The 114,014-nt window shown below is 59.8% G+C and carries 110 protein-coding genes, 4 tRNA genes and 1 other RNA gene (2 of these 115 running past the window's edge); 48 read left to right on the forward strand and 67 right to left on the reverse strand.

Annotated elements, in window-relative coordinates; all coding sequences use genetic code 11:
• A protein-coding gene (ppc, locus tag OKB77_RS08405) for a phosphoenolpyruvate carboxylase (protein WP_123172259.1) crosses the window boundary here: on the reverse strand, positions 1-1,952 show its 5' portion. Its footprint begins 682 nt before the window's first position; 1,952 of the gene's 2,634 nt are visible here — the first part of the coding sequence; it begins with the start codon at positions 1,950-1,952; its stop codon lies off the left edge, out of view.
• A gap of 231 nt (positions 1,953-2,183) precedes the next feature.
• Positions 2,184-3,329 carry an acetylornithine deacetylase gene (argE, locus tag OKB77_RS08410; protein ID WP_123172258.1) on the reverse strand — a complete coding sequence of 382 codons (1,146 nt, stop codon included), beginning with the start codon at positions 3,327-3,329 and terminating at the stop codon, positions 2,184-2,186.
• 271 nt (positions 3,330-3,600) lie between these two features.
• On the opposite strand from argE, the gene argC reads away from it, so the two are divergent.
• From argC to argH, 5 genes are all read left to right on the forward strand, one after another.
• On the forward strand, positions 3,601-4,608 hold the full coding sequence (gene argC / locus OKB77_RS08415; RefSeq protein ID WP_123172257.1) for an N-acetyl-gamma-glutamyl-phosphate reductase: 1,008 nt from the start codon (positions 3,601-3,603) through the stop codon (positions 4,606-4,608).
• A 22-nt stretch (positions 4,609-4,630) separates the two neighbouring features.
• Positions 4,631-5,410, forward strand: coding sequence for an acetylglutamate kinase (gene argB / locus OKB77_RS08420; RefSeq protein ID WP_101348150.1), 780 nt, complete (start codon positions 4,631-4,633; stop codon positions 5,408-5,410).
• Between the two features lie 25 nt (positions 5,411-5,435).
• Complete coding sequence (locus OKB77_RS08425; RefSeq protein ID WP_164461669.1) at positions 5,436-6,347, forward strand: ornithine carbamoyltransferase; 912 nt, start codon at positions 5,436-5,438, stop codon at positions 6,345-6,347.
• 68 nt (positions 6,348-6,415) lie between these two features.
• Positions 6,416-7,651 carry an argininosuccinate synthase gene (locus tag OKB77_RS08430; RefSeq protein ID WP_123172255.1) on the forward strand — a complete coding sequence of 412 codons (1,236 nt, stop codon included), beginning with the start codon at positions 6,416-6,418 and terminating at the stop codon, positions 7,649-7,651.
• Between the two features lie 210 nt (positions 7,652-7,861).
• Entirely contained in the window at positions 7,862-9,247 is a 1,386-nt protein-coding gene (argH, locus tag OKB77_RS08435) for an argininosuccinate lyase (RefSeq protein ID WP_123172254.1), read from the forward strand.
• 75 nt (positions 9,248-9,322) lie between these two features.
• On the opposite strand, the gene OKB77_RS08440 is transcribed toward argH, so the two are convergent.
• Together OKB77_RS08440 and OKB77_RS08445 are read right to left on the reverse strand one after the other, a co-directional pair.
• A complete protein-coding gene (locus tag OKB77_RS08440; RefSeq protein ID WP_100644944.1) occupies positions 9,323-9,778 on the reverse strand; it encodes a hypothetical protein in 456 nt (151 codons plus the stop codon).
• A 246-nt stretch (positions 9,779-10,024) separates the two neighbouring features.
• Positions 10,025-10,540 carry a ClbS/DfsB family four-helix bundle protein gene (locus tag OKB77_RS08445; protein ID WP_123172253.1) on the reverse strand — a complete coding sequence of 172 codons (516 nt, stop codon included), beginning with the start codon at positions 10,538-10,540 and terminating at the stop codon, positions 10,025-10,027.
• 133 nt (positions 10,541-10,673) lie between these two features.
• Between OKB77_RS08445 and OKB77_RS08450 the strand changes: the two genes are divergently transcribed.
• On the forward strand, positions 10,674-11,006 hold the full coding sequence (locus OKB77_RS08450) for a hypothetical protein (RefSeq protein ID WP_123172252.1): 333 nt from the start codon (positions 10,674-10,676) through the stop codon (positions 11,004-11,006).
• Between the two features lie 86 nt (positions 11,007-11,092).
• Here OKB77_RS08450 and OKB77_RS08455 read toward each other — a convergent pair whose 3' ends face one another.
• The 6 genes from OKB77_RS08455 to plsY form a co-directional block, all read right to left on the reverse strand.
• Positions 11,093-12,265 carry a CD0519/CD1768 family membrane protein gene (locus OKB77_RS08455; RefSeq protein WP_123172251.1) on the reverse strand — a complete coding sequence of 391 codons (1,173 nt, stop codon included), beginning with the start codon at positions 12,263-12,265 and terminating at the stop codon, positions 11,093-11,095.
• Positions 12,266-12,370: 105 nt separating this feature from the next.
• Positions 12,371-12,446 (reverse strand) — tRNA-Asn (locus OKB77_RS08460).
• Positions 12,447-12,454: 8 nt separating this feature from the next.
• A tRNA-Phe gene (locus OKB77_RS08465) sits at positions 12,455-12,530 on the reverse strand.
• Positions 12,531-12,533: 3 nt separating this feature from the next.
• Positions 12,534-12,609, reverse strand: a tRNA-Thr gene (locus OKB77_RS08470).
• A 52-nt stretch (positions 12,610-12,661) separates the two neighbouring features.
• Positions 12,662-12,737: transfer RNA gene (locus OKB77_RS08475), tRNA-Phe, on the reverse strand.
• Between the two features lie 47 nt (positions 12,738-12,784).
• Positions 12,785-13,447 carry a glycerol-3-phosphate 1-O-acyltransferase PlsY gene (gene plsY / locus OKB77_RS08480; RefSeq protein WP_031227839.1) on the reverse strand — a complete coding sequence of 221 codons (663 nt, stop codon included), beginning with the start codon at positions 13,445-13,447 and terminating at the stop codon, positions 12,785-12,787.
• A 157-nt stretch (positions 13,448-13,604) separates the two neighbouring features.
• Here plsY and folB point away from each other — a divergent pair, with 157 nt between their 5' ends.
• The 3 genes from folB to OKB77_RS08495 all read left to right on the forward strand — a co-directional run bounded on the left by folB (position 13,605) and on the right by OKB77_RS08495 (position 15,100).
• Positions 13,605-13,976, forward strand: a complete 372-nt coding sequence (gene folB, locus OKB77_RS08485) for a dihydroneopterin aldolase (RefSeq protein WP_005356584.1) — start codon at positions 13,605-13,607, stop codon at positions 13,974-13,976.
• Positions 13,976-14,485 (forward strand): 2-amino-4-hydroxy-6-hydroxymethyldihydropteridine diphosphokinase, encoded by a 510-nt coding sequence (gene folK, locus OKB77_RS08490; RefSeq protein ID WP_123172250.1) that lies wholly within the window; start codon positions 13,976-13,978, stop codon positions 14,483-14,485. Before folB ends, folK begins: the two co-directional genes overlap by 1 nt.
• 126 nt (positions 14,486-14,611) lie before the next feature.
• A complete protein-coding gene (locus OKB77_RS08495; protein ID WP_005336108.1) occupies positions 14,612-15,100 on the forward strand; it encodes a YbaK/EbsC family protein in 489 nt (162 codons plus the stop codon).
• On the opposite strand, the gene mdtD is transcribed toward OKB77_RS08495, so the two are convergent.
• Complete coding sequence (gene mdtD, locus OKB77_RS08500) at positions 15,072-16,487, reverse strand: multidrug transporter subunit MdtD (protein WP_270817409.1); 1,416 nt, start codon at positions 16,485-16,487, stop codon at positions 15,072-15,074. The two genes, OKB77_RS08495 and mdtD, sit on opposite strands and share 29 nt — an antisense overlap.
• An 11-nt stretch (positions 16,488-16,498) precedes the next feature.
• The gene (locus OKB77_RS08505) at positions 16,499-17,107 is read right to left on the reverse strand and encodes a TetR/AcrR family transcriptional regulator (RefSeq protein ID WP_270817410.1); all 609 of its coding nucleotides are present in this window, start codon (positions 17,105-17,107) and stop codon (positions 16,499-16,501) included.
• A gap of 90 nt (positions 17,108-17,197) precedes the next feature.
• On the opposite strand from OKB77_RS08505, the gene OKB77_RS08510 reads away from it, so the two are divergent.
• Together OKB77_RS08510 and OKB77_RS08515 are read left to right on the forward strand one after the other, a co-directional pair.
• Positions 17,198-18,298 carry an efflux RND transporter periplasmic adaptor subunit gene (locus tag OKB77_RS08510; RefSeq protein WP_270817411.1) on the forward strand — a complete coding sequence of 367 codons (1,101 nt, stop codon included), beginning with the start codon at positions 17,198-17,200 and terminating at the stop codon, positions 18,296-18,298.
• Positions 18,295-21,402: an efflux RND transporter permease subunit gene (locus tag OKB77_RS08515; RefSeq protein ID WP_270817412.1), complete on the forward strand. Its 3,108-nt coding sequence runs from the start codon at positions 18,295-18,297 to the stop codon at positions 21,400-21,402. Before OKB77_RS08510 ends, OKB77_RS08515 begins: the two co-directional genes overlap by 4 nt.
• Here OKB77_RS08515 and OKB77_RS08520 read toward each other — a convergent pair.
• The 5 genes from OKB77_RS08520 to OKB77_RS08540 form a co-directional block, all read right to left on the reverse strand.
• Entirely contained in the window at positions 21,387-22,514 is a 1,128-nt protein-coding gene (locus OKB77_RS08520) for a CobW family GTP-binding protein (protein ID WP_164461668.1), read from the reverse strand. The genes OKB77_RS08515 and OKB77_RS08520 overlap by 16 nt on opposite strands.
• Positions 22,515-22,523: 9 nt before the next feature.
• Entirely contained in the window at positions 22,524-23,918 is a 1,395-nt protein-coding gene (locus tag OKB77_RS08525) for a D-arabinono-1,4-lactone oxidase (RefSeq protein WP_123172245.1), read from the reverse strand.
• A gap of 162 nt (positions 23,919-24,080) precedes the next feature.
• Complete coding sequence (locus OKB77_RS08530) at positions 24,081-25,667, reverse strand: EAL domain-containing protein (RefSeq protein ID WP_005355079.1); 1,587 nt, start codon at positions 25,665-25,667, stop codon at positions 24,081-24,083.
• Between the two features lie 280 nt (positions 25,668-25,947).
• Positions 25,948-28,545: a bifunctional aconitate hydratase 2/2-methylisocitrate dehydratase gene (gene acnB / locus OKB77_RS08535; RefSeq protein WP_106843559.1), complete on the reverse strand. Its 2,598-nt coding sequence runs from the start codon at positions 28,543-28,545 to the stop codon at positions 25,948-25,950.
• Between the two features lie 229 nt (positions 28,546-28,774).
• The gene (locus OKB77_RS08540) at positions 28,775-31,036 is read right to left on the reverse strand and encodes a patatin-like phospholipase family protein (protein ID WP_123172244.1); all 2,262 of its coding nucleotides are present in this window, start codon (positions 31,034-31,036) and stop codon (positions 28,775-28,777) included.
• Between the two features lie 234 nt (positions 31,037-31,270).
• Between OKB77_RS08540 and OKB77_RS08545 the strand changes: the two genes are divergently transcribed.
• On the forward strand, positions 31,271-33,181 hold the full coding sequence (locus tag OKB77_RS08545) for a methyl-accepting chemotaxis protein (RefSeq protein ID WP_123174100.1): 1,911 nt from the start codon (positions 31,271-31,273) through the stop codon (positions 33,179-33,181).
• A gap of 90 nt (positions 33,182-33,271) precedes the next feature.
• Here OKB77_RS08545 and OKB77_RS08550 read toward each other — a convergent pair whose 3' ends face one another.
• The 6 genes from OKB77_RS08550 to ampD form a co-directional block, all read right to left on the reverse strand.
• Positions 33,272-34,234 carry a GGDEF domain-containing protein gene (locus OKB77_RS08550; RefSeq protein ID WP_123172243.1) on the reverse strand — a complete coding sequence of 321 codons (963 nt, stop codon included), beginning with the start codon at positions 34,232-34,234 and terminating at the stop codon, positions 33,272-33,274.
• Positions 34,235-34,358: 124 nt separating this feature from the next.
• Positions 34,359-35,786, reverse strand: a complete 1,428-nt coding sequence (gene lpdA / locus OKB77_RS08555; RefSeq protein WP_005336123.1) for a dihydrolipoyl dehydrogenase — start codon at positions 35,784-35,786, stop codon at positions 34,359-34,361.
• A 148-nt stretch (positions 35,787-35,934) separates the two neighbouring features.
• Complete coding sequence (gene aceF, locus OKB77_RS08560) at positions 35,935-37,824, reverse strand: pyruvate dehydrogenase complex dihydrolipoyllysine-residue acetyltransferase (RefSeq protein ID WP_167571389.1); 1,890 nt, start codon at positions 37,822-37,824, stop codon at positions 35,935-35,937.
• 119 nt (positions 37,825-37,943) lie between these two features.
• Positions 37,944-40,604 (reverse strand): pyruvate dehydrogenase (acetyl-transferring), homodimeric type, encoded by a 2,661-nt coding sequence (gene aceE, locus OKB77_RS08565; protein WP_005356612.1) that lies wholly within the window; start codon positions 40,602-40,604, stop codon positions 37,944-37,946.
• Positions 40,605-40,683: 79 nt separating this feature from the next.
• Complete coding sequence (pdhR, locus tag OKB77_RS08570; protein WP_005336127.1) at positions 40,684-41,448, reverse strand: pyruvate dehydrogenase complex transcriptional repressor PdhR; 765 nt, start codon at positions 41,446-41,448, stop codon at positions 40,684-40,686.
• A gap of 278 nt (positions 41,449-41,726) precedes the next feature.
• Positions 41,727-42,302: a 1,6-anhydro-N-acetylmuramyl-L-alanine amidase AmpD gene (ampD, locus tag OKB77_RS08575; RefSeq protein ID WP_069554218.1), complete on the reverse strand. Its 576-nt coding sequence runs from the start codon at positions 42,300-42,302 to the stop codon at positions 41,727-41,729.
• A 130-nt stretch (positions 42,303-42,432) separates the two neighbouring features.
• Between ampD and OKB77_RS08580 the strand changes: the two genes are divergently transcribed.
• From OKB77_RS08580 to yacG, 9 genes are all read left to right on the forward strand, one after another.
• The gene (locus tag OKB77_RS08580; protein ID WP_270817413.1) at positions 42,433-42,903 is read left to right on the forward strand and encodes a retropepsin-like aspartic protease family protein; all 471 of its coding nucleotides are present in this window, start codon (positions 42,433-42,435) and stop codon (positions 42,901-42,903) included.
• Between the two features lie 3 nt (positions 42,904-42,906).
• Positions 42,907-43,782, forward strand: coding sequence for a carboxylating nicotinate-nucleotide diphosphorylase (nadC, locus tag OKB77_RS08585; protein WP_013723414.1), 876 nt, complete (start codon positions 42,907-42,909; stop codon positions 43,780-43,782).
• A 315-nt stretch (positions 43,783-44,097) separates the two neighbouring features.
• On the forward strand, positions 44,098-44,535 hold the full coding sequence (locus OKB77_RS08590; protein WP_270817414.1) for a pilin: 438 nt from the start codon (positions 44,098-44,100) through the stop codon (positions 44,533-44,535).
• Positions 44,526-46,241, forward strand: a complete 1,716-nt coding sequence (tapB, locus tag OKB77_RS08595; protein ID WP_270817497.1) for a PilB family type IVa pilus assembly ATPase TapB — start codon at positions 44,526-44,528, stop codon at positions 46,239-46,241. The genes OKB77_RS08590 and tapB overlap by 10 nt, the downstream gene beginning before the upstream one ends.
• A gap of 240 nt (positions 46,242-46,481) precedes the next feature.
• Positions 46,482-47,723, forward strand: coding sequence for a type II secretion system F family protein (locus OKB77_RS08600; protein ID WP_159162802.1), 1,242 nt, complete (start codon positions 46,482-46,484; stop codon positions 47,721-47,723).
• A gap of 60 nt (positions 47,724-47,783) precedes the next feature.
• Positions 47,784-48,656, forward strand: a complete 873-nt coding sequence (locus OKB77_RS08605; RefSeq protein WP_270817416.1) for a prepilin peptidase — start codon at positions 47,784-47,786, stop codon at positions 48,654-48,656.
• A 13-nt stretch (positions 48,657-48,669) separates the two neighbouring features.
• Positions 48,670-49,284, forward strand: a complete 615-nt coding sequence (gene coaE / locus OKB77_RS08610) for a dephospho-CoA kinase (RefSeq protein WP_270817417.1) — start codon at positions 48,670-48,672, stop codon at positions 49,282-49,284.
• A 37-nt stretch (positions 49,285-49,321) separates the two neighbouring features.
• Positions 49,322-50,044: a cell division protein ZapD gene (gene zapD, locus OKB77_RS08615; RefSeq protein ID WP_005355104.1), complete on the forward strand. Its 723-nt coding sequence runs from the start codon at positions 49,322-49,324 to the stop codon at positions 50,042-50,044.
• A gap of 9 nt (positions 50,045-50,053) precedes the next feature.
• A complete protein-coding gene (yacG, locus tag OKB77_RS08620) occupies positions 50,054-50,248 on the forward strand; it encodes a DNA gyrase inhibitor YacG (protein ID WP_270817418.1) in 195 nt (64 codons plus the stop codon).
• Positions 50,249-50,324: 76 nt separating this feature from the next.
• Here the strand turns inward: yacG and mutT are convergent, their stop codons facing one another.
• From mutT to rsmI, 20 genes are all read right to left on the reverse strand, one after another.
• On the reverse strand, positions 50,325-50,729 hold the full coding sequence (mutT, locus tag OKB77_RS08625) for an 8-oxo-dGTP diphosphatase MutT (protein WP_019444787.1): 405 nt from the start codon (positions 50,727-50,729) through the stop codon (positions 50,325-50,327).
• 184 nt (positions 50,730-50,913) lie between these two features.
• Positions 50,914-53,634: a preprotein translocase subunit SecA gene (gene secA / locus OKB77_RS08630; RefSeq protein ID WP_005336144.1), complete on the reverse strand. Its 2,721-nt coding sequence runs from the start codon at positions 53,632-53,634 to the stop codon at positions 50,914-50,916.
• 59 nt (positions 53,635-53,693) lie between these two features.
• On the reverse strand, positions 53,694-54,599 hold the full coding sequence (locus OKB77_RS08635) for a M23 family metallopeptidase (protein ID WP_005355107.1): 906 nt from the start codon (positions 54,597-54,599) through the stop codon (positions 53,694-53,696).
• 140 nt (positions 54,600-54,739) lie between these two features.
• Positions 54,740-55,663, reverse strand: coding sequence for a UDP-3-O-acyl-N-acetylglucosamine deacetylase (gene lpxC / locus OKB77_RS08640; RefSeq protein ID WP_005336146.1), 924 nt, complete (start codon positions 55,661-55,663; stop codon positions 54,740-54,742).
• A 99-nt stretch (positions 55,664-55,762) separates the two neighbouring features.
• Positions 55,763-56,914 carry a cell division protein FtsZ gene (ftsZ, locus tag OKB77_RS08645; RefSeq protein ID WP_123172234.1) on the reverse strand — a complete coding sequence of 384 codons (1,152 nt, stop codon included), beginning with the start codon at positions 56,912-56,914 and terminating at the stop codon, positions 55,763-55,765.
• Positions 56,915-56,953: 39 nt separating this feature from the next.
• On the reverse strand, positions 56,954-58,213 hold the full coding sequence (gene ftsA / locus OKB77_RS08650) for a cell division protein FtsA (protein WP_005336148.1): 1,260 nt from the start codon (positions 58,211-58,213) through the stop codon (positions 56,954-56,956).
• A complete protein-coding gene (locus OKB77_RS08655) occupies positions 58,194-58,946 on the reverse strand; it encodes a cell division protein FtsQ/DivIB (RefSeq protein ID WP_005336149.1) in 753 nt (250 codons plus the stop codon). The genes ftsA and OKB77_RS08655 overlap by 20 nt, the downstream gene beginning before the upstream one ends.
• Positions 58,947-59,043: 97 nt before the next feature.
• A complete protein-coding gene (gene murC, locus OKB77_RS08660; RefSeq protein WP_123172233.1) occupies positions 59,044-60,498 on the reverse strand; it encodes a UDP-N-acetylmuramate--L-alanine ligase in 1,455 nt (484 codons plus the stop codon).
• A 100-nt stretch (positions 60,499-60,598) separates the two neighbouring features.
• Positions 60,599-61,681: an undecaprenyldiphospho-muramoylpentapeptide beta-N-acetylglucosaminyltransferase gene (gene murG, locus OKB77_RS08665; RefSeq protein WP_123172232.1), complete on the reverse strand. Its 1,083-nt coding sequence runs from the start codon at positions 61,679-61,681 to the stop codon at positions 60,599-60,601.
• Positions 61,681-62,862, reverse strand: coding sequence for a cell division protein FtsW (gene ftsW, locus OKB77_RS08670; RefSeq protein WP_005336154.1), 1,182 nt, complete (start codon positions 62,860-62,862; stop codon positions 61,681-61,683). The genes murG and ftsW overlap by 1 nt, the downstream gene beginning before the upstream one ends.
• Positions 62,859-64,142 carry a UDP-N-acetylmuramoyl-L-alanine--D-glutamate ligase gene (gene murD / locus OKB77_RS08675; RefSeq protein ID WP_005336156.1) on the reverse strand — a complete coding sequence of 428 codons (1,284 nt, stop codon included), beginning with the start codon at positions 64,140-64,142 and terminating at the stop codon, positions 62,859-62,861. The genes ftsW and murD overlap by 4 nt, the downstream gene beginning before the upstream one ends.
• Positions 64,143-64,146: 4 nt before the next feature.
• Positions 64,147-65,229 (reverse strand): phospho-N-acetylmuramoyl-pentapeptide-transferase, encoded by a 1,083-nt coding sequence (gene mraY / locus OKB77_RS08680; protein WP_005355120.1) that lies wholly within the window; start codon positions 65,227-65,229, stop codon positions 64,147-64,149.
• Entirely contained in the window at positions 65,223-66,578 is a 1,356-nt protein-coding gene (locus tag OKB77_RS08685) for a UDP-N-acetylmuramoyl-tripeptide--D-alanyl-D-alanine ligase (protein WP_270817419.1), read from the reverse strand. The genes mraY and OKB77_RS08685 overlap by 7 nt, the downstream gene beginning before the upstream one ends.
• Positions 66,575-68,107: a UDP-N-acetylmuramoyl-L-alanyl-D-glutamate--2,6-diaminopimelate ligase gene (murE, locus tag OKB77_RS08690; RefSeq protein ID WP_123172230.1), complete on the reverse strand. Its 1,533-nt coding sequence runs from the start codon at positions 68,105-68,107 to the stop codon at positions 66,575-66,577. Before murE ends, OKB77_RS08685 begins: the two co-directional genes overlap by 4 nt.
• The gene (locus OKB77_RS08695) at positions 68,040-69,794 is read right to left on the reverse strand and encodes a peptidoglycan glycosyltransferase FtsI (RefSeq protein WP_019444792.1); all 1,755 of its coding nucleotides are present in this window, start codon (positions 69,792-69,794) and stop codon (positions 68,040-68,042) included. Before OKB77_RS08695 ends, murE begins: the two co-directional genes overlap by 68 nt.
• Complete coding sequence (gene ftsL / locus OKB77_RS08700; protein WP_005336166.1) at positions 69,791-70,105, reverse strand: cell division protein FtsL; 315 nt, start codon at positions 70,103-70,105, stop codon at positions 69,791-69,793. The genes OKB77_RS08695 and ftsL overlap by 4 nt, the downstream gene beginning before the upstream one ends.
• Positions 70,106-70,108: 3 nt before the next feature.
• A complete protein-coding gene (gene rsmH / locus OKB77_RS08705; RefSeq protein WP_005336168.1) occupies positions 70,109-71,047 on the reverse strand; it encodes a 16S rRNA (cytosine(1402)-N(4))-methyltransferase RsmH in 939 nt (312 codons plus the stop codon).
• On the reverse strand, positions 71,048-71,506 hold the full coding sequence (gene mraZ / locus OKB77_RS08710) for a division/cell wall cluster transcriptional repressor MraZ (protein WP_013723406.1): 459 nt from the start codon (positions 71,504-71,506) through the stop codon (positions 71,048-71,050).
• Positions 71,507-71,948: 442 nt separating this feature from the next.
• Positions 71,949-72,335, reverse strand: an RNA gene (gene rnpB, locus OKB77_RS08715) — RNase P RNA component class A.
• A 157-nt stretch (positions 72,336-72,492) separates the two neighbouring features.
• Positions 72,493-73,326, reverse strand: coding sequence for a 16S rRNA (cytidine(1402)-2'-O)-methyltransferase (rsmI, locus tag OKB77_RS08720; RefSeq protein WP_123172229.1), 834 nt, complete (start codon positions 73,324-73,326; stop codon positions 72,493-72,495).
• Between the two features lie 199 nt (positions 73,327-73,525).
• Between rsmI and OKB77_RS08725 the strand changes: the two genes are divergently transcribed.
• From OKB77_RS08725 to dolP, 4 genes are read left to right on the forward strand one after another with little or no spacing between them, the layout of a single operon-like run.
• The gene (locus OKB77_RS08725) at positions 73,526-75,313 is read left to right on the forward strand and encodes a penicillin-binding protein activator (RefSeq protein ID WP_223849272.1); all 1,788 of its coding nucleotides are present in this window, start codon (positions 73,526-73,528) and stop codon (positions 75,311-75,313) included.
• Positions 75,255-75,626 carry a YraN family protein gene (locus OKB77_RS08730; protein WP_005355127.1) on the forward strand — a complete coding sequence of 124 codons (372 nt, stop codon included), beginning with the start codon at positions 75,255-75,257 and terminating at the stop codon, positions 75,624-75,626. The genes OKB77_RS08725 and OKB77_RS08730 overlap by 59 nt, the downstream gene beginning before the upstream one ends.
• Positions 75,627-75,635: 9 nt before the next feature.
• Complete coding sequence (locus OKB77_RS08735) at positions 75,636-76,226, forward strand: D-sedoheptulose-7-phosphate isomerase (protein WP_005336275.1); 591 nt, start codon at positions 75,636-75,638, stop codon at positions 76,224-76,226.
• Between the two features lie 4 nt (positions 76,227-76,230).
• Positions 76,231-76,809, forward strand: a complete 579-nt coding sequence (gene dolP / locus OKB77_RS08740; RefSeq protein WP_043821894.1) for a division/outer membrane stress-associated lipid-binding lipoprotein — start codon at positions 76,231-76,233, stop codon at positions 76,807-76,809.
• A gap of 43 nt (positions 76,810-76,852) precedes the next feature.
• On the opposite strand, the gene OKB77_RS08745 is transcribed toward dolP, so the two are convergent.
• The 8 genes from OKB77_RS08745 to zapE form a co-directional block, all read right to left on the reverse strand.
• Positions 76,853-77,278 (reverse strand): ClpXP protease specificity-enhancing factor, encoded by a 426-nt coding sequence (locus OKB77_RS08745; RefSeq protein WP_005336278.1) that lies wholly within the window; start codon positions 77,276-77,278, stop codon positions 76,853-76,855.
• Positions 77,275-77,904, reverse strand: coding sequence for a stringent starvation protein SspA (sspA, locus tag OKB77_RS08750; RefSeq protein ID WP_005336279.1), 630 nt, complete (start codon positions 77,902-77,904; stop codon positions 77,275-77,277). The genes OKB77_RS08745 and sspA overlap by 4 nt, the downstream gene beginning before the upstream one ends.
• 87 nt (positions 77,905-77,991) lie before the next feature.
• Positions 77,992-78,726: a cytochrome c1 gene (locus OKB77_RS08755; protein ID WP_005336280.1), complete on the reverse strand. Its 735-nt coding sequence runs from the start codon at positions 78,724-78,726 to the stop codon at positions 77,992-77,994.
• Positions 78,723-79,940: a cytochrome b gene (locus OKB77_RS08760; RefSeq protein WP_005336282.1), complete on the reverse strand. Its 1,218-nt coding sequence runs from the start codon at positions 79,938-79,940 to the stop codon at positions 78,723-78,725. Before OKB77_RS08760 ends, OKB77_RS08755 begins: the two co-directional genes overlap by 4 nt.
• Before the next feature lie 2 nt (positions 79,941-79,942).
• Positions 79,943-80,533: a ubiquinol-cytochrome c reductase iron-sulfur subunit gene (petA, locus tag OKB77_RS08765; protein ID WP_005336284.1), complete on the reverse strand. Its 591-nt coding sequence runs from the start codon at positions 80,531-80,533 to the stop codon at positions 79,943-79,945.
• A gap of 295 nt (positions 80,534-80,828) precedes the next feature.
• Positions 80,829-81,221: a 30S ribosomal protein S9 gene (gene rpsI, locus OKB77_RS08770; RefSeq protein WP_270817420.1), complete on the reverse strand. Its 393-nt coding sequence runs from the start codon at positions 81,219-81,221 to the stop codon at positions 80,829-80,831.
• Between the two features lie 15 nt (positions 81,222-81,236).
• Entirely contained in the window at positions 81,237-81,665 is a 429-nt protein-coding gene (rplM, locus tag OKB77_RS08775) for a 50S ribosomal protein L13 (RefSeq protein WP_005336289.1), read from the reverse strand.
• Positions 81,666-81,931: 266 nt separating this feature from the next.
• Positions 81,932-83,026, reverse strand: a complete 1,095-nt coding sequence (zapE, locus tag OKB77_RS08780) for a cell division protein ZapE (RefSeq protein ID WP_123172227.1) — start codon at positions 83,024-83,026, stop codon at positions 81,932-81,934.
• A 140-nt stretch (positions 83,027-83,166) separates the two neighbouring features.
• Between zapE and OKB77_RS08785 the strand changes: the two genes are divergently transcribed.
• The 12 genes from OKB77_RS08785 (at position 83,167) to OKB77_RS08840 (ending at position 94,087) form a co-directional block, all read left to right on the forward strand.
• Entirely contained in the window at positions 83,167-83,547 is a 381-nt protein-coding gene (locus OKB77_RS08785; protein WP_005356646.1) for a YhcB family protein, read from the forward strand.
• Between the two features lie 81 nt (positions 83,548-83,628).
• Positions 83,629-84,990: a Do family serine endopeptidase gene (locus OKB77_RS08790; protein ID WP_005336295.1), complete on the forward strand. Its 1,362-nt coding sequence runs from the start codon at positions 83,629-83,631 to the stop codon at positions 84,988-84,990.
• A gap of 109 nt (positions 84,991-85,099) precedes the next feature.
• Positions 85,100-86,224: an outer membrane-stress sensor serine endopeptidase DegS gene (degS, locus tag OKB77_RS08795; protein ID WP_005336297.1), complete on the forward strand. Its 1,125-nt coding sequence runs from the start codon at positions 85,100-85,102 to the stop codon at positions 86,222-86,224.
• 314 nt (positions 86,225-86,538) lie between these two features.
• Positions 86,539-86,898 carry a transcriptional regulator gene (locus OKB77_RS08800; protein ID WP_005355140.1) on the forward strand — a complete coding sequence of 120 codons (360 nt, stop codon included), beginning with the start codon at positions 86,539-86,541 and terminating at the stop codon, positions 86,896-86,898.
• Between the two features lie 17 nt (positions 86,899-86,915).
• The gene (locus OKB77_RS08805) at positions 86,916-87,281 is read left to right on the forward strand and encodes an SFCGS family glycine-rich protein (protein WP_127006233.1); all 366 of its coding nucleotides are present in this window, start codon (positions 86,916-86,918) and stop codon (positions 87,279-87,281) included.
• On the forward strand, positions 87,281-87,577 hold the full coding sequence (locus OKB77_RS08810) for a DUF4312 family protein (RefSeq protein ID WP_265776165.1): 297 nt from the start codon (positions 87,281-87,283) through the stop codon (positions 87,575-87,577). Before OKB77_RS08805 ends, OKB77_RS08810 begins: the two co-directional genes overlap by 1 nt.
• Positions 87,578-87,616: 39 nt before the next feature.
• On the forward strand, positions 87,617-88,393 hold the full coding sequence (locus tag OKB77_RS08815) for a DUF4311 domain-containing protein (RefSeq protein ID WP_005355143.1): 777 nt from the start codon (positions 87,617-87,619) through the stop codon (positions 88,391-88,393).
• Between the two features lie 11 nt (positions 88,394-88,404).
• Positions 88,405-89,055, forward strand: a complete 651-nt coding sequence (locus OKB77_RS08820; RefSeq protein WP_005355144.1) for a DUF4310 family protein — start codon at positions 88,405-88,407, stop codon at positions 89,053-89,055.
• A 42-nt stretch (positions 89,056-89,097) separates the two neighbouring features.
• Entirely contained in the window at positions 89,098-90,237 is a 1,140-nt protein-coding gene (locus OKB77_RS08825) for an amidohydrolase/deacetylase family metallohydrolase (RefSeq protein WP_265776164.1), read from the forward strand.
• Positions 90,221-91,336, forward strand: a complete 1,116-nt coding sequence (locus tag OKB77_RS08830; RefSeq protein WP_265776163.1) for a DgaE family pyridoxal phosphate-dependent ammonia lyase — start codon at positions 90,221-90,223, stop codon at positions 91,334-91,336. Before OKB77_RS08825 ends, OKB77_RS08830 begins: the two co-directional genes overlap by 17 nt.
• On the forward strand, positions 91,336-92,076 hold the full coding sequence (dagF, locus tag OKB77_RS08835; RefSeq protein ID WP_139411572.1) for a 2-dehydro-3-deoxy-phosphogluconate aldolase: 741 nt from the start codon (positions 91,336-91,338) through the stop codon (positions 92,074-92,076). Before OKB77_RS08830 ends, dagF begins: the two co-directional genes overlap by 1 nt.
• A 106-nt stretch (positions 92,077-92,182) precedes the next feature.
• Complete coding sequence (locus tag OKB77_RS08840) at positions 92,183-94,087, forward strand: BglG family transcription antiterminator (RefSeq protein ID WP_199415646.1); 1,905 nt, start codon at positions 92,183-92,185, stop codon at positions 94,085-94,087.
• A 17-nt stretch (positions 94,088-94,104) separates the two neighbouring features.
• Here the strand turns inward: OKB77_RS08840 and npr are convergent, their stop codons facing one another.
• From npr to OKB77_RS08890, 10 genes are all read right to left on the reverse strand, one after another.
• The gene (gene npr, locus OKB77_RS08845; RefSeq protein WP_005336318.1) at positions 94,105-94,377 is read right to left on the reverse strand and encodes a PTS phosphocarrier protein NPr; all 273 of its coding nucleotides are present in this window, start codon (positions 94,375-94,377) and stop codon (positions 94,105-94,107) included.
• A gap of 20 nt (positions 94,378-94,397) precedes the next feature.
• A complete protein-coding gene (gene rapZ / locus OKB77_RS08850; protein ID WP_040068818.1) occupies positions 94,398-95,264 on the reverse strand; it encodes an RNase adapter RapZ in 867 nt (288 codons plus the stop codon).
• 45 nt (positions 95,265-95,309) lie between these two features.
• Complete coding sequence (gene ptsN / locus OKB77_RS08855) at positions 95,310-95,756, reverse strand: PTS IIA-like nitrogen regulatory protein PtsN (protein ID WP_005336322.1); 447 nt, start codon at positions 95,754-95,756, stop codon at positions 95,310-95,312.
• Positions 95,757-95,758: 2 nt separating this feature from the next.
• Positions 95,759-96,046: a ribosome hibernation promoting factor gene (hpf, locus tag OKB77_RS08860; protein WP_005336323.1), complete on the reverse strand. Its 288-nt coding sequence runs from the start codon at positions 96,044-96,046 to the stop codon at positions 95,759-95,761.
• A gap of 20 nt (positions 96,047-96,066) precedes the next feature.
• Positions 96,067-97,506, reverse strand: coding sequence for an RNA polymerase factor sigma-54 (locus tag OKB77_RS08865; protein ID WP_005336331.1), 1,440 nt, complete (start codon positions 97,504-97,506; stop codon positions 96,067-96,069).
• Positions 97,507-97,571: 65 nt separating this feature from the next.
• Complete coding sequence (gene lptB / locus OKB77_RS08870; RefSeq protein ID WP_005336333.1) at positions 97,572-98,297, reverse strand: LPS export ABC transporter ATP-binding protein; 726 nt, start codon at positions 98,295-98,297, stop codon at positions 97,572-97,574.
• 3 nt (positions 98,298-98,300) lie between these two features.
• Positions 98,301-98,828, reverse strand: coding sequence for a lipopolysaccharide transport periplasmic protein LptA (gene lptA / locus OKB77_RS08875; RefSeq protein ID WP_040068817.1), 528 nt, complete (start codon positions 98,826-98,828; stop codon positions 98,301-98,303).
• Positions 98,815-99,375, reverse strand: coding sequence for an LPS export ABC transporter periplasmic protein LptC (gene lptC, locus OKB77_RS08880; protein WP_005336338.1), 561 nt, complete (start codon positions 99,373-99,375; stop codon positions 98,815-98,817). Before lptC ends, lptA begins: the two co-directional genes overlap by 14 nt.
• A complete protein-coding gene (gene kdsC / locus OKB77_RS08885) occupies positions 99,372-99,926 on the reverse strand; it encodes a 3-deoxy-manno-octulosonate-8-phosphatase KdsC (RefSeq protein ID WP_199415645.1) in 555 nt (184 codons plus the stop codon). Before kdsC ends, lptC begins: the two co-directional genes overlap by 4 nt.
• Entirely contained in the window at positions 99,926-100,921 is a 996-nt protein-coding gene (locus OKB77_RS08890) for a KpsF/GutQ family sugar-phosphate isomerase (RefSeq protein WP_005336342.1), read from the reverse strand. The genes kdsC and OKB77_RS08890 overlap by 1 nt, the downstream gene beginning before the upstream one ends.
• Before the next feature lie 207 nt (positions 100,922-101,128).
• On the opposite strand from OKB77_RS08890, the gene mlaF reads away from it, so the two are divergent.
• Genes mlaF through murA form a run of 7 tightly spaced genes read left to right on the forward strand, consistent with a single transcriptional unit; the run spans position 101,129 to position 105,649 of the window.
• Positions 101,129-101,929, forward strand: coding sequence for a phospholipid ABC transporter ATP-binding protein MlaF (gene mlaF, locus OKB77_RS08895; protein WP_005336343.1), 801 nt, complete (start codon positions 101,129-101,131; stop codon positions 101,927-101,929).
• Positions 101,929-102,708 carry a lipid asymmetry maintenance ABC transporter permease subunit MlaE gene (gene mlaE, locus OKB77_RS08900; RefSeq protein ID WP_005336345.1) on the forward strand — a complete coding sequence of 260 codons (780 nt, stop codon included), beginning with the start codon at positions 101,929-101,931 and terminating at the stop codon, positions 102,706-102,708. Before mlaF ends, mlaE begins: the two co-directional genes overlap by 1 nt.
• A gap of 7 nt (positions 102,709-102,715) precedes the next feature.
• Positions 102,716-103,213 carry an outer membrane lipid asymmetry maintenance protein MlaD gene (gene mlaD / locus OKB77_RS08905; RefSeq protein ID WP_005336348.1) on the forward strand — a complete coding sequence of 166 codons (498 nt, stop codon included), beginning with the start codon at positions 102,716-102,718 and terminating at the stop codon, positions 103,211-103,213.
• A 2-nt stretch (positions 103,214-103,215) separates the two neighbouring features.
• Positions 103,216-103,848, forward strand: coding sequence for an MlaC/ttg2D family ABC transporter substrate-binding protein (locus OKB77_RS08910; RefSeq protein ID WP_005336350.1), 633 nt, complete (start codon positions 103,216-103,218; stop codon positions 103,846-103,848).
• Complete coding sequence (locus OKB77_RS08915) at positions 103,845-104,117, forward strand: STAS domain-containing protein (RefSeq protein WP_064339241.1); 273 nt, start codon at positions 103,845-103,847, stop codon at positions 104,115-104,117. The genes OKB77_RS08910 and OKB77_RS08915 overlap by 4 nt, the downstream gene beginning before the upstream one ends.
• Positions 104,117-104,374 carry a BolA family iron metabolism protein IbaG gene (gene ibaG, locus OKB77_RS08920; protein WP_005306001.1) on the forward strand — a complete coding sequence of 86 codons (258 nt, stop codon included), beginning with the start codon at positions 104,117-104,119 and terminating at the stop codon, positions 104,372-104,374. The genes OKB77_RS08915 and ibaG overlap by 1 nt, the downstream gene beginning before the upstream one ends.
• A gap of 18 nt (positions 104,375-104,392) precedes the next feature.
• Complete coding sequence (gene murA, locus OKB77_RS08925) at positions 104,393-105,649, forward strand: UDP-N-acetylglucosamine 1-carboxyvinyltransferase (protein ID WP_005336355.1); 1,257 nt, start codon at positions 104,393-104,395, stop codon at positions 105,647-105,649.
• Between the two features lie 87 nt (positions 105,650-105,736).
• Here murA and pmbA read toward each other — a convergent pair whose 3' ends face one another.
• Positions 105,737-107,080, reverse strand: coding sequence for a metalloprotease PmbA (gene pmbA / locus OKB77_RS08930; RefSeq protein WP_005336357.1), 1,344 nt, complete (start codon positions 107,078-107,080; stop codon positions 105,737-105,739).
• Positions 107,081-107,194: 114 nt separating this feature from the next.
• On the opposite strand from pmbA, the gene yjgA reads away from it, so the two are divergent.
• Both yjgA and OKB77_RS08940 read left to right on the forward strand, forming a co-directional pair.
• On the forward strand, positions 107,195-107,719 hold the full coding sequence (yjgA, locus tag OKB77_RS08935; RefSeq protein WP_005336359.1) for a ribosome biogenesis factor YjgA: 525 nt from the start codon (positions 107,195-107,197) through the stop codon (positions 107,717-107,719).
• Between the two features lie 397 nt (positions 107,720-108,116).
• The gene (locus OKB77_RS08940; RefSeq protein ID WP_150389850.1) at positions 108,117-108,899 is read left to right on the forward strand and encodes a gamma-glutamyl-gamma-aminobutyrate hydrolase family protein; all 783 of its coding nucleotides are present in this window, start codon (positions 108,117-108,119) and stop codon (positions 108,897-108,899) included.
• A gap of 12 nt (positions 108,900-108,911) precedes the next feature.
• On the opposite strand, the gene OKB77_RS08945 is transcribed toward OKB77_RS08940, so the two are convergent.
• Positions 108,912-109,295, reverse strand: a complete 384-nt coding sequence (locus tag OKB77_RS08945) for a hypothetical protein (protein WP_040069030.1) — start codon at positions 109,293-109,295, stop codon at positions 108,912-108,914.
• Positions 109,296-109,440: 145 nt separating this feature from the next.
• On the opposite strand from OKB77_RS08945, the gene OKB77_RS08950 reads away from it, so the two are divergent.
• Both OKB77_RS08950 and OKB77_RS08955 read left to right on the forward strand, forming a co-directional pair.
• On the forward strand, positions 109,441-110,967 hold the full coding sequence (locus tag OKB77_RS08950) for a mechanosensitive ion channel family protein (protein WP_064339228.1): 1,527 nt from the start codon (positions 109,441-109,443) through the stop codon (positions 110,965-110,967).
• 45 nt (positions 110,968-111,012) lie between these two features.
• Positions 111,013-111,411, forward strand: a complete 399-nt coding sequence (locus OKB77_RS08955; RefSeq protein WP_265776152.1) for an STY0301 family protein — start codon at positions 111,013-111,015, stop codon at positions 111,409-111,411.
• A gap of 76 nt (positions 111,412-111,487) precedes the next feature.
• Here the strand turns inward: OKB77_RS08955 and OKB77_RS08960 are convergent, their stop codons facing one another.
• The 4 genes from OKB77_RS08960 to dapF all read right to left on the reverse strand — a co-directional run.
• On the reverse strand, positions 111,488-112,198 hold the full coding sequence (locus OKB77_RS08960; protein WP_265776151.1) for an HAD-IA family hydrolase: 711 nt from the start codon (positions 112,196-112,198) through the stop codon (positions 111,488-111,490).
• 32 nt (positions 112,199-112,230) lie between these two features.
• The gene (gene xerC, locus OKB77_RS08965) at positions 112,231-113,208 is read right to left on the reverse strand and encodes a tyrosine recombinase XerC (protein ID WP_265776150.1); all 978 of its coding nucleotides are present in this window, start codon (positions 113,206-113,208) and stop codon (positions 112,231-112,233) included.
• Positions 113,201-113,881, reverse strand: a complete 681-nt coding sequence (locus tag OKB77_RS08970) for a DUF484 family protein (RefSeq protein ID WP_043821859.1) — start codon at positions 113,879-113,881, stop codon at positions 113,201-113,203. The genes xerC and OKB77_RS08970 overlap by 8 nt, the downstream gene beginning before the upstream one ends.
• Before the next feature lie 91 nt (positions 113,882-113,972).
• Positions 113,973-114,014: the 3' portion of a diaminopimelate epimerase gene (gene dapF, locus OKB77_RS08975; RefSeq protein ID WP_322874430.1), read on the reverse strand. It continues 789 nt past the right edge of the window; 42 of the gene's 831 nt are visible here — the last part of the coding sequence; its start codon lies beyond the right edge, outside the window; its stop codon occupies positions 113,973-113,975.

Below are 114,014 nucleotides of genomic sequence, written 5' to 3' on the forward strand. Positions count from 1 at the left end.
CGCCAGCACTCTTTCGGCTTGGGCGGTGGCAGCAGGTTCCCTTCCAGCACGGCGCTGGTGTAGAGCTCCAGACTCTTGATCGCCACTTTCGGCAGACCGAACTTGAAGCGGATCATCTCCCCCTGTTCGGTGGTACGCAGACCGCCGCGCAGGGATCCCGGCGGCTGGGAGAGGATCGCCTGATGGGCAGGGGCACCGCCACGACCGACGGTACCGCCACGGCCATGGAACAGGGTGAGGCGAATATTGTTGGCCTCGGCCAGACCCACCAGGGATTCCATGGCGGCGTACTGGGCCCAGCCTGCGGCCATCATGCCCGCATCCTTGGCAGAGTCGGAGTAACCGATCATCACGTACTGACGGCCCTGAATGTAGCCGCGATACCAGTCCACCGAGAGCAGACGCTCCATCACGGCGGTGCCTGCCATCAGGTCATCCTGGGTTTCAAACAGCGGGGCGACCGGCATGCGGAACTTGCAGCCCGCCTCTTTGAGCAGCAGTTGCACCGACAGCACGTCGGACGGCGCACCGGCCATGGAGATGATGTAGATACCGAACGCATCGGGGTCGTGCTGGGCGATGACCTGACAGGTATCCAGCGTCTCGCGCACCTCGGCGCTCGGTTCCCAGTCGTGGGGAATGAGCGGGCGACGGGAGTTCAGTTCGTTAAGCAGGAAGGCCTGCTTGTCATCTTCGCTCCACTCGGCGTAGTCACCCAGACCCAGATAGCGGGTCAGCTCGGAGAAGACCAGCCCGTGACGCTCGCCATCCTGACGGATATCCAGCTTGACCAGATGGATGCCGAAACAGGCGACCTTGCGCAGCACGTCCAGCAACATGCCATCGGCGATATTACCCATGCCGCAAGCGTGCAATGAGTGGTAGCAGAGCTCCAGCGGCTCGCGCAGCTGGGCGGTAGTCTTGACCAGATCCTGGCTCTCGCTCACCTGACCCTGCACCTTGGCAGTGAGGTGCTCCTTGGTTTCGCGCAGCGCTTCACGCAGCTCGCGCACCAGCGCACGGTAGGGCTCGGGATGATCGCCAACGCGAGCGCGCACGGCGTCGGTACAGTCGGACATGGAGAGCTCGGAAGTGAGCTCCTTGATGTCTTTGTAGAACAGGCTCACCGCCATCCAGCGGCCCAGCTCCAGCACTTCGGCAGTCACCTTGGCGGTGACGAAGGGGTTGCCATCGCGGTCACCGCCCATCCAGGAGGTGAACTTGACCGGCGCGGCATCCAGCGGCAGCCGCACACCCAGATGGTGTTGCAGACGCTCGTCCAGATTGCGCATGAATTCTGGGATGGCAGGCCACAGGCTGTTCTCCACCACGGCGAAGCCCCACTTGGCCTCGTCGACCGGGGTCGGGCGCTGTTCGCGGATCTCGTTGGTATGCCACGCCTGATTGATCAGCTGCTCGATGCGATTGAGGATCTTGTCCCGCTCGCGTGGCAGCAGGTCGGAGAGCTCCAGCGCCTCGAGGCAGTCGTTGAGCTGTACGTGCTTGTGGATCAGGGTGCGGCGGGTCACCTCGGTGGGGTGAGCGGTCAGCACCAGATCGATATCCAGCTCGCGCACGGCCTGAATGATGGCCTCTTGCGACAGGTTGGAGGCTTTCAGCTTGTCGAACATCTGCTCCAGCGGGTCCGGGGTGCAGACCTGCTCTTCGCAGCGACGGGAGATGGTGTGGAACTGTTCCGCCACGTTGGCCAGATTGAGGAACTGGCTGAAGGCGCGGGCCACCGGCAGCAGTTCGTCATCGCTCAGGGTGCGCAGGGTATCGAGCAGACGTTCCCGGTCTGATTCATTGCCCTTGCGGGAGGACTTGGCCAATTGGCGAATGGTTTCGATCTTGTCGAGAAAGGCCTGACCCTGATGATCCTTGATGGATTTACCCAGCAGCTGACCCAGCATACCTACGTTGGCGCGTAGTGCGGCGTACTTTTCGTTCATTCCACATCCTTATCTTGTTGGTGCCTGACACCCATCCGGGGTGCTAGACGACCTCACTTATTGTTGTGCGATTACAACATATGCTCCGTCATCTTAGGGTGACAATCTACCCAGATTGTCTGCGCAAGGTCAAATAACAGGCCGATTCAGAACATGTATTTCCCTCACCACTCCACAACCGGCTTGTTATGTAACTTACTTACAGTTTTTACGCCCCTTTCACCGCCGCCGCTACAGGCAAAAACGTCTGATCAGGTGTTGCAACACTGCGGTGGTCGGCTTGACGAAGGAGAGGTCGAGATACTCATCCGGCTGGTGCGCCTGGGTGATATGGCCGGGGCCCATCACTATAGTCTCGCAGCCAAGCTGCTGGATAAACGGCGCCTCGGTGCAGTAGTTGACCGACTCGGCGGCGCGACCGCTCGCCTTCTCAGCTTCGCGCACCAGCACAGAGTCGTCGGCGCAGGCATAGGCGGGAATGGGTTCATGCAGATGTTGCAGATGCAGACAGCCCGGCTGGTGAATTTCGATGGGAGAGAGCGCCTCTTTGAGCATCCCCATCAACTCGTCCGGTCCCACCTGCGGGGTGGGTCGCAGGTCGATATGCAGCTCGCAGCAGCCGCAGATGCGGTTCGGGCTGTCACCACCCTGAATGTAACCGAGGTTCAGAGTCGGCTGCGGCACGGCAAAGCGGTGGTCGGCGTAGCGATCTTTCAGATCCTGCTGCAAGCGCAGCACCTGCCCCATCGCCTTGTGCATGATCTCCATGGCGTTGACACCGTTGGCGGGATCCGAGCTGTGACCGCTCTTGCCGGTAATACGGATCGCCTCCGACATATGTCCCTTGTGGGCCACCACAGGCACCAGCCCGGTCGGTTCGCCAATCACGGCGTAGTCGGGTTTGAGCTCGGCCGCCGCGGCGATGGCGCGGGCCCCCGCCATAGTGGTCTCTTCATCGGCGGTAGCGAGAATGCGCAGCGGCTTGGTCAGCTTGGTGAGATCGATTTCTTTGAGCGCTTCCACTATGAAGGCGAAGAAGCCCTTCATATCGATGGTACCGAGGCCATAGAGACGGTTGCCCTCTTCGGTCACCTTGAAGGGATCCTTGCTCCACCCTCCTTCATCAAACGGCACCGTATCGGTGTGGCCTGCCAGCAGCAGACCGCCCTCCCCCTGACCAATCGTCGCCACCAGATTGAACTTGCCCGGCAGGTCGGGGAGCGCCGTTACCTCGCACTGAAAACCGAGCTGACCGAACCAGTCAGCCAGCAGCCGGATCACCGCCTCGTTGCTCTGATCCCACTTGGGATCCGTGCTGCTGATAGAGGGAATCGCAATAATATTCTTATAAAGTGAAAAAAAATCCAGATTGGCCATCAGCTCCTCCTTGCGTCCCCGGAATGTTTCTGCTAGAAAATACAAATGCAAAGCGAGTGCATGAATATTCTGTAATTTTACCTGAATATCTGGCTCATCAACAAAGGCTTCTAGTTGTAAGGGAAAGTTAATGTTCTGTCACCTGATCTATAACCGACGACACACACCCGCCTGAATTGCCCCTCCGCACTTGTGCAAAGGGGCGATCGAACACCCTTGTGCACTGCAGCGTCATGCTGTGAATCTCGAACTCTGACTTGGAATATTCAACATGCTTAACACCGTTATCGTCGGTGCCAGTGGCTACGCGGGAGCCGAACTGGCCGCACTGGTACAGAACCATCCACAACTCAAGCTGTTCGGCCTCTATGTCTCCGCCGGCAGTCAGGATGCCCACAAGCGCTTCTCTTCCCTGCATCCCCAGTGGGTCGGAGCCCTCGATCAACCGCTGCTACCGCTGGACGACGACGGCATGACCCGGATCCTGACCCAGGCCGATCTGGTGCTGCTAGCCACCGCCCACGAGGTGAGCGCCGAGCTGGCGCCCAAGTTTCTTGCCAAGGGGCTGCCGGTATTCGATCTCTCCGGCGCCTTCCGGGTCAAGGAGCAGGGCTTTTACGACAGCTTCTACGGCTTCACCCACGACAGCGAGCAGTGGCTGGATCAGGCCGTCTATGGCCTGGCGGAGTGGAATGCCGATGCCATCGCTACCGCCCAGCTGATTGCGGTGCCCGGTTGCTACCCGACAGCATCGCTGTGCGCCCTCAAGCCGCTGCAGCAGGATGGCCTGATTGCCAAGGGGTGGCAGCCGATCATCAACGCCGTCTCCGGGGTTTCCGGTGCCGGTCGCAAGGCGGCCATCAACACCAGCTTCTGCGAAGTGAGCCTCAATCCCTACGGCACCTTCAATCACAGACACCAGCCGGAGATCAGCCATCACCTCGGCAAGGAGGTGCTGTTCCAGCCCCACCTTGGCAACTATGTGCGCGGCATTCTGGCCACCATCTATGTGCAGCTGGCGGACGGCGTCACCCCTACTCAAGTGGATCAGGCCTTCCTCAAGGCTTACGAAGGCAAGCCGCTGGTGCGCCTCACCGGCCAGATGCCCTCCATCCGGGGCGTAGCGGGCACCCCTTACTGCGATATCGCCTGGCAACAGCAGGGCAACATGCTGGTGGTGGTCTCGGCCATCGACAACCTGCTCAAGGGCGCCGCCTCGCAAGCCATGCAGTGCATAAATATCAAATTTGGTTTTGAACCGGCCACCGGCCTGATTTAAGGACTTAGGAAGGATCTCGAACATGGACAAACAGACGTTGGTAATCAAGCTGGGCGGCGCCCTTATCGAGAACGACGAGGCACTGACCGCCCTGTTCGCCACCCTCAAAACCTTTCTCGACGATCAGCACCGTCCGCTGGTGCTGGTACACGGTGGTGGCTGTCTGGTGGATGACCTGCTCAAGGGGCTGGGTCTCACCTCCACCAAGAAGAACGGCTTGCGGGTGACCCCGTTCGAGCAGATCCCCTTTATTGCCGGGGCGCTGGCGGGCACTGCCAACAAGCAGATGATGGCCAAGGCGATCGCCACCGGCATTCCGGCTGTGGGGCTCTGCCTCGCCGACGGCGGCCTCTGTCAGGTGACCCAGCTCGACCCGGATCTCGGCGCGGTCGGCGAGTGCAAGCCGGGCAACCCGGCGCTGGTAGCAGGCATCCTCGGTCAGGGCTTCCTGCCGGTGGTAAGCTCCATCGGCATCACCGCCGACGGGCAACTGATGAACGTCAACGCGGATCAGGCGGCCACCGCCATTGCCGAGGCGCTCGGTGCCGATCTGGTGATGCTCTCCGATGTGAGCGGCATCCTCGATGGCAAGGGCAAGCTGGTGCCCCAACTCGACAAGCTGACCGCGCTGGATTTGATGGAGAAAGGGGTGATCCGCGATGGTATGGCGGTCAAGGTAGAAGCGGCCCTGCACGCTGCCGAGACCCTCGGCAAGCCGGTCTGTGTCGCCAGCTGGCGTTACCCGGATCAGCTGCTCAAGCTCCTGGCTGGCGGCGCCGTCGGCACTCAAGTGGCCATTTGATCTCCACCGGAACAAGGAACATCCGATGCAACATCTTCTGAAAGACAGTGATCTGAACAAAGCCCAGATTGAAGCGCTGATTGCGCTGGGCAAAGCGGTCAAGGCCGACCCGAAGAAGTACAGCCAGGCGCTGGCGGGCAAGAGCGTGGTCACCCTGTTCGAGAAACCCTCCCTGCGCACCCGGGTCACTTTCGACATCGGCATCGCCAAACTGGGCGGCCACAGTGTCTATCTGGATCAGCAGAACGGCGCGCTGGGCAAGCGGGAGTCGGTGAAGGATTTCGCTGCCAACCTGTCGCGCTGGTGTGATGCCATCGTCGCCCGGGTGTTCGATCACCAGACCCTGGTCGAGCTGGCGGAGCACGGCACAGTGCCGGTAGTGAACAGCCTGTGCAACCTCTACCACCCCTGTCAGGGGCTGGCCGACTTTATGACCATTGCCGAGCACTACGACGACCTGTCGAAGGTGAAGCTTGCCTACCTCGGTGATGGCAACAACGTCAGCCACTCTCTGCTGCTGCTGGGGGCGACCCTCGGCACCGACGTGACTCTGATCTGCCCGAAAGGCCACGGCCCGGATACCCAGATCTTCCTGCAGGCGCAGGCGCTGGCGGCCAAGTCGGGGGCAACCATCCACATCAGTGATGACGTGGCAGATATCGAAGGGTTCGACGTGGCCTACACAGATACCTGGGTCTCCATGGGCGACAACACCCCGATGGAGCAGGTCAAAGACCTCTTTATGCCTTACCAGATCAACCAGGCCCTGCTCGAGCGCACCGGCATCCAGCACGTGCTGCATTGCCAGCCGGCTCATCGGGAGCTGGAGATCACCTCGCAGGTGATGGATGGCCCCGCCTCCCTCATCATGGACGAGGCCGAAAACCGGATGCATATCCAGAACGCCGTGTTGCTGACCCTTCTCGGCAGCAAGTAACGCGGCACTCAACCTGAATCACGACACTTTTATTGAATCATCATCGAATCATCACGGAGAGAAGTAACATGAGCGGAATCAACAAGATCGTACTGGCTTACTCGGGTGGACTGGATACCTCGGCCATCATTCCCTGGCTGAAAGAGCACTATGACGCCGAAATCATCGCTTTCGTGGCCGACGTCGGTCAGGAGCGCGATGATCTGGAAGGGATCGAGCAGAAGGCGATCGCCTCCGGCGCCACCAAGTGCATCATCAAGGATCTGCGGGAAGAGTTCGTCAAAGAGTACGTCTACCCGACCCTGAAGACCGGCGCCGTCTATGAAGGCACCTATCTGCTGGGCACCTCCATGGCCCGTCCGGTGATCGCCAAGGCGATGGTCGAAGCGGCGCTGGCGGAAGGGGCCGATGCTATCTCCCACGGTTGCACCGGCAAGGGCAACGATCAGGTGCGTTTCGAAGGCGCGGTCGCCGCGCTGGCGCCCCAGCTGAAAGTGATCGCCCCCTGGCGGATCTGGGACATGCGCTCCCGGGAAGATCTGCTCTCCTATCTGGAGACCCGCAACATCCCCTGCAAGGCAACCCTGAAGAAGATCTACAGCCGCGACGCCAACGCCTGGCACATCTCCACCGAGGGTGGTGAACTGGAGAGCACCTGGAACGAGCCTTCCGAAGCGGTCTGGCAGTGGACCGTACCGGCCGAACAGGCACCGGATCAGCCGGAGTACGTCAAGCTGACCGTGGCGCAGGGTGAAGTGGTGGCCGTTGACGACCAGCCGCTCAGCCCGCACCAGATCCTGATGACCCTGAACGAGCGTGCCGGCAAGCACGGCGTGGGCCGCATCGACATCACCGAAAACCGGATGGTGGGGATGAAGTCCCGCGGCTGCTACGAGACCCCGGGCGGTACCGTGATGGTCGCCGCGCTGCGCGCCGTGGAAGAGCTGGTACTGGATCGCCCGACCCGCGCCTGGCGGGAGAAGCTGGGGGCCGAGTTCTCCCATCTGGTCTATGACGGTCGCTGGTTCACCCCGCTGTGCAAGGCGATCCTCGCCTCTGCCAACACCATCGCCGAAGATCTCGACGGTGAAGTGGTGCTGAAGATGTACAAAGGTCAGGTCACTGCGGTGCAGAAGAAGTCGCCGAACAGCCTCTACTCCGAAGACTTCGCCACCTTCGGCGCCGACGAAGTGTATGACCAGAGCCATGCCGAAGGCTTTATCCGTCTTTACACCCTGGCCAGCCGGATCCGCGCCATGAAGGAACAGCATCAGGCTATCGGTGGCGATCACACCCACGGCTAAGCAAGCGCGATAACCCGTTGATTCCGTTGAGGGGGCATGGCCCCCTCTTCTACAGGCAGAGGGCATAACCCCTGAGCCAGCATCGGCAGGTGTGACAAGAGCGGCAGCGCCCCGGCCGCTTCTGTGAGATAACAGGCTCGCAGAAAAACAGGGCACGATTTCAAGCTCGGTGGCCAGGGCGCCGCCGACAACGCATTCAAGGAGAGCAGTATGGCACTTTGGGGTGGACGCTTCAGTCAGGGAGCCGATAGCCGGTTCAAGCAGTTCAACGATTCGCTGCGGTTCGATTACCGGCTGGCGGAGCAGGATATTCAGGGCTCCATGGCCTGGGCCAAAGCGCTGGTCAAGGTGGGCGTCTTGACCGCCGATGAGCAGGGCAAGTTGCAGCAGGCGATGGAGGTGCTGCTCGCCTCGGTGCAGCAGGATCCCCAGCAGATCCTGAGCTCGGATGCCGAAGACATTCACTCCTGGGTCGAGAGCCAGCTCATCGCCGCCGTCGGCGATCTCGGCAAGAAGTTGCACACCGGTCGCTCGCGCAACGATCAGGTCGCCACCGACTTGAAACTCTGGTGCAAGGCGCAGGGCGAGCTGCTGCTCGGCTCCATCACCGCCCTGCAGCAGGGGCTGGTCGCCTCGGCGCGCGTCAATCAGGCCGCGGTGCTGCCCGGTTACACCCACCTGCAGCGGGCCCAACCGGTCACCTTCGCTCACTGGGCGCTGGCCTATGTGGAGATGCTGGAGCGGGACTACTCCCGCCTGCAGGATGCGCTGAAGCGCCTCGACACCAGCCCGCTCGGCTGCGGCGCGCTGGCGGGCACTGCCTACGCCATCGACCGCGAAGCGCTGGCGCTCGACATGGGCTTTGCCGGCGCCACCCGCAACAGTCTGGACTCGGTCTCCGATCGGGATCACGTGGTGGAGCTGATGCACGTGGCATCCCTCTCCATGACCCACCTGTCGCGCTTTGCCGAAGACCTTATCTTCTACAACACCGGCGAGGCGGGCTTTGTCGAGCTCTCCGACGCGGTTACCTCCGGCTCGTCGCTGATGCCGCAGAAGAAGAACCCCGATGCGCTGGAGCTTATTCGTGGCAAGACCGGCCGGGTGGTCGGCGCCCAGATGGGCATGCTGATGAGCCTCAAGGCGCTGCCGCTGGCCTACAACAAGGACATGCAGGAAGACAAGGAGGGGCTGTTCGATGCCCTCGACACCTGGCACGACTGCCTCGACATGGCGGCGCTGGTGCTAATCGATCTGAAGGTGAATGGTGAGCGCACCATGGCGGCGGCGCAAGGCGGCTATGCCAACGCTACCGAGCTGGCGGACTATCTGGTAGCCAAGGGGATTCCATTCCGTGAAGCGCACCATATCGTCGGCGAAACTGTGGTATTCGCCATCAGCGTGGGCAAACCGCTGGAGGAGCTCTCCATCGGCGAGTTCCAGCGCTTCAGCCCGGTGATCGAGTTCGACGTCTACCCCAATCTGGAACTGGAAGCGACCCTGGCCAAGCGGGTCGCCAAAGGCGGCGTCGCCCGCGAACAGGTAGAAGCAGCCCTGACCACCGCCGAAACCTGGCTGGCAAAACGGACGGGTTAAACCAACCTGCTTGTCATTCGAACTAGAAAGCAAAACGGCAACCTCAGGTTGCCGTTTTTTATTGCTCACCGCGGTTCAGGCGCTGGCATTAAGCAGTTTGCCAACCCCCTCCCCCTTGCCATTGGGCAAGGTCTGTTTAAAGGCAGCGAGCAGCTGATCGAGGTTGAGATGGCTGGCACCGAGGGAATCCTTGAGAGTATCAAGCTCGCTTTGCAGGGCATCGAGGCGGGTGCTCTGGGTGCCGCTCACCAGCTGGTTGCGGGCGCTGTCGATGGCTGCGGGAAGGGATTGGCCACCATTCTCCTGCCCCAGAGTCTGCATCAGCTCCCCCATAAAGTGGTTGATGGCAGCATGGTTCTGCTCGCTGTCGGCATCCTTGACACCCAGCCGCTGGAACAAGCTCTGGACGGTCGGGGCGAGGCGATCTTCCTGCACGGTTTGCTGCACAGGCTCAGGTTTGGCACTGCTGCCGAGCAGCTGACTGCCCAGCTTGAGGGCGATAGAGGCAAGGGGAAGCAGGTTGCTGATCATGATATCTCTCCGCGACAACGACCCTTGATGGTGTTGCCAAGAGATGTGCATAAGCGGGGCCAGCACGGCGATAAAACGCACTGCACCGGCTAATCCCTTGAATGGCTGATCTATTTATTCAACCAGCACTCAGGAGATAGCCGAGCGCAAAGGGGGGTCAGGCGGCCAGTAGCTGCCGCCACGGGCGGTAGTGGCAATATGGTGGCAAAGCGTTTTGCCGCCCACCCGAGCCGCGACCCCTGCCTTTCACACCCTGATCGCCAACTCTTTTAGCCACTTGCGCAGCCGCCCGTTGGCGTTGAGATAGGGGGAGGCGCTATTGAACTGGATCATCCGCCCGAGCGTCCACTTCTTATACCAGAGGCAGCCATACAGCTGCAGGTCGCTGCGCGCCTCCACCAGTTCGATGATGTGCCCTCTGGCGGCAGCCAACCGCTGTAACAACGCCGGATAGCTGAGCCCCTCGTAATCCCGATAGAACTTTTGGGCCAGCCCGCCCAACTCGTTCCACTTAAAACCGGTTTCGGGAAAATCCACTGGCAGACCTGCCGCATCCCGCTCGATCCACTTGATCAGCAGTTCGTTCCAGCCGATAAGGTAGGCCAGCAGATTGACAACGCTCATGGTGGTTCCCTTGCTGTGCCCTGCCAGGGTCAGCTCCCGCACCCAGCTCTCGGGGACGGCCTGCAACGCCTTGAACAACTTGCTGAAATTGGTATCGATCGCGAGTAGCAGCTCGGCCTTGTTTTGCGGGATCCCCATTGCTCTCCCCTTTTCAGGTTTACTTGCGGCGCAGCCGAGGCGATTGCCGCAACCAAGGCAGCACGTTACGCTAGCCCTCTTCCATCCTGTGCAGCTCATCCAGTGCAGGCCAACCATCACGGCAAGATCGGCAATGAATCAACTAATCAGCTATATCAGGGCCATTCATCGACAGGCGAGCCCCGTCACTCTCACCCGCCAAGAGAGTGAACACTATAGCGAGCATGATGAGAGCGGCACTGTGATCCAGCACCAGATAACCACCAGCTGGTTTACCAATGGAGTCGTCATCCGCCAGCAAACCGAACAGGACGAAGCGCCATCTCAGCAGCTTTGTGCCGAGTGCTGGATCAGCTATCGGGTAATCGCCAGTCCCATCCCCATCACTCCAGCCAGCAAGCTGTTTCACAACCACTGTCAGGAGCGATTCTGGTTGAAGGTGCAGGGCATCACGCCGCAAGGGTGATTGGTGCGCCCGTGAGCAGGGCGCGGCAGGGGGAAACAAAAAGAGGCTCCGAAGAGCCTCTTTTTGTTTCCGTGTCTGAACCTGACTCAGCCCAGCAGCAGATAGAGCTGGTGAGCGGCCACACCGGCGCACAGGCCACCGATGGTGTGGGCAACGATGGCGCGGGAGGTGAGGTGGCGATAGCCGAGGGCATCGAGCATGGCGGTGTGGGTGCTCAGGAAGCCACTCCAGCACATCCCCATGGCGGTAAACACTGCAACCTCGTTACCGGTGATCCACCCCTTGGCGATAAAAGGGGGCACCAGCGACATGGCGGCACCAACCGCACCAAGCGAGGTGGCCGGGAAAGCGACCAGCTCCGGCTGCTGGAAGCCGAACAGCAGGTCAAACAGCCAGCTCACCTTGGCGGCCAGCACCGGCAGCAGGGCAACCCCTTGAAACGCTTCGCCGTTATAGCCCTTGTCGCCGGGGCCAAAGGTGAGCAGCATCACGAAGGTACTGATGATCAGCACCCCGGGGATCACCGCCATCCCCAGCTCCACACCGGATTTGCCGCCATCGAGCAGAGAGTTGAGGATCCTCAGCCAGCCGGGAGCCGCCTCTTTGGTCACCCCTACCTTGCGACCGTCGGACGATACAGCGTCATCGTTCAGCACTTCCCCCACCAGTGGGCGGATCATCCGCTGCATCAGTCGGGTAGAGACCACCGAGCCCACCAGAGCCCCCAGCAACCCGATCAGCGCCGCGCTGGCGGTGGATTCACCGCTTGGCAGCTGCAGGGTGGCCATAAAGGTGACCACGATCAGCCCCATGCCGAAGGCGGTGCCGAAGTTGGTGAGCGACACCAGTTGCCACGGAGTGAAGCCTTTGCGAAAGCGGCTGTCCTTGGCGAGGCTGATCACCGCAGGGTTGTCGGAGAAGAAGGTCATCAGCGCCGCCAGGGCGGTGCGACCGGGCAGGCGAAACACTGGCTTCATCAGCGGGGCCAGCAGTACCTCCAGCAGGCGGATCACCCCGAACTCGCTCAAGAGTTGGCTCAGGGCACCGGAGAGCACCGTGATCCCCATGATAAAGAGCACGGTATTGAGCAGCAGCTGGTGGGCGGTATTGAACAGGGTGTTGACCATGGCAGAGAGGCCCATCTGGCTGCCGAGGTAACCGAACAGGCTGCCGAGAATAAGCAGTACCAGCACGGGTTCCATCCAGTTCCGAATGGCGGCAAGTCGCCCCTTTGACTCTATAACTACATGATTTTCCATATCTATCCTGCGGTTCATCTGTGCGTGTGTGGTTGTTTTTATGGTTAAAAAATGGCTGCGCCAAATAGAAAAAAGCCCTTGTCTTGCGACAAGGGCTTTTTGAATTGGCTCCTCCTACTGGACTTGAACCAGTGACATACGGATTAACAGTCCGCCGTTCTACCGACTGAACTAAGGAGGAATTGTAATTGGTGCCCAGAGACGGAATCGAACCGCCGACACGGGGATTTTCAATCCCCTGCTCTACCGACTGAGCTATCTGGGCAAATGGTGCCGGCTACCGGAATCGAACTGGTGACCTACTGATTACAAGTCAGTTGCTCTACCTACTGAGCTAAGCCGGCACACTTTAAACCATTGTGCATGAACAAATTTTTTATTTCATGGCACCAAAATTGGTGCCCAGAGACGGAATCGAACCGCCGACACGGGGATTTTCAATCCCCTGCTCTACCGACTGAGCTATCTGGGCGTGGGCGCTATTAAACGGATTTTAAGGCGGATGGTCAACGGGAAATTTCACTTTTTGTCTCGTTCGTCTCTTTTTTGCGCAACATCGTCCATTTCTGCCACTTCTTCGGCACAGGCCGCGCGTTTTCGCCCCCAGACTCTGGGTTCCTCCCCCTTGAGCAGGCGGGAGATGTTCTCGTGATGGCGGATCAGAATGAGGCAGGAGAGCAACGAGACTGGCAGGGTATATTCGGGTTTGAGCAGATAGGTAAAGAGCGGCGTCAGCAGCACGGTAATGATGGAGGCCAGCGAGGAGTAGCCGCTCACCAGCAGCACCAGCAGCCAGGTGCCAATCACGGCGCCCCCCATGGTAAAGCCGATGGGCATCATGGTGCCCAGCGCCGTCGCCACCCCTTTGCCACCACGAAAATGAAAGAAGATGGGGTACATATGGCCGAGGCAGGCGGCGACCCCGATAAAGCCGAGGTAGACGGGTTTGATCTGCAGATACCAGGCGAGATAGACGGGCACAGTGCCCTTGAGCACATCGAGCAACAACACCACCAGCGCCGCCATCCGGCCACCGAGGCGCAGCACATTGGTTGCCCCCGGATTATGGGAGCCATGATCCCGCGGGTCGGGCAGACCGGTGCAGCGGGAGACCAGCACAGCACTGGATAGTGAACCACCCAGGTAGGCCAGAATAATCATCAAAATCGTCAGGGCCGTCATCTTGGTCGTTTTTACCACGATATGAATGGGGTATGATGCGGGCCACATACGCTGGCATGGGCCCATGCCCACCCAGAGCGCCTCGGCAAGCCTGTTGCCCGGCCAGCATCCCTGCGCTGTCATCACAGCCCATCAAGAGTAAAGAAGAAGTACAGTCATGGACAAGGTGTTTATTCGCGGACTCGAAGTTTTGACCACCATCGGTGTATATGAGTGGGAGAAGGGCATTCGCCAAAAGCTCCGTTTTGACCTCGAGATGGGGTTCGACAACCGCCCCGCGGCAGCAACCGACGACATCAATCTGGCACTGGATTATGCCGACCTCTCCAACAAGATTTGCGAGCATGTCACCGGCAAAGTCGTCGAGCTGGTCGAGACCATGGCCGAGCAGGTTGCCATGCTGGTGCTCGCCGACGAGCGGGTACAGTGGGTCAAGGTGACCCTCACCAAGCCGGGCGCCGTGCCCAATGCCGCCGGGGTCGGCGTCGAGATCCTGCGCCATCGCACCCCGGCCGCGAGCAGCAACTGATGACCACCATCTATATCAGCCTCGGCTCCAACATCGAGCGGGATCGCCATATCCGTGCCGGACTCGATGCCCTGTACGCCGAATTTGGCGAGCTGCGGGTCTCCCGGGTATTCGAGAGCGAGGCGGTCGGCTTCAACGGCCGCCCCTTCTACAACCTGGTGGCGGCTGCCGAGACCGATCTGCCGCTGACCACCGTCTGCCAGCGACTGCGGGCCATGGAGTTCGCCCACGGCCGCGAGCCGGATGCCAAGAAGTTCGCCCCGCGCACACTGGATCTCGACCTGCTGCTCTATGGCGATCTGGTCTGCGACACCCCGCTGGTGCTGCCGCGCGGTGAAGTGCTCACCAACGCCTTCGTGCTGTGGCCGCTGGCCGAACTGGCCCCCAATCTGCGCCACCCCGTCGATGGCCGCACCATGGGCGAGCTGTGGCAAGCCTATGACAAGGCCTCCCAGCAGCTGTGCCCCATTCCCTTTCACTGGGAAGCGTGCGAATTGCAGCATCACTGATCCGCAAGGGCGCCTCACGGCGCCCTTGTTGTTTCCACGGACAGGGTTGCTTATCACGGATAAGAAAGTGTCATTGGGCCTGACCCTGCGAGGCTGGCAGGATAGCGCCCACTACAGGAGAACCCCATGCCACTCGATACCATTCACCATTTCAACTGCCAGCTACTGGCCGAACTGCCCCACCAGCGCTATGAGCATGAACCCATCCTCGACTACGCCACCGATGAAAAGGTCAAAGCCCGCCTCGGCTGGCAGGCGGAGTTCAGCAAGACCCTGTTTCTCAAGTTCAAGGATGGCCGCTTCGCCCTGTTGCTGACCCACAGGGACGGCCGGCTCGACAACAAGGCGGTCAAGGCCGCGCTCGGCGCCAAACCCTCCATCTGCACCGCCGAAGAGATGCAGGCGGAGATTGGCTGCCTGCCGGGGGCGGTCTGCCCCTTCCTGCCTCGCGCCGATATTCCGCTACTGGTGGACCCGCAACTGCTCAACCACACCGCCTTCACCTGGACTCCGGGCCACCCGGAGCAGACCTTTTTGCTGGCGACCGAACATCTGGCCGAAGTGTTGGCGCAGCTCCCCTGCGAGGTCAGCTATCTGCCCGCCCCGACGGCGTAGCCCCATCGCGCGCCAGCTGGGCGAAGATCAGCGCCGCCAGCATGGAGAGCAACCCGACACAGAGGTAGGTAAGGTGGAACCCGGCCAGCCACTGCCCCTCGGCCACTAAGGCGCCCGCTGAGGTGCCCGCCGAGAAGAGCCCGAGCAGGCTGGCGGCAATCGCCACCCCCAAACTCATGGAGAGCTGCATCACTACCGAGAGCAGACCGTTGCCACTGCTGGCCAGGGTCGGGCTGAGATCTTGCAGCGTGAGAGTGTTCATGGCAGAGAACTGCAGCGAGTTGATGGCGCCGAAGATCGCCAGCCAGCCCAGCAAGACCCCGTAGGGGAGCTGGTTGTCGATGAAATAGAAGCTGGCGATCATCGCCCCCAGTAGCAGGGTGTTGCCGATCAGAATGCGGCGATAGCCCACCGTCGGAATAAGCTTGTTCACCAGCGTCTTGGTCAGCATGGCGCCAATCACGGTGGGGATCATGGTCATCCCCGCCTTGCTTGGCGAGAAGCCGAGCCCCAGCTGCAGAAACAGCGGGGTGAGGAAAGGCATGGCGCCGCTGCCAAGGCGGGCAAACAGGTTGCCCCAGATGCCGATGGCAAAGGTGGCGGTCTTGAACAGGCTCAGGCTAAAGAGCGGCTGCTGTGCATTGGCGGCATAGAGCCAGTAGCTCGCCATCGCCGCCAAACCGAAGATCAGTGCAAACAGCGCCCAACCGGTGGAGATGCTGTGCTCCCCCAGTCCCTGCAAGCCGACCGACACCAGCACCATGCCGACGCTGAACATCACAAAGCCCTGCCAGTCGAACCGGGCGGTCTGCTGCCGCAGCTCCGGCATAAAGTGCCAGCTGGCGATAAAGCCGAGCAGCCCCACCGGCAGGTTGATGAGAAACACCCAGTGCCAGCTCGCCACTTCCACCAGCCAGCCACCGAGCGCCGGCCCCATCAGCGGGCCGAGCAGCCCCGGGATGGTGACAAACGACATCACCCGCAGCAGCTCGTGCTTGTCATAGACCCGCAGCACCGCCAGTCGTCCCACCGGCATCAACAGCGCGCCGCCAATCCCCTGCAGCACCCGGGCTGCCACCAGCATCGAGAGCGAACCGGAGGCGGCACAGGCGAGCGAGCCGAGGGTAAAGAGCGAGATGGCGGCCAGATAGATACGGCGGGTGCCGAATCTGTCTGCCAGCCAGCCGGAAGCCGGGATCAGCAAGGCCACCGTCAACATGTAGGCGATGATCACCGACTGCATCTGCAGCGGGCTCTCTCCCAAGGTCTCGGCCATGCTGGGCAGGGCGGTGTTGAGAATGGTGCCATCCAGCGCCTGCATAAAGAAACCGACCGCCGCCAGCAGGGGCAGCCACTTGCGCTGGGCATCTGTCACTGTGTGGCTCATTGCCACCTCCATTATTTTTGCGGGGGAGCGGCGGCGGTCAGGAAGAGATCGACACAACTCAGGGTCCAGGCATCCTGCTCGGCAGCGCTCTGGGTCAACGGCAGACCCAGCTCACGGAGCATGCGCTCCTTGCCCTGCCACATCAGCAACAGCTGCAAGGCGGCCTGTTCGCTGTCTTGATGGCACAGCAGGCCTTGCTGCTTTTGCTGCTCCAGCCAGTTGGACAGCATATTGGTCACATAGAGCGGGCCCGCCTCGAAAAAAAGGGTGGCCAGCTGGGCATCGTTGCAGCTGATGCAGGTGCGAAAGATATTGATGGCATCATCGCTCAGGATCAACTTGCGAAAGCTGCGACCAAAGGCAATCAGGCTCTCCCGCACATTGTTGCCACGCAACAATACCTCCGGCATCAGCTCGCTGCTGACGCACTTGCTGCCCACCGCTTCGGAAAACAGCGACTCCTTGTTGGCAAAATGGCTGTAGACCGTCTGCTTGGAGACGCCCGCTTCACTGGCCACCATGTCCATGCTGACCAGATGCAGACCGTGCTGACAGAAGAGCCGCCCTGCAGCATCGAGGATCGCAGCCCGCTTCTGCTGACTACGGGGTGAAATGTTCATTTTTCCTCCACAATCAAACTGGACAGTCTAGTTTCGAAAAACTAGACTCACCGGTGTGATTTGATGTTATGTCAACCAGAGGATGATGTCATGACACTTTGCTTAATCCTGCTGGCGCTGTTACTGAGTGGCTGCAGCCCGGTCACAGAGTCAGAAGAAACACCCGCCCTGACCCGGGTGATCGCCCAGCCGCTGCAAGCCAGCGATCACTACCCGGTGCTGCACCGCTTCAATGGCCGGGTGATCGCCCCCGAGCACAGCCAGATAGGCTTCGAGCTGGCAGGGCGGATCGCCACCCTGCACAAGGGACGGGGAGAGCCGGTCGCGGCTGGCGAACTGCTCGCCACACTGGACACCCGGCTGCTGGCAGTGGAAGCCAAAGAGCTGGCCGCCCGGGCCGCCCAGAACGAGGCCGAACTGACCCTTGCCCGGCAGACGCTCGATCGGCTCACAGCTCTGCGCCAGCAGCAGTTCAGCTCCCGTCAGGCGCTGGATGAACAGCAAGGCAAAGTCCGCATGCTGGAGGCAAGCGCCAACCAGCTGGCCGCCGCCCTCGAAGCCAACCGGGTCAAACAGGAGAAATCACAGCTGCGCGCCCCCTTCAACGGGATTGTGGTCAGCCGCGAGCAGGCATTGGGGGCTGTGGTGGCCGCAGGCCAGCCTCTCTTCTCCCTGACCCGCAGCGGCCAGTGGGAAGCCGATATCGGCGTGCCGGTGAAACAGGCCGAATCCCTGATCGTCGGCCAACGCTATCCCCTGCAAAGCGGGGCGCAATCACTGGAGGGGCGCCTGCTTAATCTGGGGGTACAAGTGGACGGGCAGACCCACACCCGCACCGCCCGCTTCCAGCTGACCCGGGGCGGCGAACAGCTGGCAGAGGGGCAACTGATCACCCTGCTGCATCAGACCCGCGAGCCCACCCGCGCCTACGAGGTGCCGCTCACCGCACTGACCCAGGGATTGCGCGGTAGCTGGACCCTCTATCTGCTCAACGACGAAACGCCACCCCGGGTGGTCAGTCGGGACGTCACCCTGCTGCAGCAAGATGGCGAACGGGCCTGGATCAGTGGTGCCCTGAACGGACAGGAACAGCTGGTGACCGATGGCCTGCATAAACTGGTGCCGGGCCAGCAGGTCACCCTGAGCACCAGCGTGGATCATCAGGCGGCGCATCTGGAGCCACAGTCATGATCCGCCCGTTTATCGAGAATGGCCGACTGCTGCTGTTGACGGTCGCGCTGCTGCTGACGGCCGCCCTTGCGGCATTGCAGATCCTGCCCAGAACCGAAGATCCCCAGCTCACCAGCCGCTTTGCCAGCGTGGTTACCCACTTCCCCGGGGCCAGCGCCGAGCGGGTGGAGGCGCTGGTGAGCGAGCCCATCGAGAACCGGCTGCGGGCCCAGAGCGAGATCAAGCTGATCGAGTCGAGCTCTCGCCCCGGTCTCTCCATCATCAATCTGGAGCTCAAGGATGAGGTCAGCGATGTCGAGCCCGTCTGGTCCAGAGTCCGTGACCGGCTGGCAGATCTTGCCGCCGGACTGCCAGCCGGCGCCAGTGCCCCCAAGCTGGATGACGAGAAGGGCTACCCCTTCACCCGGCTGGTCAATGTGGTCTGGCGCGGGCCGGGCCAGCCGCAGCTGGATCGCCTCGCCCGCTACAGCGCCGAGCTGGAACGCCGGGCTCGCCAGCTGCCGGGCACCGAATACGTCGAGCGGGTCGGGGCACCGCAGGAGGAGATCGAGGTGCGGTTCGATCCCCTCGCCCTCAGTGCCAGCGGCATGAGTGGCGAACAGCTTGCCCAGGCACTGAGCGGTGCCGATGCCAAAGTGGCCGCCGGGGAGTTGCAGGGCAGCCACAATCGCTTTCAGGTGGAGATCCGCGGCGCCCTCGATACCCTGGAGCGGATCCGCCAGATCCCGCTGCGCACCGGCGAGCAGGGCCAGACCCTGCGCCTTGGCGATCTGGCCGAGGTACGGCGTACCCTGCACCAGCCGGAGAGCCAGCTGGCCTTTGCCAATGGTGAGCGGGCCGTGGTGGTCGGCCTGCGCATGGCACAGGATCACCGCATCGACCTCTGGTCGGCACGGGTCGATACCATGCTGGCCCAGCTGCAACAGGACTTGCCGGATAATATCGGCCTCGTCACCAGCTTCGATCAGCAGCGTTATACCGATCAGCGGCTCGACACCCTGCTCATCAACATTGTGCAGGGCTTCCTCATCATAGTGGCCGTACTGCTGGTGACCTTGGGGGTCAAGGCTGCCATTATCGTGGCCCTGTCGCTGCCGCTTACTGTGGCGTTCTCATTCGCCTGCATGAACCTGATCAATCTGCCCATTCACCAGATGTCGGTCACTGGGCTGGTGGTGGCGCTCGGAATCATGGTGGACAACGCCATCGTCATGGCGGATCGGGTGCAGTATCAGCGCCGCCACGGCATGGCCATGAGTGCCGCCGCACTGGAAGCCATCGGCCACCTCTGGCTGCCACTGCTGGGTTCCACCCTCACCACCATGCTCGCCTTTATGCCGATCATTCTGATGCCGGGCCCGGCGGGCGAGTTTGTCGGCGGCATCGCCTGGGCGGTGATCTGTTCGCTGCTGGGCTCCTACCTCATCGCCCACACCCTGGTGGCTGGCCTCGCAGCCCGCTGGATTGGCAGTGATCAGGGGGGACGCTGGTATCAGGATGGCTTGCACCTGCCTCGGGTGAGTGCCCGTTTCCAGCAGAGCATCGCCATGGCGCTGGCTCACCCATGGCGTACCCTGCTGCTGGTCAGTCTGCTGCCCCTGCTCGGTTTCTGGGTGGCGGGCCACCTCACCGAACAGTTCTTTCCCCCTGCCGACCGGGACATGATCCACATCGAGGCCAGCCTCTCCCCACAGGCGAGCCTGGCGCGCACCCGCGAACTGGCACTGGGGATCTCCGCCGAGCTGGCCAGTCTCCCCGAGCTGATTCGTCAGGATTGGGTGGTGGGCGACAACGCCCCCAGCTTCTACTACAACCTGGTGCCCAGAAAACAGGGGCGGGCCGATTACGCTCAGGGGATGATCACCCTGCAGGATGCCGATGCCGCCGAACGGCTCATTCCACAACTGCAGCAGCGGCTCGATGCAACATTTCCCGAAGCGCAGATCCTGGTGCGCAAGCTGGAACAGGGGCCGCCTTTCAATGCCCCGGTCGAGCTGCGGCTGTTTGGCCCCGACCTCGAACAACTACACCGTCTGGGAGAGGAGCTGCGCAGTCTGCTCGCCAATACCCCGGCAGTGGTGCAGACCCGCGCCACCTTGCAGGCAGGGGCCCCCAAACTCTGGTTGCAGGTCGATGAGGAGGCCGCCCGACTGGCAGGCATGAGCCTGACCGATGTGGCCTCCCGGCTGGCGGGCGCACTGGATGGCAGGTTGGGCGGCACTGTGCTGGAAGGCACCGAGTCAATCCCGGTTCGGGTGCGGCTTGCCGAGCCCTTGCGTCAGGATCCGGATGCGCTACTCAATGTGCCGCTGTCGCTCACCGGCACCGGCCAGCAAGGGGCAGCCAATCTCACCTTGCGGGCGCTGGCCACTCCCGAGCTGCAGCCAAGCTGGGGGGAAATCAGCCGTCGGGATGGTGAGCGGGTCAATGTGCTGGAGGCCTATCTGGCGGTCGGCGTACTGCCGCAAACCGTGCTGGAGCAGGTAAAAGAGAGGCTGGCCGCCAAGGCGCTGGCATTGCCGCCGGGCTATCGACTGGAGTTTGGCGGAGAAGCAGCCAAGCGGGATGAATCGGTGGGCAATCTGATGGCCCATGTCAGCCTGGTCGCCGTGCTGCTGGTGGCCGTGCTGGTGCTCAGCTTCAACTCGTTCCGGCTGGCAGGCATCGTCACCCTGGTGGCGCTCCAGTCGGCTGGGCTCGGGCTGCTGTGGGTCTGGCTGCTGGGCTACCCCTTCGGGTTTACGGTGATCATCGCCCTGCTGGGACTGATGGGGCTGGCCATCAACGCCGCCATCGTCATTCTGGCCGAGCTGAAGGCAGACCCGCTGGCACAACAGGGCAATCTGCCGCAGATCCGTGATCTGGTGGCCGGTTGCAGCCGCCACATCGTCTCGACCACCATCACCACGGTGGGCGGCTTCATCCCGCTATTGCTGGGGGGCGGCGGCTTCTGGCCACCCTTTGCCATCGCCATCGCCGGTGGCACAGCGCTGGCGACCCTGCTCTCGTTCTACTTTGTGCCGGTGGCGTTTGTGCTGTTCAACCGCCGCCGTCCTGACCCGGTACAGGAGAGCTGCAACGCGCAAGATCAGTTGTCGGGCTGACCCAGCATGGCTTTGAGACGCTCTTCCAGAGTGGGCTCGGGGGCCTTGAGGGTCGCCATAAAGAGCTGCTCGATACCGGCCTTGTCCTGACTCTTGACGATAAACACCAGTCGGGACTGGGCCTTGCCCTCCGGCCACTCACCCAGTGCCTGCAGCGGATAGAGCTGGCCGTGGACGCCGTGGATCACCACCGGCTGGCTCTCCCCTTCCAGCTGCAAAATCCCCTTGAGGCGCAGCAGGGCATCGCCATACTGCGCCTGCACCGCATCGATGGCGGCCAGCAGGCGAGAGGGCTTGAGCGGCTCACCGATGCGCAAAGAGAAACTCTCGATGTTGCCGTGCTCGAAGTGGGTGGGCGCAGCTGTGCCCACCTTGGCGGCGAACGGTTGCATCTTCGGCTGCATCGGTGACGCCAGCCCCTGCTTGGGGGATTCGGTGCGCAGCCAGGCCAGCAGCTGGCGCACATCGCGCCCGGCCGCTTCGTTGTAAGCGCCGAGCTTCTCCAGCACCGCTGGCGACAGTTCGCCATTGGTCACCTGCTGGATCGGGGCCGCTGGATTGAGGGCCGCCAATTGGGCTTCGACCCGCGCCAGCTGTTCGCCGTCCACCAGATCCCCCTTGCTCACCACCAGCAGATCCGCCAGCGCCACCTGTTTCACCGCCTCATACTGGGCCGCCAACTGCAGCTCAATATGACCGGCATCCACGACGGTGACGGTGCCATCGAAGCGGTAGCGCTGAGCGATAAAGCCCTCTTCCCTCAACGTGAACAGCACGGGGGCCGGATCTGCCAGACCGGTGGTCTCGATAATCAGCCGCTTGAACGGTTTGATCTTGCGCTGGATGGCCTTCATAAAGAGCCCCTGCAACGCCTCCACCAACGAGCCCTGTACCGAGCAGCAGATGCAGCCGGAGTCGAGCAGCATCACCTGCTCATCCACCTGTTGCACCAGATGGTGATCCAGCCCCACCGAGCCGAACTCGTTGATCAGCACGGCGCACTCACCGAGCTCCGGCTGCTTGACCCAGTGGTTGAGCAGCGTTGTCTTGCCGCTGCCGAGAAAGCCGGTCAGCAGGGTCACTGGGATACGGGTATCTTGCATATCGGTCATGTCAGATCCTTACCGGTTGGCAAACAGGTCGCTGAGCCAGCGGTTTTCAAAGCGGCCGTGGGGGTCGAGCTCGGCTTTCAACGCCACGAAATCGTTCCAGCGTGGCAACAGGGCCGGGAAGTCGTAGAGATCCATCGCCAGATGCTTGCCGAAGTGGGGAATGCCGCCAAGCGGCGCCAGCAGTTGTTGCAGCTCGCGCATCTGCTCCATGGAGCCGTTGACGAAGGTGCCGTCCGCCGCCAGATAGACCAGAAACCCGATCCAGCAGACCGACTGGCCGTAAGCGGCACTTAGCCAGGCCTCGGAAGGGCCGGTACAGCGCAGGATAAAGGGGTAGTGCAACACACCTGGATTGGCCTGCTGCCAAGCCTGCAGGGTCTCCAGCGCCTCGTTCATCCGATGCAGCGGTACCGCCACCTCGCAGTTGATCTGGGGGGCCGGGATCCCCTTGCAGAGGATCTGGTAGACGTTGCCCACCAGATCGGAGGCATCCTTGAAGCGGCGTACTGTCTCGAAGTGCTCACCAGCCAGCGCCTCATCCTTGGTGTCTTTCGCCATCTTCTGCAAAGTGGCATCTATGGTGGCGTTCATGCGGGCGTCGATATCGCCATCCAGCAGCAGCGGCTCGCTGCCACCGGCGCGGTAGCGGGCAACCTCCTCATCGGAGGCGGGATCCACCAGCCAGATGTGGCTCTCGCCGGTCCAGGCAAACCACCAGCTCTTCACAAAGCCGTGCTCACGGTTGAGCCGCTCGTTGTGCTCCAGGAGGAAGGGGTAATCGGTGGTGAACTTGGTGCAGCGCATGATGCGGTTGGGCACGGTACGCAGGGTGACGTCGAGCAGGATGCCGAGCATCCCCATCCCCATCACGAAGGCCCCGAAGCGCGGATCGGTGCGATCCACCCGGATGATGTCGCCATTGGCCAGCATCACCGTCATCGCCTCCACCGCATCGCAGAGGGCAGACTGGTGCAGCCCCTGACCGTGGGTACCTGTGCTGAGGGCGCCGCCCAGAGTCTGGATGCCGATGACACCGGGGGATGCGGGCAGCATCCGCTCCATGGCGATCAGCTCGGCATAGACGGTATCGAGGGGCGTCCCCGCCTGATAGGTCACGGTATCGGCAGTTTTGGCCAGCTGGCCGCGCAGGTGGTGCAAGTCCACCAGCAGTGCCTGACCGCCCTCGGCATAGACGCTGTGGATGGGTTCGAAGGAGAGGCCAGAGCCGATAAGGCGCAGCTTACGCTCGGGGTGTTCCCGCAGCAGCGCTTGCAGCTCGTCGCGGGTTTTCGGGCGCCACACCTGATCCAGCGCACCGAGGGGATTGGTTCTCGACCAGTTGAACAGCACCTCCCGATTACCGATCGCCTTGATGCTGTGAAATGCCTGGAACTGAACCGTCATACCGCGCCTCATCTTTTACTGACGTCAAAATGAGCGCTGATTCTACCGAAAAGCGAGCCGCAAGGCATGAAAAACAAGCCCCTGCAGTCGAGGGGGGATAGGGAGAGAGCACTCCCCTACCCTGCCAGACGGGAGCTTGGCCGCCCGTCTGTCACCGATAGATCAGGTGGCGTTCGGGATGCCTCGTACCCCATCTGGCTGGCGGGTCTGTGCCTCTTCCGGCAGCAGCTCCTCGCAGAACTGGCGCAGCGGCATGGGGCGGGCAAACAGGTATCCCTGCAGATAATCGACCCCTTTGGCCCTGAGGTAGTCAGCCTGACGCTCGCTCTCCACCCCTTCCGCCACCAGCGCCAGACCCAGCCGGGTCGCCAGATCGATCACGTTGTCCACGATATGTTCCGAGAGCGACTCGGTACCGATGCGGGCGATAAAGGATTTGTCGATCTTGAGGTAATCCACATGGAACTGCTGCAGGTAAGCCAGGCTGGAGTGGCCGGTACCAAAGTCGTCGATTGCGAGTTTGACCCCCATCTCGTCCAGCTGGCGGAACAGGGAGAGGGTCTGGGGATCTGACATCAGCAACTCCCGCTCGGTCAGCTCCAGCACCAGTACCACCTTGCCGGGGAGGAAGTGGCCGAGGAAGGCGCGGCACTCGGCCAGCAGGGCAAAATCGTGACAATGGGCGGCGCTGATGTTGAAGCTGATATGAAACCCGTCGGGCAACTGCTCCTGAGAGCGGTTCAACCGTGTTGCCACCTGCTTCATGATATGGGTGGTCATGGGGACGATCAGTCCCGACTCCTCCGCTTGCGGAATAAAGAGATCGGGCCGGATCACCCCTTCATTGACATGCTCCCAGCGCATCAGCACCTCGGCGCCCATCATCTTGCCGTCGTGGCTGGCAATCAGCGGCTGCAGGTAGGGAACAAACTCCCTGGCCCGCAGGGCACGTCGCAACTCATCTGTTGGCGAGCCGGGACGCCCCAGCACCCACCACACCAGCCAGGCCAGCAAAAGCGAGGAAACCGCCAGCCACGACAGCGCCACGTGCCGCGCGGCCCACAGCGACTTCCAGTAGACCGGCATGGCATAACCGGCATGGATGGTGAAAGGATAATGGGATGATGTGAGGGCCTGGCTGATCCCGCGATGGAGGGTGGGCGCCTCGCTCAGATAGCGGCCAGACTCATTGAGCCAGGCCGACCCCACCTGCAGATAGAGCGCGCTGGATTTTCCGCTCATGGAGAGCATGAAGCTGAGCTGGGTACTGTCGATGGCACTCAAGGCGGCATCCTTGCCCTGCTCGGTGCGCACCACCAGCAGCGGGTGATTTTGCCGCACCCGGTTGCCACTCATCAGCAGCAGCTTGCGGCCGGTGTAGATGGAGCCGTCATCGGCATCATTGGCCTCACCAAACAGCGAGGTGCAATTGATGATGCCGTTTCGCACCAGATTGACCGAACGCAGGAAGGGCTCGATGGCGACCTTCTTGCGCAGCACCAGCAGATTGTCGCGACAGGGAGCATTCACCAGAGGCAGCACGGAGCGATTGGCCTGCTCCGCATGATCCAGCATCGACTCCATCAGGGTTCTGGCCTTGTGGGCCGAGGCGCTGGATTCCGCTTTCAGCTCCTGCACATAATTGCTGTGGATGAGCCAAGCTCCCACCAGCAGCGGCAGAGTAAAGACCAGCAAGGCACCGCCGAAGCGTAACCCGGTTCGGGAGAGATCGATCCTGAACAGAAACATAAAGAACCACGCCGCAATTCGTCAGGCCTGCCAACGCAAGCACTCAGTGAACAGATATCCACTTTCCCTCGATAACGATGCCTCATCATTACCGCACATAACCGAACAACATAACCCAAAGCGTTTATAAAACGAACCACCAAACAGGTGGTTGGATCTCTCTAGCAAGGATCGTGCAAACAATCTTCAAAAAAGACGGTGAATAACACACAAATAAATAATGCCGCGTAAATACGCGGCATTATTGGCTTCTTATCGCGCAAATCGCGCAAGAACTCCGTTAAACGGCTTGCTGCAGGATCACCGCATCAGCCTTCTTGGTGTAGGAGGCGATCTCGTTGAAGTTGAGGTAGCGGTAAGTATCTGCCGCAGTGGCATCGAGCGCCTTGGCGTACTGCAGGTACTCCGCCACAGTCGGGATCTTGCCGAGGATGGCGGCAACGGCGGCCAGCTCCGCTGAGGCCAGATAGACGTTGGCACCTTTACCCAGACGGTTCGGGAAGTTACGGGTGGAGGTGGAAACCACCGAGGCCCCTTCCGCTACTCGCGCCTGGTTGCCCATGCAGAGGGAACAACCCGGAATCTCGATGCGGGCACCGACGCGACCAAAGATGCCGTAGTAGCCCTCTTCGGTCAGCTGATCCTTGTCCATCTTGGTGGGCGGCGCGATCCACATGCGGGTCGGCAGCTCGCCCTGATACTTCTCGAGCAGTTTGCCGGCGGCACGGAAGTGACCGATGTTGGTCATGCAGGAACCGATGAACACCTCGTCGATCTTGTCGCCAGCCACGTCGCTCAGCAGACGGGCATCGTCCGGATCGTTCGGCGCACAGAGGATCGGCTCCTTGATGGTGGCCAGATCGATCTCGATGATTTCGGCGTACTCGGCATCCTTGTCCGCTTCCATCAGGGTCGGGTTGGCCAGCCACTCTTCCATCCCCTTGATGCGACGGGTGATGGTGCGTACGTCGCCGTAGCCTTCGGAGAGCATCCATTTCAGCATCACGATGTTGGACTTCAGATACTCGATGATCGGCTCTTTATCCAGCTTGATGGTGCAACCGGCAGCGGAACGCTCGGCGCTGGCGTCCGCCAGCTCGAAGGCTTGCTCCACTTTCAGGGTCGGCAGACCTTCGATCTCGAGGATGCGGCCGGAGAAGATGTTCTTCTTGCCCGCTTTCTCGACGGTCAGCAACCCCTTCTGGATGGCGGCGTAGGGGATGGCATGGACCAGATCACGCAGGGTGATGCCCGGTTGCAGCTCGCCCTTGAAGCGCACCAGCACGGACTCCGGCATGTCCAGCGGCATCACGCCAGTGGCGGCGGCGAAGGCCACCAGACCGGAGCCCGCCGGGAAGGAGATGCCGATGGGGAAACGGGTGTGGGAGTCACCACCGGTACCCACGGTATCCGGCAGCAGCATGCGGTTCAGCCAGGAGTGGATGACGCCGTCACCCGGACGCAAGCTCACACCACCGCGGTTCATGATGAAGTCCGGCAGGGTGTGGTGGGTCTGTACGTCGATGGGCTTCGGATAGGCCGCGGTGTGGCAGAAGGACTGCATGGTCAGATCGGCGGAGAAGCCGAGACAGGCCAGATCTTTGAGCTCGTCGCGGGTCATCGGGCCCGTGGTGTCCTGAGAGCCGACCGTGGTCATCTTGGGCTCGCAGTAAGTGCCCGGGCGAATGCCCTTCACGCCGCACGCCTTGCCCACCATCTTCTGGGCCAGGGTGAAGCCTTTACCGGTATCGGCCACCGGCTGCGGGCGACGGAATACGGTGGAGAACGGCAGACCCAGCGCTTCGCGGGCCTTGTCGGTCAGGCCGCGACCGATGATCAGCGGAATACGGCCACCAGCGCGCACTTCGTCGATCAGCACGTCGGTTTTCAGTTCAAACTGCGCCAGCACCTGCTCGGTGCCGTGCTTGCAGATCTTGCCGGCAAACGGGTAGATGTCGATGACGTCACCCATTTCCAGCTTGGAGACGTCCACTTCGATGGGCAGAGCGCCGGCATCTTCCATGGTGTTGAAGAAGATCGGGGCAATCTTGCCACCCAGACAGACACCGCCAGCGCGCTTATTCGGCACGAACGGAATGTCGTCGCCCATAAACCAGAGCACCGAGTTGGTGGCGGATTTACGGGAAGAACCGGTACCGACCACGTCACCCACATAGGCCAGCGGGAAACCTTTCTCTTTCAGGGCATCGATGGTCTTGATGGGGCCGACGGCGCCATCCTTGTCCGGAGTAATGCCGGGACGGGCGTTTTTCAGCATCGCCAGCGCGTGCAGCGGAATGTCCGGGCGGGACCAGGCGTCCGGTGCCGGCGAGAGGTCGTCGGTGTTGGTTTCGCCGGTCACCTTGAACACGGTGACAGTGATCTTCTCGGCCAGCTCCGGGCGGGAGAGGAACCACTCGGCATCAGCCCAGGACTGCATCACCTGTTTGGCGTGGACATTGCCCGCCTTGGCCTTCTCTTCCACGTCGTGGAAAGAGTCAAACATCAGCAGGGTATGGGAGAGCCCCTTGGCGGCAAGCGGCGCCAGAGTGGCGTGATCCAGCAGGTCGATCAGCGGTTGAATGTTGTAACCACCCTGCATGGTGCCCAGCAGTTCAACGGCTTCGGCGGCAGTCAGGATGGGAGAGTGGGCTTCGCCCTTGGCGACGGCGGTGAGGAAACCGGCTTTGACATAGGCCGCTTCATCAACACCGGGGGGAATACGGGAGGACAACAGCTCTTTCAGAAAGTCTTCTTCGCCAGCGGGCGGGTTCTTGAGAAGCGTTACCAGGGCGGCGACCTGCTCTGCGTCCAGAGGTTTGGCAACCACGCCCTCGGCGGCACGTTCTGCGACGTGTTTACGGTATGTTTCAAGCACGACTAATTCCTCTTTGGTCTTTTTTTGGGGTTCGCCCACGCTCGCGGCGATCGTCCTTGCGGGACACCCCGTAGGGTGCTCCCCACTATATAAGTTTTAACGACTAATTAAAATCCAAACCCTGTTCACTTATTCACCACAAAATCGTAACCAATTAAACAGACTGGTATTTTTTGAAAATTAATTGAACGCCCTCAACCAGAGTTAACAAATTGGCATCATTTCGGCATTATTCGAACGTACTGCCCAATTGCAGATAGAAGACGTCATTGCCCCCCTCCGCCATGCCGTAGCCGAGGAACACAGGGCCGAGGAAGCTCTCCACCCCGACATAAACCGACCCGGCGGTAAACGAGCTCTCCAGACTGATATCCTCACCCTTGTTCCAGACCCCGCCCTGCTCCAGAGATCCACCCAGATAGAGCGGCATCTTGAGGGCACCGAAGTCGTTGTCCGCCACCCGATAGATGTAGCGCAGGCCACCAAACAGGCTGTAGCGACCGCTCAGCTGGTAGCGCTGGAAACCGGAGAGGCGGAACAGCCCGCCCAGATCCTGAATATGCAGCGGCACCACCTCTTCACTGCCCGAGCCCCCCCCTTCGAGGATCAGGTTGAGGCTGTGCCTGTCCCATGACCAGGGTTTGACCATCGAGAGCTGATAATTCCAGCCTTCACTGCGCCCATCTGCCGACTCGAGCCCATCCACACTGACGTGGGAGTGGCCCAGTTTCATATCCCATTTCACCCCCTGATAGGGGAAATAGCGGCTATCCAGATTGTCGTGTTCAAAGCGGACATAGGGGCCCCACGCCGTGGCATCCATCTCCAGCCCCTTGAAGTTCTTCACATCAATCGTGCCAAGTTGTCCCTCCAGCCCCATCGACAACCGGCTCCAGGGCTGGCGGTTCCAGCCCACTGCCAGATCGCCGCTGAAGAAGGAGTATTCGGAGTCGAGATAGCTTATCGAAACCATCTCGGGATCCGGATTGGGGAAAAACAGGCGGCGCAGGGTCTGGTCATAGGCCAGACTCGCCTCACCATAGAAGGTCTGGGAGGGTTCGAGCGGGGTATAGAAGTCGGTCTTGATATGTTTGGCCGTGCCCAGCGACGCCTCGGTCAGCCACTCGGCACCCCACTCGTTGACGTTGGTGAGGGTATAGGACATGCCGACGTTGTAGTTGGAGGTGTTCTCGAAGTCATCGGTGAAACCGAACTGGAAGTTGAGGTAGCCCGGCCCCCAGTTCTTCTCGCTGGCGTCCACCAGCAGCACATTCTCCCCGTCACGCTCCTCCACCTCGTAGGTGATGCGATCGAACGACTCAAGGGCATAGAGGCGGCGAATGCCCGCTTCCAGACTCTCGTTGGTCTGTACCTTGTCCGGCCGCACTTTCAGCATGGCGCGCACCGTCTCATCCGAGAGGCGCGACTTGTTGATGATCTCCACCTTGTCGATGAAGTAGGCGGGCTGACCGCTACGCTCGGCACGACGGCTCAGCTTCTGGTTGCGATAGGCGTTGTACTGCGCCTTGGTGAGCGATAGCTTATCGAGTTGCAGCGACACCTTGTCAGCCGCCGCCTCACCGATCTTGATCCCCTCCGGCATGCGGGCAAAGTCGGCGATCCCCATATCGCCAAACTCGGGGGCGATCAGAATATCCTTGGGTCCCATCAGCGCCTTCTGCTTGTCGGTGCCCACCTGGGTCATGTAGGTGGTGAGCTGGTCGATCATCGCCAACCCTGACTTGAGGGACTCCCGGGTACGCAGCTTGGCACCGATATCCACCGCAATCACCACATCGGCCCCCATCGCCTTGGCGACATCCACCGGCATGTTGTTGACGCTGCCGCCGTCCGCCAGGATGTGCCCCTCCCACTCCACCGGCTTGAGGGCTCCGGGAATGGACATGGAGGCCTGCATCGCCTTGGCCAGGCTGCCGTGATCCAGCACAAAGGGGGTGACCGTCTCCATGTCGGTCGCCATGGCGCGGTAGGGGATCGGCAGATCATCGAAACTCGCCTGCACCGGCAGGTTGGAGGTGGCCCCCCGTAGCAGGCTGGCCATGGATTGGCCCTGGAAGAAACCGTCCGGCAGCTGGGTGGTGTCGCCATTCACCCCTATGTCGGTGCGCAGTTGATACTGCTCGTTCTGCTGCTTTTTACGCAACGACAGCTCGTCGCGGCCAACCTTGTCCTGATACCCCTTGTTCCAGTCGATGGCCAAGGTGGTGCGCTCCACCTCCTCGGCACTGAGCCCCATGGCATACATCCCCGCCACATAAGAGCCCATGCTGGTGCCGACTATGATGTCGACCGGAATCCGTTTCTGCTCCAGCACCTTGAGGATGCCGATATGGGCCGATCCCTTGGCGCCGCCGCCACTGAGCACCACCGCAATCTTCGGGCGCTCCCCCTGTGCCGCCACAGCCAGCAGCGGGCAGGCCGCCAGCATCACCAAAAGCAGACGGGTCCATCCCGCACCTAAGCTGCGCATCATATTTTCCATATTATTCAGAGGGTCAGTCACCAAGGATGGCCTCTACTATAAGGGGCCCGGCAGTTAGCGCAACCGTCAATCCGCATCCCGCCTGTGCAGCATGACGAAGGGGCACGCCGCCGCCCCTGTGAGCGCAAACGTAATCCGCAAATAAAGGGCTGCAAGCCTCATGGGTAGCGCCGCGCTGCCGCTAATATGAGCGTCGTCAATCTCAACCTTTTGAGCACCTTTATGCTGGCAACCCTCACTCTTAAACAGAAAATACTGGCCACGGTCACCCTGGCCGTGGTCGTCTCCTGCCTGCTGGTAGGCTACTTCAGTCAACGCTCGGCCCAGCAACTGATCGAAAACCGGATGTTCGAGCAGGAGCTCCCCAACCTGACCCAGCGGATCAGCAAGGAGATTGAACAGGATCTCCACGGCATCGCCCAGGCCGCCCGCCAACTGGCCACCGACCGCTTCATCCTCGACTGGGTGGATCGGGGCATGCCCAAAGAGCAGGAGCCAATACTCATCAACCAGCTCAAGGATGTGGCCAACCAGTATGGTCTGGTGACCGCCTCCTTCGCCGATCGCCAGACCGCAGCCTACTACAACCAGGATGGCTTTCTGCGCAACCTGACCCCCACGCAAGATGCCTGGTTCTATGACTACACCAAGAGCCAGAAGGAGATGACCCTCAGCATCTTCCGCGAGAGCAACGGCGAGGTGAAGCTGTTCGTCAACTTCCAGCAGCTCAACGGGCGTGGGCTGGCGGGCTTTGCCAAATCCCTCGACACCATGGTGACCATGGTCTCCAACTTCCGGCTGGAAGAGAGCGGCATCGTCTTTATGGTCGATGGCAGCGGCAAGGTGAAGCTGCACCCCGAGGCTAATCGCATCGAGCGTGACACACTTGGCAACATTGCCAGCGGTGATACCGGCAGCCTGCTGGCCAAACGCCCCTTTGCCGTTATCAACGCCGAGGTAAATGGCGAGCCCATGGTACTGGCCAGCAGCTATATCCCGCTGCTCGACTGGTATCTGGTGGCCCAGGTGCCAGAAGCCGAGATCTATGCCGAGCTGGATCAGACCCGCAACGAGATCCTGATGATCTCGCTGGTGATTGCGCTCGCCATGGGGCTGATGGGGATGCTGCTGGCAGGCTCGGTCAGCCGCCCGCTCAACGAGCTGGCTCGCCTGTTCAAGGAGCTGGGCAGCGGCGATGGGGATCTCACCCAGCGCCTCAAGGTGGAAGGACGTGACGAACTGAGTCAGGTCGCCACCGGCTTCAACAACTTCGTCGCCAAGATCCACGGCTCCATCGAGCAGGTGGCGGAGAACTCCCGCCAGCTCGCGGCCACCGCCAACGAGGTGGCCAACAAGGCGCAGCTGACCCAGCATAACTGTACTGCCCAGCGTGACCGCACCGTGCAGGTGGCCACCGCCATCCACGAAATGGGGGCCACGGTGAGCGAGATCGCCGGTAACGCCTCGCTGGCAGCCGAAGTCGCCAGACAGGCCAACGATCAGGCCGATGCGGGTGCGGTAGTGGTGGCGCAGGCGCGCCACGGCATCGTCGACCTCTCCGGCGAGATTGAGCAGGTGGCAGTGGTTATCGAGTCGCTGGCGAGCCAGACCGACTCCATCGGCAGCATCCTCGAAACCATCCGCAGCATCTCGGAGCAGACCAACCTGCTGGCACTGAACGCCGCCATCGAGGCCGCTCGCGCCGGTGAACAGGGTCGCGGTTTCGCCGTGGTGGCAGATGAGGTGCGCAATCTGGCCAACCGCTCCGCCGCCTCGACCGCCGAGATCCAGGGGATGATCAACCGCTTGCAGGAGCAGAGTGCCCGTGCGGTCAGCGCCATGGCACAGGGGCGTAACCAGAGTCTGGAGGTGGTGAGCCAGGCCGATGAGGCCAACGCCGCCCTCGACCAGATCACCGCCCACATCACCCAGATCAGCGACATGAACATCCAGGTCGCCACCGCCACCGAGGAACAGTCCAGCGTGGTCGGCGAGATCAACCGCAACGTGGAAGATATCAACCAGCTCACCATGGAGACCGCCGATATCGCCCACCAGCTGACCGAGTCCAGCCGCAGCCTGCAGCAGCTCTCCGGTCAGCTGGACAAGCTGGTTGGCAGCTTCCGGCTCTGACCCCGACCTTGGCCTTGACCTAAGCCATCAACAACAGAGAGCGCCGTGGCGCTCTCTGTTGTTTTGGTGGCGACTAATCCGGCATAGCCGTCAGCACTTGCCATCCCGTTTGCGCTGATACATCAGCTCATCCGCGCGGGTGAGCAGCTCGGCCAGGGAGACACAGCCGTGCCCGTCATAGCAGACAATCCCGGTGCTGCAGGTCAGCGCATAGCCGCAACCACTGTGCTGATTGTGCTCGGCCAACATGGCATTGAAACGCTCATAGGCCAGTTGCGCCTGCGCCTCCACCACATTGGGCAACAGGACGGCGAACTCATCGCCGCCCATACGGGCAAACACATCGGCGCCACGAAAAGCCTGCTTGAGCAGAGTGGCAAAGGCGATCAGGGCCCGATCCCCTTCTGCATGCCCCCACCGATCGTTGATCCCCTTGAAGCCATTGAGATCCAGATAGAGCAGCGCCAGTGGCATCTGCAAGCGACTGGCCAGCGAGAGGCTCTTCTCCGCCAGCATCACGAACCCGCGCCGATTGGAGATCAGGGTCAACTCATCAATGGTGGCCAGCTGCACCGCTTCGAGCTCCCGCACCACCATCGCCGCCAGATCCTTGAGCAGTCCCACATCCTCCTCACTCAATTCCCGTGGCACCGTATCGATGATGCAGAGCGTCCCCAATTTGCAGCCGTTGGCGATCCGCAGTGGCTGTCCGGCATAGAAGCGGATGCCGGGCCCGCCCACCACCAGCGGATTGTCGGCAAAGCGGGGATCCTGCGAAGCATCCGGCACGATAAAGGTCTCATTGCCCATGATGGCGTGGCCACAGAACGAAATGTCCCGGGCGGTCTCGCGGACCTCCAGTCCGATACAGGATTTGAACCACTGGCGATCTTCATCCACCAGACTCACCAGCGCGATGGGGACATTGAACACCCGTCGGGCCATGCGGGTCAGCCGGTCAAACCGCTCCTCGGCCTCGGAATCGAGCAAAGAGAGCCGCCGCAGGGTCTCCAGCCGCAATGCCTCATCGGGTGGAATGGGTGCTTCTAGCATCGTGCCTCTCTCATCAGTGCCAAAACCTATCTTTAGCATATTGGGCTTTGTCGAAGTCGGAGCAGCAAGGAGAAAACAAAAAGCCGCTCATTCGAGCGGCTTTTTAGACAAGCGGGGAAGAAAATTACTTTTTCTTCTTGGCCTTGGCGTTCGGCAGGTCGGTGATGGAGCCTTCGAACACTTCGGCAGCCAGCCCCACGGACTCGTGCAGAGTCGGGTGAGCGTGGATGGTCAGCGCGATATCTTCGGCGTCAGCACCCATTTCGATGGCCAGACCGATTTCACCCAGCAGTTCACCGCCGTTGGTACCGACGATGGCACCACCGATGACGCGGCCGCTCTCCTTGTCGAAGATCAGCTTGGTCATACCGTCGGAGCAGTCGGACGCGATGGCGCGGCCGGAAGCAGCCCACGGGAAGGTGGCGACTTCGAAGTTCAGGCCCTGTTGCTTGGCTTCCTTCTCGGTCAGACCAACCCATGCCATCTCTGGCTCGGTGTAGGCGATGGACGGGATCACTTTCGGGTCGAAGTAGTGCTTCTTGCCGGCGATCACTTCGGCGGCAACGTGACCTTCGTGAACACCTTTGTGTGCCAGCATCGGCTGGCCAACGATGTCACCGATGGCGTGGATGTGAGCCACGTTGGTACGCAGCTGCTTGTCCACCTCGATGAAACCGCGCTCGGTCACAGCAACGCCTGCCTTCTCGGCATCCAGCATCTTGCCGTTCGGCACACGGCCTACGGCAACCAGCACGTTGTCGTAACGAACCGGCTCGGCCGGGGCGTGCTTGCCTTCATAGGAGACGTACAGGCCGTCTTCACGGGCTTCAACTGCGGTGACCTTGGTCTCCAGCATGATGTTGAATTTCTTGGCGACGCGCTTGGTGTAAATCTTGACGATGTCTTTGTCGGCAGCCGGAACCAGCTGGTCGGCAAATTCCACCACGTCGATCTCGGAACCCAGAGAGGAGTAAACGGTACCCATCTCCAGACCGATGATGCCGCCACCGATAACCAGCAGTTTGCCGGGAACGGTTTTCAGCTCCAGCGCATCGGTAGAGTCCCATACGCGGGGATCATCGTGCGGGATGAACGGCAGTTTCACCGGACGGGAACCGGCCGCGATGATGGCGTTGTCGAAGGTCACGGTAGTCTTGCCGTCTGCACCTTCCACTTCAAGGGTGTTCGGGCCGGTAAATTTACCCAAGCCGTTAACAACCTGAACTTTACGCATCTTGGCCATGCCAGCCAGACCGCCGGTCAGCTGGTTGATAACCTTCTCTTTCCACAGACGGATCTTGTCGATGTCGGTCTGCGGTGCACCGAAGACGATGCCGTGCTCGGCCAGCGCCTTGGCTTCTTCAATCACTTTGGCAACGTGCAGCAACGCCTTGGAGGGGATGCAGCCCACGTTCAGGCAGACGCCACCCAGGGTGGAGTAACGCTCGACGATAATAGTATCCAGACCCAGATCGGCTGCACGGAAAGCAGCGGAATAACCGGCAGGGCCAGCACCCAGTACTACGACCTGGGTTTTGATTTCTTTACTCATCATGACCTCTTTGTCGTTCTTATATCCCCGGACAGCGCAGTCTTATACCGAAACGGGTGGCTGCAGCCGTGAAAAAAACGGGGCAAGTTTACGATCATGTTAATGAAATGAGAAGTAAAAAGGGCAGGCTCTGGGCCCGCCCTCTCACTTACAGGACCAGTCGACGAATGTCGGACAGCACGCCGTTCATGGTGGTGATGAAGCGAGCCCCATCGGCACCATCGATCACGCGGTGGTCGTAGCTCAGAGCCAGCGGCAGCATCAGGCGCGGCGCGAACTCTTTGCCGTTCCACTTCGGCTTCATCTCGGACTTGGAGACACCGAGGATGGCCACTTCCGGCGCGTTGACGATCGGGGTAAAGCTGGTACCGCCGATGCCACCCAGGCTGGAGATGGTGAAGCAACCGCCCTGCATGTCGGAAGCGGTCAGCTTGCCGGCACGGGCCTTCTTGGAGATCTCGGCCAGATCGCGAGACAGCTCCATGATGCCCTTCTTGTTAACATCGCGCACCACGGGCACAACCAGACCGTTGGGGGTATCTACCGCCACACCGATGTGGATGTACTTCTTCATGATCAGCTTGCTGCCATCTTCGGACAGGGAGCTGCAGAAGCGCGGGTGAGCTTCCAGCGCCTTGGCGGCGGCTTTCAGGATGAACACCAGCGGGGTGATCTTCACGTCTGCCTTCTGCTTCTCGAGCATCGCGTTCTGCTCTTTGCGGAACGCTTCCAGCTCGGTGGTATCGGCTTCATCGAACTGGGTGACATGAGGGATCATGACCCAGTTGCGGTGCAGGTTCGGACCAGAGATCTTCTGGATGCGGGTCAGCTCGACCTCTTCCACATCACCGAACTTGCTGAAGTCTACTTTCGGCCACGGCAGAACGCCCAGACCGTTGCCACCGGCTACGCCGGCAGAAGCAGGAGCGGACTCGGCACGCTTGATGGCATCCTTCACGTAGGCTTGCACGTCTTCTTTGACGATACGGCCCTTGCGACCGGAGGCTTTCACCTTGGCCAGGTTGACGCCGAACTCGCGCGCCAGACGGCGTACCGCAGGAGAGGCGTGTACATAAGCGTCGTTGGCAACGAAATCGGTCGCAGCGGCAGCCGCCTGGGCAACCGGAGCCGGAGCCGCGGCAACAGGGGCTGCAGCGACCGGGGCGGCAGCTTGAGCAACCGGCGCGGCGGCAGGAGCAGCGCCAGCCACTTCAAAGACCATGATCAGGGAACCGGTGGAGACCTTGTCACCCGCCTTCACCTTGATCTCTTTGACCACACCGGCGAACGGCGCAGGCACTTCCATGGAGGCCTTGTCACCTTCCACGGCGATCAGGGACTGGTCGGCTTCAACCTTGTCACCCACGGCAACCATGATCTCGGTGACTTCCACTTCGTCGCCACCGATATCCGGTACGTTGACCTCTTTGGCAGCAGCGGCAACCGGGGCAGCAGCCACGGGCGCGGCAGCTTGAGCCGGAGCAGCAACGGCAGCAGGCGCAGCGCCAGCCACTTCAAAGACCATCACCAGGGAACCGGTAGAGACCTTGGCGCCAGCGGCAACCTTGATCTCGACTACGCGGCCTGCAAACGGTGCCGGTACTTCCATGGAGGCCTTGTCACCTTCCACGGCGATGATGGACTGGTCGGCTTCAACCATGTCGCCCACGGCAACCATGATTTCAGTCACGTCCACTTCGTCGTCACCGATGTCCGGTACGTGCACATCTTTGCGCACGGCAGCGGCAGGTGCGGCGGCCGGAGCAGCAGCAACCGGAGCAGCCACTTCAGCAGGGGCGGCAGCGCCTTCGGCTTCGAAGATCATGATCTGGGAACCGGTGGCAACCTTGTCGCCCACCTTGATCAGGATCTCTTTAACGATACCGGCAGACGGGGCCGGTACTTCCATGGAGGCCTTGTCGCCTTCTACCGCGATGATGGACTGGTCCAGCTCGACCTTGTCACCCACGGCCACCATGATCTCGGTGACTTCAACTTCATCGGCGCCGATATCCGGCACCATAATCTGTTTGGACATTGTGCTTTATCCTCTTGCGTCGATCCGCGTGACTGGCTGATGCCGCCACGCACATCTCGCGTTAACCGTTTTAAACCCTGGCAGGGTCGCGCCGCATGACGGCGCGACCCTTGATCCACTTACGCGTACAGCGGGTTGACCTTGTCGGCATCGATGCCGTACTTGGCGATGGCGTCGGCCACAACCTGCTTGTCTACCTCGCCGCGCTTGGCCAGTTCGGTCAGAGCAGCAACCACCACGTAGAACTCGTTCACTTCGAAGTGACGACGCAGGTTGGCACGGCTGTCGGAACGGCCGTAACCGTCGGTACCCAGCACGCGGTAGTTCTCGGTCGGAACGAAGGCGCGAACCTGATCGGCGAAGGACTTCATGTAGTCGGTCGCAGCGATGGTGGCTTCGGAACCCAGTACCTGAGCGATGTACGGTACGCGAGCATCGGCAGTCGGGTGCAGCATGTTCCAGCGATCCGCGTCCTGACCGTCACGGGCCAGCTCGTTGAAGGAGGTGACGCTGAACACATCGGAACCGATGCCATACTCGCTGGCCAGGATCTGGGCAGCCTTGCGCACGTGACCCAGGATGGAACCACAACCCAGCAGCTGAACTTTCGCCTTGGCACCGGCTACGGATTCCAGCTTGTAGATACCCTTGCGGATGCCTTCCTCGGCGCCTTCCGGCATGGCCGGCATGGCGTAGTTCTCGTTCAGGGTGGTGATGTAGTAGAACACGTTCTCCGGGTTCTCACCGTACATGCGGCGCAGGCCGTCCTGTACGATCACCGCCACTTCATAGGCGTAGGACGGATCGTAGGAGATGCAGTTCGGGATGGTGTTCGCCAGGATGTGGCTGTGACCATCTTCGTGCTGCAGACCTTCGCCGTTCAGGGTAGTACGACCGGAGGTCGCCCCCAGCAGGAAGCCACGGGCTTGCTGGTCACCGGCTGCCCACGCCATGTCGCCGATCCGCTGGAAGCCGAACATGGAGTAGTAGATGTAGAACGGGATCATCGGGCAGTCGTTGGTGCTGTAAGAGGTCGCAGCAGCCAGCCAGGAGGACATGGCGCCCAGCTCGTTGATACCGTCTTGCAGAACCTGACCCTGCTTGTCTTCCTTGTAGTAGGAGACGATGTCGCGGTCTTGCGGGGTGTACTGCTGACCGTGCGGGCTGTAGATACCGATCTGGCGGAACAGACCTTCCATACCGAAGGTACGGGCTTCGTCAGCCAGGATCGGAACGATGCGCTTGCCGATGGACTTGTCTTTCAGCATCACGTTCAGGGAACGCACGAACGCCATGGTGGTGGAGATTTCGCGCGCCTGCTCACCCAGCAGCGGGCCGAAGGCATCCAGTGCCGGAATTTCCAGCTTGGTGGTGCTTTCGCGCAGACGGGTCGGCACATAGCCTTTCAGGGCAGTGCGACGGTCGTGCAGGTATTTGTGCTCGGCAGAACCAGCTTCGATCTTCAAGTAAGGCAGATCGGCCAGCTGCTCGTCGGCCACCGGCAGGTTGAAGCGGTCACGCAGGTGACGCACGGAGTCCAGCTCCATCTTCTTGACCTGGTGAGCGATGTTCTTGCCTTCAGCCGCTTCACCCATGCCGTAACCCTTGATGGTCTTGGCCAGAATAACGGTCGGCTTGCCCTTGGTCTGGGTCGCCTTGTTGAACGCGGCGAACAGTTTGCGAGGATCGTGACCACCGCGGTTCAGGGCGAAGATCTCCTCGTCGGTCATATCTTTGACCAGCGCGGCAGTTTCCGGATAACGATTGAAGAAGTGCTCGCGGATGTAGCCACCGTCGCGGGACTTCATGGTCTGGTAGTCACCGTCCACGGTCTCGTTCATCAACTGGATCAGTTTGCCGGAAGTATCTTTCTTCAGCAGCTCATCCCACTTGCGACCCCAGATAACCTTGGTGACATCCCAACCGGCGCCAGCGAACAGGCCTTCCAGCTCGTTGATGACCTTGCCGTTACCGACAACCGGACCATCCAGACGCTGCAGGTTGCAGTTGACCACGAACACCAGGTTGTCGAGCTTTTCACGCACGGCAACAGTCAGGGCACCTTTGGCTTCCGGCTCGTCCATCTCGCCGTCACCTAGGAAGGCGTAAACGGTCTGCTCGGAGCAATCCTTGATGCCACGGTCGGTCAGGTACTTCAGGAAGCGAGCCTGATAGATGGCGGCGATGGGGCCCAGACCCATGGAGACGGTCGGGAACTGCCAGAAGTCCGGCATCAGTTTCGGGTGCGGATAGGAAGGGATACCCTTGCCATCCACTTCCTGACGGAAGTTGTCCAACTGTTCTTCGGTCAGACGACCTTCAGCGAAGGCGCGAGCATAGATGCCCGGGGAGATGTGACCCTGGAAGTAAACCAGATCGCCACCATCCTTCTCATTGCGAGCACGGAAGAAGTGGTTGAAGCAGACATCATAGATGGTCGCAGAAGAAGCGAAGGAAGACATGTGACCACCCAGGTCTAGGTCTTTCTTGGACGCGCGCAGCACGATCATCATGGCGTTCCAGCGGATGATGGCGCGAATGCGGCGTTCCATCTCCAGATCACCCGGGTAGTCCGGCTCATCGCTGGACGGGATGGTGTTGATGTAATCGCGATTTGCCTTGGCAGCCACGTCCACACCGCTTACGCGGGCTTTCTCGGCCAACTGTTCAAGGATGAACTGAGCGCGTTGCGGACCCTCTTCACGCAGCAGGGATTCCAGAGAGGCAAGCCACTCCAGCGTTTCTATCGGGTCCACATCGTTCTTCAGGATATCAGACATGGCTGGTTCCTATGTTGTTGTGATTGCACGGCATTGCACGGCGAAGGGCGCAAGCATTCGACAATAGAGCCTTGTGGGATTAGTTTTCCTGCTGACGGATCCGACGCATGGATCGCTGGATCCGGCTGTCTTCCCTCTGCATATCCAACAAGGTGTCCTCGATAAAGGCCAGATGCTCATGACAAGCTGTTCTGGCCCGCTCCGGAGCCCCCGAAAGAATAGCCTCGATCAGATTCGCGCGATGGCGACGTATCTTGGCTACCACTCCCGGGCGGCGATTCAAAATCTCGTTATTCTGCAGAATGTTCTGCTCGAGCATCGGGCTCATGGCCCGCAGCAGGTGCAGCAGCACCACATTGTGGGACGCCTCGGCCACCGCCAGATAGAACTGGGTCACGGCTGCCGATTCGGCCACCAGCGAGCCCAGCTGGCCCGCCTCTTCGATGGTGGTTTGCACCTGACGAATGCGCTCGAAATCAGAGCCGGTTCCCCGCAAGGCCGCGTAGTAGGCACAGATGCCTTCCAGCGCGTGGCGAAACTCCAGCAGGTCATACTGGGCTTCCGGGTGGGTACTGAGCAGTTCGAACAGAGGATCGGCGATCCCCTTGCTCAGGGCATTCTGCACATAAGTGCCGCCGCCCTGACGGCGATAAAGCAATCCGCGCGCTTCCAGTCGCTGGATGGCTTCGCGCAGGGAGGGGCGCGACACCTGAAACTGGATGGCGAGTTCCCGCTCGGGAGGCAATTTCTGCCCCGGCTGCAGGCTGCCTTCCAGAATCATCTGTTCCAGCTCGGCGACAATGGAGTCGGCCAACTTGGGTTGCGTAATCTTGCGATAGGGCATGAGGCTACTTTGTTAAATTGGTATTACCAATTTTATGGATGGGGCGAAAATTAGCAGAGGCCTTTTGAAAAGTCCACTCAAAAGATGATCTGAGTCAAGAATCACCCCCACCACTTAAGGGGTAAAGCAGGGGAAACATGATTTAGCTCATAGAAAATGGTCTGACCAATATTCTTGACCACGCTCACAAATAACATTTGCGCAACCAGAGACAAAAATGGCCTGCCAGATAGGCAAGCCATTGATTTTAAAATCCAAACTAAATTTGAATATTTACTTTAGCTGTTTAGTAGTTGCCGGTAGTAATCCCACTGGAAACTGGCTCCGGGATCCGTCTTGCGCCCAGGCGCGATATCGCAATGGCCGACAATTTTTTCGTGGGTGATGGCCGGATAGCGCTCCGAGATAGCTCGAGTGAGCCCTGCCAATGCCCGGTATTGAGCCTCGGTGTAGGGGATTTCGTCAGTCCCTTCCAGCTCGATGCCGATGGAGAAGTCATTGCACGCCTCCCTCCCCTGCCAGCTCGATACTCCCGCATGCCAGGCGCGCGCGCCGAACGGCACATACTGCACCAGCTCGCCATCACGGCGGATCAGGCAATGAGCCGAAACCCGCAGCTGATGGATACCGGCAAAATAGGGGTGAGCCTCGGGGTCGAGTCGCCCCATAAAGAGATCGTCGATAAAGGGGCCACCAAACTCCCCCGGCGGCAGGCTGATGCCATGCACCACCAGCAGGGAGATATCGTCCGGCGCGGCCCGTTCGTTGTGATGGGGAGAAGGCACCCGGCGCGCCTGCTGGCACCAGCCAGCGGCATCGATAGAGAAACAAGGTTGTGAAGCGAGTTGAGTCATCGGCTACTCGAAATGGCTGATAAATGGCGAGAAAACGAAGATACCTGATAGGCAACCCGACACCAACTCACTGAATCAAAGGGAAATGGTATGTTAGGCTGAGTCATCTTCCGCTCGATATGGATGGGGTATGCAGCACACAGCACGCTGGATGTGGTTACTGGCCTGGCTCTCTTTGATGGGCCTGCTGACCCTCTATTTTCACTCCCGCAACCAACCAAGCGTCACCGCCAGCGGCGAGCTGTTGCTGCGGGCCGACCAGAGCGGCCACTATCGTCTGGAGGGTGCCATCAACGGCCAGCCGGTGCAACTGCTGCTCGATACCGGCGCCACCCGGATCACCATCCCGCAGCAGGTTGCCGAGCAGCTCGGCCTGACCGCTCACGGCAGCAGCCAGGTCAATACCGCCGCGGGGCAGATCCGGGTCGGCAACGGCACCATCGAAACGCTGGCGATGGGGCCATTGACCTTGTACGATCTGGCCATCTTTATCAATCCGGCGGCAGACGGTGACGAAGTGCTGGTTGGCATGAACGCCCTCGGTCGGCTGGAGCTGGTTCAAAAGGAGCGGCAACTGCTGCTCAGACCCTTGCAGGAATAAGGCATGTTTCAACAGGATGTCAGCCGCGCCGTGCGCGCCGCACTACTCGAAGATCTGGGCGATGCCCTCACCACGCTGGACCAACCGGACGCCAGCGCCGATATCACCGCCCAGCTGATCCCGGCGGATCGGATGGCCAGCGCCCGGGTCATCACCCGTGAGGCCGGTGTGTTCTGCGGCCAACCTTGGGTGGATGAAGTCTTCCTGCAACTGAAGGCCCAGCTCGGTGGCGAAGTGAAGGTGGAGTGGCTGGTGCAGGATGGCGAAGTGCTCTCCCCCAATCAGGAGCTATTCCGCCTCCATGGCCCAGCCCGCCTGCTGCTGACCGGCGAGCGCAATGCGCTGAACTTTGTCCAGACCCTCTCCGGTGTCGCCACCCTCACCGCCCGCTATGTGGCAGAACTGGAAGGCACTGATTGTCGTCTGCTTGACACCCGCAAGACCATACCGGGGCTGCGCACCGCCCAGAAGTACGCGGTCACCTGTGGCGGCGGCAAGAATCACCGCATCGGCCTCTACGACGCCTATCTCATCAAAGAGAACCATATCCTCGCCTGCGGCGGCATTGCCGAGGCGATTAATGAGGCTCGTCATCTCAATCCGGGCAAACCGGTAGAGGTGGAAGTGGAATCACTGGCAGAGCTGGAACAGGCGCTGGCGGCAAAGGCCGATATCGTGATGCTCGACAACTTCGACGTGACCATGATGCGGGAAGCGGTCGCCATCAATCAGGGCCGCGCCAAGCTGGAGGTCTCCGGCAATGTGACCCTCGACACTCTGGCCGAGTTTGCCGCCACCGGCGTCGATTTTATCTCGGTCGGGGCGCTCACCAAGCATGTGCGGGCGCTCGATCTCTCCATGCGCTTTATCCAGCAGTGAGATTCCCCCCTCAGGCCTGAGCAAATACTCGACCTAACCGGATAAACAACTTGCAAAAGGCGCCATAGGCGCCTTTTCTTTATGCAGGATCCCTCAGCAAAGGAGTGTAATGACGGCCCCGCTTTCACCCGTAACAAAGAGTCATAAGAAGCCACTTATTTTATGACTCGCATCAAGTTTTTGGTAAATGACATGAAAGTGGTTAACAAAGGCAGCAATCTCTGTTGCCACCCCTGACAGCTCGGATAAGATACTGACGTTCGGACGATTTTCTACCGACACTTCCCAGGAACCAAGGATAAAAGGATATTTCAAATGAAGAAACAATCGGGTTTTACCCTTATTGAACTGATGATCGTGGTCGCAATCGTGGCCATTCTGGCGGCGGTAGCACTGCCTGCGTATCAGAACTACACCAAAAAAGCCAAGATGACAGAGTTGGTGGCTGCTACTGGTGCACTAAAAACCCAAGTAGAAGTATGCCTCCAAAGCTATGGTCTCACTAGCTGTAATAACGGTTCAAATGGAATGCCAAGTACTGCAGCAGCAACTTTAGGTAATGTTGTTGTTACTTATACCGGCGCAGCTGCGGCAAATGATGTAATTACTATTGAGGCCAAACCTAATTCCACAAACCTATCTCCCCTGACAGCTAATGATAAGTTTTTCTTAAAAGCATCTGCAGCACTTCCCTTGGTATGGGTCAAATCTTGTGACCTTGATGGTGCTGATGACACATCATACTGCCCATAATGACCTCTAGCCCTAATAGCGGCCTGGCGTTAAGCCTGGCCGCCTCTTCACTGATCAGCGAAGAGGACTCCCAGCGCTATCTGAGCCAAGCCAAGGCCCAGCGCAAGCCCTTTGTGACATTTCTGATAGAAAACGAGATCCTCGACAGCAAGGCGCTCGCCGATTTTTGCGAGCTGGAGTATGGGGTACCTCTGCTGGATCTTGCCGCCTTCGATTTGGCCGAGATCCCGCAGAAGTACCTCAATCAGAAGCTGATTGAGAAACACCACGTCCTGCCCATCTACACCCAGGGCCACACCCTCTATATCGCCATGTCGGATCCGACCAATGTCTCGGCGTTGGAGGACTTTGGCTTCAGCTTCGGCCTTCATACCGAAGCGCTGCTGGTGGAGGAGAACAAGCTCACTGCCGCCATCAGCAAGCTGCTGGAGAGCGAAAATGACGCCCTCGGCATGGAGGATATCGACGAATCCGAAATTTCGGATCTCGAAGTCTCCGACGATAACAGCCGGCTGGACGAGAGCGTCAATACTGCCGATGACGATGCTCCCATCGTCAAGTACATCAACAAGATCCTGATGGACGCCATCAAGCGTGGTGCCTCCGACCTGCATTTCGAGCCCTATGAGTTCAAGTATCGGGTGCGCTTTCGCATCGATGGCATTCTGCATGAGATCGCCACACCGCCGGTTAACCTCTCCAACCGCTTCTCCGCTCGCCTCAAGGTGATGGCGCGGCTCGATATCGCCGAGCGGCGGCTGCCGCAGGATGGCCGCATCAAGTTGAAGCTGTCGCGCAACAAGTCGATGGATATGCGGGTCAACACCCTGCCCACTATGTGGGGGGAGAAGATCGTTATCCGTCTGCTCGACTCCTCGGCGGCACGCCTCAATATCGAGCAACTCGGCTTTGATGACCGGCAGAAGGCGCAGTACCTGCGCGCCCTCTCCAAACCGCAGGGGATGATCCTGGTGACCGGCCCCACCGGCTCGGGCAAAACGGTCTCGCTCTATACCGGCCTCAATATTCTCAACACCACCGAGGTAAACATCTCCACCGCTGAAGATCCGGTGGAGATCAACCTGCCCGGCGTCAATCAGGTGCAGGTCAATCCCAAGGCGGGGCTCACCTTCGCCAGCGCCCTGCGCTCCTTCTTGCGGCAAGACCCGGATGTGGTGATGGTGGGGGAAATTCGCGATCTCGAAACCGCCGAGATCGCCATCAAGGCGGCCCAGACCGGCCACCTGGTGCTCTCCACCCTGCATACCAACTCCGCCGCTGAGACCCTGACCCGGATGATGAACATGGGGGTTCCGGCCTTCAACATCGCCTCCTCGGTGACCCTGATCATGGCCCAGCGGTTGGCCCGTAAACTGTGCGACCACTGCAAGGCGCCGGAAGTGGTACCGGAAGCCGAACTGCTGGAGCTGGGCTTTACGCCGCAGCAGCTGGCAGCCGGGCTGCGACTGTTCAAACCGGTCGGTTGCAAGGAGTGTTCCGGCGGCTATAAGGGACGGGTCGGCATCTACGAAATCATGTTGATGTCAGAGAACATCGCCAAATTGATCATGCAGGGCGCAAACTCCCTGCAAATCGCCGCTATCGCGCAGAAAGAGGGGATGCGTACCCTGCGTACCTCGGGGCTGGAGAAGGCCCGGCTCGGGGTCACCAGTCTGGCCGAGGTCAACCGGGTCACCACCAACTGATCCATGTGGCGGAACGACCCGCCGGTTTGGTTGGCACAAAGCATCATTCACCCACAAACTCGCTATGGATGACAACCCGAGCGACAGAATAATCAGGTATTAAAGTGACCGGGCTGGCGCCAAGAAGGTACCACCCACCCTATCAGTACCCCGCAGGCATCAAGCCAGTCGGGCACCTTGACCAGGTTGGTGACGTGCGGAGTCCGACTCTGACAACCAACCCCATTGCAGGATGCAAAGATGGCAACCCTAACGAAAAAGAACAATGCCCCCAAGAAAGTCTTCGCCTTCCGCTGGCACGGGGTAAACCGCAAGGGGCAGAAGGTCTCCGGCGAGCTGCAGGCCGACAGCATCAACACCGTCAAGACAGAACTGCGCAAGCAGGGGGTCAACGTCACCAAGGTAGCCAAGAAATCCCAGGGGATCTTCTCCAAGGGCGGCGCCAAGATCAAACCGATGGATATCGCCATCGTCTCACGCCAAATAACTACCATGCTCTCCGCCGGTGTACCGCTGGTGCAGAGCCTGCAGATTATCGCCCGCAGCCACGAGAAAGCCTCGATGCGCGAGCTGATGGGGCAGATTGCCGCCGATGTGGAGACCGGTACCCCCATGTCGGAAGCGCTGCGTCGCCATCCCCTCTACTTTGACGATCTCTATTGCGATCTGGTGGAAGCCGGTGAGCAATCCGGTGCGCTGGAGACCATCTACGACCGTATCGCCACCTATCGGGAAAAGTCGGAAGCGCTCAAGTCGAAGATCAAGAAGGCGATGTTTTATCCCACCATGGTCATTCTGGTCGCCATCGTGGTCACCTCCATCCTGCTGCTGTTCGTCATTCCGCAGTTCGAGGATATCTTCAAGAGCTTTGGTGCCGAGCTGCCGGTGTTCACCCAGTTTGTTATCGGCATCTCCCGCTTTATGCAGAACTGGTGGTATGTCTTCTTTGGTGGCACCGCCCTTGGCATCTTCCTCTATGTGCGGGCCTGGCGGGCCTCCCAGAAGGTGAAAGACAATACCGACAAGTTCGTCCTCACCATTCCGGTAGTCGGGATGATCCTGCACAAGGCGGCCATGGCCCGCTTTGCCCGCACCCTGTCTACTACCTTCTCCGCCGGTATCCCGCTGGTGGATGCGCTGATTTCGGCGGCAGGGGCCTCCGGCAACTATGTCTATCGCACCGCCGTCATGGCGATCCGTAATGAGGTGGTGGCCGGCATGCAGATCAACGTGGCGATGCGCACCGTCGATCTCTTCCCCGACATGGTGATCCAGATGGTGATGATCGGTGAGGAGTCCGGTGCCATCGATGATATGCTCTCCAAGGTCGCCACCATCTTCGAACAGGAGGTGGATGATCTGGTCGATGGCCTCACCAGCCTGCTGGAACCCCTCATCATGGTGGTGCTCGGGGTGCTGGTCGGCGGCATGGTTATCGCCATGTACCTGCCCATCTTCAAGCTTGGCGACGTGGTAGGCTGATTCATCAGGGCATGGCACCACAACCATGCCCTCCCCCAATTCAATAACTGACGGTTGGTTATGACACTTCTTCTCGAGCTGGCTCACAGCTTGCCCTGGCTCTACTTCTCGCTGGTTTTTCTCTTCTCCCTGATGATCGGCAGCTTCCTTAACGTAGTGATCCACCGCTTGCCCATCATGCTGGAACGGGAATGGCAGGCCGAATATCGCAGCTACTTCGCCCCCGATGAGGAGGCTACTGCGCCAGAGCGCTACAACCTGATGGTCCCCCGCTCCGCATGCCCTCACTGTGGCCACGCCATCACTGCGCTGGAGAACATCCCGCTGCTGAGCTGGCTCTGGCTCAAAGGGCGTTGCCGCGACTGTCAGGCCCCCATCTCGGCCCGCTATCCGCTGGTAGAGCTGCTGACCGCCCTGCTCTCGGTGGCCGTAGCCATGGTCATAACCCCGGGCTGGGGCACACTGGCCGCCCTGTTGCTGACCTGGGTGCTGGTCGCCCTCACCTTCATCGATCTCGACAAGATGTTGCTGCCCGACCAGCTCACCCTGCCACTGCTGTGGGGCGGGCTGCTGTTTAATCTGGCAAATGGCTTCGTACCGCTGGCGGATGCGGTGATCGGTGCCATGGCGGGCTATCTGGTGCTCTGGAGCCTCTACTGGGCCTTCAAGCTGCTCACTGGCAAGGAGGGGATGGGCTATGGCGACTTCAAGCTGCTGGCGGCGCTGGGCGCCTGGCTCGGTTGGCAGGCGCTGCCCATAATTCTGCTGCTCTCATCTCTGGTCGGTGCCGTGATCGGCATCAGCCTGATCGCCTTGCAAAAACATCATCAGGGCAAGCCCATCCCCTTCGGCCCCTACCTCGCCATCGCGGGCTGGATTGCGCTGCTATGGGGCGATACCATCACCCGCTGGTATCTCTCTACCCTGCTTTGAGCAAGAGGCCCCCATGTATGTAGTTGCTATCACAGGTGGTATCGGCAGCGGCAAGACAACTATCGCCAATCAGTTTGCCGCACTGGGTATCGAGGTGGTGGATGCCGATGTGATCGCCCGCGAAGTGGTCGAGCCGGGCACCCCGGCCCTTGCCGCCATCACCGACCATTTTGGCCCCGATGTGATTGAACCGAGCGGTCAACTCGACCGTCGTGCCCTGCGTGAGCGGGTCTTCAGCGATCCGCAGGCCAAGGAGTGGCTCAATGCCCTGCTCCATCCGCTCATTCGCAGTGAAATGCTGCGCCAGTGTGCCGCGGCCAGTTCTCCTTATTGCCTGCTGGTGGTGCCGCTGCTGGTGGAGAACAAACTCACTGGCCTCGCCAACCGTGTGCTGGTGGTCGATGTGGATGAAGCCACCCAGATTGAGCGCACCTGTCGCCGTGATGGGGTATCGGCCGAGCAGGCCCGGGCCATCATCGCCGCTCAGGCGAGCCGGTCGGAACGTCTCGCTGCGGCGGATGATGTCATCGAAAACCACAATGGCAGCGAAATGGCGATTAAAACGCGGATTTTGGCGCTGCACGAGACATATCTGGCAATTGCCTCTCAACAAGGCCGCCAAGTGTGAGTACACTAGGCCGGTTTATGGCTGGCCAGGATTAGGCATGATTTACGATTTCCCCCTCAATGAAAAAAGCCGGACCTATCTTCGTCTGGAGTCACTGTTTTCCCAGATCCGCGACAATCTGGAGAGTGAACAATCCTGGGCACATATCGCCTTCTTCAAGGGGCTGTTCGATCTGCAGGAGTTGCTTGAGCGTGGTGACCTGCGCGCCGATCTCATCAAGGATCTGGAGCGTCTCGGCCAGCGTCTGAGCCACTGGGCCAGCCTGCCCGATGTCGATCTGGAGCAGATCAAACTGATGCAGCAAGAGAGCAGCCAGCTCTCCCGCAATCTGCTCAACTCGCCACGCCCGGGTGCCCGCCTGAAAGAGGATCGTCTGCTCGGCTCCATTCGCCAGCGTTTCTCCATCCCAGGTGGCCTGTGTGCCTTCGATGTGCCGCAGCTACACCACTGGCTCGGCACCCCGGCCATTGCCCGTCACCAGCAGATGCAGGGCTGGCTGAGCGATATCAATCTGCTGATGAATGCCATCACTCTGCTGCTGCGCCTGTGGCGCGAATCAGGCAGCTTCAGTGAACAAGTTGCCAGCAACGGTTTCTTCCAGGACACCGCCGAGAGCGCCGAGCTGATCCGCATCAAGCTGCCGGGCAATCTGTTCTGCTACCCGACTCTGAGCGGCCACAAGAACCGCTTCGCCCTGCGCTTTCTGCCCACCGCAGAACAGCCGATTGGCGACGTGCCGTTCCAGCTCGCCTGCTGCTAAGGAGGGCTTATGGTCACCAAGGTAAAGTGTCCGACCTGTCAGAGTGAAGTGGAATGGGGCCCGCAGAGCCCGTTCCGCCCCTTCTGCAGCAAGCGCTGCCAGCTGATCGATCTTGGCGAATGGGCCGATGAAGAGAAGCGGATCCCGGGGGAGAGCAACCCGGATCTGCTGCCGGAGCAGGAAGAGGGCGATCAGTGGCTATAAGCCCCTGGTCACTCACCTCTGCAATATGAAAAAGGGCCGATTGGCCCTTTTTTCATGCTTGTTGATTACTACCGGCTCACGCCAGCAGGCCTTGAAGCCGCGCTACAATCGGGCCATTGGCATCGGGGAAGTGGTAATTGTGCAGCTCGGCCACCGGCACCCACAGACACTCCTGCCCCTCTTTGCCGAACGGCTCACCGCTGAAACGGGTCACCTTCCAGATATCCAGCAATACCTGCTTCTCGGGGTAGTCGTGCTGCAGTTCCATGAAGGGGGCACAATCCAATACCCGGATGCCGATCTCTTCCCACAGCTCCCGATCCAGTGCGGTGAGCAGATCCTCGCCCGACTCCACCTTGCCACCGGGAAACTCCCAGCGATCCCCCTGATGGCGATCGGAGGAGCGTCGGGCGATGAAGATATCGCCCCGTTCATTCTCGATGACGCCAACCGCCACCCAGATCCGTTTTTTCTGTTCCATCTTGCTACCTTTACACGCGATACATGACCGGGCCGTTCGATGCGCCCAACCTCTGGCTGGGTGAAGGACCGATAATGCCTGATATCCGATAATCCTTTGCAAAGTGGCGCCACTACTGTGACTTCGCCATCTTCTGACAAAAACAAGGCGGGCACTTGGCCCGCCTGTTATGGCATAGCGTCGATCAGGTCAACTGACCGTGGCAGTGCTTGTACTTCTTGCCGGAGCCGCACGGGCAGGGATCGTTTCGACCGACCTTCTGCTCGTCGCGTACGAAGGTGGTGTGACCCTCTTCGCCTGCAGCCTGTTCATCGGCCAGCTGGCTCTCGGCAGCGGCGTGGGTATAGGTACGGGGAGCGGCTTCCGCCTGCTGGCGTTGCTGCTCTTCCATCGCTTCCACATCGCGCTCCTGCACCTGAACACGGCTCAGGATGCTGACCACGTCGCGCTTGAGGGTTTCCAGCATCTGGGTGAACAGATCAAAGGATTCGCGCTTGTACTCCTGCTTGGGGTTCTTCTGGGCGTAGCCGCGCAGATGGATGCCCTGACGCAGGTGATCCATGGCGGCCAGATGCTCTTTCCACAGACCATCCAGGGTTTGCAGCATCACCGCTTTCTCGAAGTTGCGCAGCACCTCTTTGCCGACCAGCTCTTCCTTGTGGGCATAGAGCTTGGTGGCTTCGTCCAGAATGCGCTCGCGCAGCTTCTCTTCATACAGCTTGTCATCTTCCGCCAGCCACTGCTGCAGCGGCAGATCCAGCGCAAAGTCCGCCTTCAGGCGTGCTTCCAGACCCGGCACGTCCCACATCTCTTCCAGAGACTGGGGCGGGATGTATTCGTCGATCACCGCGCCGTAGACGTCGTCACGGATAACGTGGATGGTCTCGGAGATGTCGTTGGTATCCAGCAGCTCATTGCGCTGCTCGTAGACCACCTTGCGCTGGTCGTTGGCAACGTCATCAAACTCCAGCAAGCTCTTGCGGATGTCGAAGTTGCGACCTTCCACCTTGCGCTGGGCGTTTTCGATCGCCTTGGTGACCCACGGGTGCTCGATGGCTTCGCCCTCTTCCATGCCCAGCTTCTTCATCATGCCGGTCACGCGATCGGAGGCGAAGATCCGCATCAGGGTATCTTCCATGGAGAGGTAAAAACGGGAGGAGCCCGGGTCACCCTGACGACCGGAACGGCCGCGCAGCTGGTTATCGATACGACGGGATTCGTGACGCTCGGTGCCGATAATGTGCAGACCACCGGCGGCCAGCACCGCATCGTGACGCACCTGCCAGGCGGCTTTCAGCTCGGCAATCTGCTCGCTGGTCGGGTTCTCCAGCTTGGCAATCTCTGCCTGCCAGTTGCCGCCCAACACGATGTCGGTACCACGACCGGCCATGTTGGTCGCGATGGTGACCGCACCAGTCTGACCTGCCTGGGCAACGATCTCCGCTTCCATGGCGTGGAACTTGGCGTTCAGCACCTTGTGCGGGATCTTCTCCTTGGTCAGGATGCCGGAGAGCAGCTCGGAGTTCTCGATAGAGACGGTACCAACCAGTACAGGCTGGCCCTTGGCCACACACTGACGGATATCTTCGATGATGGCGGCATACTTCTCATTGGCGGTCAGGTAGACCAGATCGCCCATGTCCTTGCGCACCATCGGCTTGTTGGTCGGGATAACCACGGTATCCAGGCCATAAATCTGCTGGAATTCAAAGGCTTCGGTATCCGCAGTCCCTGTCATCCCCGCCAGCTTGTTGTAGAGACGGAAGTAGTTCTGGAAGGTGATGGATGCCAGCGTCTGGTTCTCGTTCTGGATCTTCACCCCTTCCTTCGCTTCAACGGCCTGATGCAGACCATCGGACCAGCGACGACCCGGCATGGTACGACCGGTGTGCTCGTCGACGATGACGATCTCGTCTTTCTGGACGATGTAGTCCACGTTGCGCTCGAACAGGGTGTGAGCACGCAGACCGGCATTGACGTGGTGCAGCAGGCTGATGTTGGAGGCGGAGAACAGGGAGTCGTTCTCGTCCAGCAGCCCCTCTTTCTTGAGCAGCTCTTCCACGAAGATCTGACCGTTTTCGGTCAGCAGGGCCTGACGGTTCTTCTCGTCCACCGTGTAGTGACCGTCGCCGGTGTACTCTTCGGTGTCTTCCTTGTCCTGCTTGACCAGCAGCGGGATCAGCTTGTTGACGCGAATATAGAGCTCTGAGCTATCTTCGGCCGGACCGGAGATGATGAGCGGAGTCCGGGCCTCATCGATAAGCACCGAGTCCACCTCATCCACCAGCGCGTAGTTGAGCGGGCGCTGTACGCGCTGCTCTGGCGAGAACGCCATGTTGTCGCGCAGGTAGTCGAAACCGAATTCGTTGTTGGTACCGTAGGTGATGTCGGCGGCATAGGCGTCACGCTTCTGGGACGCATCCATACCGGGCACGTTGCAATCGACTGTCATGCCGAGGAAGGCAAACAGCGGGCGGTTCGCCTCAGCGTCACGTTTGGCCAGATAGTCGTTCACCGTTACCACGTGCACACCACGGCCACTCAGGGCGTTCAGGTAAGCTGGCAGAGTCGCAGTAAGAGTCTTACCTTCACCGGTTTTCATTTCCGCGATGCGGTTGGAGTTCAGCACCATGCCGCCGATCAGCTGCACGTCGAAGTGACGCATGCCGAACACCCGCTTGGAGGCTTCACGCACGGTCGCGAACGCTTCTGGCAGCAACTGCTCCAGGGTCTCACCCTGCTCGATACGCTGACGATATTCAGCCGTTTTGGCCTGCAACTCGGCATCGGAGAGAGCCTCGAACTGCGGCTCCATGGCATTGATCTGTTTTACAATTTTGCGCAAAGCCTTGAGCGTTCTGTCGTTCCGGCTGCCGATAATCTTGGTAAGCAGTGTGCTAATCATGGGTACCAACTATTTCTGGTTATAAAAGCGTTCCGTCACTGGAACCTGAAGAAAAAAACCTAACCCCGTCTGGCACTGAGAAAGCGTGCGGGGTTGACCTGACGACCATCTTTCAACACTTCGTAATGCAGATGGACCCCAGTCGCGCGACCGGTGCGTCCCATCAAGGCAATCTTCTGACCCTGATCAACCAGGGTGCCCACCTCAACCAGCAACTTGGAGTTGTGGGCATAGCGGGTGACCAGGCCATTGCCGTGATTAATCTCCACCATATTGCCAAATTCCGGATGACGGCCCGCCCAGCTGACAATGCCGGGCCCGGTGGCCAGAATCGGGGTTCCGGGTTTGCCACGGAAATCGACCCCTTTGTGCATCTTGGCACGCCCGTTGAACGGATCGACCCGTCCACCAAACCCGGACGAGACCCAAACTCGCTCCTGTTTGACTGGCGTGCCGGAAATAAAACCGGCATCGGTGATATGGTGATTCATGATGAAAGATTCAAGTACCGACAGCTGCTCTTCACGGCTGCTGAGCTGCTGGCTGAGGTGTTTCATCGAGGCTTGCAGCTCGTTGAGGCTCACTTCCAGCTCTTCATCATAAGAAGGGCCGCCCATGGGGGGCAGCTCTTTGAAATTGAACTCGTCGGGATCGAGATCGGCCTGCTCGGTCAATCGTTCGCCGAGGGCATTGAGACGGCCAAGCTGGCCCTGCATGGTGCCTACCTGAGCTGCCAGCATTGCCAACTGTTCACGGGCTTCATCGCCACTCTGGTCGACGGACTGTTGCTCGGCAACGGCAAGCGCCACTTCCAGCGCCTCCATTTTCTGGTGCCAGCTCTGCCAGAGCCAACCACCACCAAGGGCCAACAGGGAGAAGAGAATACCGCCGACCCAGGCCAGACGTTGTTTGGGCAGGTGCAACTTGCGTCGCTGCTTGCCGTGGAGGATCAGGGTAATGCTCATAGAAATCAGTCTGCTCGGTCAGGTGCGGCCAGGAGCCTGCACGGGAAATAAAACCGGGAGATAATCGGTATTAAAGGATGGAGTAAACAAATGACGGAACGTCGGTGCGGAGAGAGGACCGACGCTCCGTTGCACAGCTATCAGGCCAGAACCAGACCGTTATCGTAGTAAGCGATAGGCGCTTTGTCGCCCTCACCCTCGAAGGTCACCAGTTCCCAAGCCTCCTGCTCGGCCAGCAAGGCACGCAGCAGCTTGTTGTTCAGGGCGTGTCCGGTCTTGTAGGCACGGAACTCACCGATGATGCTGCGGTTACACATATAGAGGTCACCGATCGCATCCAGCATCTTGTGCTTGACGAACTCGTCCTCATAACGCAAACCGTCTTCGTTCAGCACCCGATAATCGTCCAGTACCACAGCGTTTTCCAGGCTTCCGCCCAGCGCCAAGTTCTGGGAACGCAGGTACTCGATATCACGCATGAACCCGAAGGTACGGGCACGGCTGATCTCTTTCACGAAGGAGGCACCGGAGAAGTCCAGTACGCAACGCTGATTGCGCCCTTCAAAGACCGGATGCTGGAAATCGATCTCGAGATCCATCTTGAAGCCGTTACGATAGGGGTGGAATTCCGCCCACTTGTCGCCGTCTTCAACCCGGATGCTCTTCTTGATCCGCACAAACTGCTTGGCAGCATTCTGCTCACGGATCCCGACTTCCTGCAGCAGGTAGATAAAGGGATGCGCACTGCCGTCCATCACCGGGATCTCGGGGGCGTCGACCTCAACATAGAGGTTGTCGATCCCCATCCCGGCCAGCGCGGCAGAGAGGTGCTCAATGGTAGAGACACGGACACCGGCTTCGTTGACCAGAGCGGTACAGAGCACGGTATCGCGCACCTGATCGGCATTGGCTGGCAGCTCCACCACAGGATTCAGGTCGGTACGCAAGTAAACGATCCCTGTGTTCACAGGCGCCGGACGGAACGTCATAGTGACTTTCCGGCCCGAATGCAGGCCGACACCAGTCGCCTGTACACTCGTTTTCAAGGTTCTTTGTCTAATCATGGGTGTACCCTAAACAGCTTAAAATCCGGACCAGATGGTCGTTGGCAGGCCATCTTAGCACATTCCTTGAACAACAAACAAACGAGAGCCATAAGAGGCTTAGTCAGCTTGCTTGCGCAGGAACGCCGGAATATCCAGGTAATCCGGTTCACGACGAGCTTGCGGCTCGGCGTTGACCACCTTGGCCGGGGCTTCGTCCATCACGCGGCCTTGTATCATGTCGCTAACCAGCGGCTGACGCACCGGGCGCTCTTGCACCTGGCTGCTCTTGACCAGAGTGATGTCCGGCTTGCGCTCGGCACCGATACCGGTAGCAACCACAGTCACACGCAGCTCGTCGTGCATTTCCGGATCGATTACGGTACCCACAACTACAGTGGCGTTCTCGGAAGCGAAGGCCTTGACCGCGTTACCTACGGTTTCGAACTCTTCGATGGTCATGTCCATACCGGCGGTGATGTTGACCAGGATGCCACGGGCACCAGCCAGATCCACATCTTCCAGCAGCGGGCTGGAGATGGCTTTCTCGGCCGCTTCTTCAGCACGGTCATCGCCAGAGGCGGAACCGGTACCCATCATGGCTGTACCCATTTCACGCATCACAGTACGCACGTCCGCGAAGTCGACGTTGATCAAACCCGGACGGGTGATCAGCTCGGCAATGCCCTGTACCGCGCCAAGCAGTACATCGTTGGCCGCCTTGAAGGCATCCAGCAGGGAGATACCGCGACCCAGCACCTTCAGCAACTTGTCGTTGGGGATGGTGATCAGGGAGTCGACGTTCTTCGAGAGCTCTTCGATACCGTGGGCGGCGAAGCCCATCCGCTTCTTCCCTTCGAAGGAGAACGGCTTGGTCACTACAGCAACGGTCAGGATGCCCATCTCGCGTGCCACCTCGGCCACGATCGGCGCAGCACCGGTACCGGTACCACCACCCATACCGGCGGCGATGAACACCATGTCGGAACCGGTCAGCAGCTCACGCAGCGCTTCGCGATCTTCCATAGCCGCATCACGACCCACTTCCGGATTGGCGCCGGCACCCAGACCCTTGGTGATGCCACCGCCGATCTGCAGGGTAGTGTTGGCGCTGGAGTTACGCAGTGCCTGGGCGTCGGTGTTGACGGTAATAAACTCAACACCCTCAATATTTTGACGAACCATGTGTTCGACAGCGTTACCGCCGCCGCCACCTACACCGATCACTTTAATGACGGCTTCGTCAGTGTGGCTATCCATAAATTCAAACATGTTGTCTCTCCGCTTTATTTGCCTGACTCAGCAAAATTCTTAGAACTCGCCACGCAGCCAGTTGCTAACCCGTTTGACCAGGCCACCGACGCTTGCCTTGGCGGCATATTCTTTGTTGCTACCTGTGGCTTGATGGGTGCGGCCATATTGCAGCAACCCGACCGCAGTCGAGTACACCGGTGCCTGCACGTAATCACTCAAACCACGTATGTTCATGGGCTCTCCCACCCGGACCTGGCTCTGGAAGATCTGCTCTGCACACTCCACAATGCCTTCAATCTGGGCAGCGCCGCCGGTCAAGACCACACCGGCTGCCAGCTGATGCTTGACCCCCTGCGCTTTCAACTCGCTTTGTACCCGCACCAGCTCATCATTCACCATGGAGAGCAACTCGGTGTAACGGGGCTCAATCACTTCAGCCAGTGTCTGCCGTTGCAGGCTGCGCGCCGGGCGACCGCCGACACTGGGTACTTCAATATTGTCTTCCTTGCTGACCAGACGACCGAGGGCGCAACCGTAGCGCACCTTGATCGCTTCCGCGTCGAGCGGCGGCGTGCCAAAGGCGTAGGCGATATCGCTGGTCACAGTGCTGCCAGCATACGGGATCACCTTGGTGTGGCGCAGGGCACCGCCGGTAAACAGCGACATATCCATGGTGCCGCCACCGATGTCCACCACGCAGACACCCAGCTCTTTCTCGTCTTCGGTCAACACGGCATAGCTGGAGGCCAGCGCGGAGAAGATCAGTTGATCCACACGCAAACCGACCTTCTCCACACATTTCTCAATGTTGCGGGCCATGTCGTTATGGCAGGTGATCAGGTGAACCTTGGCTGCCATCCTTACACCGGAGAGGCCAACCGGATTCTTGATCCCTTCCTGATAATCGATGGCAAACTCCTGAGGCAGCACATGCAGCACGCGCAGCTCGTCGGAGAGGCGAACCGACTTGGCGGTGTGGATCACGTTGTCCACATCCTCCTGAGTCACCTCTTCATCGGAGATGGGCACCATACCGGTCTCGTTGCGGCAATCAATATGCTTGCCGGACAACCCCAGATAGACCGAGCTGATCTGGCAATCTGCCATCATCTCGGCCTCTTCCACCGCGCGGCGCAGTGACTTGACCACGGAGTCGAGGTCATTGACCCCGCCCTTCTCCATTCCGCGAGAAGCGTGACTGCCCATACCGATGACGTTCAGTTCACCGTCCGGCAATACTTCCCCGACCAGAACCGCCACCTTGGTTGTGCCGATATCCAGTCCGACAATCAAATTCCTATCTGCGGTGTTGGTCATGCACTTTCTCTTCGCTCTTCTTCCAGCCAACTGCCATTCCGGTGTCGTATCGAAGATCCACGTAGGCGACTTGCGCACGGGGTTCGATAACCGGGAAGGCATCGATAAACCGCTGTAGCCGGAGCGCAATGTCATTGCGTCCCAGGAACAGCTTGATATTGCCATCCAGGGTCAGTTCCCAGGCATGGCGGGGGGTCAGATTCACCCCCAGCAACTTGTATCCCTTGGCAGCCAGTTGCGACTCGTACTGCCGACTCTCTTTCAACACCCGGGCGGCCTGGTCATCCGGCCCTGACAGCTGCAACAGCGGCGTCTTGACCCGATCCGGGGCACTGAATACCTTGCCCTTGGTGTTGACAAAGCGGTTGCCATTCCAGCGCGCCGCCACATCTTGTTCCGTGAGGTAGATCTTGATCTTGTTCGGCCACTTCTTTCGTACCGAGACCGAGGCCACCCATGGCAAGGCATTGAGCCTTGCCTGCAATTCGTTGACGTCCAATTCGAAGAAGTTACGCAGCTCGGCGCCATCCAGCACGGCCATCCGCAGCTCTTCGGTTTGCAAATACTGGTGTTGCCCCTGCAGCAACAGCTCGCTCATGGGCAACCGGTTGGCATCTGTCAGCCAACCTTTAACATCCAGCGCCGTCCGGTAGCAGCCCCATATCACCAGCAGGAAAAACGCTACCCCTGCGATGAAGCCACCCTTGGTGCGCCCCTGTGCCCTTGCCTCCACCCGATCGATCCCCGTGTAACGCGCTAAACCGGCCTTTGACAGACCGGTTCGCCATTATATAGGCCCCGGCTTGGCGGTCAAAATACTCATTGGGCCCTCAGGCGCCAGATTTCATGCTATCTATGCTCAATTTCATCTCTCCGAGACGACGAGCCAGCGCCCCGACGTTCCCGGCGCCTTGAGTCAGCACCAAATCCCCCTCGCCGATCAGGTCGGCCAGCACGGCTGGCACGTCATCCGGTGTAGCGACGAAGATGGGTTCCAGGTTGCCGCGCGAGCGAATGGAGCGGCACAGTGCCCGTCCATCAGCGCCTGGGATCGGCTCCTCACCGGCAGCATAAACCTCCAGCATCACCAGCACGTCTACCTTGGAGAGCACATCGGCGAAGTCCTCGTAGAGGTCGCGGGTGCGGGTATAACGGTGCGGCTGGAACACCATCACCAGACGCTTCTCGGGCCAACCGGCGCGGGCGGCGTTGATGGTGACCTTCACTTCGCTCGGGTGGTGACCGTAATCGTCCACCAGCATCGCCTTGCCGCGACCGGTTTCAAACTCGCCATACTGCTGGAAGCGACGACCAACCCCTTCAAATTTGGCCAGAGCAGAGATGATGGCCTCATCGCTGACACCGTCCTCTGTCGCGACAGCTATCGCCGCTGCGGCGTTCAATGCGTTGTGAATACCCGGCAAATTGAGGGTCACCTGCAGCTCGCCCGCCTCTTTGCGGCGAACACGGAAGCAGCTGTGGTTGGTGGTCTGGACAAAATCCAGCACCTGCACGTCGGCATCATCAGAGAGACCATAGGTCAGGGTCGGACGGGCAATCTCGGGCAACATGCCACGGATCACCGGATCATCGATGCAGACCACCGCCAGTCCGTAGAAGGGCAGGTTGTGCAGAAACTCGATGAAGGTGGCCTTCAGCTTGGAAAAATCACCGCCGTAGGTATCCATGTGATCCGCTTCGATGTTCGTCACGATAGAGACCATCGGCTGCAGATGCAGGAAAGAGGCGTCGCTCTCGTCCGCCTCGGCAATCAGGTAGCGGCTGCTGCCCAGGCGGGCATTGGTGCCGGCACTGTTGAGCAGGCCACCGATGACGAAGGTCGGATCGCGGTCGGCTTCGGCATAGATACTCGCAACCAGACTGGTGGTGGTGGTCTTGCCGTGGGTACCGGCAATGGCGATGCCGTGACGGAAACGCATCAGCTCGGCCAGCATCTCGGCGCGGCGCACCACCGGGATCCGCAGTTCGCGGGCAGCCAGCAGCTCCGGGTTGTCCTGCTTGATGGCGGTAGAGACCACCACCACGCTGGCCCCCTCAACGTGTTCGGCACTGTGGCCGACAAAGATGTGAGCACCCAGTCCGGCCAACCGCTGGGTCACGGCGTTGCGAGCCAGATCAGAACCCGTTACCTGATACCCTTCGTTGGCAAGCACTTCGGCGATCCCGCCCATACCGGCACCACCGATGCCGATAAAGTGGATGCGACGCACGCGGCGCATTTCGGGGATCACAGTACGCAGTTTTGCCAGTTCAACCTTGGTCATAATCGTCTCTTTAGTCTGCCGCAGGCTGTGTGCTGTCACACGGCGGCATCAATATAGTCAGGTACAAGGCTGCACGGTGTCACCGCTGCAACCTTGCTCATCAATCTTTACCACGCTGCCCGGTTGCGAGCTGTTTGCACTCATCTGCAACCCGCTCGGCCGCATCCGTGATGGCGACGCGGCGAGCCGCTTTCGCCATGTTAAACAGGGTCTCCCGGCGACCAGCCAGCCAGGTCAGGCGTGCCGCCAGTGAAGCGGTGTTCAGCTCGGACTGGGGCAGAAACTCGGCCGCTCCGCCGTCGACCAGGGTCAGGGCGTTACGGGTCTGGTGATCATCCACCGCATGGGGCAGTGGCACAAATATGGCGGCCACACCGGCGGCAGCCACTTCAGAAACAGTCAGCGCACCGGCACGGCAGACCACCAGGTCAGCCCAGGCGTAGGCACTGGCCATATCCTTGATAAATTCACTCACCTCGGCATTGATGCCGTGCTGGGCATAGGCAGCAGACACTGTCTCGGCATTGCCCTTGCCACACTGGTGACGCACTTCAATGGGCACGCCGGATGCCGCCACCGCAGCAGGCACCTGCTCGTTGAGCACCCGCGCCCCCAGACTGCCACCCACGATCAGCAGATGCAGTGGCTCATCCCCGCTGCGCAGTTGCGGATCCGGCAGGGCGACCACTTCGGGACGCACCGGATTGCCCACCACGGCGGTACGACGGCTCGGCGCGAAAGCGCCCGGAAATGCCATCAGCACCCGCCTGGCGATACGGGCCAGCAGCTTGTTGGTCATGCCGGCAGCAGCATTTTGCTCATGGAGCAACAACGGAATGCCGGAGAACCAGGCCGCCACGCCACCCGGGCCGGAAGCAAAACCGCCCATGCCGAGTACCACATCAGGACGAACAGTCTTGAGTACCTGACGCGCCTGCAGGATCGATTTGATGATGCGATAGGGCGCAACCAGCAGTCGCTTGATGCCGTTGCCACGCACCCCCTGAATATCGATGAAGGAGATGGGATAACCGTGGGCGGGCACCAGCTCCGCCTCCATCCGGTCGGCAGTGCCGAGCCAGTGGACAGTCCAGCCCTGGGCCTTCAGGCGATCGGCCACGGCCAGACCGGGGAACACATGCCCACCGGTACCACCTGCCATCACCAACAGAGTCTTGCTCACTAAACCTCCCGCACGCGCGCCTGGGCTGTCGCCTGACGCAACTCAAAATCGATTCGAATCAACATGCTCACCGCCACCGACATGATGATGAGACTGGAACCACCGTAACTCACCAGCGGCAGGGTCAAGCCCTTGGTCGGCATCATGCCGCTGGCCGCGCCGACGTTGACGAAGGTCTGGAAGCTGAACCAGATGCCGATGCCGATGGCCAGATAACCGTCATAGAGCCGCTCGGCCACCAGCGCGCGATGCCCCAGCTTGAGCGCCTTGACCGCCAGCGCAAAAATCAGGAACAGGGCGCCCAGCACCCCGACGTAACCCAGCTCTTCACCGAGGATCGCAAACACGAAGTCAGTGTGCGCTTCCGGCAGGTACTCCATCTTCTGGATGGAGTTGCCAAGCCCTTCGCCAAACCAGCTGCCACGGCCAAACGCCATCAACGACTGGGTCAACTGGTAGCCGCTGCCGAACGGATCGGCCCAAGGATCCATAAAGGAGGTCACCCGCCGCATCCGGTAGGGCTCGACGATGATCAACATCACCACAGAGCCGAGGCCCGCGCCGATCAGGGTCAAAAACTGTCCCAGTCGGGCACCGGCCAGAAACAGCATGCCGAACGAGGTAACGAACATCACCACGGTGGAACCCAGGTCAGGCTGCAACAGCAGCAAGACCGCCAGCACCCCGAACACCGCTAGCGGTTTCAAAAAGCCGATCCAGGCTTCACGCACTTCGCTCTGGCGTCGCACCAGATAGCCGGCCAGATAGACAAACAGCGCCAGCTTGCCAAACTCGGCAGGCTGCAGGTTGAAGGGGCCAAGCGGCAACCAGCGCACCGCACCGTTAACGTTGCGGCCCACCAGTAGCACCAGCACCAGCATCAAGATCGCCAGCAGCAGCATGGGGCCGTTGTGCTGTTGCCAGCGCGCCATCGGCACCTGCAACACAAACCAGGAGATACCGAGCGCCATCACCAGAAACAGGGCGTGACGCTTCACAAACATGAAGGGGTCATCCCCCAGCGCAATCCCTTCGGGGATCGACGCCGAGGCCACGATAACCACCCCGACCGCCATCAGGGAGAGCGCCAGCAGTACCAGCTGCCGATCGTAGAGACCGGCAGGACGCGCCGGTAACAACCAGCGCTGGAACAGACCTGCTGCTGCGCGAAGGGCGTTCATAGTGCCAGCACCATCTCGGTGAAGCGATCGCCGCGCACCTCGAACGATTTGAACTGATCGAGGCTGGCACAGGCCGGCGCCAGCAGCACCCAGTCACCGGGCTTGGCATCGGCCGCCGCTTTGGCAACTGCAGCGGCCAAGTCGGCCACCCGTTCGGTCTGCTCGCCCAGTGCCAGCAGCACCTCGGCATCCTGACCGAAGCAGTACATGTGATCGATCTGGTTGCCCAACAGCGCCTGGATCGGGCCAAAATCCTGCCCCTTGCCCTGACCACCGGCCAGCAGCAGCAGGCGCCCCTTGACCGACTCGCGCACACCGGCAACGGCAGCCAGCGTGGCCCCCACGTTGGTGGCCTTGGAGTCGTTGATCCAGCGCACCCCGTTCACCTCCCGCACGAAGCGGGCACGATGGGGCAAGCCTTCGAAACGACGCAGCACGGTAAGCTGAGCCGCACGGGGAATACCGACCGCATCGCACAACGCCATGGCGGCCAGCGCGTTGGCCTGATTGTGGGCACCGACGATCTTCATCTCGTCCACTGCCAGCAGTGGTTCACCGTGCAGGGTCAACCAGTAGCGGCCATCCAGCAGGCAGCGGCCATAGCCATTGCAGTCGAGACCAAAGCTCTGCCACACCTGACCCACATCAGGCAGGGTCTGGGCATCGTCACGATTGACCAGAATGTGTTTGGAGTGCTGATGGATCTCCATCTTGGCGGCGCGATAGTCGGCCATGCCCTGATAACGATCCATGTGATCTTCTGAGAGGTTCAGCACCACGGAGGCGGCAGCACGCAAACTGTGAGTAGTTTCCAGCTGGAAGCTGGAGAGCTCCAGCACGCAGAGATCCATCGGCTGCTTGAGCAGCTCCAGCGCAGGCGTGCCGATATTGCCGCCCACGCCGACATTGAGACCGGCTTCGGCAATCATCTCGCCCACCAGGGTGGTGACGGTGCTCTTGCCGTTCGAGCCGGTGATGGCGATGACCGGGGTCTGGGTTTCGCGCACAAACAGCTCGATATCACCGACGATCTGCACGCCACACTCGGCAGCCGCTTTCAGTTCGGGGGTCGCCAGCGCGATACCCGGGCTCGCGACGATCATGTGCGCCTGCTTGAGCAGCGCCTCGTCGAGCCCGTGAATGAGCTCTACCTCAGGCGGCAGTTGATCCTTGCCGGGCGGGTTGGCACGGGTATCCATCACCAATGGCGTCACGCCACGGCCGAGGAAGTAATCGACACAGGAGAGTCCAGTTTTGCCCAATCCGATGATGATGACCATGGCCTTACCTCACCTTCAGGGTGGCAAGACCCAGCAGCACCAGCACGAGGGTGATGATCCAGAAGCGCACGATGACGCGCGGCTCCGGCCAGCCCTTCTTCTCGTAGTGGTGATGGATCGGCGCCATGCGGAAGATCCGCACGCCGCGCAGCTTATATGAACCCACCTGCAGGATCACCGAGACGGTCTCCATCACGAAGACGCCGCCCATGATCACCAGCAGGAACTCCTGACGGACCAACACGGCGATGGTGCCGAGCGCGCCGCCCAGCGCCAGGGAACCAACGTCCCCCATGAAGACCTGCGCCGGATAGGTGTTGAACCAGAGGAAACCCAGACCCGCCCCGACAATGGCGGTACAGACGATCACCAACTCGGAGGTATAGGGCACGTAGGGAATGTGCAGGTAGTTGGCAAAGTTGACGTTACCGGTAGCCCAGGCGATCAGGGCAAAGCCCCCCGCCACCATCACGGTCGGCATGATAGCCAAGCCGTCGAGACCGTCGGTCAGGTTGACCGCATTGGAAGTGCCGACGATGACAAAGTAGGTCAGCACGATAAACATCAGACCAAGCTGCGGCATCACATCCTTGAGGAAAGGCACCACCAGCTGGGTTTGGCCCTCATGGGTTGCGGTCGCATAGAGGAACACAGCCACCGCCAACGCTACCGCGGATTGCCAGAAATACTTCCAGCGAGCGATCAGGCCGTCGGTATTCTTGCGCACCACCTTGAGGTAGTCGTCGGCAAAGCCGATGGCGCCGTAGGCACCCAGCACAAACAGCACCAGCCAGACATAGGGGTTGTCGAGGCGGCACCAGAGCAACACTGAAGTGAAAATCGCAGCAATGATCATCAGGCCCCCCATGGTCGGGGTGCCCCGCTTGCTGAGGTGGGACTCGGGACCGTCGTTGCGGATCACCTGACCAAACTTCAGGATCTGCAGACGGCGAATGAGGCGTGGCCCCATCCAGAGGGCAACCCCCAGTCCGGTGATGATCGACAGGATGGCGCGAAACGTCAGGTAGGAGAAGACGTTGAAGAAGGTGAAGTGCGGGGTGAGCAGTTCGGCCAGCCAGACTAGCATGTGGCTGACTCCTGATGGCCTTTGACCATCTCGACGATATCTTCCATGCGGGAGCCACGGGCCCCCTTGACCAGAATCGAAATTTCCTGATGTGTATTTATCATTTGCGCAAGCACTTCAAACAACGACGCCTTGTTATCGAAATGTCGGCCCGCCGCGGCATCTGCGGTATGGCGACTATCTTCCCCCACTGTCAGCACGGCATCCAGACCGCACTCGCGGGCATGACGGCCAACCCGGGCGTGTTGCTCGGCAGACTCCTCACCCAGTTCCCGCATATCACCAAACACCAGCACCTTGAAGCCGCCCATGGCGGTCAGGGCATCGATGCCAGCCAGCACGGATTCCACGCTGGCATTGTAGGTATCATCCACCAGGGTCAGACCGCCCCAGCGCTGCACGCAGAAGCGCCCCTTGACCGGCGCCATCTGTTCCAGCCCCGCCTTGACGGAGCCGAGGGATGCGCCGAGGGCCAGACAGCCCGCGGCGGCAGCCAGTGCGTTGGCCACGTTGTGGCGACCCGGGATCGCCAGAGTCAGGCCCAGCTCACCTTGCGGGGTCACCATCACAAACTCGGCGCAGCCTTGTTCGTTGAGCACAAGGTTGCGCGCGTGGAACGGCTGACTCTGATCTTCGATAGAGAAGGCGCACTGAATGCCACGCTCACGCCACTTCGGCCAGAATTCGTTGTCGGCGTTGACAATGGCCGTGCCGCCCTCGCTCAGCCCCTCAAAGATTTCGCTCTTGGCGTGGAATACCCCTTCCAACGAGCCGAAGCCCTCCAGATGGGCCGCCGCCACGTTGTTGATGATGGCGGCATCGGGTTTGGCCAGCGAGGTAGTCCAGGCGATCTCGCCCGGATGGTTGGCACCCAGCTCCATCACTGCAAACCGGTGTTGCGGCTCGAGGCGCAGCAGGGTGAGCGGCACGCCCACCTCATTGTTGAAGTTGCCAGCGGTGGCCAGCACTTCCCCTTCGTTGCGCAGGATGGCAGTTGCCATCTCCTTCACTGTGGTCTTGCCGCAGCTGCCGGTAATGGCCAGCACTTTCGGATTGATGCGCTCACGCACCAGTTTGCCGAGACGGCCCAGCCCCTTCAGACTGTCGGTCACCACCAGCTGGGGGATGGCCAGCGGCAGTTCACGCTCGACCAGCAGGGCAGAGGCCCCTGCCTGAACGGCCTGCTCGCAAAAATCGTGGGCATCGAAGCGCTCGCCGCGCAGAGCAACGAACAGGGCACCCGCGCCCAAAGTGCGGGTGTCGGTACTGACGACGGTGATCTCGCCATCGTTACCAATCAGACGGGCATCGAGTACCTGCGCCAGCTCGGCAAGCCTGAGGGTCATCATTTGAATGACTCCAATAATGTGTGCAAGGCGGCCGCGACGGTTTCCCGGTCGCTGTAGTGCCGCTTGTCGGTTCCAATGATCTGATAATCCTCGTGACCCTTACCGGCCACCAGGATGATGTCCTGCTTGCTCGCCTGACCGATGGCCAGCGCAATTGCCTTGACCCGGTCGTGCTCCACCTGCACCGCAGCAGGATCGCGAAGACCCGCCACCATGTCGGCCATGATCCGGGCCGGCTCCTCGGTACGGGGATTGTCGTCGGTCAGGATCACGCGATCCGCATACTGCTCGGCCATGGCGGCCATCATGGGGCGCTTGCCGCGATCGCGGTCGCCACCACAACCGACCAGACACCAGAGCTGCCCTGTGCAGTGCACCCGCAGGGCCTGCAATGCCTTCTCCAGCGCATCCGGGGTGTGGGCGTAATCGACCACCGCCAGCGGCGTATCACCACCGCCAAAACACTCCATGCGGCCGGTCACCGGCTGCAATTGAGGCGCTGTCGCCAGCAGCTCGTTGAAGTCGTAACCGAGCACCAGCATCACGCCCATTGCGGCAAGCACATTGCTGACGTTGAAGCGCCCGAGCAAGGGGGCGGATAATACACCATTCCCCCAGCTGGAGTTAATCTGCGCGCGAAAACCTTGCTGGTGAAAATCGAGCTGCTGCGCCGTTAATTGACGGCCAGAATGGTGTTCAATCGGGCCATCCACACTGAAGGCCACCGCTGCCGGGTATCTTTCGATCCACTTGGCACCCAGCTCGTCATCACGGTTGATCACCGCATTCGACTCATCGACCAGCTGCAACAGCTGCTCCTTGGCGGCGCCATAGGCTTCCATGGTGCCGTGGTAGTCGAGGTGATCCCGGCTCAAGTTGGTGAAAACGGCAGCGGCAAAGGGCAGCGCGGCAACACGGTGCTGTACCAGACCGTGGCTTGAAACTTCCATCGCCACCAGATCCGCCCCCTGCGCTTGCAGCGCAGCCAGATTGGCTTGCACCTGAACGGCACTGCCGGTGGTATTTTCCGCTTCGATCAAATTGCCAAACAGGCCGTTGCCGATGGTGCCCATCACACCCGCCTTGCCACCCAGCAGGGTGCGCCAGTTGGCGACCAGCAAAGCGGTAGTGCTCTTGCCGTTGGTGCCGGTGATCCCGACCAGATCCAATTTTTGGGCTGGCTGATCGTAGAAATAGCCCGCAAGAGCAGAGAGGTGAGCGGGCAGATCCCGCATCCCGATACAGGGAACCGGAGTCGATGGTGGGATAAATTCACCATCCTCCTCAAACACAACAGCGGTCGCTCCCTGAGCCACCGCCTGTTCGATAAACCGTCTGCCATCCACCTGATGACCACGAATGGCCACGAAGAGCGAGCCGGGGCCAACCCGCCGACTATCCAGCTGGATATCGGTCAAGGTGAGCGCCGGCGCCAGGATACCGAAGGGGCGCAGTAATGCATCAAGTGCGCGGGACAAGAGAAGCCTCCGTACGGGCAAGTTTGGTGGGCACCGCTGGCGGCACCGCATCGGGACGAATATTGAAGAGCTGCAGCACCCCGCCCATGGCCTCTGCAAACGGTGGGGTCGCCACGGCGCCGCCATAATAGGCGCTGCCTTTTGGCTCGTTGATCACCACCACCATGACGAAACGGGGATCACTGGCGGGTGCGAAACCGGCAAACCAGGCCATGTAATCCTTGCCATAGCCACCGGCGACGGCGACCTTGGCGGTACCACTCTTGCCACCGACCCGATAGCCCGGGATCTTGGCTTTTGGAATAGCGTTGTCGACCACATACTCCAGCGCCTGCAACATGGCAGCGGCGTTGTTGTGATCAATAACTTGCTCACCCTTGGGCGGCGTAGTCACCTTGACGATGGAGAGCGGCACCCGCTTGCCCTTGTTGGCCAGGGTGGCGTAGGCGGAAGCCAGCTGCAGCGGGGTGACCCGCAGACCATAACCGAACGAGAGGGTCGCTCGCTCGATATCGGACCAGCGGCGACGCTGGGGCAGCATGCCGCTGCTCTCGCCCATCAGCCCGCTGCCAGTATCCATGCCGAAACCGAACATGCTGAGGGTGTTGATCATCTCCTGCGCCGGCATCCGCAACGCAATGCGCGACATACCGATGTTGGAGGAGTAGCGCAGGATATCGTAGAGGTTGGTCGCCTTGTGGATACTGACGTCCTTGATCTGCTTGGCACCGATAAAGAGCGGACCACCGGGAATGAAATCTTTCCAGCTGGTGACACCTGCCTGCAAGGCACTGAGCAAAATCAATGGCTTGACGGTCGAACCCGGCTCATAAGTATCGGTCACCACCCGGTTGCGTACCCGGAAGCTCTGATACTGGCCGCGGTTGTTCGGGTTATAGGAGGGGGTGTTGACCATGGCGAGCACTTCACCGGTCTTGATATCCAGCATCACCATGGAGCCGGAGGTCGCCTTGTTCTCGTCGGTTGCCCGCTTGAGGGCACGGTAGGCCAGAGCCTGCACCCGCTGATCGATACTAAGCTGCAGATCGTTGGCGTTCTTGCCCTCTTTGACGATGCCAAGCCGCTCGATGACGCGACCTTGACGATCCTTTCGTACCCGCATTTCGCCGGGTGTCGCCGTCAGCCACTCGTTGTAGCTGCGCTCAATCCCTTCAATACCGCTGCCATCGATGTTGGTCACCCCCACCAGATGGGCGCTGATCTCGCCGGTCGGATAGAAGCGGCGCGCTTCGGGGCGCAGGTAGATGCCACCCAGCTTGAGCCCCTTGATATATTCCGCCACCGCAGGAGTAACCTGACGCTGCAGATAGACGAAGCGTTTGCTGGGGTTGGCGATGCGGTGTTTGAGGGTATTGATGTCGAGCTTGAGCACGGCGGAGAGAGCCAGCCAGGCTCGCTCATTATTGATGGCACCAGATTCATGCACCGTCTTGGGATCGGCCCAGACAGCTTCGACCGGCACAGAAACCGCCAGCTGCTCGCCGTTGCGATCGGTGATCATGCCGCGCACCGCCTGGGTAGAGGTGGTACGCAGGGAACGCATGTCCCCTTCCTGACGCAGACGATCCGGATTGATCACCTGGATCCAGGCCAGACGCAGGATCAGACCCACAAACGCGATGCCGATAAACACCGCAAGCGTGCGAAAGCGCCACGGATAGATCGATGGCGCTTTGACATTCGCTTTGGCAGCTTTGGCTGTAGCCTTGCGTTTCATGGTTGGGTAATTACCTTCTCGGTGGTCACCAGCGGACGACCCATCTGCAACTTGTCCATCGCCAGACTCGCCACCCGGGAGTGTTCAGCCAGGGTGCCCTGCTCCAGCAGCAGGTGGCGCCATTCGATATTGAGGCGATCCTCTTCTGCCATCAGATCGTTCTGCTTGGCCGTCAGACCGCGGGTCATGTTGGTCACCAGGATCACGGCAAACGCGGTCACCAGCACGGCGACCGACAGAAAAATCTGCAGCTTGTGCCGCCAGAGATCGGCAACGATCTCCTTGGCCAGATGAACACGCACTTCGCTCATCGCTTACTCCGCCAGCCGTTCGGCAACCCGCAACACCGAGCTGCGTGACCGGCTGTTTTCAGATACTTCATGATCAGAAGGCTTGAGTGCCTTGCCGACCGACTTCAATTTGCGACCGCCAGCCAGCTGGGCCTCGGTCAACGGAATGCCATAAGGCACTTCCGGCCCCTTCTCGTGCTTGCGGATGAAATGCTTCACCAACCGGTCTTCCAACGAATGGAAGCTGATCACTGAGAGACGGCCATGTGGTGCCAGCACTTCCAGTGCACCGTTGAGCGCGGTTTCGATCTCGTCCAGCTCGCTGTTGATATAGATGCGGATGGCCTGGAAGCTGCGGGTTGCCGCATGCTTGCCTTTCTCCTTGCTCGGATTGACCCGGGCAATCATCTCCGCCAGTTGGCGGGTACGCACATAAGGCTCGGTCACACGGTCATGCACGATGGCGCGGGCGATCTTCTTGGCAAAACGCTCCTCTCCGAAGGTCTTCAGCACCCAGGCGATGTCATCCACATCGGCCTTGGCCAGCCACTCGGCAGCGCTCTGGCCGGAGGTGGGGTCCATCCGCATATCGAGCGGACCATCTTTCATAAAGCTGAAGCCGCGCTCGGCATCATCCAGCTGAGGTGAAGAGACCCCCAGATCCAGCAGGAAGCCATCCACCTTGCCCAGCAAACCGCGCTCATCCAGATAGGAGGCGATGCCGGAGAAGGGGCCATGCACGATTTCGAAACGGGGATCCTGGATCTTGGCGGCCTCGGCGATCGCCTGCGGGTCGCGGTCGATGGCGATCAGGCGGCCATTGGGGCCAAGGTGCTGCAGGATCAGACGAGAATGACCACCACGGCCAAAAGTACCGTCGACGTAGACACCGTCCGGCTTGATGGCCAGACCTTCAACGGCTTCGTGCAGCAGCACTGTGATGTGTTCAGCGGCTTGGGTCATTTATAAAGAGAAATCCTGTAGTCGTGGTGAGCTTGCCCAATCGTCCCCGGGCAGACCCAAGATGTCGTCATTGACCTGTTGTTGCCAGCGGGCTTCATCCCACAACTCAAACTTGTTGAGCTGGCCCACCAGCATGATTTTCTTGTCCAGCCCCGCATGGTTGCGCAGTGGCTGACTGAGCAGCAGACGGCCATTGCCATCCAGCTCGCATTCGGTTGCATGTCCCAGCAGCAGGCGCTGCAAACGGCGCTCTTGCGGATTCATGCTGGAGAGAGTCTTGAGCTTGCGCTCGACCTCTTCCCATTCATTCAGGGGATAAAGCAGCAAACAGGGATGGGCAATATCGATGGTGCAGACCAGCTGGCCGTCGCTTTCATCGCGCAGCCAATCACGGAATTTGGTCGGAATTGCCAGCCGCCCTTTACTGTCCAGGCTGATGGCATGAGCGCCACGCAACAAATTGCAGTCCCTGAAGGTGAGTGAGCAGGCAGATTGCCCCTCTAAAAACCACTTTGATCCACTTTTCCCCACCTTGAAGTTTAAGGACGTGCAGGGGGCTTTTCAAGCAAGGAGATGGGACAGAGGGAACATATTGACGCAGCAATTGCATACCGCAGATTGAGTGGGTTGATTTTCCACAAGTTATTTGGCGTTAAACTCTGGTGATTAATTGAAATAAGTGAATGAACTGAGAACACACACAATATGTGGGTGCGAACAACCATCCTGGGTTCTATCACCATCTATCGCTGCCATCGCGCCAAATACAAAACTATTCGATTGATTTAAAACATATATTTTCATTCAAAATGACAAGGTCGAAAATATCCTGCCAAAGAAGCCATATTTTCTCATGCATAAAAAAGAGCCCCGCGATAAATCGCAGGGCTCTTCGGAATGAGGTCGGAGTCGGCCTGTAAGCCGGGTTCTGTACCGGGTTGCCCCGGGTAGCAATCATTCCTCTAGGCCAGCAATCGCTCGCTGGCTCAAGCAACCTACCCGCCCCCAACGCGGGCCGCGCCAATAGGGGCCTATTTGGTCTTGCTTCGGGTGGAGTTTACCGTGCCACGAACTGTTGCCAGTCGCGCGGTGCGCTCTTACCGCACCCTTTCACCCTTACCTGATCCCTTGCGGGCCATCGGCGGTCTGCTCTCTGTTGCACTGGTCGTAGGCTCACGCCCCCCAGGCGTTACCTGGCACCCTGCCCTGTGAAGCCCGGACTTTCCTCCCCTCCGCCCGTCTGTCCCGAGGGACACAACGACGAAGCAGCGATTGCCCAGCCAACTCCGAGGCGCGGATTATAGCCTTGCGATACGCACGGGGTAAACCGGCAATTCCCGTTTACAGCCATTTATCGCGCTTTGGCCCCCGTTTATAGGCTGACTGATTGTCGATACAAGGGATTGCTCAGGTCAAAAAACAGTCTGCCGGCCTATTCCACCGACTCAATAGTGCTCGAGACCGTATTTATAGAGGGCATTCTTCTTCACGCCGTGGATCTCGGCGGTCAGGGCAGCCGCTTTTTTCAGTGGCAGCTCTGCCACCAGCAGTCCCAAAGTGCGGATCGCCTCGGCTGGCAGATCTTCTTCATCTTTGGAGGCACCAGCCACGACCAGCACGATCTCGCCGCGGCAGCGGTTGTCATCCTCACCAAGCCAGGTCAGCATTTCAGAGGCTGGCAGACCGTGGATCGACTCGAAGGTCTTGGTCAGCTCACGGCACACCACCACCTGACGCTCACCGAGAATGCGAGCAATCGCTTCCACTGTATCCTGCACACGGCGCGGAGATTCGTAAAACACCAGCGAACGGGGATCTTCGATAACGGCTTGCAGACGATCATCGCGACCCTTGCTCTTGGCGGGCAGGAAGCCTTCAAAGGCAAATCGATCAGTGGGCAGACCGGCCGCGCTCAAGGCGGTGATGGCGGCACAAGGGCCGGGCAACGGCACCACCTTGACCCCGGCTTCACGACAGCGGGTGACCAAGTGATAACCGGGGTCGCTGATGAGCGGGGTGCCGGCATCGGAGACCAGCGCAACACTCTTACCCTCTTTGATCCGGCCGATCAGCACATCGGCTTTCTGCTGCTCGTTGTGATCGTGCAGGGCGAAGGTCGGCACCGAGATTTGGTAGTGGCTGAGCAGGATACCGGTATGACGGGTATCTTCGGCGGCCACCAGATCGACACTGCGTAAAATATCCAATGCACGCTGGGTGATGTCCGCCAGATTACCGATCGGAGTGGGGACTATATACAGGGTTGGGATGTCACTCATGGGATCTCCGAGTGCCCCGACAATTGTGTCGCCATATTGGCCCGTTTACACTATGGGGAACTTCAACACTGGTCGGGGAATGAACTTGAACCGGGTTACAAAGCAGCTAAGTGTATCACGACTCTTCGGCATCATACTCGCGGCAGTACTGCTCGCCGCCTGTGCGTCGGAGCCCAATCAACCGTCAGGGCAGTCAGGCATGCCCTCTGCGTTCTCCAATCTGACCAAGAATGCCCAGTGGTATCTTGAGCAGGTGGACCCCGCCAAGCCGGCCGAGTCCTTTACCTGGCAGATGCTGGCGGCACGCAGCTATCTGGCGCTGGGCCAGGCCAAACCGGCCTCGGCACTGTTCCAGCAATTGCAGAAGCAGGCCAAGGATCCCGTTCAGAAGGCGCAGTTGCAACTGCTGCAAGCCCATCTGTTGCTGGCGCAAGGCCACGCCAATCAGGCGCTGATCCTGCTGGAAGGCAAACCCGAGGTGGTGCTTGATGCCGATACCCAAAAGGATTGGTATCGCCAGCGCGTAGTGCTGCAGCTCGACATCAACAACAAGTTTGGCGCAGCCAAGTCGTTGATTGCACTGGAGCCCTACCTCAATCAGAGCGAGCAGGCGACCAACCATCAGCAAATCTGGTCGTTGCTCAAAAGCATGACCCCCTCCACCCTGCAAGCGCTGGAAGAGGCTCCGGCCCCTGATGTGACCACCGGCTGGTTGCGACTGGCGGCACTGGTCAACGAGTTTGGCGCCCAGCCGAACCTGCTGGCCCGCCAACTGGCAGGCTGGAAGCGCGACTTCCCCAACCATCCAGCCCAGAAGGATATGCCGGCAGGATTGGGCGATCTGGCGGCCACTGCCAGCACCTCGGTGCAACAGATCGCTGTGCTGCTGCCCCTCTCCGGCAATCTGGAGCCGCAGGGCGCCGCCATCCGTAACGGTATGCTGATGTCTTATAAGGAAAATCAGGGGCAATTCACCCTGAACTTCTACGACACCCAGAGCAAGTCAACCGGCGACCTTTATAAGCAGGCGATTCAGGAAGGGGCTGACATGATCATCGGCCCGCTGCTGAAAGACCGGGTCGAGGAGCTGCTCAAGGCCAATCCGACCGTGCCGGTACTGGCACTCAACGAGCTGGACAAGCCGGTCGTCAACGACACCACCTACTACTTCTCCCTCTCTGCCGCCGCAGATGCCGCGCAGGCAGCCCAGTACCTTTACACCCAAGGCTACCGTAAACCGCTGCTGATCGCCGCCCAGGGGCGGATCGGTTACAGCAGTATCAAGGCGTTCGAGCAGAGCTGGGCTACCCTGAGCCAGGATAAGCCGGTCGTTGCCACCTTCGGTGCCCGCAACGAAGTGCAGGGGATGGTCAAGAATGCCCTGAGCGGCCGCTCTACCGCCCGAGCTGGTGAAGTGGTGCAACTCTCTGATGCCGCACCGCGCAGCATCGATGCCGTATATGTGGTGGCCAACAGCCTGGAAACCCGGATGATCAAGCCCTACGTGGATGTCTCGGTCAATCCGATGGGCAGCCTGCCCATCTACACCAGCTCCCGTGGCTACGACAGCGCCGCCACCGAGGTCGCCTCCGAGCTCAACGGTATGCATATCGCCGATATGCCGCTGCTGCTGGGCGGCTACGAGAAACAGCGCGAGCAGATCGCCCTGCTCTGGCCGCAGACCCAGGGTGACCTGTTGCGCCTGTTTGCCATGGGCTACGATGCCGTCAGTCTGGCAGAGAACCTGCAGCAGATGCGCAAGGTGGGTGGCATGCAGCAGGCCGGCATGAGCGGTCAGCTGAGCGTGGATGCCCAGGGTAATATCGTGCGGATGCTGAGCTGGGCCACCTACCAGAACGGCAAACTGGTCGACGAGAACGCCGTTCAGCAGCTGGAGGAGCCCTCCAATGAAGGAACTATGGAAACGGATGCGCCAGCAGTTGCCGAGCCTGTTCCCCTCACCAACGAGCAAGGGACAGCACTTTGAACAAGTCGCTGAACGCTGGTTGCAGGCTCGGGGCCTGCAACCGGTAGCTCGCAACTACCGCTGTCGTGGCGGTGAAATAGATCTCATCATGCACCAGGGCCAGACCCTGGTGTTTGTTGAGGTGCGCTACCGGGCCACCGGCAGCCATGGCGGGGCCGCCAGCTCGGTCACCCGCAGCAAACAGCACAAGATCATGCTGGCAGCGCGCCACTATTTGAAGCAACATGCCATCAACGAGGCCAATCAGGCCTGCCGATTCGATGTGATTGCGTTCGAGGGCGACCAGCCAGCCTGGATCCAGAACGCATTTTAAGAGGACCCTATGACTGACCGCATCAAAGAGAACTACACCGAAAGCATCCAGACCAAGATCGCCGCCGCCGAAGCGCTGCCGGATGCCATCCATACTGCAGCCCAGATGATCACCATCTGCCTGCTCAATGGCCACAAGGTGCTGGCATGCGGTAACGGTCCTTCTGCCGCACTCGCGCAACTGTTCATCTCCGAGCTGGTCAACTGCTACGAGACCCAGCGCCCCTCCCTGCCCGGCATGGCCCTGACCCCGGACATGGCGACCATCAGCGCCATCGCCACCGATCACGGTTTTGAAGAGGTCTACGCCAAGCAGATCCGCGCGCTGGGCCAGCCTGGCGACATTCTGGTGGTCATCACCACCTCCGGCCACAGCCGCAGCCTGATCAAGGCCGCCGAGGCTGCCCTCTCCCGTGACATGACCATAGTGGTGCTGAGCGGGGGGGACGGTGGCGAAATGGCTGGTCTGCTCGGCCCGAACGATGTGGAGATCCGTGTTCCCTCCGCCCGTCGCCCTCGCATTCTGGAAGTGAACCTGTTGACCCTGCACTGCCTGTGTGATCTCATCGACCAGACACTTTTCCCGCAACAGGAAGATTGAAACCATGAAAAAGCACACTATCCTGCTCGGTCTGCTGGTTAGCACCCTGCTGCTGCAAGGCTGCGCAGCCCTGGTTGTTGGCGGCGCCGCAGGGACTGCCAAGGCCTCTGGCGATCGCCGAACCCTGGGCGCGCAGTGGGATGACCAGACCATCGAGTTGAAAGCGGCCAATCTGCTGGCCGACAACAAACCCCTCAGCGCAGCCAGCAAGATCAGCGTCTACAGCAACAATGGCCGCGTCCTGCTGGTCGGCCAGACACCTTCTGACGTTTACAAGATTGAGGCGGGCAAAATTGTCAGTCGCATCGAAGGGGTGCGCCACGTCTACAACGAATTACGCATCGGCCAACCTGCCAGTTTCACCACCCGCAGCAATGACTCCTGGATCACCTCCAAGGTGAAAGCCGATATGTTCGGCACCAAGAATTTCGACAGCACCAAGGTCAAGGTGGTCACCGAGAACAGCGAGGTGTTCCTGATTGGTCTGGTGACTCGCCAGGAGGGAGAGCAGGCAGTCAACATCGCCCGCCATGTCACCGGCGTGAAGCGCGTGATCAAGGCCTTCGAATTCGCCCAGAACTAAGCCCGACCGCACATAAAAAAACGCAGCCAATCGGCTGCGTTTTTTATTTGATCACCTTCAGGGTCGGACGACCGCTTGGACGCGGCGGTTCCGGCTCAGGCTCCACTGGCGCTTCAGCCTGCTCCAGCCAGATATCGTAACCCGGCTCGGGCGGGAACATGGTGCCCACGCCGTTCTCCCGGGCATGAATAGCCAGCACGGCCGCCATCGGGATATAGACCTGCTGGGATACCCCGCCAAAACGGGCACTGAAGCTGATAGCCTCGTTATCCATGTGAAATTGCATCACGGCTCGGGGCGCGATATTCAGTACAATTTGCCCATCCTGAGCAAACTGCATCGGCACCATCACATGGGGAATGTTGACGTTGACCACCAAATGAGGGGTCAGATCGTTGTCCAGCAACCAGTCAAAGAACGCCCGTAACAAGTACGGGCGGCTCGGTGTCATTGTCGGTTCCATGCTCATACGCCAGCACGGATCTCGCGTTCGGCTTCGGTCAGGGAAGCCTGGAAGGACTCACGCTCGAACAGACGAACCATGTAGGCCTTCAGCTCTTTGGCACCACGACCGGTCAGGTCGATACCAAGACTCGGCAGACGCCACAGCAGCGGTGCCATGTAGCAATCCACCAGACCGAACTCTTCGCTCATGAAATAGGGCATTTCACCGAAGATCGGCGCGATGGCCAGCAGGTTGTCACGCAGTTCGTTGCGTGCCGCTTCAGCATCGGTACCGGCCATGATCTTGTCGGCCAGGGAGTACCAGTCCAGCTCGATGCGGTGCATCATCAGACGGCTGTTACCACGGGCAACCGGGTAAACAGGCATCAGGGGCGGATGCGGGAAGCGCTCGTCCAGATACTCCATGATGATGCGCGAGGTGTAGAGTGCCAGCTCACGATCAACCAGGGTCGGTACAGAGTTGTACGGGTTCAGCTCGGCCAGCTCATCCGGCAGATTGGCTGGATCAACCTGGCAGATATCCACGCTAACACCCTTCTCCGCCAGGACAATACGCACCTGATGGCTGAACATATCGTTGGCACCGGAAAACAGCGTCATTACCGAACGCTTATTGGCAGCTACAGCCATTGAACCCTCCCGTCATTAAAAAGCAGAAACGGCAATGAAGCATCTTGGTCTTCATTGCCGTGCATTATATTACCCGGATCTGGTCGCTTAGTGAACGTCGCGCCAGAATTCCTTCTTCAACAGCACAGTGAAGATGAAGAAGATCACGATGAAACCAAGCACCCAGAAGCCCATGCGTTCACGCTCCTGTTGTACCGGTTCAGCCGAGTAGACCAAGAAGTTTACCAGATCCAGTACCGTCTGATCATACTCTTCGTCATCCATTTCACCATTACCGTCAGATTTGATACTGACAACCTGCTGGGTTTCCACTCCGTCGACCGTGTGAGTAGCGAACTCTGCACGGGGGGTTCCCTGCAACGGCTCCAGCACATGGGGCATGCCCACGGACGGGAACACGGCGTTATTCACCCCGAACGGACGGGTCTCATCCACGTAGAAGGAGCGCAGATAGGTGTAGATCCAGTCTGCACCGCGCACCCTAGCAACCAGTGTCAGATCGGGGGGCGGCGCACCAAACCACTTGGCGGCATCCTTCTCTGACATGGCGCTCTTCATCAGGTCACCGACCTTTGCACCGGTGAAAATCAGGTTCTCTTTCATCAAATCTTCGGGGATCCCGAGATCTTCTGCGACCCGGTTATAACGCTGATACTGGGTAGAGTGGCATCCGGCGCAATAGTTCATGAAGGTGGCCGCGCCGCGTTGCAGCGATGCCTTGTCACTCAGATCGTAATTGGCTTTGTCCAGATGAACAGCTCCGCCACTTGCAAATACCAGAGATGGCAGCAGGGTCAGCACTGCAAATATTATTCTTTTCATTTAAATGTCACCCTCTCTGGCAGCGGCTTGGTGCTTTCATTCTTGCTATAGAAGAACAGCAGGACGAAGAACCCGAAATATCCCAGTGAACAGATCTGGGCAACCAGCGTCAACGTCGGCGTCGATGGCAGCACCCCCAACACCCCCAGGATGATAAAGCAGACCACAAACTGGGCAATGTTCAGCTTGTGCAGCATGCTGCGATAACGCACCGAGCGCACCTTGCAGCGATCTAGCCACGGCAGCAGGAACAGCACCACTATGGAGAGACCCATCATGATGACGCCAAGCAGCTTGTCCGGCACCGCCCGCAAAATGGCGTAAAACGGCGTGAAGTACCACACAGGCGCGATGTGCTCCGGGGTTTTCAGGCCGTTGGCCACTTCAAAGTTCGGCTTCTCGAGGAAGTAACCCCACATATCCGGTTTGAAGAAGATGATGGCGCAGAAGAAGAACAGGAAGCCTGCCACACCGATCATATCCTTGACGGTGAAGTAAGGGTGGAACGCCACCGCATCCAGCGGCCAGCCGTTTTCGTCCTTGTGCTTCTTGATGTCGATACCGTCCGGGTTGTTGGATCCTACTTCGTGCAGCGCCAGAATGTGCATGGCAACCAGCATCACCAGCACCAGCGGCAACGCAATGACGTGCAGCGCAAAGAAGCGGTTAAGGGTCGCACCGGAAATCACGTAGTCACCGCGGATCCACAGGGTCAGATCGTCACCGATGACCGGAATGGCGCCAAACAGCGAGATGATGACCTGGGCCCCCCAGAATGACATCTGGCCCCAGGGCAACAAGTAGCCCATAAAGGCTTCCGCCATCAGCACCAGGAAGATCAGCATGCCGAAGATCCACAGCAGTTCACGAGGCTTCTGATAAGAGCCATAGATCATGCCGCGGAACATGTGCATGTAGACCACGATGAAGAATGCAGACGCACCGGTTGAGTGCATGTAACGCAGCAACCAGCCGTACTCCACATCGCGCATGATGTACTCCACGGAGGCAAACGCACCTTCCGCGGAGGGGTTGTAGTTCATGGTCAGCCAGATACCGGTGATGATCTGGTTGACCAGCACCAGCATGGCCAGCGAGCCGAAGAAGTACCAGAAGTTCAGATTCTTCGGTGCCGGATACTTGGCCATGTGGTCGTTGTACATGGCCGTGAGCGGGAATCGATAATCGATCCAGCCCATCAGTTTACTCAACATGGTCAGGCCTCCTTGCCATCGGCACCGACCTGGATGGTGGTGTCATTAATGAATTGATAGGGCGGAATGACCAGGTTCAGCGGTGCAGGCACCCCCTGGAACACACGGCCGGCCATGTCGAACTTGGAGCCATGGCACGGGCAGAAGAAGCCGGACGTAACGCCCTGCACCTGCTCGCCAAAGCTGTCAGGCAGATAGGAAGGTGAACACCCCAAGTGGGTGCAAATACCGACCGCGACAAAAATTTCGGGCTTTATCGATCTGTACCCGTTATGGGCATAGTCAGGCTGCTGCGGCTCTTCAGATGAGGGATCCCGCAGCTTGTCATCATGCGCGGCCAAGGCATCCAGCGTCTGTTTGGTGCGTTTCACCACCCAGACAGGCTTGCCTCGCCACTCGACACGGATGAGCTGACCCGGTTCCAACTTGCTGATATCGACTTCAACCGGCGCACCGGCTGCTTTGGCCTTGGCGCTCGGATTCCATGACTTTATAAACGGCACTGCGGTAAACGCAGCTCCTACCCCACCAACGGCAACCGTTGACCAGGTAAGAAATCTGCGGCGACCGGTATCAACTGGCGCATTGCTCATCCAAAAACTCTCCCATGTGGACTCCGCACATTCTTATAGTGTCCCTGTTCCCCATTTTTCCCGTGACAACAGCGGCGGAAGCTGGATTTACAATTGCCACAGAAAACAGGGGAAATTTTAAAGAAAAGATAACAACTTGACAAGAAAGAGCGATGAGCAATGAAAACAATAAAGAAACAATTTTTTGTCTTTTGTGACGCGTGGTTAGCATTGATGTCGGTAATATTACCAATAAAAAAAGCCTGGCGGTTGCCAGGCTTTTTTGACACTCGAAAGAGTGAGTACCAAAAGCGAATTAACGCTTGGAGTACTGCGGACGCTTACGAGCTTTGTGCAGACCAACTTTCTTACGTTCAACCTTACGGGCATCACGAGTAACAAAGCCAGCTTTACGCAGTTCGGAACGCAGGGTTTCGTCGTACTGCATCAGAGCACGAGTGATACCGTGGCGGATCGCACCAGCTTGACCGGAGATGCCACCACCGTTAACGGTGATGTACAGGTCCAGTTTCGAGGTCATCTCAACCAGTTCCAGCGGCTGACGAACTACCATGCGGGCAGTCGGACGGCCGAAGTACTGCTCCAGGGAGCGCTGGTTGATTACGATCTTGCCGCTACCCGCTTTGATAAATACGCGAGCAGTGGAGCTTTTGCGACGGCCGGTACCGTAGTATTGATTTTCTGCCATGTTGCCAGTTCCCGATTAGATATCCAGTACTTGAGGTTGCTGAGCAGCATGAGCATGCTCGGCGCCTGCGTAAACTTTCAGTTTACGGAACATGGCACGGCCCAGAGGACCTTTCGGCAGCATGCCTTTGACGGCTGCTTCGATTACCATTTCCGGTTTACGCTGAATCAGCTTGTCGAAGCTGATTGACTTGATACCACCCGGGAAACCGGAGTGAGCGTGGTACATTTTGTCGGTAAATTTCTTACCGGTTACGTGTACCTTCTCAGCGTTTACAACGATGATGTAATCACCGGTGTCAACGTGCGGAGTGTACTCAGCTTTGTGCTTACCACGCAGACGAGCAGCGATCTCGGTTGCGATACGACCCAGAGTTTTACCTTCTGCGTCCACAATGTACCAGTCACGTTTTACGGTTTCTGGCTTGGCAACGAAAGTTTTCATTAAGTTAAACCCAATTACCTGTTACAGACCCAATTGCTTATGGGGGCTCTCCCACAAACAACAAACGATGGCCTACCTGTACCCCTTCGAATACAAGTAAAGCTTAAAGTGTTGCTGTCTTATCGACAGCTGTAACGTGGGCCGGGCGATTATAAGTGAAGTTGCCTTAAATATCACCTGCTAATTTCACTGCCATGAAACCAGCAAATGTCGCCCGGCCCTACCTGCCGCAGATGCCCATCCGACTGGCAGGCGCGGTATTGTGACTAAGGAAGGTGCACTCTGGCAAGGTATTCGTGCGATTGCATTTCCTGAAGCCGTGAAAGACAGCGTTTGAATTCGAAATTCAGCAGCCCTTCGCCGTAGAGTTTTGTCATGGGAACCGCCGCCGACATGATGAGTTTGACGTGCCGTTCGTAGAACTCATCGACCATGGCAATGAAGCGGCGAGCCGCGTCATCCGTGCCTGTGCCCATTGGTTGCACATTGGCCAGCAGAACGGTATGGAACAGCCTGGCCAGCTCGATATAGTCGTTCTGGGAGCGGGGAGTACAGCAAAGTTGCTCAAATTCCATATAGAGCACCCCTTCCCCCATTCCGAGCAACGTCAGCTGACGATGATTGACCTCGAACGTCCCCTCGCAAGCCGTGTGCCCACCGGTTAATTGCTGAAAATAGTGGTCAAGATTGGCTTTTGCCTGCAAGTCCAGCGGGCAGTGATAAATCTCGGCTTGTTCCAGCGTACGCAGGCGATAGTCGATACCGCCATCCACGTTAAGTACCTCGCAATGACGCTCGATAAGCTCGATAGCTGGCAGAAAACGGGCTCGCTGCAGCCCGTTGCGATAAAGATCCTGCGGCGGAATATTTGAAGTGGCAACCAGCACGACACCGTGACCAAACAGCTCCTGGAACAGCGTACCCAGCAACATGGCGTCGGTGATGTCGGAGACAAAAAATTCGTCGAAACAGATGATGTCTATTTCACTGGCAAGCTTGCTGGCCACCAGCTTGAGGGGATCGGGCTGCCCGCTCAACCCCTGCAGTTCATCGTGAATGCGGTGCATGAAGCGGTGGAAATGGCTGCGCATCTTGCGCGTCCCCGGCAGGCTGTCGAAAAAAGTATCCATCAGCCAGGTCTTGCCTCGGCCCACTCCGCCCCACATATAGATACCGAGGACGGGCTCCGGCGGCTTGGGCTTTTGCAGCCAACCCAGCAGCCCTCGAGATCTGGTCGGAGTCGGGCGCCGTAGCAAATCCTGATACAGTCGCTCCAGCCTGCTAATGGCCATCCCCTGCGCGGGGTCGGCCACAAAGCCGGGGCGCAGCAGATCCTGCTGGTATTTTTGCTGCGGTGTCATCCTTGAGCGCCTCTCCAAGTCCCTGAATCGAGGACAAAATGGTATCACGGCCTCAGGACGCACGGTATAGTGCCATCAAGGCATGGCGGTTATGACGACCGCATAAACCCACTCTGTTTTAGCTGTAACAAGGAGCATCTATGAGTCTGTTAACTGGGATCCTGCTGGCTGTCGCGGCCTTGATTATCGGTATCGTTCTCGGCCGTTTTTCGGTGCGTAGCCGCGATGCTGGCCGTCTCGAACAGGAACTGAAGAAGGCCCACAAGGAGCTCGAGAGTTATCAGGGCCAGATCAACACCCACTTCGCCGACAGTGCCGCCCTGATGGAGCAACTGGCCGAGCAGTATCAGACCCTCTATCGCCACATGGCCGAGCAGAGCAAATTCCTGGCCAAGGCGCAGGAACCGCTGTTCCGCGAATCATTGGTAGAAGAAGCCCCTGCCAATGTGGCAGAAGAGCCGGGCGTTCCGCCTCGCGACTATGCTGGCGCCTCTTCCGGACTGCTCAAGCAACCAAACTAGTTCCTCGCGGAACTAATTGGCCAGTCCCGTGGTCTGACCTTGACGATTGCAATGCAACTTTTTCTGGGAGCTGTTTTTCATATGCGTAAACCTCTTTCCATGCTCAGTGTGCTAGCCCTCAGTGTCGGTATCGCCATGTCTGCGGCCCCTGCTCAGGCTGCACTGCCTTCCCTGTTAGGTTCAAATCAGGAGATGCCAAGCCTGGCGCCTGTTCTCGAACAGGTCACCCCGGCGGTGGTCAATATCTCGGTTTCTGGCAAAAAAATTACCCGTCAGCGTCTGCCGGAACAGTTCAAGTTCTTCTTCGGCCCCAACATGCCCGATGAACAGGTGAGCGAGCAGCCGTTCCAGGCGCTCGGCTCCGGTGTCATCGTCGATGCCAAGAAGGGTTACGTGATCACCAACGCCCACGTGGTGCACGAGGCGGACGAGATCAAGGTCAACCTGAAGGATGGTCGTGAGTATGCGGCCAAGAAGATCGGTGAAGACAAGCAGTCCGACATCGCCCTGCTGCAAATCAAGGCCGAGGATCTGGTACAGATCAAGTTCGCCGACTCCGACGAGCTACGGGTAGGTGACTATGCGCTGGCCATCGGCAACCCGTTTGGTCTGGGCCAGACCGTCACCTCCGGTATTGTCAGTGCGCTGGGTCGCAGCGGCCTCAACATCGAGAATCTGGAGAACTTCATACAGACCGATGCGGCCATCAACTCCGGTAACTCCGGCGGAGCCCTGCTCAACCTGCGTGGCGAGCTGATCGGTATCAACACCGCGATTCTGGGCCCGAACGGCGGCAACATTGGCATCGGCTTTGCCATCCCTTCCAACATGGTGCGGGATCTGACCGAGCAGATCGTCAAGTACGGTGAAGTGCGTCGCGGCCAGCTGGGTATTACCGGCACCGAGCTCACCTCCGACATCGCCAAAACCTTCGGCTACAACAAGAAGGATGGTGCCTTCGTCAATCAGGTCATGCCTGATTCGGCGGCCGACAAGGCGGGCATCAAGGCTGGCGATATCATCGTCAGCATCGATGGCAAACCGGTTCGCTCCTTCGGCGAGCTGCGTGCCAAGATTGCCACCATGGGCGCTGGCAAGCAGGTCGAGCTGGGACTGATCCGCGATGGCAAGTCGCAAACTGCCAAAGTGACCCTGAAGCAGGCCGATGACAGCGAAGTACGCGCCAGCGCGCTGCATCCGGCACTGGAAGGGGCCAAGCTGAGCACCACTACCGACCCGGTCTCCGGTGTTGCGGTGGCCGACATTGATCCTCGCTCTCCGGCAGCTGCTTCCGGCCTGCAGAAGGGTGACATCATCATCGGGGTCAACCGCCTGCGCATCAACACCCTGGGCGAGCTGACCAAGGCGCTCAAGAACAAACCTGACGTGCTGGCGCTCAACATCCAGCGTGGCGACTCCTCGCTCTATCTGGTGATCCGCTAACGCTCAAGTTGTTCGCCAACCCCTCTATCACCCGCGGCCTTCACCGCGGGTGATTTTTATCCATCGATAGTGTTATTCTCTGCGCGCAGCCTGTACGGATGAGAATGACATGAAAATCCCCCCTTTAGTCAGTTACTTGGGCAAGTCTGTCGGTTTTGGATTGACCGTCGCGGCGCTGCTGTTGCTGCTGTTTCCCCATTTTCGCGGTGGTGCCCAACTGCCCGGCATCATCACCAATGCCCGTGAACTGAGTTTCTCCTATGCCGCCCATCGGGCAGGCCCTGCCGTCGTCAACATCTACACCCGCAGCTTTGCCCCCAATCAGGGCAATCAGGGGGAACTGCGCCCGCAAGGGCTGGGTTCTGGCGTCATCATGAATCAGCGCGGCTATGTGCTGACCAACTACCACGTCATCGCCGATGCCGACCAGATCATCGTCGCGTTGCAGGATGGTCGGGTCTTCAGTGCCGAGCTGGTCGGCACCGATCAGCTCACCGACCTCGCCGTGCTCTATATCGAGTCAGACAACCTGCCGGTGATCCCGCAGGATCCCGAGCGACTGCCAGAAGTGGGGGATGTGGTGCTCGCCATCGGCAACCCCTACAACGTCGGCCAGACCATCACCCAGGGCATCATCAGTGCGACCGGCCGTACCGGCCTCTCCAGCATGGGACCTGACAGCAATGGCCGTCAGGATCTGCTGCAGACCGATGCCGCCATCAACGAGGGCAACTCGGGTGGCGCGCTGGTCAACGGCCGTGGCGATCTGGTGGGGATCAACACCGCCACCTATCACCTCAACGGCAATCAGGAGAGCTACGGCATCAGCTTCGCCATCCCCTACCGGCTGGCAAAACGGATCATGGATGAGCTGATCGCCAACGGCCGGGTGATCCGCGGCTACCTCGGGATCTCCAGCGTCGAGATCAACCCCATAGTCGCGCGAATGATGAACCTCGGCGACCTGCGTGGCTTGGTGGTGGAGAGTCTGGATCCCAACGGCCCGGCGGCCAAAGGCGGCCTGCAGCGAGGGGATGTGCTGCTCAAGATCAACGGAGAGGCCATCAGTGGCGTACGCAGCGCCATGGACAAGATTGTCGAGAGCCGCCCCGGCACCAAGCTGACCATCTCGGTATTCCGCTCCGGCAAGCCGCTGGAAGTGGTGGTCACCATAGAGGAAGACCTGCGCTATCAGCAGAGAACGGCCAGCTCGAGCGCCGCATCGGCCAGCTAGCGTCACTCCTTTTTATGAGAAGGGCGGGAAACCGCCCTTTTCCACATCAGTCCCCTCGGCAACGTCTCTTACCGTGAGATGACTCACAGTTTCCCGCAACGCTTGCCCTGCCCCCGCCCCCCGATTTGTGCGCTACCGATCACACAAAACCAGCTTCAATAAGCACTCTTTTTACCTTTTCAGTATCCAAACGATCACTTCGGGGCCATTTCCTCAGGAATTTCCGCTTCGAATCGGAAAAACACTGCCTCCTCCACATCGACGCGCAGGCTTAGGGTAACGCCATACCTTCTGCCAGCCTTGGAGAGCAGACATTGCAAACAGAGACTCACGACCAGACCCTGACCCCGAACAGCCCGGAGTTGCTGCGCCAGACCGATCATATCCTCGCGCGCATTTATCCCCTGCTGGCCGAACAGGGCATCATCCCCAACGAGGTGCAACGGCAGATGCTGGCCTCCCATGTCAAAGCCATGGTGTGGCGCTCCCACAGTGGCGAGCCCCTGCCAGAGGTTGACCTCAGCCTGTTTGAAGAGATCTCCCCCCTCTCACTGCGTCTCGCCGAACAGGTCGTCAGCTGGCTGGATCAGCTTGCTTATGAGGAGGCACACCTCTTGTCCGTCCATTTTGAAGTCGCCAAAGAAAACGAACTCAGCTCGGTGCAGAACCCGTAACTCAAGGAGAAATCGATATGACAGCCATCAAACTCGTGATCGGAGATCGTCTCGGCAAGGGTCAGAAAGTGGGCGCAGGCGCGGAAGCTGCCGGGGCCAACGTGACCATCATCCCCGGCATGGCCGCTGACATGAAGCTCGGCGATGTGATGAACAAGGAGCAGGCGGATCTCGGCATCTCCTTCTGCGGCAGCGGCGGCGCCGGAGCCATCACCGCCCAGACCAAGTACGGCTACAAGTGCCGTTACGGCATGCGCTCCATCGAAGAGGGCGTCACGGCCATCAACGAAGGCTGCGTCGTGCTGGGCTTTGGCTTCATGGACAAGGAAGAGCTGGGCCAGAAGCTGGTCGAAGCCTTCGCCAAGAAGCACGGACGCGCCTGATGAAAGAGAACTTCACCACCCAGGTCATCGTCAACGGCAAGGGGACGACACACCAGCAGGCGTTTGCCTCCGCCCTCAGCCAGGTGCAACCCACACTGCTCAAGGACAACCAGCAGGTACTGCTGCGCATTGAGCCGGTCGATGTACAGGTGCTCAAAGCCGAGGAGTCGGTCCGGGTGGAGAAGTTCCTGTTCTTCTTCCTGCCGCGCCAGCGCCGCGAATACCGCGTCCAGCTGGAGATCACGGTTCAGGTCACCAGTCTCGACGTCGCCAGGGTGACGTTCACCCAGGTGTGATCTCCTGACCGGCACCACCCCACAAGAAGGATACGTTGGATGTTTCTAATCATATTTATCAAGTCTCTCATCATTGGCGGCCTGGTTGGCGTCGGGGTGGGGGCCGGCGCGGCGCGGATGTTCCACGCCCCGACCGTACAGGGCATGGGCGCCTTCCGCACCCTGGGCGAACTCAACTCCTGCGAAGGGGATCCCGCTTCCCACTTCTCGTTTGGCCTCGGCTTCTTCTTCAACGCCTGGGCCTCCACCGTGGCGGCTGGCGCCTTCACCCAGGATGTGGATCACCGCATCATTCCGCACTGGGCCACGGCGGCACTGCTGTTCAAGAACCGGGATCTTGCTACCACTCTGCACGACCCGAAAAAGATGGCCATCGCCGGCGGCATCATTGGCGCCATCGTGGTCGCCTTCCTCAACAGCACGGCTGCTGCCGTCCCGGCCGCCCTGCAGGTCACTGCGGTCAAGGTGCTGGTACCGGCTGCCAACCTGCTGGTCAATACCGTCATGCCGGTGATCTTCTGGCTCGCTGCCATCGAGGCGGGCAAGAAATCCGGTTTCTGGGCCACCATCTTCGGCGGTCTGGCACAGCTCATCATGGGCAACGCGGTACCGGGTCTGGTGCTCGGCATCCTGATCGGCAAGGGGGTGGAAGAGAGCGGTTGGAACCACGTTACCAAGGTGATGATGGCGGCCATCGTCCTGCTGTTCGTGCTGAGCGGCTTCTTCCGCGGCTTCGACATGAAACTGATTGAATCCTTCCATATGGGTGTCCCCCTATGGCTGGAAAGTGTCCATAACCTGCTGAGCGGCAAATAAGGGGTCACACCATGGATGAGAAACTGAAAAACAACTTCTGGTACGCCGACTGGTCCTTCCCCATCTTCGTCGGCCTGCTCTCGGCCGGGGTCTTTGCCGGTACCCACATGTTCTATCTGTACGGGGTTGGTGCCTTCAACGAGGTAGCCTTCGTCGCCATGCTGAAAGCCGGAATGGACACGGGTGCCTACGGCGCAGTAGCCGCGTTCGGTGCCAGCTTCCTGTTCGCCCGCATCATCGAGGGATCCCTGGTGGGGATCCTGGATATCGGCGGCGCTATCCAGACCGGGGTCGGACTGGGCGTTCCCGCCCTGCTGCTGGGAGCCGGCATCGTCTATCCGGTGGAGAACTTCGGCGCCTCGCTGGCAACCGGCATGGGGATTGGTCTGGCCATCGGCTACGTCATCATTCTGGCGCGCAAGTTCACCATCAACCAGAGCAACTCCACTTACGGTGCTGACGTGATGATGGGTGCTGGCAACAGCTCTGGCCGCTTCCTCGGCCCCCTCATTATCCTCTCTGCCATGGGCGCTTCCATCCCCATCGGTATCGGTTCCCTGCTGGGTGCCCTGCTGTTCTACGTGTGGGGCAAACCCATCACCGGCGGTGCCATCCTGGGAGCCATGCTGCTGGGTACCTTCTTCCCGGTCGCCCTTGTGTAAGTACCAGCCGCCCTGCGGGGCGGCTCGCCAGAGGTTATCAGCATGTACGACATCATCATCAAAGCCGGGCGCCAGGGAGATGGCCAGCTCGTCGATATCGCCATCAGGGAGGGCAAAATCGCCGCCATCGGCTCCCTGCCGGAGACGGCAACGGCGCGGCAGATCCTGGATCTCGGCGGCCGGGTGCATGTGAGCGCTGGCTGGATCGATGGCCACACCCACTGCTACCCCGCCTCCCCCATCTATCACGATGAACCAGACAAGGTAGGCGTAGAGTCCGGCGTCACCACCGTCATCGACGCCGGCAGCACCGGAGCCGACGATGTGGATGACTTCCAGCAGGTTGCTGCGGGTTGCAAGACCCGGGTGCATGCCCTGCTCAACATCTCCCGCATCGGTCTGCTACGCCAGAACGAGCTGGCGGATAGCCGGGACCTCGATATGGATCTCGCCTCGGCAGCCATTCGCCGCCACCCCGACTTTATTGTCGGCATCAAGGCGCGGATGAGCGGCAGCGTGGTCGGAGAAAACGGTCTGCAACCGCTGCGCATGGCCAAGGCGCTGCAACAGACCCACGGCCAGCTACCGCTGATGGTGCACGTGGGTAACACACCGCCGGATCTGGACGAGATCGTCGCCCTGCTGGGGGATGGCGATCTGCTGACCCACTGCTTCAACGGCAAACCGAACCGCATCCTGACTCCGGCTGGCGAGCTGCGGGTCGCGGTGCGCGAGGCGATGAAACGGGGCCTGTTGCTCGACATCGGCCACGGCGGCGCCAGCTTCAGCTTCGAGGTGGCGGAGCTGGCTATCCGACAGGGGATCCTGCCCCGCACCATCAGCTCCGACATCTACTGCAAGAACCGCATCAAGGGGCCGGTCTACAGTCTGGCTCACGTGATGTCGAAGTTTCTCGCCATCGGCATGACGCTGGAGCAGGTGCTCGCCTGCGTCACCCATCAAGCGGCCGATGCCCTGCGCCTTTCCGGCAAGGGGCGGCTCGAGGTGGGCACCGATGCCGATCTGACCCTGTTCGAGGTCGCCAGCGGCCCGACCCTGTTTATGGATACCGAAGCCCAGTCCCGCAGCGGTGACCAACAACTGCAGCCTCTCGCCGCCCTGGTCGGTGGCGAACTGGTTCTGACTCACTATGGGAAATCACACCATGTCTTCTGTTTATGAGAAATATCAGCTCAAACCGGTGATCAACGCCTCCGGGCGCATGACCATTCTCGGCGTCTCCACCCCCGAGCAGGAGGTGGTCGATGCAGTCAATTTTGGCCTGGGCCACTACTTCGAGGTCAAGGATCTGGTCAACAAGACCGGCGCCTATCTGGCTGGTTTACTGGATGTGGAAGATGCGGTGGTGGTCTCCTGCGCCAGCGCCGGCATCGCCCAGTCAGTCGCCGCCATGATAGTGCGCGGCGATCCCTACCGCCTCGAGCACCTGCATACCCATCACCATGAGGTGCCGAGTGAAATCGTGCTGCCCAAGGGGCATAACGTCAACTTCGGCGCCCCGGTCGGTACCATGGTCAATCTGGGTGGCGGCAAAGTAGTGGAAGCCGGTTACGCCAACGAGTGCTCCCCTTCCCAGCTGGCCGCTGCCATCAATGCCAACACAGCAGCCATCCTCTACATCAAATCCCACCACTGCGTGCAGAAGAGCATTCTGTCGGTGGCAGAGGCTGCCGAGGTGGCCAAGACCCACGGGCTCCCGCTCATCGTCGATGCGGCTGCCGAAGAGGATCTGCGCCTCTACTACAACCAGGGGGCGGACCTGGTCATCTACAGCGGCGCCAAAGCCATCGAAGGGCCCACCAGCGGGCTGGTAGTTGGCAAGCGTCAGTACGTGGAGTGGGTCAAGCAGCAAGCCAACGGCATCGGTCGCGCCATGAAGGTGGGCAAGGAGGGGATCCTCGGCCTGACTCACGCCATCGAGCGCTATCTGGCCAAAGAGAAAGAGAGCGGCGCCGCCATGGTCGCCAATATGAGCCCCTTCATCGAACGCCTAAACCAGCTGCCCGGCGTCACCGCCAAGGTGGTGTGGGACAGCGCAGGACGCGACATTGCCCGCACCGATATCGCGTTTGACCACCAGCAGATCGGCATGACCACAGTGCAGGTCGTCACCCGTCTGCAACAGGGCACGCCTGCCATCTACTGTCGTGGCTACAAGGCCAACGAGGGGCACATCGAGATCGATGTGCGCAGCGTCACCGTGCCCCAGCTCGACCAAATCCACACCGCCATTGCCAACCTCGTTCAGGAGAATCGCTGATGTCCCTTACCCCCAACTACTACCGTGATCGGGTCTGTCTCAACGTGCTGGCTGGATCCAAGGAGAATGCCGTCGAGGTGTACGACGCAGCCGAAGGTCACGTGCTGGTCGGTGTGCTCTCCAAAAACTACCCGGATATTCCCTCCGCAGTTGCCGATATGAAGGAGTACGCCAAGCTTATCGACAACGCCCTCTCCATCGGACTGGGCGCCGGGGATCCGCGCCAATCGGCCATGGTGGCCGAGCTGGCCTGCCAGCTGCAGCCCCAGCACGTCAACCAGGTGTTCACCGGTGTCGGCGCCAGCCGGGCGCTTCTCGGCCAGTCAGAGACACTGGTCAACGGGCTGATCTCCCCTACCGGCATGCCGGGCATGGTAAAGATCTCCACCGGTCCACTCAGCGCCGGGCAGCCCGATGGCATCGTGCCCATCGATACCGCCATTGCCCTGCTCAAGGACATGGGCGGCAGCTCGGTCAAGTTCTTCCCCATGGGTGGGCTGGCCTGCCGCGACGAGTATCAGGCAGTGGCCGAGGCTTGTGCCCGCCACGGCTTCTGGCTGGAGCCCACCGGCGGCATCGATCTGGAGAACTTCGAGGAGATAGTGCGGATTGCGCTGGACGCCGGAGTCGAGAAGGTGATCCCTCACGTCTACAGCTCCATCATCGACAGCGCGAGCGGGCACACTCGCCCCGAGGATGTGCGCACTCTGCTGGCCATAGTGAAACGACTGTTGGCCTGATGGCAGTCACGGCGCCGGTTCAATCACTGACCGGTGCCTGGCTTGTTGATGACCCACTTGTTAACATCGACCCTTTATCTCGCAACAGGAGTCTTGCATACCCCCTATGATCAAGCTGCCCCACCCCAGGCTCCATCAACTGCTGATCCAGCTCCATGCCGAACCACTGCCACAGGAGGAGCTGGCTCGCCGCCTCAATGTCTCCACCCGCACGGTGCGCACCGATGTGGCAACCCTCAACGAACTGATTGCCACGCACGGCGCTCACCTGATCCACCAGCGTGGCAGCGGCTACCAGCTGAAAATCTACAATCAGGGACTGTTCGACGCCCTGCTGGCGGCCCAGGGTCAGGATAGCGGCCTGCCACGCACCAGCCGCGAGCGGGTTCTGCACCTGCAGATCCTGCTATTGACGGCAGAGCAGGGGATCAAGCTCGATGAGCTGGCTGATACCTGGTATCTGAGCCGGGCGGCACTGCAGGGGGATATGGCGGAAGTCCGTGAGCAACTCAGCCACTTCAGGCTCAGCGTCGAGAGCAAACCCCGCCTGGGGATGCGCATTCAGGGGGAGGAGACGGCGATCCGGGCCTGCCTGACCCAACTGCTCTATCAGGAGTTGCTGCACAACAACCAGTTGCAAACCCTGCTACCCAACCTCTGCCCCAGCAAGACGATGGAGGTAGTGGGCAATCACATCCATGCCCAGCTTGCCCGCCATCAGTTACGTCTCGCGGACGAGAGTCTGCAGCAGCTCGCCATCTACTGCGCCGTTGCCCTGCTGCGTCAGGCATCCGGTCACGAGTTGCGCCACTTCGCCAGCGAGGATCTGACTCTGCCGCTGCTGGCAGTATCTCGCGATATTTATGCGGTATTACCCACCCTGACGCCCCCCGTAGAGGACGAGATCGCCGGGCTCGCCATCCAGATCCAGGCGCGCCTGATTGCCGATACTCCCCAGCTCAGCCCGGCGATGGCCGCCGAGAGCGAACAGCTGGTGGAACATCTGCTGACCTACATTCATCAACACTACCCTTACGACCTGCGAGGCGACCAACAGCTGCGGGCCGACCTGCAAACCCATATCAGCGCCATGCTGCTACGGGTCAAATACCAGATTGGCAACCACAACCCGCTGGCCGATCACATCAAGCAGTACTACCCGCTCGCCTATGACATCACGCTGGCGGCCATTTCGGAGTGGATCAAGCAGACCCCCTACCGACTGACCCACCACGAGATCGGCTATCTGGTGATCCATATCGGGGTCGGGCTGGAGCGCCATTACGATATCGGCTATACCCGCCGCCCGCAGGCGCTATTGCTTTGCGATGCGGGCAACGCCACCTTCCGGGTGCTGGAAGCACGCATCAAACGGGAGTATCCCCAGTTGCAGCTGACCACGCTTGAGTCGGTGCGGGATTACGAAGGTCTGGCGCAGATCGCGCAGGACTTTGTCATCAGTACCGTCAAGGTGAACGAAAAAAACGCCCCCGTGGTACTCGTTGCCCCCTTCCCGACCCAATACCAGCTGGAGCAGCTTGGCAAGCTGGTGCTGATCGACCGCACCCGCCCCTACATGCTCGACAAATATTTCGATGCCGACCACTTCATGGTGGTAAAAGAACCCCTTACCCAGGCCGAACTGTTTACCCGTATCTGTGATCAGCTGGAGGCGGAAGATCTGGTGGAGAGCGGCTTCAGAGCCTCACTGCAGGAGCGGGAGCGGATCGTCTCCACCATGCTGGGAGAAGGGATCGCCCTGCCCCACTCCCTCGGTCTGCTGGCGCGCCGCACTCTGGTTTACACCGTGCTGGCACCGCAGGGGATCGACTGGGGCAACGGGGAAATCGCGACGCTCATCTTCGTGCTGGCCATCAGCAAGGCCGATTACGAAGAGGCGATGGGTCTCTACGATCTGTTTCTGGCACTGATGAACGAAAAAGCCAGCAGGAATCTGCTGGCTTGTCGCGATTTTGCCAGCTTCAAAGCGCTGGCGCGTACCGGTTCATAACATAAAACGAGGAGTGACTACTCCTCGTTGAAGCCGGAGGTGAACAGCTCCACCACGGCGGCCAAGGCCTCGACCTCTTCGGGCCCCTCAACCTGTACTTCCACCTGCCGCCCTTGCGCCGAATCCAGCATCAGCAGGCCGATGATGCTGTCAGCATCGGCCTCCACACCATCTTCATTGCGCAGCAGCACGTGAGCATCGAAACCCTGCACCAGCTCGAACAGCATCATGGCTGGTCTGGCATGAATACCCAGTTTGTTTTTCACTTCAACCGAGGCGGAAACAGTCATCGGGTCGTCCTATTGGTCCGTCAGGATTGGGGGGCACTCTTGTCGAGAGTGCGGTGGCGGATCTGCACGTTCTTGCCGAGCAAACGGAATGCACTGGCCAGCCGCTCTGCAATAAAGACCGAGCGGTGCTGACCTCCGGTGCAACCGATGCCGACCGTGAGGTAGCTGCGATTGTTGCGCTCCAGATGGGGCAACCAGGTCACCAGCATGTTCTCGATCTGCTGGGTAAACAGCATTACGTCAGCCTGCGCCGAGAGGTAGTTGGCGACCGGCTCATCCTTACCAGTGAACGGCTTGAGCTCGGGGATCCAGTGCGGATTGGGCAGGAAGCGGGCATCGAACACAAAGTCAGCATCCTTGGGAATGCCGTACTTGAAGCCGAACGACTCGAACACCAGCACCAGCTCGTTCTCTTTCTTGCCGAGTACCCGGGTCTTGATGAGCTCGCTCAGGTCATGAATGCTGAGGGTGGTGGTGTCGATGCGCAGGTCAGCAGTCGAGGAGAGTGGCGCCAGCAGGTGGGTCTCCTCCCGAATCGCCTCATCCAGCGACAGCTTGTTGCGTGAGAGGGGGTGCAAACGGCGGCTCTCGCCATAGCGCTTGAGCAGGGTGCCGTTGTCGGCGTCGAAGAAGAAGCTGGAGAACTCAACCCGCCCCTCATTGCGCACCTGAGCCAGCAGATTTTCCAGTTTCTCCGGATCGCTCGGCAGGTTGCGCACGTCGATGCTGACCGCCAGCTTGTCATACTGGCTCTCCACCGAGACAATCAGCTGGGGCAGCAGATTGACCGGCAGGTTGTCCACACAGTAGTAACCCAGATCTTCCAGCACTCGCAGGGCTACCGTTTTACCGGAGCCCGAACGTCCACTTACCACGATTAACTGCATCTTGTTCCCTCACGCCAAAACGGGTGTCTCATCCTTGGCCTGCTGTCAGGCCGAGGTCATGATCTGATAGAGCTCTTCGTCGCTGGTTGCCTGACGCAACTGGCGGCAAACCGCCTTGTCACCCAGCTTGGAAGCCATCAGAGAAAGGGTCTTGAGATGCTGCTTGCACTCGCTTTCCGGCACCAGCAAGGCAAACAGCAGGTCAACCGGTTGATTGTCGATGGAGTCGAAAGGAATAGGGTCGGCAAAGGTCATCAGGATCGCGGTTGGCGGGAACTCATCGTCAATGCGACCGTGGGGGATCGCAATACCGGCACCGATCCCGGTACTACCCATTTTTTCGCGGGCCAGCAAGCATTCAAACAGCGCCTGACGGGAGGTGCCAAGGCGTTCGGCGGCCAGCTCGCTGATGATTTCGAGGGCGCGTTTCTTGCTGGTACAAGGGACTGCACTCTTTGTGCAGTCCCGACTCAGTATGTGTTCAAGTTGCATGGTTATTTTTTATTTAACTTATCTTTGTGCTTGATGATCTGCCTGTCCAGCTTGTCGAGCAAGGTGTCTATCGCAGCATACATATCGGCATGTTCAGAGTTGGCAAACACTTCGCCACCGCTGACGTGCAATTTGGCTTCCGCTATCTGGTTCAGTTTTTCCACGCTAAGCACCACATGAACATTGTTGATGTGGTCGAAGTGACGCTCGAGTTTGGCAAATTTGTTATTCACATAATCACGCAGAGCTTCGGTGATCTCGACATGGTGTCCGGTCAGGTTAATTTGCATAACATCATCCTTTTGTTTGCCTAAACCAGGCGTTTGCGCTGATTGGAAGGTGGGATAAACAAGGATTCGCGATACTTAGCGATCGTGCGTCTCGCCACCATAATACCCTGTTCGGCCAGCAAATCCGCGATCTTGCTATCACTTAACGGCTTGGCAGGATTCTCTGCCGTGACCAGCTTCTTGATGAGCGCGCGAATTGCGGTCGATGAGCACTCTCCTCCTCCTTCGGTGTTCACATGGCTGGAGAAAAAAAACTTCAATTCGAAGATACCACGGGGGGTATGCATGTACTTCTGGGTCGTCACCCGGGAGATGGTCGACTCATGCATCTCCACCGCTTCGGCGATGTCATTGAGCACCATGGGCTTCATCGCCTCTTCACCATACTCGAAAAAGCCCTGTTGCTGCTCGACAATGCAACTGGCCACTTTCAGCAGGGTGTCATTGCGACTTTCCAGGCTCTTGATGAACCACTTGGCTTCCTGCAAATGGGAGCGGATAAACTGGGTGTCGGTGCTGCTGCGGGCGTTGCGTGCCATGGCGGCATAGGTCTCGTTGACCCGGATGCGGGGGGCGGAGTCGGGATTGAGCTCGACCACCCACTTGCTGCCCTTCTTGACCACGGAGACGTCGGGGATCACGTACTGGGAGTCGCTCTGGATGATGCCGTTGCCGGGACGCGGCTCCAGCAGCTGGATCAAATCCAGCACCTCCTTGAGGTCGCTCTCTTTGAGTTTTGTCTTGCGGGCGAGGGTGCGGTAATCCCGGTTGCCGAGCAGCTCCATGTGCTCGAGGATCACCTCCTTGGCCTCGTTGAGCCAGGGGGTCTGCGGGTCATACTGATCCAGCTGGATCAGCAAACACTCCTGCACAGAACGGGCAGCAATACCGACCGGATCGAAGTGCTGAACCCGCTTGAGTACCGCCTCGACCTCATCGAGTTCCACCTCTACGTCATCACTGGTGACGGCAGCCTGGATATCCTCCAGCGCAACGGTCAGATAACCGGATTCGTCGATGGCATCGATTATGGCGAGCGCGATGGCGGCATCCACATCGCTGAACGGTGTGAGCCGCATCTGCCACAGCAGATAATCCTGCAGGTTTTCGGTGGTCTCTCCTTGATAGACGCTATCTTCCCCATCGTGGATGGGGCCCGCACTCTGGGCGGTGCCGGCAGAGTAAACCTCGTCCCAGGTGGTATCCACCGGCAACTCGTCTGGCATCTGCTCCTGGGCCATGGCATCGCTGGAATCCAGCTGGCTGGCATCGACCGGCGCTTCCGGACTGGTCTCTTGCGCCTCGCTCTCTTCCTGCTCCAGCAGAGGGTTGTTTTCGAGCGCTTGCTGAATTTCCTGCTGAAGTTCCAGAGTGGAGAGCTGGAGCAGACGAATCGCTTGTTGTAATTGCGGCGTCATGGTCAGGGACTGACCGAGACGCAACTGTAATGTCGGCTTCATCTACGTCGGGATATCCTTATGTTCAGCGAGGCACTCGTCAAAGGAAATGAAGGCATGCCCCCTTACTATAGACTGAATTGATCGCCCAAATAGACGCGCTTGACCTGCTCATCGGCAAGGATGTCAGCCGGTGCACCTTCGGCAATCATCTTGCCGTGGCTGACGATATAGGCCTTCTCACATACGTCCAGAGTCTCTCTGACGTTGTGGTCGGTAATCAAGACGCCAAGGCCCCTATCTTTCAGATGCTGAATGATCTTCTTGATGTCTATCACAGAAATCGGGTCAACCCCTGCAAAGGGTTCATCCAGCAGAATAAAACGCGGCTCGGCCGCCAGCGCACGGGCGATCTCGACCCGACGGCGCTCACCGCCGGAGAGGCTCTGCCCCAGGTTGTCGCGAATGTGGGTGATATTGAACTCTTCCAGCAGTTGCTGAACTTTGTCCTCACGCTCCTCGCGACTCAACCCCTTGCGAGTCTGCATCACTCCCATCAGGTTGTCGAACACCGACAGGCGACGGAAGATTGAGGCCTCCTGCGGCAGGTAACCGATGCCATTGCGCGCCCGCACATGCATGGGCTGCAGGCTGATGTCCTGATCGTCGATGGTGATGAGACCGGCATCGCGCTGTACCAGCCCCACGATCATGTAGAAGGAGGTGGTCTTGCCCGCCCCGTTGGGGCCGAGCAGGCCGACAATCTGGCCGGTGCCCACTTCAAGGCTGACGTCACTCACCACCATGCGGCGCTTGTAGCTCTTCTGCAGGCCCACTGCTTTTAACACTGCCATGGCTTATTTTCCCTGCTTCTTCTGGTCGGCGGGCTTGTCGAAATTCTCTACCTGATCCGGCAGGAACACGGTTTTGACCCGCTGGCTCGGGCTCTTGCTCTCGGCAATCATCTTCTGTTTGACGATGTCGTAGCGGATCAGATCGCCATTGACCTGGCTATCTTCCTGCTTGAGCTGACCGTTGCCGGTGATGGTCACCAGACGGTTCTTCAGCTCGTAGCGGATGGTATTGCCGTGGGCATTGACCGGCTTGCCGTTATCCAGGATCTGGAAGAAGGTGGCGGGCTTGCCGTAGGCAGTCATCACCTCGGCCCCTTTCTCGCCGGAACGAGTCACTACCACCTTGTCAGCCTTGATCCGGATGGTGCCCTGATTGATGGTCACATCCTCTTCGAAGGTGATGCGGTTGTCCTGCATCTCGGCCACCTGTTTGACGGCATCGACGTAAACCTTCTCGGCAAAGTCGGACTCTTTGGCGGTCACCGCACCACACAACAACAGGGCTGCGAGGGCCAGATTAGCGTTTTTCATTGAAATAGATGGCATGGCCTTGATCCAGTAACTCAAAATATTTGCGGTCCAGATGGCCCTTGAGGCCAACCCCTTGGGTCTGGAAATCCCGACCCAGAATGTTCACTTCCCGGTTGCTGCGCACATCCTGTGTCACCAGATCCAGCTCCAGATAGGGGGTATCCAGTGTGGAAATGAAAGAGGTGGGCAGCAGACCATCCAGATGCACCTTGTCCCGCAGGATGACGTTGTCGCCGGTGTTGAGCACGCCGGTTTCGGCGGTTACCTTCCACTCGGCGGCACCCTGATCGTCATACATGTAGACCACCGGCTTGTCGAAGGTGGCCTGCTCGAGGATTTGATAATACTCGGCGTAGGTCGACTCCAACCGCTCGGTGCGCTTGCCATTGATATCAAAACGGGTGGTCACCAGATCTTTGGCGACAAAATCCGGCTGATAGTTTTCGATTTTGACGGCGCTCTCAGGCACCAGCTCAACCTTGCCCAACTGCCAGGCAACCAGCGCGACCAGAAACAGCAGGGCAAACAACAGGGTCTGTCTGCTCATACCGAGGCCTCGGGCTGATAATCGTCGTGGCCCTGCGCCTGCAAAATGAGGTCACACACCTCGCGCACCGCGCCCATGCCACCGCCAAGCCGGGTCACCATATCGGCACGATTCAGCACCAGCGGATGGGCATCGGCCACCGCGATACCCAGGCCGCAGGCGGCCATCACCGGCAGATCGATGGTGTCATCGCCCATATAGGCGGCCTGTTCAGCAGTCAGCCCCAGCTTGGCCAGCAGCGCTTCGAAGTGAGGCAGCTTTTTATCAGCCCCCTGCACCACATGAGCCACACCCAGGCTTTTCATCCGATCGCTGACGATACGGGAGTTGCGCCCTGTGATGATGGCGATCTCGATCCCGGCATTGAGCAACGCTCGCATGCCCGCACCATCGCGGGTACAGAAGGTTTTCAGCTCTTCGCCGTTGTTTCCCATGTAGATGAGGCCGTTGGAGAGCACCCCGTCCACATCGCACACCAGCAGGCGGATTTGCGCCGCCTTGTCGAACTGGCTGCGCGTCACCGGACCATAGAGGGTCGGTACGTTTTGCATCAAATTACTCCGGCTTTCAGCAGGTCATGCATGTTGAAGGCGCCGAGCGGGCGTTTCTCTTCATCCACGACCAGTAATCCGTTGATTTTTCTCGTTTCCATCAGCTTGACGGCTTCTGCAGCCATCATCTCTGGACCTACGGTAACACAGTTGGCCGTCATCACACGGCTGATGGGGGTGTGATGGATATCGATCTGCTGGTCAAGAATGCGGCGTAGATCGCCATCGGTAAAGAGCCCGGCCAGCAGGCCATTGCCATCGACCACAGCCGTCATACCGAGCCCCTTGCGGCTCACTTCCAGCAGCGCCTGGCTGATGGTGGCATCTATCCCCACCCGGGGCAACAGATCGCCACTGTGCATCAAGTCGCCAACCCGCAGCAACAGACGCTTGCCGAGCGACCCGCCCGGGTGAGAGAGGGCGAAGTCATCGGCGGTAAAACCGCGCGCTTCCAGCAGGGCGACCGCCAGGGCATCGCCCATGACTAAGGTTGCCGTGGTGCTGGAAGTGGGTGCCAGACCCAGCGGGCAAGCCTCTTTCTCCACCTTGATGCACAGATGCACGTTGGCCTCTTTGGCCATGGTGGAGGCGGGATTGCCAGTCATGCAGATGAGCGGAATGCCGCGGCGCTTGAGTACCGGCAGCAGGGCCAGGATTTCGTCACTCTCGCCGGAGTTGGAGATGGCGATGATAAGGTCGCCGCTGGAGATCATCCCCAGATCGCCGTGACTCGCTTCTCCCGGATGGAGGAAGAAGGCCGGTGTGCCGGTGCTGGCGAGGGTGGCGGCGATCTTGCTGCCGATATGGCCCGATTTTCCCATGCCGGTGACCACTATCTTGCCACCGCAGCGCAGCACCATTTCGCACGCCTTGTCGAAGGCGTCGTTCAGATACTGATAGAGTCCATCAATCGCTTGCTTTTCTGTGTCCAGCACCGCGCGGGCACTGCGACGAAAATCGAACAGTTCAGACACTTTCTCAGGCTTTACAGACATAAAGACACAGCTCCGGGCCGAAATTAGCTGCGGGATTATAAAAAAGTCTGCCCGGATAAGCGAATCGGATGGCAAGTCCCGCTCTCAATGACGCACTTTGTTACAGAAAACTGTCGTGCAAATGGGCTTGCAGCCTGTTCAATAGTTGTTCCTTGCTGTTGCTTAGACCTAGACTACCCCATAAAATTCGCACCTCATTTACACCGGATGGACAATTGTTTGAACAATGACCTGATCACCATCTCCGACCTGACCTTCAGTCACGGAGATCGGCTGTTGTATGACGGGATCAACCTGACCATTCCTCGTGGCAAGGTGACCGCCGTCATGGGCCCGAGCGGCATCGGTAAAACCACCCTGCTGCGGCTGATCGGTGGCCAGCTCAAGCCGGAGTCCGGTCACATTCTGTTTGACGGGGAAGATATCCCCACACTCTCCCGTTCGCGCCTCTATGAAGTGCGCAAGCGGATGAGCATGCTGTTCCAGAGCGGCGCCCTGTTTACCGGCATGACGGTCTACGACAACGTGGCCTTCCCGCTGCGAGAGCACTCCGGCCTGCCGGAGGAGCTGATCCACACCATCGTCATGATGAAGCTGCAGGCGGTGGGGTTGCGCGGCGCGGCGAAACTGATGCCCTCCGAGCTCTCCGGCGGCATGGCGCGCCGGGCGGCGCTGGCACGGGCCATCGCCCTTGACCCCGACCTCATCATGTATGACGAGCCGTTTGTCGGGCAGGATCCCATCACCATGGCGGTGCTGGTCAAGCTGATCAAGGAGCTGAACGATGCTCTTGGCATCACCTCAGTCATCGTCACCCACGACGTGAAAGAGGTGCTGAGCATCGCCGATTACGCCTACATAATTGCCAATCGCAAGGTGGTGGCGCACGGCACGCCGGATCAGCTGCGCGAGGAGCACAATCCCGAAGTCGAGCAGTTCCTCAAAGGATTGCCCGATGGTCCTGTTCCGTTTCATTTTCCGGCAGGCGATCTGCTACAGGATCTCTGATGTTGATAAGTCAAATAAGCAAGCTGGGGCGGGTCGGAGTGCGGTTTATCAGCTCCGTCGGTCGCGCCACTATCATGTTGTTCCATGCGCTGGCGGGCAAACCCGAACCGCGCAAGCACTTCCCGCTGCTTGTCCAGCAGTTGTATGTGGTGGGCGTACAGTCGGTGGCCATCATTCTGGTCTCCGGCCTGTTCATCGGCATGGTGCTCTCGCTGCAGGGTTACAACGTATTGAAGGATTTCGGCGCCGAGCAGAGCCTGGGGCCGCTGGTCTCCCTCTCCCTGCTGCGGGAGCTGGGTCCTGTGGTCACGGCGCTGCTGTTTGCCGGCCGTGCCGGTTCGGCCCTGACCGCTGAAATCGGCCTGATGAAGGCCACCGAGCAACTTTCAAGCCTAGAGATGATGGCGGTCGACCCACTGCGCCGGGTGGTTGCCCCCCGCTTCTGGGCTGGCGTCATCAGCATGCCGCTGCTGGCCTTTATGTTCAGCCTGATCGGCATCTTCGGCGGCAAGCTGGTTGGTGTGGACTGGCTCGGCGTGGACGAAGGGGGCTTCTGGTCTGCCATGCAGGCCTCCGTCGACTGGCATGAAGACATCATGCAGGGCGCCATCAAGAGCCTGATTTTCGCCCTGGTGGTCACCTGGATTGCGCTCTTTAACGGCTATGATGCCAAGCCGACCTCGGCCGGGATCAGTCAGGCCACGACCCGTACCGTGGTCCACTCATCCCTCGCCGTGCTCGGCCTGGATTTTATACTCACTGCAGTCATGTTTGGATAAGGTAAAGATGAAGTTCAGCAAAGTAGAATTCCTGGTCGGCACCTTCATGCTGGCTGGCATCGGTGCCATTCTGGCACTGGCCCTGCAAGTGGCCGGTTTGAGCTTCAAACCGGAAGGAGAAACCTATACCCTGCGCGCGCATTTCGATAATATCGGCGGCCTGAAAGTCCGTTCGCCGGTCAAGGTCGGCGGCGTGGTGGTCGGTCGGGTCAGTGACATCGTACTGGACCCGAAAACCCAGGTGCCCGAAGTGACCCTGATGATGCAAAAGAGCGCTGGCGAGTTCGCCGATACCAGCTCCCTCTCCATCCTCACCTCCGGTCTGCTCGGCGAGCAGTACATCGGTCTGGCCCCCGGCTTCAGCGATGAGGAGATGGGCACCGAGATGCTCAAGGATGGCGACCTGATTGAAGACACCAAATCCGCCATCGTGCTGGAAGATCTGATTGGCAAGTTCCTCTACAGCCAATCCTCCGACAGCAAGTCAGACAGCAAGAAGGAGTAATCATGTTCAAGAAAATCGCCCTGCTGCTGGGTCTGATGACCAGCATGCTCTTTTCCCTGTCTGCCCAGGCCGCAGTCGATGCCACCGATCCCAACGCGCTGGTGGATCAGGCAGCCAAGCAGACCTTTGCCCGCCTGAAAGCCGATCAGGCCCAGGTGAAGAGCAATCCGGATCACCTGCGGGTGATCATCCGCGAAGAGCTGCTGCCCTATGTGGACAACCGCTTCGCCGCCTACAAGGTGCTTGGCAACCAGATTAAAGAGACCACCGAAGCGCAGCGCAATGCCTTCGTCGAGGTGTTCACCGAGTACATGGTGAGCTCCTACGCCGATGCGCTGGCCCATTTTGACAAGCAGACCGTCAAGGTCGAGCCGGGCAAAGCCCCCAGCGGCAATATCACCGCCGTCAACGTCAGCGTGAAAGAGGCCGGCAAGCCGGACATCTTCCTCGAGTTCAAGCTGCGCAAGAACAACAAGACCGGCGAATGGAAAGCCTTCGACATGGTGGCAGAGGGGATCAGCCTGCTCTCCGCCAAGCAGAGCGAGCTGGGCGGCCTCATTCGCCAGAACGGCATTGATGCGGTGATCGCCCAGTTGCGCGAACACAACGCCAAGCCGCTGGTACTCAAACCATGACCCTCAGCGGTGAGCTGCAGGCGCCACAGGTCAATGACCTGTGGCAACGCCGCGCCGAATGGTGGCAGAACGACCAGCTCGAGCTCGGCGGCGTCACCACCCTCGACTCCGCCGGACTGGCCCTGCTGGTCAAATGGGCCAAAGCCGTATTAGCGCGAGGCGCCACACCGCAGCTGGTGGGCGCCTCCAGTGATTTCTATACCCTGGCCAACCTCTACGGGGTGGCCGGGCTGTTTCAGTCAACCCCGCTCACAACTGAGGACGCATAATGCAAGTCTCTGAAATTGAAGCGATACTCCTTGAGGCTCTGCCATTGTCCGAAGTCCATGTCAAAGGGGACGGTAGTCACTACCAAGTGATCGCCGTCGGTGACATGTTTGACGGCATGAGCCGGGTCAAGAAGCAGCAGGCCATCTATGCTCCGCTGATGGACAAGATCGCCAGCAACGCCATTCACGCCCTCTCCATCAAGGCGTTCACCGACGCCGAGTGGAAACGCGAACGTAAATTCCTATTGCCCTCCTGATTTGGTAACGAAGTAAAAATGGACAAATTCAAAATCGATGGTCGTTGTACTCTCAACGGCGAAGTGACTATCTCCGGCGCCAAAAACGCCGCCCTGCCGATCCTGTTCGCGACCCTGCTCTGTGATGAAGAGGTACACCTCTCCAACGTGCCGCGCCTGAAAGATGTAGGCACCACCATCAAGCTGCTGGAGATGCTGGGCGCGACCACCAAGGTCAACGGCAACGTCACCGTGCTGACCGGTGCGGTGAACAACCATGTCGCTCCCTACGAGCTGGTGAAGACCATGCGCGCCTCCATTCTGGCGCTGGGCCCGCTGGCTGCCCGTTTCGGCGCGGCTGACGTCTCCCTGCCCGGCGGCTGCGCCATCGGTGCCCGTCCGGTCAACCTGCACGTCCACGGCCTGGAGCTGATGGGCGCCAAGATCACCATCGAAGATGGTTACATCAAGGCCCGTGTCGATGGCCGCCTGAAAGGCGCCCACATCCTGATGGATATGGTCTCCGTGACCGGTACCGAAAACCTGATGATGGCTGCGACCCTGGCTGATGGCCGCACCGTGATCGAAAACGCCGCGCGCGAGCCGGAAGTAGTCGATCTGGCCAACTTCCTCAATACCCTGGGTGCCAAGATCCAGGGCGCGGGCACCGATACCCTGACCATCGACGGTGTCGAGCGTCTGCACGGCGGCAACTACAGTGTGCAGCCTGACCGCATCGAAACCGGTACCTTCCTGGTGGGCGCAGCGGTCACCGGCGGCAAGATCACCTGCCGCAAGACAGACCCGACCCTGCTGGAAGCGGTACTGGTCAAGCTGGAAGAGGCTGGCGCCCTGATTGAGAAGGGTGAAGACTGGATCACCCTCGACATGACTGGCCGCACCCTCAAGCCGGTCACCATCAAGACTGCCCCCTACCCGGCCTTCCCGACCGACATGCAGGCACAGTTCACTGTGCTGAACGCCGTCGCCAAAGGCACAGGCATGGTCACCGAGACCATCTTCGAGAACCGCTTCATGCACGTTCCCGAACTGGTACGGATGGGTGCAGACATCGAACTGCAGGGCAATGTGGCCATCTGCCGTGACACCGAGCAACTCAAGGGTGCCCAGGTGATGGCGACCGATCTGCGCGCCTCCGCCAGTCTGGTGCTGGCCGGCTTCGTGGCCGAAGGCTCCACTATCGTCGACCGTATCTATCACATCGACCGTGGCTACGAAGACATCGAGCAGAAGCTGCAGGGTCTGGGTGGCCGCATCGAACGCATCAAGGGCTGATAGCCCCCTGATCGCTGGCCGATAAAAAGGCCCCCTCGCGTTGGCGAGGGGGCCTTTTTCATGGCTTCGGTTCTGTTGACACCGGGATCAGTGACCCGCCAGCTTCATATTCTCTACCAGCACCGAGCCGGTCTTGAGGCTGGAGCGCTCATCTTCGTCACAGCCCACCGCCACGATATGGCTGAACATCTCGGCCAGATTGCCGGCGATGGTGATCTCCTCGACCGGATAGGCTATCTCGCCATTCTCGACCCAGAAACCGGCAGCGCCGCGGGAGTAGTCGCCATTGACGATATTGACCCCCTGCCCCATCAGCTCGGTCACCAGCAGACCGGTGCCCATCTCTTTCAGCATGCCTTGAAAATCCTGGCCAGTATTGGAGACCTGCCAGTTGTGGATGCCACCGGCATGACCCGTGGTGGTCAGCCCCAGCTTGCGAGCGGAGTAGGAGGTAAGCAGCCAGCTCATCAGCTCGCCGTTACGGATGATATCCATGTCGCGGGTACGCACCCCTTCGCCATCGAACGGGGTACTGGCAAGCCCGCCCAGCAGGTGGGGGAACTCCTGAATGGTGAGCCACTCGGGCAGGATCTGCTTGCCCAATTTGTCGAGCAGGAAGCTCGACTTGCGATAGAGGTTGCCACCGCTGATAGCCATCACCAGATGGCCCCACAGGCCGGAGGCAGTGTCTGGGTGGAACAGCACAGGCGCATGACGGGTAGAGATCTTGCGGGCGCCGAGGCGGGAGACGGTACGCTCAACGGCTTCGTCGGCAATGCGCTGCGGGCTCCAAAGTCCGTCGAGGGTACGGCTGGAGGAGTAGCCGTAATCACGCTGCATGTCGCCATCCTGCTCGCCGATCAGCACACAGCTCAGGGAGTTGCGCGACGCCGCATAACCTTTGACGAAGCCGTGGCTGTTGCCATAGACCTTGATGCCTAGATGGCTGGAGAAACCGGCGCCGTCGGAGTGCTTGATACGGGCATCGCGGCCCAGAGCGAGTCGTTCGCACTCGATGGCCAGCTCGATCCCGCGCTGGGGATCCAGTTCGATTTGGTGGCACAGTTGCAGATCGGGGGCATCCCAGGCCAGCAGCTCGGCGTCCGCCAGACCGGCGCAATCATCCGCCGAGGTGTGGCGGGCAATCTCGATGGCCGCTTCAACGGCGGCACGAATGGCGGGTTTGCTCAGATCGGTGGTTGAGGAAGATCCCTTGCAACCATCGCGATAGACGGCGATACCGAGGGCGCCATCCTTATTGAATTCAATGCTTTCCAGTTCACAACCCCGGGTGTTCACCGACAACCCGGTCTGCTTGCTGATGGAGACTTCGGCCAGCGAGGCGCCCAGTCCTTTGGCTATCTCCAGGGCTTCGGCAACCACGGCCTCGAGATGGGCTTGATCCTGGCGGATTTGGTCTTGCTGATCCATAACTCACATCTGTATGAAAGAAGGAAAGGGGGGTAAGCATATCAGACCCCTGCGCCCAGCGGGAGAAGCTGGTAACATATCCGCCAAACGTGAATGACAGGAATCAAGAGACCGATGAGTCAATATCAAGACGACAACGAGTTCGAAGACTGGGGCCCCAGCAAGAGCCAGCTCAAGCGCGATGCCGAAGCATTGCAGAAAATGGGGGAAGAGATCGTCTCCCTCAGCCACAGCGAGCTGGAAAAAATCCCGTTGGATGAAGAGCTTGCAGAAGCTGTCGAGCTGGGTCGCAAACTCAAGCCGAAGAAGGATGAGTCCTTCCGTCGCCATCTGCAGTTCATCGGCCGCCTGATGCGCAGCCGCGATATCGAGCCGATTGCCGAAGCGCTCTCTATCATCAAGAACCGTCACTCCACCGTGAATGCCCGCTTGCATCGCCTGGAGCAGTGGCGCGAGCGCCTGATCACCGAAGGTGACAGCGCCCTCAACGAGCTGATGTCCCAGTTCCACGAGCTGGATCGCCAAAAGCTGCGCCAGCTGATCCGCTCCGCCAACAAGGAGCGGGAGCTGAACAAGCCGCCGGTCGCCTACCGCGAGATGTACCAGTATCTGCGCGGCGAGATCGAAGACCTGCTGTGATCCCCGAAACACGCCTCCCCTTGCGGAGGCGTGCTTCTATTGATGCCTTTTCCTCTCAACATCCCCCCGCCATCCCTGCGCGTTTAATATATCCACCATTTTGCTACCCCAGCCATAACGGCCCATCTCAACAGCCCCGTTAAATCGCCGATTCAGAGCAGACCAAAACAGACATGTTAACAATTTTGTATCATTTTGTTTGACATATTGAACGGCCTTGGCAGACTGAAGAGAGGATCCAGGCTGTCGCTGCCCAGGCTGACCAACGATTCTGCCACCCGGCCCGACGCGGGATCCCATGACCATGCCTTGAGGCATGCCCTTGCCCTACCGGTTTGCAAGGGCCTGCCCAAGGCGCAGGATCAGACTTCAACGCCAAGGATAATCAAGGTGCCCTATGCCAAATCCCCAGCCTCCCGCCACCCGTAAACCTGTCGTGCTGATGACCATGGGGGCCCAGCCCCGCAACGGCCACGCCTATCAGGTGATGACCCACAAATACATCATGCCGCTGGTGGAGATAAGCGGCTGCGTCCCGCTGCTGGTACCCACCTGCTGCGGCACCGCCGATCTGGAGCAGTATCTGAATCTGGCTGACGGCATCTATCTGAGCGGCGCTGGCTCCAATATCGATCCGGCCCTCTACGGTCAGGAGAACCTCACCCCGGAGAAACAGCAAGACAGGGATCGCGACCTGTTCGATCTGCCCCTCATCAAGGGGGCGCTCGCCCGTGGCTTGCCGATCCTCGGTATCTGCCGCGGAATGCAGGAGATCAACGTGGCGCTGGGGGGAGACATCCATCAGAAGGTCTATAACGAGCCGGGTTATGACGATCACCGGGAGGATGCCGACGATCCGGTCGACGAGCAGTATGGGCCGAGCCATCAGATAAAACTGCTGCCCGGCAGCTGGTTTGCCGAACTGATGGGGGAAGAACAGATTCCGGTCAACTCCCTACATGGACAGGGCATCAACCGGTTGGGGAAGGGTCTGGAGCCGTTGGCCCACGCCGAAGATGGGCTGATCGAGGCACTTCATGCTCCCGCACTGTCACCCTTTTTGCTGGCAGTGCAGTGGCATCCGGAGTGGAAAGCCAATGAAAACCCCCACTCCATCAAGATCTTTCAAGCCTTTGGCGATGCCTGCCGCCAGCGTTGTGCATTGATGGCGGCTAGTTAATCCCTCATCGATTCAGTCGCCAAACCCACGCGCCTTGAGCTTGGGCAGTCCGCCCCGCTCGGGGCGCAAGGTGCGGCAGATATCCATCCCCTTGAGCCCGCGCTGGATATGGTCAGGCGAATGGCCAAACACCATACCGTTGCTGCGGTAGAGGTTGTTGTCATCCAGCTCGAACTTCTCGCCGCCAATCAGCAACTGCTCGCGGCCATTGACCGTGTCACCCCGCTTGATGGGCACCTTCATGTCGCTCAGCACCTCGCCGGTGGCACACCCCTCGCGCCAGCGTGCCTCGCTGGAGAAGGGGGTAATGGCTATTTCACGCCAGGAGCCATCCCGGAATTCGACCCGATACTTCTCGGCCAGCAGGTCGCAGCCAGCCAATGGCAACAGGGCCATCAAACAGATGATTTTCTTTGAAAATTTCACTCAATCGCACTCCTTTGCCCGGTTCTGCACAGGATAAATAAATTGCCGCCCCAACGCACCATTTCCCCGCGCCGTAGCAGCTATGCTGGAAATAAAACCACAATAAGGTGCTGCTATGGCTGGCGAAAACCTCACCGCGCTACCGACGCTGATCTGGATTGGCGAACACCCGTTCTGGACCCTGCTCACCCTCTCCCTGATGCTGCTCCACTTCTGGCGCCGTCCGGGACAGCGACGGGAGCTGCTCTCCGAGCTCAGTTTCGTGATGATTAGCGCGGTGGTGATCCTGCTGATCCAGCTGGAAGGGGGCTGGTTCAAACTGCCGCTGCCCCATCAATTGCTGATCGAGATCTCCACCCTGCTGGCTGGCCTGATACTGGTCAAGATATGGGGGATCCTGCTATTCGAGTTTCTGCTCCCCCTCTGCCATGTGCGGATCCCGCGGATCATCGCCGATATCGTCATCACCATCGGCTATATCGGCTGGGGTCTGTTTCGCCTCTACGCCTCCGGCATGGCGCTCGGGGAGATAGTCACCACCTCGGCGGTCATCACCGCGGTTATCGCCTTCGCCATGCAGGACACCCTTGGCAACCTGCTGGCCGGGGTCTCCATTCAGCTCGACAACTCCATCGCCATCGGTGACTGGCTGCAAGTGGATACCACCCAGGGCCGGGTGGTGGAGATCAACTGGCGTGCCACCACCATCGAGACCCGCAACTGGGAGACTGTGGTCATCCCCAACAGCCACCTGCTTAAACAGCGCTTCACCGTGCTCGGGCGTCGCCGTGGCGAACCCTTGCAGTGGCGGCGCTGGGTCTGGTTCGATCTGACCCTGGATACCCTGCCGACCCAGATCATCGCGCTGATCGAGAAATCCCTGCGGGAGACCAAGCTCCCCTGCGTCGCCAAGCATCCCCAACCGGACTGCCTGCTGATGAACGTCGAAGGAGGGATTGCCCGCTATGCGGTGCGCTACTGGCTGACCGATCTGGCTCGCGACGATCCGACCGACTCCATGGTGCGCAGCCTGATCGATGCCGCCCTGCGCCGCAACGATCGCCGCCTCACCCCGCCGATTTTCAACGTCTTTATGGCCAAGGAGAAGCAGCATCTGGATGCCCGCCACAAGCGCCACACTGCCGAACGAACCGATACCCTGCGCAAGCTGCCGCTGTTTGCCATGTTGCAGGAGAACGAGCTGCTCCAGCTGGCCGATCAGGTGAAGTTCGCCCCCTTCGTCAGCGGCGACATCATGCTGGAGCAGGGGGATGTCTCCAGCTGGCTGTTCGTGCTGGTCAAGGGGGAAGCCGAGATGGTGGTCAATGTCGAAGGGCGAGAGCTGAAACTCGGTACGCTCAACGCGGGAGACTTCTTTGGCGAACTGAGCCTGCTCACTGGCGAGCCCAGCTCCTTCACGGTGCGGGCGGTGGCCACCGTCGAAACCTATCGCATCAATCAGGCAATGTTTCAGGAGCTGGTGATGCAGCGCGAGGCGCTGGTCGAGCCCCTCTACCGGGTGCTGAGCGACCGCCAGCAGGAGCAGCAAGCGCTGCTGGAGCGGGAGGCGGAAGCCATGAAACAGCCACCACAACAGCTTGATCTCCTTGATAAACTGATGAAGCTGTTCGGCGGAAGATGACGTAGCATGGCACCTTATTGAGGACGTGAAGAGAGAACCGCAGCCATGTTACTGACCACCCTGGCCCTTGCCGCCAGCCTGCGATTTGATTGTCCCGCCACCATCGAGACTCGCCAGCAGCTGCTGACCCCGCAGCAGGGCTGGCAGGCGTTCACCCGCAATGACGATGGCAAACCAGACGAAACCCTCAGTCACCGGCTCGATAATCTGGCCCTGTTCGACGGAGATCCTGCCGAGCTGGCCCAACTCAAACCGGATAATGGCGACAGCGACGAAATCCACTACTGGAGCCAGCTCGATAGCAGCCTGCGCCCGCTCCATCTGGTCTGCCGCTATCAGAACAGCGCCATCACCCTGCAGCAGGCGCTGCCCGTCGGCATCAGCTACTGCCGCGTCAACCAGCGCGACCGCTACACTCTGTTCGGGTTGGTTTGCCGCAAATAGCGGGCGCAACCCCTTGCCATATATCGCTATTCGCTGACAGCCATTACCGCCTGAGCTGGGCCACCCGCCAGCGCCATCAGAGCAGCAGCTCGGCCAGCTCCTCCAATGCCGTCAGCTCAACGTCCGGCAACAGCTGCAGCTGTTGCCACGGTTGTTGCCGCTCGTTGAGCCAGGCAGCGCGAAAGCCGTGCAAGCGGGCACCCAGCACATCGGTCTCGGGGTGATCCCCGACATGTAAGATCCGCCCCGCTGGCAACTTGAGGGCGCTGCGGGTCTGCTCAAACATATCCGGCGCCGGTTTCATTCTGGCGCCCGCCCCCGCCTTGCAGATCAGCGTGAAGTAGCGAGCCAGCCCTGCCTGTGCCAGATCCAGATTGCCGTTGGTGATCACCACCAGCGGGTAGCGTTCGGCCAGTCTGGCCAGCAGATGATGGGTTGACTCGCTCACCTCGATCTTCGAGCGCTCTGCCAGAAACGCAGCAAACACCTGCTCCGCCTCGCGGCTGGCCTGCTGGTCGGCCATCCCCCCCTCGACCATGGCGGTACGGATGGTCTGCTGGCGCGCCTGGCTGACATCGTGGCGCAGCTCGGGCCGTGCCATCAACACAGCGCGTTTGAGATCCAGCCAGCGTGGCTTGTCGAGCATGGCTGTCGCCAGATATTCGCTGCGCAGATGGCTCAGCATCCACTGCTCGGCGCGCACGATGGCGGGGCCGTTGTCATAGAGGGTGTCATCGAGGTCAAACGAGATGGCAGCAACCGGCTGCCAGCGGCGATAGAAGTGCATGGACTCTCCTCTGCAACGGGGCTCAGGGCCCGTTATTCATCGTCCTGCGCATCCGGGTCACGCTTGGCCCTTGGGTGAGCGTTGTCGTAGACCTTGGCCAGATGCTGGAAGTCGAGGTGGGTATAGATCTGGGTGGTGGAGAGGTCGGCATGTCCCAGCAGCTCCTGAACCGCCCGCAGATCGCCGGAAGACTCCAGCATATGGGTGGCAAAGCTGTGGCGCAGCTTGTGGGGATGGACGTGGGCGTTGAGCGCCTGCTTGTTGCCCCAGCCATCGAGGCGGGCCTGCACCGAGCGGGCCGACAGCCGCTGCTTGCGGCTGGAGACAAACAGCGCCTCGCTCTCGTCCCCGGCCAGCAGCGGGCGCACCTTGAGCCACTTCTGCAGCCACTCGACCGCCATCCGGCCGATGGGCAGCACCCGCTCCCGCGAGCCCTTGCCAGTCACCTTGAGCTGGCGATCGTCGAGCTTCAGATCCACCAGATTGATCCCCACCAGCTCGGCCAGACGCAGCCCTGAGGAGTACATCAGCTCCATGATGGCGCGATCCCGCACCGCCAGCGGATCCTGCTCGTCGGTGATGTTGAGCAGCTGGTGCATCTCGTCCACATCGAGGTTTTTCGGCAGCGGCCGCCCCTGTTTGGGGGTGACGATGCCACGGGCCGGATTGGCGGTCAGCCGCCCCTGCCGCACCTGCCAGTCGCAAAAGCTGCGCAGGGCCGAGACCTTGGTGGAAAGGGAACGAGGAGCAAGGCCCCCCTTGTGCATCCGGGTCACCAGAGTGCGCACCTGACTCGCCTCGAGCCGACCCCAATCAGTGAGCCCGAGGGCCACCAGCTCGGCGGTCATCGCCTCCAGATGGGCTTGATAGTTATTGCGGGTATGAGGGCTGAGCTGACGCTCGACCCTCAGGTATTCGATAAAGGCCGCCAGTTCGTCCGCCAGTGCCGCAGGCAATGGCGGTGCGACGACGGGAGCTTTGGCGGGCGCCCTGGCCGGTGTTCTAGCCATGAGTCAACTCGGGCAGACGCAGTTGCAGCAGGCGCCCCAGTTGGCCCAGCAGCAGGGTGTCGTTATGGGGAGTAAAGTGGCCGGGATCCGAGCTGGCGAAGGCCAGCACGCCGAGATCGCCGAGCCGCATCAGGGCCACCGAGTTGACCAGCACATCGTGGCCAAACAGTGCCTGCTTCTCGCTCTGGCTCAGGCGGCCAAAGTAGTAATCCTGCCCCGGCAGACGCTGACCCAGCAGGGATTCGAGCTGCTTGCCCTGTGCCAGAAAACGCTGCTCTGGCCCGCTCAGGGTAAACTTCTTGGGATTGAGCCAGAGCCGCAGCCCGGTCAGGCGCAGCCGCTGGACAAAGGCCTTGCCCATCACGGCACTCACCTCGAACAGGGTCTGGCAGCCGTACAGCTCGCCGTAGAGATCGGCATAGACCCGGAAGATCCGCTCGTTCTCGCTGGCGATCCCCATCAATTCGGTGATCTCCTGCTCCAGCTGTTCGATCCGCTCGCGCTGACGCTCCAGCTGGCGCTCGACCAGCGAGACCGACCCTTTGCGTTCATGGGGAATGCGGATCCGGTCCAGCACGGCGGCATGGCGTTGGAAAAACTCGGGATAACGGGCCAGGTACTCCAGCACAGTGGCTTCATCCACCGATTGCTCCTGCCGTTTGAGTTCGCTCATAAATTGGTTGATCCATCAGAGAAATGGGGCTCGCTGCCCCGACATCATGGGCAAAGGGGGCCAACGCCCCCCGTACCTGAACCTTTATCGGCTAAACCTCTATCTGGCCGTCAAACACATGCTCGGCGGGGCC

The organism is Aeromonas sp. Y318-3 (genome assembly GCF_027706185.1).
GTDB lineage: Bacteria > Pseudomonadota > Gammaproteobacteria > Enterobacterales > Aeromonadaceae > Aeromonas > Aeromonas veronii.

Coding starts and splice junctions, on each gene's coding strand:
- argE (WP_123172258.1), bottom strand. CDS start 3,329: ATGGCCAATCTGGATTTTTTTTCACTTTATAAGAATATTATTGCGATT.
- argC (WP_123172257.1), top strand. CDS start 3,601: ATGCTTAACACCGTTATCGTCGGTGCCAGTGGCTACGCGGGAGCCGAA.
- argB (WP_101348150.1), top strand. CDS start 4,631: ATGGACAAACAGACGTTGGTAATCAAGCTGGGCGGCGCCCTTATCGAG.
- OKB77_RS08425 (WP_164461669.1), top strand. CDS start 5,436: ATGCAACATCTTCTGAAAGACAGTGATCTGAACAAAGCCCAGATTGAA.
- OKB77_RS08430 (WP_123172255.1), top strand. CDS start 6,416: ATGAGCGGAATCAACAAGATCGTACTGGCTTACTCGGGTGGACTGGAT.
- argH (WP_123172254.1), top strand. CDS start 7,862: ATGGCACTTTGGGGTGGACGCTTCAGTCAGGGAGCCGATAGCCGGTTC.
- OKB77_RS08440 (WP_100644944.1), bottom strand. CDS start 9,778: ATGATCAGCAACCTGCTTCCCCTTGCCTCTATCGCCCTCAAGCTGGGC.
- OKB77_RS08445 (WP_123172253.1), bottom strand. CDS start 10,540: ATGGGGATCCCGCAAAACAAGGCCGAGCTGCTACTCGCGATCGATACC.
- OKB77_RS08450 (WP_123172252.1), top strand. CDS start 10,674: ATGAATCAACTAATCAGCTATATCAGGGCCATTCATCGACAGGCGAGC.
- OKB77_RS08455 (WP_123172251.1), bottom strand. CDS start 12,265: ATGGAAAATCATGTAGTTATAGAGTCAAAGGGGCGACTTGCCGCCATT.
- plsY (WP_031227839.1), bottom strand. CDS start 13,447: ATGACGGCCCTGACGATTTTGATGATTATTCTGGCCTACCTGGGTGGT.
- folB (WP_005356584.1), top strand. CDS start 13,605: ATGGACAAGGTGTTTATTCGCGGACTCGAAGTTTTGACCACCATCGGT.
- folK (WP_123172250.1), top strand. CDS start 13,976: ATGACCACCATCTATATCAGCCTCGGCTCCAACATCGAGCGGGATCGC.
- OKB77_RS08495 (WP_005336108.1), top strand. CDS start 14,612: ATGCCACTCGATACCATTCACCATTTCAACTGCCAGCTACTGGCCGAA.
- mdtD (WP_270817409.1), bottom strand. CDS start 16,487: ATGAGCCACACAGTGACAGATGCCCAGCGCAAGTGGCTGCCCCTGCTG.
- OKB77_RS08505 (WP_270817410.1), bottom strand. CDS start 17,107: ATGAACATTTCACCCCGTAGTCAGCAGAAGCGGGCTGCGATCCTCGAT.
- OKB77_RS08510 (WP_270817411.1), top strand. CDS start 17,198: ATGACACTTTGCTTAATCCTGCTGGCGCTGTTACTGAGTGGCTGCAGC.
- OKB77_RS08515 (WP_270817412.1), top strand. CDS start 18,295: ATGATCCGCCCGTTTATCGAGAATGGCCGACTGCTGCTGTTGACGGTC.
- OKB77_RS08520 (WP_164461668.1), bottom strand. CDS start 22,514: ATGACCGATATGCAAGATACCCGTATCCCAGTGACCCTGCTGACCGGC.
- OKB77_RS08525 (WP_123172245.1), bottom strand. CDS start 23,918: ATGACGGTTCAGTTCCAGGCATTTCACAGCATCAAGGCGATCGGTAAT.
- OKB77_RS08530 (WP_005355079.1), bottom strand. CDS start 25,667: ATGTTTCTGTTCAGGATCGATCTCTCCCGAACCGGGTTACGCTTCGGC.
- OKB77_RS08540 (WP_123172244.1), bottom strand. CDS start 31,036: ATGCGCAGCTTAGGTGCGGGATGGACCCGTCTGCTTTTGGTGATGCTG.
- OKB77_RS08545 (WP_123174100.1), top strand. CDS start 31,271: ATGCTGGCAACCCTCACTCTTAAACAGAAAATACTGGCCACGGTCACC.
- OKB77_RS08550 (WP_123172243.1), bottom strand. CDS start 34,234: ATGCTAGAAGCACCCATTCCACCCGATGAGGCATTGCGGCTGGAGACC.
- lpdA (WP_005336123.1), bottom strand. CDS start 35,786: ATGAGTAAAGAAATCAAAACCCAGGTCGTAGTACTGGGTGCTGGCCCT.
- aceF (WP_167571389.1), bottom strand. CDS start 37,824: ATGTCCAAACAGATTATGGTGCCGGATATCGGCGCCGATGAAGTTGAA.
- aceE (WP_005356612.1), bottom strand. CDS start 40,604: ATGTCTGATATCCTGAAGAACGATGTGGACCCGATAGAAACGCTGGAG.
- pdhR (WP_005336127.1), bottom strand. CDS start 41,448: ATGCCCTATCGCAAGATTACGCAACCCAAGTTGGCCGACTCCATTGTC.
- ampD (WP_069554218.1), bottom strand. CDS start 42,302: ATGACTCAACTCGCTTCACAACCTTGTTTCTCTATCGATGCCGCTGGC.
- OKB77_RS08580 (WP_270817413.1), top strand. CDS start 42,433: ATGCAGCACACAGCACGCTGGATGTGGTTACTGGCCTGGCTCTCTTTG.
- nadC (WP_013723414.1), top strand. CDS start 42,907: ATGTTTCAACAGGATGTCAGCCGCGCCGTGCGCGCCGCACTACTCGAA.
- OKB77_RS08590 (WP_270817414.1), top strand. CDS start 44,098: ATGAAGAAACAATCGGGTTTTACCCTTATTGAACTGATGATCGTGGTC.
- OKB77_RS08600 (WP_159162802.1), top strand. CDS start 46,482: ATGGCAACCCTAACGAAAAAGAACAATGCCCCCAAGAAAGTCTTCGCC.
- OKB77_RS08605 (WP_270817416.1), top strand. CDS start 47,784: ATGACACTTCTTCTCGAGCTGGCTCACAGCTTGCCCTGGCTCTACTTC.
- coaE (WP_270817417.1), top strand. CDS start 48,670: ATGTATGTAGTTGCTATCACAGGTGGTATCGGCAGCGGCAAGACAACT.
- zapD (WP_005355104.1), top strand. CDS start 49,322: ATGATTTACGATTTCCCCCTCAATGAAAAAAGCCGGACCTATCTTCGT.
- yacG (WP_270817418.1), top strand. CDS start 50,054: ATGGTCACCAAGGTAAAGTGTCCGACCTGTCAGAGTGAAGTGGAATGG.
- mutT (WP_019444787.1), bottom strand. CDS start 50,729: ATGGAACAGAAAAAACGGATCTGGGTGGCGGTTGGCGTCATCGAGAAT.
- secA (WP_005336144.1), bottom strand. CDS start 53,634: ATGATTAGCACACTGCTTACCAAGATTATCGGCAGCCGGAACGACAGA.
- OKB77_RS08635 (WP_005355107.1), bottom strand. CDS start 54,599: ATGAGCATTACCCTGATCCTCCACGGCAAGCAGCGACGCAAGTTGCAC.
- lpxC (WP_005336146.1), bottom strand. CDS start 55,663: ATGATTAGACAAAGAACCTTGAAAACGAGTGTACAGGCGACTGGTGTC.
- ftsZ (WP_123172234.1), bottom strand. CDS start 56,914: ATGTTTGAATTTATGGATAGCCACACTGACGAAGCCGTCATTAAAGTG.
- ftsA (WP_005336148.1), bottom strand. CDS start 58,213: ATGACCAACACCGCAGATAGGAATTTGATTGTCGGACTGGATATCGGC.
- murC (WP_123172233.1), bottom strand. CDS start 60,498: ATGACCAAGGTTGAACTGGCAAAACTGCGTACTGTGATCCCCGAAATG.
- ftsW (WP_005336154.1), bottom strand. CDS start 62,862: ATGAACGCCCTTCGCGCAGCAGCAGGTCTGTTCCAGCGCTGGTTGTTA.
- murD (WP_005336156.1), bottom strand. CDS start 64,142: ATGGTCATCATCATCGGATTGGGCAAAACTGGACTCTCCTGTGTCGAT.
- mraY (WP_005355120.1), bottom strand. CDS start 65,229: ATGCTAGTCTGGCTGGCCGAACTGCTCACCCCGCACTTCACCTTCTTC.
- OKB77_RS08685 (WP_270817419.1), bottom strand. CDS start 66,578: ATGATGACCCTCAGGCTTGCCGAGCTGGCGCAGGTACTCGATGCCCGT.
- murE (WP_123172230.1), bottom strand. CDS start 68,107: ATGCGGTGCCGCCAGCGGTGCCCACCAAACTTGCCCGTACGGAGGCTT.
- OKB77_RS08695 (WP_019444792.1), bottom strand. CDS start 69,794: ATGAAACGCAAGGCTACAGCCAAAGCTGCCAAAGCGAATGTCAAAGCG.
- ftsL (WP_005336166.1), bottom strand. CDS start 70,105: ATGAGCGAAGTGCGTGTTCATCTGGCCAAGGAGATCGTTGCCGATCTC.
- rsmH (WP_005336168.1), bottom strand. CDS start 71,047: ATGACCCAAGCCGCTGAACACATCACAGTGCTGCTGCACGAAGCCGTT.
- rsmI (WP_123172229.1), bottom strand. CDS start 73,326: ATGAGTGACATCCCAACCCTGTATATAGTCCCCACTCCGATCGGTAAT.
- OKB77_RS08725 (WP_223849272.1), top strand. CDS start 73,526: ATGCCCTCTGCGTTCTCCAATCTGACCAAGAATGCCCAGTGGTATCTT.
- OKB77_RS08730 (WP_005355127.1), top strand. CDS start 75,255: ATGCGCCAGCAGTTGCCGAGCCTGTTCCCCTCACCAACGAGCAAGGGA.
- OKB77_RS08735 (WP_005336275.1), top strand. CDS start 75,636: ATGACTGACCGCATCAAAGAGAACTACACCGAAAGCATCCAGACCAAG.
- dolP (WP_043821894.1), top strand. CDS start 76,231: ATGAAAAAGCACACTATCCTGCTCGGTCTGCTGGTTAGCACCCTGCTG.
- OKB77_RS08745 (WP_005336278.1), bottom strand. CDS start 77,278: ATGAGCATGGAACCGACAATGACACCGAGCCGCCCGTACTTGTTACGG.
- sspA (WP_005336279.1), bottom strand. CDS start 77,904: ATGGCTGTAGCTGCCAATAAGCGTTCGGTAATGACGCTGTTTTCCGGT.
- OKB77_RS08755 (WP_005336280.1), bottom strand. CDS start 78,726: ATGAAAAGAATAATATTTGCAGTGCTGACCCTGCTGCCATCTCTGGTA.
- OKB77_RS08760 (WP_005336282.1), bottom strand. CDS start 79,940: ATGTTGAGTAAACTGATGGGCTGGATCGATTATCGATTCCCGCTCACG.
- petA (WP_005336284.1), bottom strand. CDS start 80,533: ATGAGCAATGCGCCAGTTGATACCGGTCGCCGCAGATTTCTTACCTGG.
- rpsI (WP_270817420.1), bottom strand. CDS start 81,221: ATGGCAGAAAATCAATACTACGGTACCGGCCGTCGCAAAAGCTCCACT.
- rplM (WP_005336289.1), bottom strand. CDS start 81,665: ATGAAAACTTTCGTTGCCAAGCCAGAAACCGTAAAACGTGACTGGTAC.
- zapE (WP_123172227.1), bottom strand. CDS start 83,026: ATGACACCGCAGCAAAAATACCAGCAGGATCTGCTGCGCCCCGGCTTT.
- OKB77_RS08785 (WP_005356646.1), top strand. CDS start 83,167: ATGAGTCTGTTAACTGGGATCCTGCTGGCTGTCGCGGCCTTGATTATC.
- OKB77_RS08790 (WP_005336295.1), top strand. CDS start 83,629: ATGCGTAAACCTCTTTCCATGCTCAGTGTGCTAGCCCTCAGTGTCGGT.
- degS (WP_005336297.1), top strand. CDS start 85,100: ATGAAAATCCCCCCTTTAGTCAGTTACTTGGGCAAGTCTGTCGGTTTT.
- OKB77_RS08805 (WP_127006233.1), top strand. CDS start 86,916: ATGACAGCCATCAAACTCGTGATCGGAGATCGTCTCGGCAAGGGTCAG.
- OKB77_RS08810 (WP_265776165.1), top strand. CDS start 87,281: ATGAAAGAGAACTTCACCACCCAGGTCATCGTCAACGGCAAGGGGACG.
- OKB77_RS08815 (WP_005355143.1), top strand. CDS start 87,617: ATGTTTCTAATCATATTTATCAAGTCTCTCATCATTGGCGGCCTGGTT.
- OKB77_RS08820 (WP_005355144.1), top strand. CDS start 88,405: ATGGATGAGAAACTGAAAAACAACTTCTGGTACGCCGACTGGTCCTTC.
- OKB77_RS08825 (WP_265776164.1), top strand. CDS start 89,098: ATGTACGACATCATCATCAAAGCCGGGCGCCAGGGAGATGGCCAGCTC.
- OKB77_RS08830 (WP_265776163.1), top strand. CDS start 90,221: ATGTCTTCTGTTTATGAGAAATATCAGCTCAAACCGGTGATCAACGCC.
- dagF (WP_139411572.1), top strand. CDS start 91,336: ATGTCCCTTACCCCCAACTACTACCGTGATCGGGTCTGTCTCAACGTG.
- OKB77_RS08840 (WP_199415646.1), top strand. CDS start 92,183: ATGATCAAGCTGCCCCACCCCAGGCTCCATCAACTGCTGATCCAGCTC.
- npr (WP_005336318.1), bottom strand. CDS start 94,377: ATGACTGTTTCCGCCTCGGTTGAAGTGAAAAACAAACTGGGTATTCAT.
- rapZ (WP_040068818.1), bottom strand. CDS start 95,264: ATGCAGTTAATCGTGGTAAGTGGACGTTCGGGCTCCGGTAAAACGGTA.
- ptsN (WP_005336322.1), bottom strand. CDS start 95,756: ATGCAACTTGAACACATACTGAGTCGGGACTGCACAAAGAGTGCAGTC.
- hpf (WP_005336323.1), bottom strand. CDS start 96,046: ATGCAAATTAACCTGACCGGACACCATGTCGAGATCACCGAAGCTCTG.
- OKB77_RS08865 (WP_005336331.1), bottom strand. CDS start 97,506: ATGAAGCCGACATTACAGTTGCGTCTCGGTCAGTCCCTGACCATGACG.
- lptB (WP_005336333.1), bottom strand. CDS start 98,297: ATGGCAGTGTTAAAAGCAGTGGGCCTGCAGAAGAGCTACAAGCGCCGC.
- lptA (WP_040068817.1), bottom strand. CDS start 98,828: ATGAAAAACGCTAATCTGGCCCTCGCAGCCCTGTTGTTGTGTGGTGCG.
- lptC (WP_005336338.1), bottom strand. CDS start 99,375: ATGAGCAGACAGACCCTGTTGTTTGCCCTGCTGTTTCTGGTCGCGCTG.
- kdsC (WP_199415645.1), bottom strand. CDS start 99,926: ATGCAAAACGTACCGACCCTCTATGGTCCGGTGACGCGCAGCCAGTTC.
- OKB77_RS08890 (WP_005336342.1), bottom strand. CDS start 100,921: ATGTCTGTAAAGCCTGAGAAAGTGTCTGAACTGTTCGATTTTCGTCGC.
- mlaF (WP_005336343.1), top strand. CDS start 101,129: ATGGACAATTGTTTGAACAATGACCTGATCACCATCTCCGACCTGACC.
- mlaE (WP_005336345.1), top strand. CDS start 101,929: ATGTTGATAAGTCAAATAAGCAAGCTGGGGCGGGTCGGAGTGCGGTTT.
- mlaD (WP_005336348.1), top strand. CDS start 102,716: ATGAAGTTCAGCAAAGTAGAATTCCTGGTCGGCACCTTCATGCTGGCT.
- OKB77_RS08910 (WP_005336350.1), top strand. CDS start 103,216: ATGTTCAAGAAAATCGCCCTGCTGCTGGGTCTGATGACCAGCATGCTC.
- OKB77_RS08915 (WP_064339241.1), top strand. CDS start 103,845: ATGACCCTCAGCGGTGAGCTGCAGGCGCCACAGGTCAATGACCTGTGG.
- ibaG (WP_005306001.1), top strand. CDS start 104,117: ATGCAAGTCTCTGAAATTGAAGCGATACTCCTTGAGGCTCTGCCATTG.
- murA (WP_005336355.1), top strand. CDS start 104,393: ATGGACAAATTCAAAATCGATGGTCGTTGTACTCTCAACGGCGAAGTG.
- pmbA (WP_005336357.1), bottom strand. CDS start 107,080: ATGGATCAGCAAGACCAAATCCGCCAGGATCAAGCCCATCTCGAGGCC.
- yjgA (WP_005336359.1), top strand. CDS start 107,195: ATGAGTCAATATCAAGACGACAACGAGTTCGAAGACTGGGGCCCCAGC.
- OKB77_RS08940 (WP_150389850.1), top strand. CDS start 108,117: ATGCCAAATCCCCAGCCTCCCGCCACCCGTAAACCTGTCGTGCTGATG.
- OKB77_RS08945 (WP_040069030.1), bottom strand. CDS start 109,295: ATGGCCCTGTTGCCATTGGCTGGCTGCGACCTGCTGGCCGAGAAGTAT.
- OKB77_RS08950 (WP_064339228.1), top strand. CDS start 109,441: ATGGCTGGCGAAAACCTCACCGCGCTACCGACGCTGATCTGGATTGGC.
- OKB77_RS08955 (WP_265776152.1), top strand. CDS start 111,013: ATGTTACTGACCACCCTGGCCCTTGCCGCCAGCCTGCGATTTGATTGT.
- OKB77_RS08960 (WP_265776151.1), bottom strand. CDS start 112,198: ATGCACTTCTATCGCCGCTGGCAGCCGGTTGCTGCCATCTCGTTTGAC.
- xerC (WP_265776150.1), bottom strand. CDS start 113,208: ATGGCTAGAACACCGGCCAGGGCGCCCGCCAAAGCTCCCGTCGTCGCA.
- OKB77_RS08970 (WP_043821859.1), bottom strand. CDS start 113,881: ATGAGCGAACTCAAACGGCAGGAGCAATCGGTGGATGAAGCCACTGTG.